Here is a 115,343-nt window from a genome sequence, read left to right on the forward strand (position 1 = left end):
CGAACCGGGCCGGGCGGACCGCACCCGCACGGGGTGGGAGAGCCGGAGCGGGATGGCCGCCGGGCAGGTCCGCGTCGCCGCGGCTGCGCAGCGGCCGGTCACCCGACGGTGGAGGCGGTCAGCGGGCCAGGAAGTGCCAGCCGAGCCACCACCAGAACCCGAACACGCCGATCCGGCCGACCGGCACCGGACCGACCTCGTACCGCATCACGTAGGCGCAGACGTCGCCCAGTGACGGAATCCGGGAACCTTCCCGGCGGGCGGCCCACTCCACGGCCGCGAAGAGCACCAACGAGGCGAGGAAGCCACTGATGGCGAGCATGCGCATCATCGCCGCACCAGCCCCCAGAACGCGGCCAGCCAGGCGAACCAGGCCGCCGAGCGGACCAGTTCGTCCTCCAGCAGCGGATCGGCCAGGCGGGAGAAGGTGGGGAACTCGTCGCCGACGGCCATGACGAAGGTGGCCCCTTCGAGCACCCCGAACACCGCGGCCGGGAGCAGCCACCAGGCGGTGCCCCGGCCCAGCCGGCGCGGTGCCGGCCGACGCTGCACCCGGTTGCCGAGGCCGAGCCAGATCAGCGCGCCGCCGGTACCCAGCGTCCAGATGTTGGCCTGCGCCGAGAACGACGGGAACTGCCCACCGACCAGGGAGAGGCAGGCCAGCACCGGCACGGTGACCACCGGCCTGTCCCAGGCGCGGGAGACGTCCACGGTGATCTCGTGCGGCTGCTCCATCGTCCGATTCTCCCCGGGGTCACCGTGTGCGGGAAGACCGACACCCGTCGGCGTCGGCGGGGCCGCCGGTCAGCGCACCGGCCAGCTCCGCCCTGATCAGGGCGATGACCTGCTCGGCGTCGCCCGATCCGGTGAAACCGGCGGCGAAGCGGTGACCTCCGCCACCCAGCGCCACCGCCACCGCGCTGACGTCGACGGCGCCCTTGCTGCGCATCGACACCGCCCACTCGGCCGGCCCGACCTGCTTGAGCACGCACGCGACGTCCGCCTCGGCGGTGCAGCGGACCGAGTCGATGAGCGACTCCAGCACGTACGGCTGCTGGTCGTGCCGGGCCAGGTCGTCGAGGGTGGCGTCGGTCCAGACCAGACCGTGCCCGGCGGCTGCCTCCGGTTCGAGCCGGGCCCGCCCCAGCACCTCGCCGAAGAGCCGGACCGCGCCGAACGGCCTGGTGTCGAAGACCTGGCGGGAGATGTCGCCGGGGTGCAGGCCGGTCGCGAGCAGCCGGGCGGCGAGCCGGTGCACCTCGGGGGTGGTGGCCGCGAACCGGAACGAGCCGGTGTCCGTGGTCAGCGCGACGTAGAGACCCGTCGCGATCTCGGCGTCCAGCGGCACGTCGAGCCGGGAGAGCAACTGCTCGGCGACGACCGAGGTCGCCGCCGCCGCCGGGTCGACCAGACGTACCGCGCCGAAGCCGGTGTTCGAGGCATGGTGGTCGAGGACGATCGAGGTGCCGGCGGTGTCCAGCCGGTCGACCAGGTCACCGAGCCGCGACTCGCTCGCGGCGTCGAAGCAGACCACCAGATCCGGATCGGGGTACGCCTCGGCCGCCGGCACCAGCAGGTCGAGCCCCGGCAACCAGTGGAACGGCTCCGGGACCCCGGGGGGCCCCGGGAAGGTGGCCTGCAACCGGTGCACGCCGAGTCGACGCAGCCCCAGCCCGAAGCCGAGCATGCTGCCCAGCGCGTCGCCGTCCGGGTTGACGTGACAGATCAGCAGCACCCGGGCATCGGCCGGCAGGCCGCGTACCGCTGCGACGGCGGCGGCCCAGTCGTCCTCGCCGGGACCGGCGGACGGTGACCCGGTACGGAGTTGGTCGGCCGTGCCCGGGGCGGCCGTCACCGCCGGTCCGTTGCGGGGGTGTCGGTGGTGGCGTCGTCCGCCTCGTCCTCGTCCTCGTCGTCGACCCGGTACGGCTGGGCGTCACCCGCGTACTTGGCCTGGGCGGCCAGCCGCTGCACCTCGGCGTCGGCGTGCCGGGCCTGGGCGAGCAGGTCGTCGATCTGCTTGACCTGGTCCTGCACGTCGTCGAGGACGAAGGTCAGCGAGGGCGAGTGACGCAGCCCGAGGGCCTTGCCGACGGTGCTGCGCAGCATGCCCTTGGCGCTCTCCAGCGCGGCGGCGGTGCTGGCCTGTGCCGCCGCGTCACCGAGGACGGTGTAGAAGACGGTGGCGTCGCGCAGGTCGGCGGTGATCCGGGCGTCGGTGATGGTGATCATCCCGAGCCGGGGGTCCTTGATCTGGCTCCGCACCACCGAGGCGACCAGTTCGCGGATCCGCTCGGCGTGCCGGCGAACCTTGGCCGGATCAGTCATGTCCCCCACCTCCAGGGCGTTCCTTCCGCGGCCGGAACGGCGACGCGGGCGTCACCGGTACCAACCACCCGACACCCCGAACACTACCCGCGCACCACCCCCACCCGCCCGCCCCCACCCCGCCCCACCGCCCTGCGCCCCGGCCTACCCCACCCACCCCCACTTCCCGCTCCGCCCTGCCCCGCCGTACCCCTCCGTGCCCCGCCCCGCCCGCCCCGGTTCGCCCTGGTGATCAAGAGGTTTGCGTCAACTGATCAAGAGGTTTGCGTCAACTTGAAGATCAACACTGACGCAAACCTCTTGATCAACGCGAGCAGGCGGGGTGGGGCGGGGCGGGGCGGGTGGGCGGGTCAGTCTTCGGGGGTGTGGAGGTGGCGGCGGACGGAGAGGAGGTCTATCTCGGGGCGGGCGGCGACCAGGCGCTCGCAGGAGTCGAGCACGTCACGGACATGGGTCGCCTCGGCGGCCACCACGGCCACCCCGATCTCGGCCCGGCCGTGCAGGTCGAGCGCGCCCACCTCGGCGGCCGACACCTCGAACCGGCGCAGCGCCGCCACGATGGGCCGGACGTAGGAGCGCTTCGCCTTCAGGGAGCGGGAGTCACCCGGCAGGAGCAGGTCGAAAAGTGCGGTTCCGGTATACATCGCCACGGACGTTACGGAACCGGCCCGGACATGCTCAAGGGGTTTACGCCGGGTGGCGTAAACCCCTTGAGCACTGTTGTCAGCCTCGGATCAGGCGCGCGGCTTCTCCCGCATCTCGAAGGTCTCGATGGTGTCGCCAACCTGGACGTTGTTGAAACCGCCCAGAGTCAGACCACACTCGAAGCCTTCGCGGACCTCCGTCGCGTCGTCCTTGAACCGCTTGAGCGAGCTGATCGTGAGGTTGTCCGCCACGACCGCCCCGTCCCGCAGCAGCCGCGCCTTGGCGTTGCGGCGGATGATGCCGGACCGGACGATGCAACCGGAGATGTTGCCGATCTTGGACGAGCGGAAGACGTCGCGGATCTCCGCGGTGCCCAGCTCGACCTCCTCGTACTCCGGCTTGAGCAGCCCCTTGAGCGCGGCGTCGATCTCCTCGATGGCCTGGTAGATGACCGTGTAGTACCGGATCTCCACGCCCTCGCGGTCGGCGATCTCGCGGACCTTGTTGGCGGCCCGCACGTTGAAGCCGATGATCGTGACCGCCTCGGACGAGGCGCTCGCGAGCATGACGTCGCTCTCGGTGATCGCACCCACGCCCCGGTGGATGATCCTGAGCTGGACCTCCTCGGGGATGTCGAGGTTGAACAGCGCGTCCTCGAGGGCCTCCACGGAACCGGAGACGTCGCCCTTGAGCACCAGGTTGAGCGAGGTCTTCTCGCCCTCCTTGAGCTGCTCCATGAGCGTTTCGAGGGTGGCCCGGCCGCGGGAGTTGGCGAAGGACGCCGCCCGCCGTCGTGCCTGCCGCTGCTCGGCGATCTGCCGCACCGTGCGGTCGTCCTCGGCGGCCAGGAAGGTGTCACCCGCACCCGGCACCGCGGTCAGGCCGAGCACCAGGACCGGACGGGCCGGACCGGCTTCGGCGACCTGGTTGCCGTTCTCGTCGAGCATGGCGCGGACCCGGCCGTGCGCCCCACCGGCGACGATCGAGTCGCCCGCCCGCAGGGTGCCCTTCTGCACCAGCACCGTCGCCACCGCACCGCGACCCTTGTCCAGGTGCGCCTCGATGGCCACACCCTGCGCCGGCCCGTCGATCGGAGCGGTCAGCTCCAGCGACGCGTCGGCGGTCAGCAGGACCGCCTCCAGCAGCTCGTCGATGCCGATGCCCGGCTTGGCCGCCACGTTGACGAACATGGTGTCGCCGCCGTACTCCTCGGCGACCAGGCCGTACTCGGTCAGCTGCTGGCGGACCTTGTCGGGGTTCGCCTCCGGCTTGTCGACCTTGTTGACCGCGACCACGATCGGCACCTCGGCCGCCTTGGCGTGGTTGAGCGCCTCGATCGTCTGCGGCATGACGCCGTCGTCGGCCGCCACCACCAGCACCACGATGTCGGTGACCTGGGCACCACGGGCACGCATGGCGGTGAACGCCTCGTGACCCGGGGTGTCGATGAAGGTCACCGCGCGGTCCTCGCCCTCGTGCGGGACGTGGACCTGGTACGCGCCGATGTGCTGGGTGATGCCACCCGCCTCGCCGGCCACCACGTTCGCCTTGCGGATCGCGTCGAGCAGCTTGGTCTTACCGTGGTCGACGTGACCCATGACGGTCACCACCGGCGCACGGCTGACCAGGCGGTCCTCCGCGACCTCGGCGTCGAGGTCGATGTTGAACTGCGCGAGCAGCTCGCGGTCCTCGTCCTCCGGGCTGACGATCTGCACGTCGAACCCGAGGTGCTCGCCGAGCAGCAGCAGGGTCTCGTCGGAGCAGGACTGGGTGGCCGTGACCATCTCGCCCAGGTTGAACATCTCCTGGACCAGCGAACCCGGGTTGGCGTTGATCTTGTCAGCGAAGTCCGACAGCGAGGCGCCACGGGAGAGCCTGACGACCTGACCCTGACCCCGGGGCGCGCCCGAGCTCATCGTCGGGGCCGACAGGTTGTCGAACTCCTGTCTGCGCTGCTTCTTGGACTTGCGACCACGGGTCGGCCGGCCACCCGGACGCCCGAAGGCACCCGCGGCGCCGCCGCCACGGCCACGACCGCCACCACCGGGGCGACCACCGCCACCGGCCGGGGCACCCGGACGGAAACCACCGCCGGGAGCGCCACCGCCGCCACCGGGGCCACCACGGTAGCCGCCGCCGGCGCCGCCACCGCCGCCACCGGGACCGCCACGGAAGCCACCGCCACCGCCGCCACCGGGACGGAAGCCACCGCCACCGCCACCGGGACGACCGGCACCGCCACCGGGGCCGCCACGACCGCCACCGGGACCGCCGGGGCGACCGGTGGTGGGCCGCTGGCTCGGCATCGAGGCCGGGCTGGGCCGCGGCGGCATCGACGCCGGGCTCGGCCGCGGGGGCATGCCGGCCGGGCTCGGCCGGGGACCGCCGCCGCCGGCCGCCGGGGGCCGCTGCTGCTGGCCACCCTGGATGCCGAACGGGTTGTTACCGGCACCGCGGGCCGGGGGACGACCACCGGGACGGGCACCCGGGCCCGCCGGGGGGCCACCGGGCCGGCCGGCGGCCGGGGTGCCCGGACGCGGCGGGACGGCGTTGGGGCCGGGACGCGGACCCGGACGCGGGCCACCCTCGGTGGGCGGCTCCCGCCGGACGTTGTCCCGCTGCTGCTGCCGGGCGGCCTGGGCGGCCTTGACCGCGGCCTCCTGCTCGGCCTTCAACGCGGCGGCGCGCGCCTCGGCGGCGGCCACCTCGATGTCGTGTGCGCTCGCCGGCTTGGCGACCGGGGTCGCCGGCTGCGGCGGGCCGGGGACCGGGCCCTTGGGCTTCGGTCCAGGGGTCGGCGCGGCCGGTCGCCGGGGCGGCATCGGTCGGGCCGAGACCCGGGGGGCACCCGGGGTCGGGGGTGGCGTCGGGGTCGGTGCCGGGCTCGGGGCCGCCGCCGGAGCGGACGGTGCCGACGAACCACCGGCGGACGCGACGAATGCGCCACGCAGGCGTCGGGCGACGGGCGCCTCGACGGTGCTGGACGCGGACTTGACGAACTCGCCCATTTCCTTCAGCTTGGCGAGCACTGTCTTGCTTTCGACCCCGAGCTCCTTGGCAAGCTCGTGTACGCGGGCCTTACCTGCCACTGCACTCCTCACTCCGAGGTCGTGCGGGCAGCACCCGCAGCGACCTCACTCCTGCACTTGAAGCCTGGTCATTTCAGGGACTTCATCGTGTGCTCATGTCGGTCGTCCTACCTTGCTAGCGACCCTCGCCCGATCGGGTTGACCGGACGTAGTGGTTGGCGCATCGACGTGCTCCGCGACGGCACCGTGATCGGGGACCCCGGTGAGTCGCAGCGCCCGCCCGAAGGCGCGACGCCGCACCGCCAGCGCGAAGCAGGCCGGATCCGGGTGCATGTTCGCTCCCCGACCCGGCAGACTGCGGCTCGGATCAGGCCGGAGACTGTGACCATCCTCGTCACCGACCGCGACGATCCGCAGCAGTTCGCTGGCCGGCGCACGTTTCCGGCAACCCACACAGGTGCGCTCCGGATGCGCGCGTCGTACCACTGGAAGAAGTCTACCCCTAGCCGGCCGAGATCGCTCCGCCCGGCTCCGGGACGTGCTCGCCTCCGCCCCGACCGCCGGCACCCGGCTGCTCCGCGTCGGACCGGATGTCGATCCGCCAACCGGTCAACCGGGCAGCAAGCCGGGCATTCTGCCCCTCCCGGCCGATCGCCAGGGAGAGCTGGAAGTCCGGGACGGTCACCCGGGCCGTACGGGTGGCCAGGTCGACCACCTCGACCCGCAGCGCCTTGGCCGGCGAGAGCGCGTTGCCGACGAACGTCGCCGGGTCGTCCGACCAGTCGATGATGTCGATCTTCTCGCCGTGCAGCTCGCTCATCACCGCGCGGACCCGCTGGCCCATCGGCCCGATGCAGGCGCCCTTGGCGTTCACGCCCTGCACGGTGGACCGGACGGCGATCTTGGTGCGGTGACCTGCCTCACGGGCGATCGCCCCGATCTCCACGGTGCCGTCGGTGATCTCCGGCACCTCCAGCGCGAAGAGCTTCTTCACCAGCGCCGGGTGCGAGCGGGACAGGGTGATCTGCGGCCCGCGCATGCCCTTGGTCACGTGCACCACCACGCAGCGGATCCGCTCGCCGTGGGTGTACCGCTCGCCGGGCACCTGCTCGGACTGCGGCAGCACGCCTTCCAGCTTGCCCAGGTCGACGCTGACGATGCCCTTCTCGCTGCGCGCCTCGTGCGCCTGCACCACCCCGGTGACCAGGTCACCGTCGCGGCCGACGTACTCGCCGAAGTGCACCTCGTCGGTGGCCTCCCGCAACCGCTGGAGGATCACCTGCTTGGCGGTCATCGCCGCGATCCGGCCGAAGTCGTGCGGGGTGTCGTCCCATTCCCGCACCACGCTGCCGTCGTCGTCCAGCTCCTGGGCGTAGACCAGGGCGGCGCCGTTCTTGCGGTCGATCTCCACCCGGGCGTGCGACTCGGCACCGTCGGTGTGCCGGTAGGCGGTCAGCAACGCGGTCTCGATCGCCGCGAGGATCGTGTCGAACGGGATCTCCCGCTCGCGCTCCAGTGCGCGCAGCGCCGCGAGGTCGATGTTCACCTCTCCTCGTCCTCCACATCATCGTCGTCATCTTCGTCGGTGTCGTCGCCGACCTCGTCGATCTCGTCCGCCTCGTCGATCTCGTCGAGGCGGTGGAACTCGACCTGCACCCGGCCGGGGCCCAGCTCGGCGTAGCGGTGCTCCACCGGACCGGACCCGGTCTCCAGCACCACGCGCTCGTCGTCGGCCGTCACCACCCGCCCGGTGACCTGCCGGTCCACGGCGGGCTCGCCGGCCCGTACGGTCACCTTCACCAGCCGGCCGGCGTTGCGCCGCCAGTGCCGGGGCAGGGTCAACGGGCGGTCCACCCCCGGAGAGCTGACCTCCAGCTGGTACTCCCCCGCCACGATGTCCCCGCCGGACTCCTCGGCCGCGTCCAGCGCCGCCGAGACCGCCCGCGAGACGACCGCGACCGCGTCCAGGTTGATCCCACCGTCGGCGTCCACGATCACCCGGACCACGTGCCGGCGGCCGGCCCGGGAGACCGAGACGTCCTCCAGGTCGTAGCCCGCCCCGGCGACCACCGGTTCGATCACCGCGCGCAACCGGTCACGACGGGCGGCCAGGTCACCCCGGGATGCGCCGGCACGGTCGCCGCCCCGGGGACCGTCGGTGCGGCGGGAGCGTCCCGCCGGCGCCGTCGGCCTGGTGGCACGGCCACGCTGCGTCATCTGGGCACCCTTCTCCTGGTCGGCGGCGGTCGTCGGACCGGCACGCCGGGACGCCACCGGGGCGGTAGCGCCGGTGGCTGCGCAGAGCGTAACGCGCCGTCGGTACGGCGGCCCCGGCGGCGCACCGACGGCTGTCGCCCGGCGGACGGCGGGCATGGTGTTGACTTGTCCGGTGGCCACGGGCAGAACAACGACGCACCACGACGCAACGGGGCAGTCCCGGCGTACCGTGCTGCGGGCCGGCGCGCTCCTGGCGGCCGGCGTCGCCGCCGTACCGCTGACCGGCTGTGGTCTTCTCGACCGCGACGACCCGACCCCGCCGCCCGACCCGCTGGAACCCCTGGCGGCGGAGGCCCGGTCGCTGGCCGACCGGCACCGGGCCGCGGTCGCCGCCGATCCGGGGCTGGCCGACCGGCTCACCCCGATCGCCGACGCGCACGCCGCGCACGCCGAGGAGCTGCGCCGGGTGATCGGCCGCCCCGGACCCTCCGCCTCGGCCTCGCCGGACCCGTCCGCCGCCGCAGGTGACCGCGCCGCCGTGCTGGCCGCGCTGCGGTCGGCCGAGCAGCGCGGCCGGGACAACGCGGCGAAGGCGTGCGCCGACGCGCCGGGCGACCGGGCCGCGCTGCTCGGCGCGATCACCGCCGCCCGGGCCACCCACCTGGAGGCGCTGAAGTGATCCGCTCCACCGCTCCCGCCACCCCCGGCGACGCGCTCGCCGGGGCGTTGACCGCCGAGTACGCCGCGATCTACGCCTACGGCCCGATCGGGGTGCACCTCACCGACGCCGACCGGCGGGCCGCCCGCGCCGCCGAGGCGGCCCACCGGTCCCGGCGCGACGCGCTCGTGCTCCAGCTCAGCACGGCCGGGGGGACGGTGCCCGCCGACCAGGCCGGCTACGCCCTGCCGTTCCCGGTCACCGACCGGGCCGCCGCGCTGCGACTGGCGGTACAGGTGGAGGAGCGCACCGCGGCGTTCTGGCGGGTGGCACTGCCGGTCACCACCGGCGCGGACCGCACCCGGGCGCTCAACGCGCTGACCGACTGCGCGGTACGGGCCACCCGGTGGCGGCGCAGCGCGGGCCTCACCCCGCTGACCGTCCCGTTCCCCGGCAGTCCCACCTGACCCACCGTCCGTACCCTGCGGTTGCGGTCCGCATACGGGGTATGCATACTCCGTCGCATGTCCATCCGTCACGGCCTGCTCGCCCTGCTCGAGCGCGGCCAGATGTACGGCTACCAACTCCGGGCCGCGTTCGAGGAGTCGACCGGTTCGACCTGGCCGCTGAACATCGGTCAGGTCTACACCACCCTCAACCGGCTGGAACGCGACGGCCTGGTCCGTTCGCTGCCCGAGCACGAGGGCGGGCAGCGGCCGTACGAGATCACCGACGCCGGACGGGCGGACCTGGCGCTGTGGTTCGTCACCCCGATCAGCCGCAACGACCGCCCCCGCGACGAGCTGTCCATCAAGCTGGCCCTGGCGCTGACCACCCCCGGGGTCGACGTGCGGGCGGTGGTGCAGACCCAGCGTGGCGCGACCATGCGCACGTTGCAGGAGCTGACCCGGCTCAAGTACACAAGTGACCGGCCGGAGGACCTGCCCTGGCGACTGGTACTGGACGCGATGATGTTCCAGGCCGAGGCGGAGATCCGCTGGCTCGACCACTGCGAGACCAGCCTGGTCCGGCACCGGCCGGCGGCCCCCACCGCACGCAGCGGGTCACCGCCGGAGGTGGTGGAGCGGGCCGACGAGGAGGCACACCGGTGACCGGCCCCGACGGCGCGGTGCTCGAACTGCGCGACGTCCACCGCACCCACGGGGGCGGGGAGGCCGCCGTGCACGCGCTGCGCGGGGTGAGCCTCACCGTACGACCGGGCGAGCTGGTGGCCGTGATGGGTCCCTCCGGCTCGGGCAAGTCGACCCTGCTCACCCTCGCCGGTGGGCTGGACCGGCCGACCGGCGGGGAGGTGCTGGTCGAGGGGGAGTCGCTCGGCACGCTCGACGGGCGGCGGCTGGCCCGGCTGCGCCGTCGCCGGATCGGCTACGTCTTCCAGGATCTGAACCTGCTCGGCAGCCTCACCGCCGCGGAGAACGTGGCTCTCCCGCTGGAACTGGACGGGATCGGCGTACGCCAGGCCCGGCGGGCGGCCCTGACGGCGCTGGAGGAGGTCGGGCTGGACGGGCTCGGCGGTCGCTTCCCCGACCAGATGTCCGGGGGTCAGCAGCAGCGGGTGGCGATCGCCCGGGCGCTGGTCGGTGACCGGCGGCTGGTGCTCGCCGACGAGCCGACCGGGGCGCTGGACTCGCAGACCGGGGAGGCCGTGCTGCACCTGCTGCGCCGCCGGGTCGACGCGGGCGCGGCCGGGGTGCTGGTGACCCACGAGGCCCGGCACGCCGGCTGGGCCGACCGGGTGGTGTTCCTCCGCGACGGCGTCATGGTCGACTCCACCGCGCCACTGGCCGGGGTCGAGCATCTGCTCTCCGGAATCGGCCGGTGAGCGCCCCGCCCCATCCGGACGGTCCGTCCCGCGCCGACGGCCGGTCCGCCCGCCCCCGGCCGGCACCGCCCGACGGCCCGGCCCGACCGGACCGGCCCGACAGCCCGGCCCGGCCCGACGTGGTGGACCGGGCGGGGCTGCCCGGTCGGCTCGCCGGCACGGTCGGGTCCTGGCGGGCGGCGCTGCGGATCGCCCGCCGGGAGGCCCGGCGGGCGCGGGGGCGCACCGCGCTGGTGCTGACGATGATCGCGCTGCCGGTGCTGGTGCTGAGCTTCGTCGCGGTCACCTACGACATGGCCGACCTCACCCGGGAGGAGATTTACGTCCAGCGGGCCGGGGCCGCCGACGTCGAGCTGGACTGGGTGGCGGAGAACCCGATCCACCAGGACTCCTGGGGCGACACGAACTGGGCCCGCACGGGTGACCAGGTGGTGACCCGGGAGCGGCCGGTGGGCCGGGCCGAGATCGAGGCGCTGCTGCCCGCCGGGAGCCGGGCCAGCCGGGTCACCTGGTGGGTGCCGTTCGAGGTGCGGATCGGCGACCGGACCAGGACCCTCGACGGCCGGGCGCTGGACCTGACGGAGCCGGTGGCCCGTTCGACGGTGCGACTGCGCTCCGGACGGGTCCCCACCGCACCCGACGAGGTCGCGGTGAGCGCGCAGGCCGCCGCCCGGATGGGCGTCCGGGTTGGCGGGTCGGTCGGCGCGGCCGACGGCACCCGCCGGTGGCGGGTGGTCGGCGTGGTCGAGTTCCCCGACCAGCTCGGGGAGATCGTCGCCCTGACCCCGGCCGGGCTGCCCCGGGACGTGCGGAGCTACGACGAGAGCTGGCTGGTCGACCTTCCCGGCCCGGTGGACGCCGCGCTGGTGGACCGGCTCAACGCGCACGGCGTGCTGGTCAGCGCCCGCAACCCGGTGCCGGGTGCCGACTCCCCCGACGGGTCGACGCTCGACCTGCCCGATCCGGTGCTGGCGAGCAACTCGGTGCTGGTGGGCGGCCTCGGTCTGCTGGAGGTCGTCCTGCTGGTCGGCCCGGCCTTCGCGGTGGGGGTCCGGCGGCGGCGGCGGGACCTGGCGCTGGTCGCGGTCGCCGGCGGCGACCCGGTGCACCTGCGGCGGATCGTGCTCGCCGACGGGGTGGTCCTCGGTGGGCTCGGGGCGGCGTGCGGGCTGCTGCTCGGGGTCAGCGCCGCGCTCGTCGGCCGGTCGCTGGTCGAGGAGCACGTGCTGGGGGCGCGCAGCGGGGGCTACCGGGTCTTCCCGGCGGCGCTCGCCGCGATCGCCGCGGTCGCGGTGCTGGCCGGGGTGCTGGCCGCGCTCGCCCCGGCGCTGGCCGCCGCCCGGCAGGATGTGGTGGCCGGGTTGGCCGGTCGCCGGACCGCACCCCCGCACCGCCGCCGCTGGCTTCTCCTCGGGGTGGCGCTGACCGTGCTGGGCAGCGGGACCGCCGCCCTGGGTGCCGCGAGGGGCGACACCCCGATGATCCTCGCCGGGTTGGTCCTGGGCGAGCTGGGCCTGGTCTTCTGCACGCCCACGCTCATCGGTCTGCTGGCCCGGCTCGGTCCGCTGCTGCCGCCCGCGCCCCGGATCGCGCTGCGCGACGCCAGCCGCAACCGCTCGTCGGCCGCCCCGGCCATCTCCGCGGTGATGGCCGCCGTCGCCGGCAGCGTCGCCCTGGGCGTCTACGTGGCCAGCAACGACGCCCGCGAACGAGCCGACTGGCAACCGGGGATGCCGCCGGGCCGGGTGCTGCTGCTGCGCGCCGACCGGGACGGCACCGGCCCGCTGCCCCCGTTGCCGCTGATCACCGAGCGGGTCCGGGCCGAGCTGGGCACCGACGCGGTGCTGCCGGTGGCGGTGCCCGGCTGCACCGAAGTGCGCGACCCGAACGCCTACTGCACGGTCGCGCCGGTGCTGCCCGCCAGCCAGGCATGCCCGTACGACCCGGAGTCGTACCAGACGGCCGAAGCCCGCCGCGCGGCGCTGGACGACCCGCGCTGCGTCCCGCCGGTCCGCATCGTCAGCGGCTTCTATCTGCCCGCCATGGTCGACGACGGCACCGCCCTGGGGGTGCTCAGCGGTGCGCCGGCGGCCGAGGTGGCGGCGGCGTCCGCCGTGCTGCGTGCCGGCGGAGTGGTGGTGAGCGACCCCCGCTACGTGGTCGACGGCCGGGTGACGGTCCGGGTCGACCGGTCGGTCGACGGTTCCCGGCCGCCGGCGGCGACCACCGTCACCCTCCCCGGTCACCTGCTGCGCGACGGGCTGCCGGTGGACCGGCTGGTGCTCTCCCCCGCCGCCGCCGTCCGGGCCGGCCTGCGCACGGAGCCTGTCGGTTTCGCCGTCGACACCCGGTCCGCGCCCACCGGCGCGCAGCTCGACCGGGTGGTCACCGCGCTGCGGCCGCTGCTGCCGGTGTCGGCGCAGATCGAGCGGGGTCCGCCCCGCTCGGCGCGGCGGCCGTTGCTGCTCCTGCTGGCGGCCGGCGCCGGGGTGATCACCCTGGGCGCGGCCGGGGTGGCCACCGGGCTCGCCGCGGCGGAGGGTCGCCGGGACCTCTCCACGCTCGCGGCGGTGGGGGCCAGTCCCCGGGTACGCCGGGTGCTCTCCCTCTGCCAGGCGGGGGTGATCGCCGTGGTGGGCTCGGCGCTCGGCATCGCGGCCGGGCTCGGTTCCGCGCTGATCATCCTGACCTCGACGAACCGCCAGTACGCGCAGAGTTGGCCGACCCAGACGCCGTACCCGATGGTGGTGCCCTGGCAGACCCTCGGCGTGCTGGTGGTGGTGCCGCTGGTGGCGATGCTCGGTGCCGGCCTGTTCACCAGGTCCCGCCTCACGGTCGAACGCCGGCTGGACTGAACGGCCCACCGGGAGCCGGTGGGTGCGGACACCGCGTCGACCAGGCAGACTGGCCGGGTGCCCGTACTCGGAACCCTCACCCGGCGGCTCGGTCACCACGAGTGGTTCGGTGCCACCATGCGCCTGCTCGTCCCCCTCGACCGGATGGTCGGGCGGCTCACCCGGGGTCGGGTGGTCGCGCTGGGGCTGGTCCCCTCGCTGATCATCACGACCACCGGGCACCGGTCCGGCCTGCCCCGCAGCAACCCCCTGCTGTACGTGCCGGACGGCGACGGGTTCGTGGTGATCGGCTCCAACTGGGGTCAGCGGCACCAGCCCGGTTGGGTGCTCAACCTGCTCGCCCTGCCACAGGCGGAGGTGGCCGTCAAGGGTCGCCGGCTCGCCGTCCGCGCCGACCTGGCGACCGGGGCCGAGCGGGACCGGCTCTGGCAGTTGCTGGTCACCGAGTGGCCGGCGTACCGGACGTACGTGCAGCGGGCCGGCGGCCGGGAGATCCACATCTTCCGGCTGGCCCCGACCGGTGCCGACCTGCCGTGACCGTGCCGGAGCCGGCGGCCGGGGTGGACCGGGACGATCCGCGCTGGCAGGTCGCCGGGCGGGTGGCCGACGCGGCGCGGCGACGCTTCCCGGCGGACATCCTCGCGGTGGCCGTGCACGGCCCGCTGGCGCACGGCGACGACGACGGTGGCGGGGACGCCGAGGTCGACCTCCTGCTGGTCACCTACCGGGCGGGCGGCGGCCCGGCCCCGTCGACCCGGCGGGTGGACGGGGTGCTGGTGGCGCTGACCGTGGCCGACGCCGACGGCCACCTGCGACGGGCCCGGACGCTGACCCCGGCCTGGCCGCTGACCGCCGACCGGTACGTCACCACCGTCGCCCTGTACGACCCGACCGGCTGGCTGCGTACCCTGCGCGACGAGCACCTGGGCCGGCTGGCGCGGGCCCGGCCGGCCGAGTTCAGCACCGCCGCCCGGGACGCCTGGTACCGGGGCTGGGCGGCGCACGCCCGCGCCGCCCGGCTCGCCGAGTGGTACGAGACCGACCAGGCGCTGGTCATGCTGGGTGAGGCACGGCTGGCGGCGGCCACGGTCAGCGGCCTGCTGCGCCGCACCTACTTCCGGGACCCGGGCGACGCGGTGCGGCGTACCGGGCTGGCCGGCGCGGACATGACCGAGGTGGGCCGGGTGCTGACCGGGCAGGCAGAGGATCTGGCCGCCCGGGGCCGACCGGTCGACGGCACGGTGGACGACCTGCTCACCGGCTGAGCGCCGGAGGCGACCGGCCGACCGGGATGACCCGTGGTGCCGACCGCGACGGTCTAGCCGAGGCCGCCCTGCACCCCGATGAGCATCCCGATCAGGTAGGTCGCGGCGGCCGCCGCCGCGCCGAGCAGCAGCTGCCGCAGCCCACCGGCCCACCACGGGCGGTGGGTGAACCGGGCCACGACCGCCCCGGCCGCGAAGAGCCCCACCCCGCCGACGGTGAGCGCCAGCGCCAGGCTGGTGGAGCCGAGCAGGTAGCTCAGCAGCGGGATCAGCGCCCCGACGGAGAAGCAGAGGAACGACGAGACCGCCGCCGCCCAGGGGCTGGGTTGTTCGTCGGGGTCGACCCCCAGTTCCTCCCGGACGTGCACCCGCAGCGCCTCCTCCGGGTTGCGGCGTACCGCCTCGGCGACCTGGTCGGCCAGGTCGCGGGGCAGGCCGCGGGCCACCCAGGCGTCGGACAGCTCCCGGGCCTCGGCCTCCGGGTGGCGTTCCAGCTCGCGGCGTTCCTTGGCCACCTCGGCGGCGACCTGCTCGTTGGCCGACCGGACGCTGGTGTACTCGCCCAGCCCCATCGAGATGGCGCCGGCGACCAGGCCGGCGGTGCCGGTGAGCACGATGCTGTGCGCCGACACGCCACCGCCGCCGACCCCGGCGATCAGGGCGATGTTGGTGACCAGGCCGTCCATCGCGCCGAAGACGGCGGGCCGCAGCCAGCCGCCGGACACGTCCGCGTGGTGCGCCTCGCGCAGCGCCGCCGGGGTGTCGGTCACGGCAGGGTAAGAATCTCGAAGCCGTCGTCGGTGACGACGATGGTGTGCTCGAACTGGGCCGTCCACTTCCGGTCCTTGGTAACGACCGTCCAGCCGTCGTCCCACATGTCGTACTGGTAGGTGCCGAGGGTGATCATCGGCTCGACGGTGAAGGTCATGCCCGGTTCCATGATGTCGGTGGGCCGGGGGCTGTCGTAGTGCGGCACGTACAGGCCGCTGTGGAAGGCCTCGCCGATGCCGTGGCCGGTGAAGTCGCGGACCACCCCGTAGCCGAACCGCTTGGCGTACGACTCGATGACCCGGCCGATGACGTTGATCTGCCGGCCGGGGCGCACCGCCCGGATGCCACGCATCATCGCCTCGTGGGTGCGCTCGACCAGCAGCCGGGCCTCCTCGCTCACCTCGCCCACGCAGAAGGTGGCGTCGGTGTCGCCGTGCACCCCGTCGAGGTAGGCGGTGACGTCGACGTTGACGATGTCACCGTCGGCGAGCACCGTCGAGTCGGGGATGCCGTGGCAGATGACCTCGTTGATGCTGGTGCAGCAGGACTTGGGGAAGCCCCGGTAGCCCAGCGTCGACGGATAGGCGCCGTGGTCGACGAGGAACTCGTGCACCACCCGGTCGATCTCGTCGGTGGTGACCCCGGGCTTGCAGTGCTCACCGGCGAGCTGGGTGGCCTGCGCCGCCAACCGGCCGGCGACCCGCATCTTCTCGATGGTCTGCGGGGTCTGCACGTGTGAGCCGCGCCACTGCTGGGGTTGCTTGCGGCCCACGTACTCCGGGCGGGCGATGTGGTCGGGGACCGCTCGCCACGGGGAGAGTGTGCCGGGGGTGAGCGGGGCACGGACGGTCATGACGACAGCCTATCTCCGTAGGGTGCAGGGCCTCCCGCACGGCCCGGCGGTTGTTGCCGCCGCCACCGGGCTGTGCAATGGTGGCGGGGTGGATCTGGAGGGCGAACCGCCCGTGTTCTCCGCGCGTGCGGAGGCCGCCGGGGACCACGTCCGCGTCACGGTGACCGGCGAGGTCGACATGGCCACCGCCGACACGATGGTCCAGACCACGCTGCGTGAGCCGGCCCGGCAGGTCACCCTGGATCTGCGCGCGGTCACCTTCTTCGACTCGGCCGCCATCCACGCGGTGGTCCAGCTCGCCCGGCGGTTCCCGGGCGCGCTGACCGTGTTCCCGTCCCGGCAGGTCAGCCGGGTGCTGGAGATCTCCGGCCTGGGCGACCAGGAGTGGCTGCGCCCGCTCTGACCCGCAGCCCGGTTCAGTCGGCCAGCCGGCGGCGCAGCGACACCTCGGTCCCCTCGTCGGTACGACGCACCGACAGCTCGCCCAGCGCCTCGATCAGCGCGAGCCCCCGACCCCGGAACCCGGCCCCGGTCGACTCCCGCCACCTGCCGCTGTCGCGCACCGTCGCCACCACCGTCCGGTCGACGATCGACACCTCGACGCCGATCGTCGGCTCCACCGGCGCGACCGGATGCTCGATGGCGTTGGCGGCGGCCTCGGACACGGCGACGATCAGGTCGAACAGGTCGTTCTCGCCGACGGAGTGCGCGACCAGGAAGTCCTCCAGCCGCTTACGCAGCACGCTGAGCCGGGTCGGGTCGGCGGGCAGCCGCAACGCGAACCGGTTCAGCTCGGCGGCCTCCAGGGCCAGCACCGCGACGTCGTCGTGCCGGCTGCGCCCGTCGACCCGCTCCACCACCGCGTCCACCAGATCGGCCACGTGCCCGCCGCCGGCACCGGCAGCGGCGTCCGTCCGGAGCTGGGTGAGGGCCGCGTCGATGCCGCCCCGCCGGTCCTCGATCAGGCCGTCGGTGTAGAGCAGCAGCCGACCGCCAGGGGCGAGTCCACCCTCGACGGTGCGGTAGTCGGTGCCGGTGAGCGCCCCGATGGGCGGCCCGAGGGCCTGCTCGTGCAGGAAGGCCACGTCGTCTCCTCGGATCAGCAGGGGGGGCGGATGACCGGCGCTGGCGTACCGCAGCCGGCCGGTGCGCGGAGTGAAGGAGAGGCAGAAGACGGTGGCGAACGACTGCCGCTCGGTCGAGCCGACCAGCCGGTTGAGCCGGGTCAGCGCCTGCCCCGGGTCGTAGCCCTCCAGCAGGTAGGCCCGCAGGCCGTTGCGGAGCTGACCCATCGCGGCGGCGGCCCGGACGCCCTTGCCGACCACGTCGCCGATCACCAGCACCACCTCGTCGTCGCCGGTGCCGATCACGTCGTACCAGTCGCCGCCGACCTCGACGTCGGTGCTGCCGGGCAGGTAGCGGCTGGCCAACACCGCACCGGGGAGCTGGGGCAGCGAACGTGGCAGCAGGCTGTGCTGAAGGGTGGTGGCGATCCGGTGTTCGGCCTCGTAGAGCTGGGCGTTCTCCAGTCGTACGCCGACCAGGCGGGCCAGTTCCCCGACGGCGGCGTGTTCGGTGCCGTCGCCCTCCCGACGCCAGACCCGCAGCTCGCCGAGCTGCCCACCGGTGCTGCCGGTCAGCGGCAGCACCTGGGACGGCTGGTCGGTGCTGGCACCACCACCGTCGGCCTCGTGCCGCGCGCCGGTGACCGTGGTGACCGACACCCGGGCCGCCTCGGCGAGGTGCAGGGCGTGCCGGGCGGCGACCCGGACCACGTCGGCGGTCGACTTCGCGGTGTTGACCGCCACGGCGGCGTCCGCGAGCGCCCGCAGCCGGCGGATGATCTGACCACGCAACTGACCCAGTTCGACGTTGGCCCGGACCCGGGCGATCAGCTCCGTGCCGGAGAACGGCTTGGTGAGGTAGTCGTCGGCACCGACCGAGAGACCGGCGACCGCCTCGGCGGAACCGGCCCGCGCGGAGAGCAGCACGATCGGCACGTGCCGGGTGGCCGGGTTGGCGCGCAGCGCGGTGACCAGGCCGAAGCCGTCCAGCCGGGGCATCATCACGTCGGTGAGCACCAGGTCGAACGGGCCCGCGGCGGCCTCCTGGAGGGCGACCGCGCCGTCCGGCACGGCCACCACCTCGTACTCGGGGCTGAGCAGCCGGGTGACGTGTTCGCGCAGGTCGGCGTTGTCGTCGGCGAGCAGGACCCGGCCGGACCTCCCGGGTTCGCCGGTGGCCGGGGCGGGCCGCCCGCCGGCCGGGCCGGGCCGGTCGGTCCACCGGGCGGTCTCCGCGACGTGGAGCGACGCCTGCGCCGACCCGGTGGTGGGCAGCGGCGTGCCGGGGGCGACCCGGTCGGGCGGCAGGTGCGTCGAGCCGAACGGGACGGTCACGGTGACCGTGGTGCCGTGGTCGACCCGGCTGGTGGCGGCGACCGTGCCGCCGTGCATCTCGACCAGTTCACGGACGAGGGCCAGGCCGATCCCGGTGCCCTCATGGGTACGCGAGCGGACCCCCGGCACCCGGTGGAACCGCTCGAAGACGTGCGGCACCTCCTCGGCGGCGATGCCGACCCCGGTGTCGGCCACCTCCAGCCGGGCCGTGCCGTCGACCGCGACCACCCGGACCCGGATCTCCCCGTCGAAGGTGAACTTCAGCGCGTTGGAGAGCAGGTTGAAGACGATCTTCTCCCACATGTCGCGGTCCAGGAGGACCGGCGCGGGCAGCGGCGGGCAGTCGACCACGAGCCGCAGTCCGGCCCGCTCGGTCGCGGAGCGGAAGGTGCTGGCCAGCCGGGAGGTGTATTCGGCCAGGTCGGTGGGCTGGTAGTGGGCGGCCAGCCGGCCGGATTCCAGCCGGGAGAAGTCGAGCACCGTGTTGACCAGCTTGAGCAGGCGTAGCGCGTTGCGGTGCATCGTGGTCAGCCGGTCGAGGTGCTCGGCGGACAGCGTCGGGTCGGCCAGCATGTCCTCCAGCGGGCCGAGGACGAGGGTCAGCGGGGTGCGGAACTCGTGGCTGACGTTGGCGAAGAAGTTGGTCTTGGCGCGGTCCAGCGCGGCCAACTCGGTGGCGCGGGCCCGTTCCTGCTCGTACACCCGCTGCTGGCCGACCACCCGGGACACCTGCGCGGCGATCAGGCCCAGGAAATCGCGGTACTCGTCGGTGAACGGCAGCCGGGCGGACCGGCCGACCACCAGCGCCCCGGCGGGCTCGCTGGTGGCGGTGAGCGGCAGCACCAGCGCCCGGGGGGCGACGTCGTCCGGCACCGCGCCGAGCAGCTCGGCCACCTCGATCTCGGCGGCGACCCCGCCCGCGGCGACCCGGGCCACCGTGGCCGCCGGCTCGGCCGGCACCCGGGCGGGATCGACGCCGCTGACCCCGGTCGGCACCGGGCGGCCGGTCTCGTCGGTCAGGTAGACCAGGGCGAACGGGACGTCGGCCCGGTGCCCGTCGAGCACCGCCGCCGTGGCCCGCCCCAGCCCGGCCATGCTGCCGGCCGCGCCGAGCCGGGAGCCGAGTTCGGCCAGGGCCCGCAGGCGGCGTTCCCCGACGACCCGGCCGGTGGTTTCGTTGACGAAGCAGAAGACGCCGTTGACGCTGCCGTCGTCGTCGCGGATCGGGTCGTAGGAGATGTCGAAGTAGACCCGCTCGACGAAGCCGTGCCGGTCGAGCAGGAACGGATGGTTCTCGGCCCGGTAGGACTCGCCGCTGCGGCACACCCCGTCAAGCAGGGGGCCGAGCACGTCCCAGGTCTCGGCCCAGTGTTCCCGGGCGGGCCGGCCGAGCGCGGCGGGATGCTTGTCGCCGATGGTGGGCCGGTAGGCGTCGTTGTAGAAGGCCAGCTGGTTGGGGCCCCAGAACATGACGATCTGGGCGCGCGAGGAGAGCATCATGCCGATGGCGTGGCTCAGCGCTGCCGGCCAGGTGTCGGGGCTGCCGAGCGGGCTGGCCGCCCAGTCGTGTCCGCCCAGCCGGCGGCCCATCTCGCCACCCGCCGCGAACGCCCCGGCCAGCCACGGCGGCAGTACGGCGTCGGCGGACGACAGTGCGGACAGCCCTCGGCCGTCCTCGCCCCTACGGGCCGAGCTCATCCGCGCCCCCTGCTCCGGCCGGTCGTGCCCCCCACAACGCCTCGGCTCACGCCGGTCGCGTCCGTCTTCTACCCCGACGGATCAGGAACGTAACGCATGGGTTCGGACGGACGCTGGTAACCCGTGCCTCATCCTGCCGTCATCTGCCCGACAGTGCACGGTGGGGGGCGGCCCGGTCAGAAGATCGGCAGGCCGTCGATGCTGGCCGCGTTCTTGGTCGCCCGGTAGGTGACCAGATCCTCGGCGGTGCGCCGGGAGTGTGACGTGAGCAACAGGTCGCGGTCGGCCCGGTAGTCCATCAGGGGCACCGCGTAGCCGCAGGAGTCGCTGACCCGGTCCACGGTCACCCCGATCACCGCCCGCACCGCGTGCACGTCGGGCGGCTCGGGGAAGTCGGCCAGCAGCGCCGCGAAGCCGGGGTCGGTGACCGGGGTGGCGACGCCGCGACCGTGCAACCGGACGATCTTCGGTGGGCCGTCGAAGGCGCAGAACATCAGCGTGATCCGGCCGTTGTCCCGCAGGTGGGCGATCGTCTCCGCGCCGCTGCCGTGGTAGTCGAGCCAGGCCACCCGGTGCGGGTCGAGCACGACGAAGGTGCCCCGCATGCCCTTGGGCGAGACGTTGACGTGCCCCCCGCTGCCGCTGGGCGCGGTGGCCACGAAGAACATCGGCTGCGCCTCGACGAACTCCCGCAGTCGCCCGTCCAGCGCCGGGTACACGGTCCCCATGCGGTCATCCTGCCGCGGCCGACCGCATTTCGGGACAGCTTTCCCACCTGACAGGAAGCGTCAGCGGTCCCGGGCCGCCCTCACCAGGGCGGTCACCGGACGCGGATCGTCGTCGTTCTCCGGATGCCACTGCACCCCCAGCAGGAACCGCCGCGCCGGGTCCTCCACCGCCTCCACCACCGCGTCGTCGGCCCAGCCGGTGACCGTGAGCCGCCCCGGATCGGCCACCGCCTGGTGGTGGTACGAGTTGACCCGGTCCACCCCGGCCAGCACCGACGCCGTCCGGGTCCCCGGCGCGAACGAGACCGGATGCGCCCCGTACACCCCCGGGGCGGGGCGGTGCCGGTCGTGGCCCACCACGTCCGGCAGGTGCTGGTGCAGCGATCCGCCGTACGCGACGGCCAGCAACTGCATGCCCCGGCACACCCCGAGCACCGGCAGGTCCACGGCGAGGGCGGCAGCCAGCAGGGCCGACTCCCCGGCGTCCCGGTCGGGCCGGGGCTCGGTACGCGGGTCCGGCGGCTGGCCGTAACGCTCCGGGCCGACGTCCGCGCCACCGGCCAGCAGCAGTCCGTCGAGCACGTCCACCACGTCGGCGTCCAGGTCGTCCGGGGGCAGCACCACGGCCCGACCTCCGGCGGCGGTCACCGAGCGGACGTACGCCTGCGGGATCAGCGACGCCGGCACGTCCCGCCAGACGGCCCAGCTCGCCGGCTCGACGTACCCGGTGATGCCGATCAGCGGACGCACCCTGCGGCCGGGCGGCCCGGCGCCGCCACCCGCCGGCCCGCTCACAGCGGGGTGACGTACGCGCCGGTGATGCCACCGTCGACGACGAACTGCGCGGCGGTCATGAACGACGCATCGTCGCTGGCCAGGAACGCCACCGCGGCGGCGATCTCCTCCGGTGCGCCGAACCGGCCCATCGGCACGTGCACCAGCCGGCGGGCGGCCCGCTCCGGGTCGGCGGCGAACAACTCCAGCAGCAGCGGGGTGGCGACCGGGCCGGGGCACAGCGCGTTGACCCGGATGCCCTCCCGGGCGAACTGCACACCCAGCTCCCGGGTCATCGCCAGCACCCCGCCCTTGCTCGCGGTGTACGCGATCTGCGAGGTGGCCGCCCCCATCAGCGCCACGAACGAGGCGGTGTTGATGATCGAGCCCTTACCCTGCCGGCGCATGTGCGGAATCGCGTACTTGCAGCACAGGTAGACGCTGGTGGTGTTGACCCGCAGCACCCGCTCCCAGGCGTCCAGCCCGGTGTCCAGGATCGAGTCGTCGTCGGGCGGCGAGATGCCGGCGTTGTTGAACGCCACGTCGAGGCGGCCGTGCCGCTGCACGACCCCGTCGAAGAGGTCCCGCACGGCCGCCTCGTCGGCGACGTCGGTGTGCACGTACTCGCCGCCGACCTCCTCGGCGGCCCGCCCGCCGGCCTCGTCGTCGATGTCGACGCAGACCACCCGGGCCCCCTCGGCGGCGAACCGCCGCACGGTGGCCAACCCGATCCCGCTGCCCGCCCCGGTCACCACGGCGACCCGGTCCTGTAGCCGACCCTGCACGCGCCTCACTCCTCCGTGCCGATGAAGACGTTCTTGACGTCGGTGAAGGCGTGCAGCGCGTCCGGGCCCAGCTCACGGCCGAGCCCGGAACGCTTCATCCCACCGAACGGGGTCCAGTAGCGCACCGAGGAGTGCGAGTTGACGCTGAGGTTGCCCGCCTCCACGGCACGGGCCAGCCGCAGCGCCCGGCCGACGTCCCGGGTCCAGATCGAGCCGGACAGGCCGTACTCGGTGTCGTTGGCGAGCCGGACCGCGTCGGCCTCGTCGTCGAACGGGAGCACCGAGACGACCGGCCCGAAGATCTCCTCCCGCCAGTGCCGGTCGGCCGGGGAGTCGGCGAGCAGCACCGTCGGGGCGTGCCAGAAGCCGGGGCCGTCGGGGCGGGAGCCGGTGAACGCGACCCTCGCGCCGTCGAGGTAGCCGGCGACCCGGTCCCGGTGGGCGGCGGAGATCAGCGGACCCATCTCGGCGGTCTCGGCGGCCGGGTCCTCCACCCGCAGCGCCCGGACCGCCGGTTCGAGCAACTCCAGAAACCGGTCGTAGACCGGGCGCTGGACCAGGATGCGGGAGCGGGCGCAGCAGTCCTGCCCGGCGTTGTCGAAAACGGCGTACGGCGCGGTGGCCGCCGCCTTCTCCAGGTCGGCGTCGGCGAAGACCAGGTTGGCGCTCTTGCCGCCCAACTCCAGGGTGACCCGCTTCACCTGGGCGGCGCAGCCGGCCATGATCCGGGTGCCCACCTCGGTGGAGCCGGTGAAGCAGACCTTACGGACGGCCGGGTGGGTGACGAACCGTTCGCCGACCACGTCGCCCCGGCCGGGCAGCACGGTGAACACGCCCTCCGGCAGGCCGGCCTCGCGCCCCAACTCCGCCAGGCGCAGCGCGGTCAGCGGGGTCAGCTCGGCGGGCTTGAGCACCACCGTGTTGCCGGCGGCCAACGCCGGGGCGAAACCCCAGGCGGCGATCGGCATCGGGAAGTTCCACGGCACGATCACCCCGACCACGCCGAGCGGTTCGTGGAAGGTGACGTCCCAGCCGCCGGGGACCGGGATCTGCTGCCCGGTCAACCGCTCCGGCGCCCCCGCGTAGTAGTCGAGCACGTCGCGGACGTTGCCGGCTTCCCACCGCGCGTTACCGATGGTGTGCCCGGCGTTACGCACCTCCAGCCGCGCCAACTCCTCCAGGTGGCTGTCGACCAACCCGGCGAACCGCCGCAGAATCCGCCCCCGCTCCCCCGGCGCAACCCCCCGCCACACCGCGAAGGCCTCATCCGCCCGCCCGACAGCCCCATCCACCTCCCCCAGTTCGGTGGCCCCCACCTCCGCCACCACATCCCCACTCGCCGGATCAACCACCCGCGTCACGCCCCGCCCCTTTCCCCGTCGATCATGGAGTTGTGGTGCCCCGCACAAGCCACACACCGCCACACATCGTCCACCACGACTCCAGGATCGACGCCGAGGTGGGGGTCAGAGGCGTTCGAAGCCACGGGTTAGTTCCCAGTCGGTGACGGCGGCGTCGAAGGCGGCCAGTTCGACCTGGGCCAGGTTGGCGTAGTGGGCGTGCACCTCGTCGCCGAAGGCGGCGCGGGCGATCTCCGAGTGCTGCCAGAGGGTCAGGGCGTCGCGCAGGGTCGCGGGGACGCGTTCGGCGGCCGGGTCGTCGTAGGCGTTGCCGGTGCACTCGTCGGCCAGCTCCAGCTCCTGCTCGATGCCGTGCACCGCCCCGGCGACCAGGGCGGCGATCGCCAGGTACGGGTTGACGTCCGCGCCGGGCACCCGGTTCTCCACCCGCATTCCCTGCCCGTGGCCGACCAGCCGCAGCGCGCAGGTGCGGTTGTCGGTGCCCCAGCGCAGCGCGGTCGGCGCGAACGAGCCGGGCTGGTAGCGCTTGTAGGAGTTGATGTTCGGGGCGAACAGCACGCTCATCTCGCGCATGGTGGCGAGCAGGCCGGCCAGCACCCGCTGCCCGGTGACGCTGAGCTGCGCCGGCCCGTCGCCGAGCAGCGCCGAGCGGCCGTCGACGTCGCGCAGCGAGAAGTGGATGTGGCAGGAGTTGCCCTCCCGGGCGTTGGGCTTGGCCATGAACGTGATCGACACGCCCTCCTGGGCGGCGATCTCCTTCGCCCCGTTCTTGTAGATCACGTGGTGGTCGGCACAGGCCACCGCCTCGTCGTAACGGAAGGCGATCTCGTGCTGGCCGAGGTTGCACTCGCCCTTGGCGCTCTCCGGGGTCAGCCCCGCGCCGGCCATCTCGGTGCGGATGCGACGCAGCAGCGGCTCCACCCGGGCGGTGCCGAGCAGCGAGTAGTCCACGTTGTACTGGTTGGCCGGGGTGAGGTCGCGGTAGCCACGCCGCCACGCCTCCTCGTACGAGTCGCGGTAGAGGACGAACTCCAGCTCGGTGCCGGCGTACGCGGTCAGCCCGTGGTCGGCCAGCCGGTCGAGCTGCCGGCGCAGGATCTGCCGGGGTGAGGCGACCACCGGGCCGGAGCCGTCCAGCCACTCCAGGTCGGCCAGGAGCAGCGCGCTGCCCGGCTGCCACGGCATCCGGCGCAGGGTGGACAGGTCGGGGCGCATGGCGAAGTCACCGTAGCCGCGTTCCCAGCTCGACATGGCGTACCCGTCGACGGTGTTCATGTCGACGTCCACCGCGAGCAGGTAGTTGCAGCCCTCGCTGCCGTTGGCCACGACCTGGTCGAGGAAGAACGGGGCGTGGAACCGTTTGCCCTGGAGGCGACCCTGCATGTCGGTCAGGGCGAGCACCACCGTGTCGATCTCGCCCTCGGCGACGGCCACCCGGAGCTGTTCCAACGTGAGCGGGGCTTTCCTCATCCGTACGCCTCCATCACCAAGGTCTACCGGCCGATCGGATCACCGTCAATGCCCGACATCCGGTCCCCGGCAAACCCGGGAACCGGATGTTCGTGGTCAGGCCGGTCCGTCGGCCCGCGCGGTGTCCACCGCCGCAGGCGACCCCTGCCCGGGTACGTCGACGGTGCGGCGCGGCCCGGTGAACCACGTGCGGGCCGAGGCGTACCACCAGATGCCCACCCCGAGCAGTACCCCGCCGACGGCCAGCGGCGCGTAGTTCACCGCCGACCAGCTGAACTCCGGGTTGCCGGGCACTCCGGCCGGCACGATCGGCAGCACGAAGTAGACCGAGATGATCACGATCTCGACCACCGCGATCCAGCCGAACAGCTTGTATTTCCGGCCCAGGGTCCACGGCCCCGGCTCGAACCGGTCGCCCATCCTCAGCCGCAGCGCGATCGGGATGACGAAGGACAGGTAGAGGCCGATCACCGCCACCGACACCACCGCGTAGAAGGCGACCGGCACGCCGTCGCGCTGGTAGAGCGCCGGCAGGGTGAGCACCAGGCCGGCCAGGGTCGCCCCGATGATCGCGTTGGCCGGGGTGCCGTTGCGGTCGACCGTCGACCACAGCCGCCAGCCGGGCACCGCCCGGTCCCGGCTGAACGCGTACGTCATCCGGCTCATCGAGGTCACGCAGCTCATTCCGCAGAAGAACTGCCCGATGGTGGAGATGATGATGACCGTCTTGAAGAAGAACGGGGTCAACGCGGATTCGAAGATGGCACCGGAGAACCCGCCGGCCGCGTTGATCGCGTCCACGTCGGTGGCGGCGAACAGGAACGCCAGCAGCAGGATCCACCCGCCGACCGCCGAATAGAAGATCGACCGCCACAACCCCTTTGCGGCGGCCTGCGACGCGCCCCGGGTCTCCTCCGACACGTGCGCGCAGGCGTCGAATCCGGTGATCGTGTACTGGGTGAGCAGGAAGCCCAGCGGCAGCACGTAGAACCAGAACGTCAACCCGCCGGTGTCGCCGTCACCGAACCCGGAGTTGTTGAACCGCTCGGTGAACACGAACTGGAAGCTCTGGTGCCGGTCGGGCACCAGCAGCAGGATGGCCACCACGGCGGCGGCGCCGGCCACGTGCCACCAGACCGACACGTTCTGGAGTACGTCGATGATCCGGTGCCCGAAGATGTTGATCAGCGCGTGCAGGGCCAGGATGATCACGAACAGGAGGAACGCCTGCTGCAGCGTCCCCGCCCACCCGTCGAACAGCGCCGACAGGGTCAGGTTGAGGAAGGTGGCGCAGCCGTAGTCCACCGACGCGGTGACCGCGACCAGACCGATCAGGTTGAGCCAGCCGGTGAACCAGCCGTGCACCGGCCTGCCCATCTTCGCCGCCCACCAGTAGATCCCCCCGGCGGTCGGGTACGCCGAGACCAGTTCGGCCAGGCAGAACCCGATGATCAGGATGAACAGCGAGATCAGCGGCCAGCCCCAGGAGATGGCGACCGGCCCGCCGTTGTTCCACGCCTGCCCGAAGGTGGTGAAACAGCCGGCCAGGATCGAGATGATCGAGAACGAGATGGCGAAGTTGGAGAAGCCGCTCCACGTGCGGCGCAACTCCTGCTGGTAGCCGAGTTCGGCGAGTCGTCGGGCATCGTCGTCCGACGCGTACGGTTGCCGGGCGGCCGGCGGTTGCCCTTTCCCGGCGCTCGGCGGTTGCCCGGTGGTCGGCGGGGGCGTTGTGGCCACAGCACACCTCCCTGAGGTGGTACCGGAACTGCCCGGGTGGTCCCCGGGTGCGCCCGAGTCTCGTCCCGCCGATCACGACGGTCAATCCGTTCCCGGTACCGAACCCGTTACATCATGTCACCCTGCCGGGCGGTAATCAGGTTGCCGCGCACGTCGCACCGACGCATGCTTGAGTCCGTGACCAGGCCCGATCGCGACGGGCCGACGCCGGGCACTCGGCAGGAGCCCGGCACCACGGCGGCGCGGGACGCCCACCTCTCTCTCACGTACGGCGTCGTGCCGTACCCGACGGGCGTCCCGCCCCGCCACCCAGTCCCGTCGTGATCGACTCGCCTGGGCCGATATTGCGGTATCCGCCGTGCGTGGACACCGCAACTTCGACCCAGAAGAGTCGATCTTGCCGCCGATCCTGCACGGCCCTCAGCCCCGGGCCCTGGCCCAGGACAGGAAGCGCTCGGTCATCCCGGTGGGCGGGTGGGCCGGGTGGAGTTGGGTGAGCTGGTTGGTGGCCTCGTACATGAGGGCGCCGAGATAGATCAGCAGGGACATCCGGTCGTGCCGGTACTCGGTGAGCAGCGCGAGCTTGGCCGGCTGGCAGGGCCACTGCCGGCCGCAGTTACGGCAACGCCACAGCGGACGCATCGCGACGTGTGGGACAGGCGGACGAACCACCACCATCACCGCCCCCACAGCGCGGCGGCCTGCGCCTCGTCGTCGATCAGGTCAGCCGACCACAGGAACAGACCGACGCTCCCGACCATCCGGCAGGGCGGCGTCCTCATGCTCCTCCACCACATGACCGAACCCTTCATGTCGACCTCCTCGCGTGTCTGGGAAGGGGCCGCTCCCACTGGCCAGTAAGGGAGCGGCCCCCGCGAAGTCGGCCCCGACACCGTCCCGCCAGAGCCGACCCACCTGATGACAGTCTGGTGAGCGCGTCGCTACTGTCGGGAGGCATCGCGCCTGGTCTCGATGAGGTTCTGCGGATCTTGGTCGATGCTCGGCGCAGCTTGCAGATCTTGGCGCATGTCTGGAGGAATCTTGGAAGGCGATCGGAACATGGGCCTCATCCGCGCGCAGCTCCGTCGGCAGCGGGTACTGGCAGGAATGAACCAGGATGAGTTCGGCAAGCGCACGAACTACTCGGCGTCCACTGTCTCGGCTGTCGAAACCGGCACCCGCGCCATGGATGCGCCCTTCGCCGCCCGAGCGGATGAGGTGCTGGAGACCGGCGGCCTGTTCGTGTCCCTGTTGGAGCTGGCGAGGCGTGACGGTCAGCCGCGTTGGTTCCGTCCCTGGCTGGATGCTGAACGAGCCGCTGACCAGCTCCGGTGCTACCAACCGACCCTGGTGCCCGGCCTACTTCAGACCGAGGCGTACGCGCGTGCGGTGATCCGCTGCGACGACAAACTGACCGACGCCCAGGTCGAGCAGCGCCTCGCAGCCCGAATGGACCGGCAGTCGATCCTGAACAAGGACGAGCCGCCCCAGTTCGTGGTGGTTCTCGACGAGATCGTGATCCGCCGCGTCGACGAGGCCTTTCACCAGGCGCTGGCAGACCAGGTGAACCGCCTGATCGAGCTGGCCGAGCGGCCCAACATCAGCATCCACATAGTGCCTGCGGACATCGCGATACATGTCGGCTTGACCGGCCCGTTCATCCTGGCGAAGACCGCAGACGGTGGTTGGGTGGGTAACCTGGAGAACCAACTGGGCGGGATCGTCGTGGACAAGGACGACGCCCTGGCTACCCTGCTGTCAAGGTGGGAGACGGTCCGCAACGAGGCCCTGTCCCGCCGGCAGTCGACCGAGCTGATGAAGGAAGTTGTGAAGTCATGGACCTGATCGGTGCCAAGTGGCGCAAGTCCAGCCGCAGCGGTTCGGGCGGCGGCGACTGCGTCGAAGTGGCGGACAATCTGCCCGGCGTCGTCCTCGTCCGCGACACCAAGGACCGTGCCGGCGGCACCCTCGCCTTCGCTCCGGACACCTGGCAGTCGTTCGTCGACCTGGCCAAGCAGATCGGACCCGCTGCCTGACCTTCTCCCGACCATCGCCGGCCCGCCACGTCTTGATCGACTCACCTGGGCCGATGTTGCGGTGTCCCGGCGGCCGGATACCGCAACATCGACCCAACCGAGTCGACCTTGCCGGGCGCTCCCGTGGGTGGTCCCGGCCGCTGTCGTGGGTGGTCAGGTGAAGAGGAGGCCGGCCACCCAGAGGGCGGCGATCACCAGACCGGCCAGGAACTCCACGAGCATCGACAGGCCGGCCGCCTTCAACGCCTGCACCGTCGCCGGCCAGGCGAGCTGGTTGCTGCCAAGCCGCAGCCGTTCGGCCCCCCACACCCCGCCGACGAAACCGATCACCAGGCCGATCACCGGGATGACGAAGAACCCGACCAGCCCGAGCAGGCCGCCGACGAGCAGCGACGACGTGGGCACCCCGGTGCGCTTGAGGTTGCGCCCCGGCCAGGCGTACTTGACCACCGCACCGCCGGCGGCGACCACGGTGGCGGCGGCGAGCACCGCCCAGCGGCCCGGCCCGGCACCGCCGAAGAGCGCCCAGAGCAGCACCCCGCCCCAGCACAGCGGCAGCGCCGGCAGACCGGGCACCACCACCCCGGCCAACCCGGCGACGATCGCGATGGCCGCGATCACCGAGAACGCCGCCTCACCGTCGGTCAGGCTCACCCCGCCACCTCTCCCCCGTCCGGTCCCGCCCCGGTCCCGCCGCGCAGCCGGGCGGTGATCTGGTCGGCCGGGGCGGGCGGGCCGAACCAGCGGCCCTGGCCGGTGTCGCAGCGCAACGCCCGCAACCGTTCAGCCTGCTCCCCGGTCTCCACCGCCTCGGCGGTCACCGACAGCTCCAGCGCGTGCGCCAACCGGACCAGGGCGTCGACGATCCGCTCGTCCCGGTGGTCGGGTGACGGGTCGTCGCCGTCACCCCGGATGCCCTCGACGAACGGACCGGCCAGCTTCAGGCAGTGGATCGGCAACCGCCGCAGGTACGCCAGGTTGGAGTAGCCGGTGCCGAAGTCGTCGATGGCCAGCCGTACGCCCAGGTCCGCCAACCGGTACAACGACCGTAGCGGCTCGCCGGCGGTGCCCATCACGGCGCTCTCGGTCAGCTCCAGCTGCAACAGCTCCGCCGGCAGGCCGCTGCGGCTCAACGCGCTGGCGACGGTGTCCACGATGGCCGGGTCGTCGGCCTGCCGGGCGGCCAGGTTGACGCTGACCACCAGTTTCGCCTCCGGGAACTCGCGGTGCCAGGCGCGGGCGTCGCGGCACGCCTGCCGCAGCACCCACTCGCCCAGCCGAACGATCAGCCCGGTCTCCTCGGCCAGGCCGATGAACCGGTCCGGGCCGACCAGGCCCCGCTCCGGGTGTGCCCAGCGGACCAGCGCCTCCACCGCGAGCATCGAGCCGTCCAGCAGGGAGACGATCGGCTGGTAGTGGACCACGAACTCGCCCCGGTCCAGGGCCGCCGGCAGGCCCGCCGCCAGCGCGGACCGGGCGATGTCGGCGGCGCTGCGCTCCGGGTCGTACACCGCCCAGCGGCCCCGGCCCTCCGCCTTCGCCCAGTACAGCGTGGTGTCGGCGGCCTTCATCAGCTCGGACACGCTGGTCTCGCTGGCCGGGCACTCGACCACCCCGACGCTCGCCGACACGGCGAGCTGGTGGTCGCCGACGAGCACCGGCGCGGCCACCGCGGCGAGCGCCAGCTCGGCCACACCGACCGCGTCGTCGATGCCCTCGCCGCCGTTGACCAGGATGACGAACTCGTCACCACCCATCCGGGCCACCAGGTGCCCCTGACCGATGACGCAGTCGGACAGCCGCCGGGCGATGGTGACCAGCAGCCGGTCGCCGAGGTCGTGGCCGAGGCTGTCGTTGACCGCCTTGAAGCCGTCCAGGTCGAGGAAGCAGACGCCGATGCGCTGCTCGGGCCCGGCGTCGGCGAAGACCTGGCCGAGCCGCTCGAAGAACAGCGTCCGGTTGGGCAGGCCGGTGAGCGGGTCGTGCAGGGCCTGGAACCGCAGCCGCTGCTGGAGTTCGTACCGCTGGGTGATGTCCTCGATCATCGCGACCGTGAACCGGGGGCGGCCGTCGTCGTGCCGGATCAGCGAGACGGCCAGGTCGGTCAGGACGATGCTGCCGTCCTTGCGGTAGTAGCGCTTCTCCACCCGCACGCTGTCGTGCTTGCCCTCGATCAGCTCCTGGTACATCTCCCACATCCCGGCCGCGTCGTCGGGATGGAACAGCGAGGAGACGTTGGTCTGCCGCAGCTCCTCCGGGGTGTAACCGAGCATGTCGGCGAAGGACTGATTGACGTCGATGATCTGACCGTCGATGCCGGCGATCCCGATACCGATGACCGCCCCGGTGAAGACCGCCCGGAACCGCGCCTCGCTGTCGCGCAACGCCCGCTCCACCGAATCCCGCGCCTGCCAGGCCGACCGGGCGATCCGCTCCTGCTGGCTGAAGGTACGGTCGCGCAGCGCCCGGCCGAACCCGGCGGCCAGCCCACCCTGCAACGCGGCCACCCGGACGGGCAGGTCGGGTGGCAGGTCGTCCGAGGGCAGCACCCGCCGCGGCAACTGTTCGCCGAGCGCCCGAACCGACCAGTCCAGGATGCGCGGTTCGGTCAGGTGCGCCTCCACCAGCGCCCGGCCCACCTCCTCCGCCGGGGCGGCGGAGAACTCCTCGGCAAGCAGGGCCTGCGCCAGCCGTACGGTGTGCGTCAGCAGCAGCCGCTCGGTCTCCTCCGTGCTCATCGGCACGAACCCGAGCCGGCGTACCGCCCGTGCCCAGTCGGCGGCGTAGCCCTGCGCGCCCGGACGGGACGCGTCGGTGCCGCCGGGGTCCGGAACGGCGGACATGGTCGGCTCAGCCGGCGGGACGGTCGTACCGGGCGACGCCGCCGAACGCCCCGAACCGCTCGGGGTGGTCGTCCACGTCGGACGGGGAGTCGGGCCGCCACAGCGGCATGTGCACCACGCCGGGCGCGAGCAGCGTCCAGTCACCGAAGAATCCGGTGATCTCGGCGCGGGACCGCAGGGTGATCTCGGTGTCGGTGCGGGCCGAGAGCCGCTGCGCGTCGAGCATCTCCTGGGGCTGGTCCTCGAAGGTGGAGTGGGAGATGACCAGGAAGCTGCCGGGTGCGGCGGCGGCCCGCAGGGTGGCGAGGATGTCGGCCGGGCGGTCGGCGTCGGGGATGAAGTGCACCACCCCGGCGAGCAGGATGCCCAGCGGACGGTCGAAGTCGATCAGGCCGCTGGACCGGGCCTCGTCCAGGATCCGCTTCGGCTCCCGCAGGTCGGCGTGCACGGCGACCGCCCGGTCGTTGCCGGTGAGCAGTTCGCGGCTGTGCGCCACGGCGACCGGGTCGATGTCGACGTAGACGATCCGGGCCTGCGGGTCGGCGGCCTGGGCGACCTCGTGGACGTTGCCGACGGTGGGGATGCCCGAGCCGATGTCGAGGAACTGGTCGATGCCGGCGTCGAGCAGCGCCCGGACGGCGCGGCGCAGGAACTCCCGGCCGGAGCGCATGGTGGCCGCGAGGTTGGGGGTCATGCCGGCGATCTGCTCGGCGAGCCGCCTGTCGATCTCGAAGTTGTGCGCGCCGCCGAGGAAGTAGTCGTAGACCCGGGCGGCGCTGGGCCGGCTCAGGTCGATCTCGGCGGGAAGTCCGTCCGGCGTCTGCATCTCTGCCTGGCCCCCCAGTTCGTCGCCGCGGTGCGGGAGGGCACCGGCGTCGACGGCGTGCGCGGGCACGCGGAGCCGCACCGGCCGACCCGCGGATCGTGTGGTGCTGACCACTCTAGGCCCGTCCGCCCAGGTACGGGAGATCAGCCGACCCCGATCTGTGCCCGGGACCGGCAGGTCGGACCCGCCGGACGAACCATGGTCACGCTGCGCGTCCAGCCGCGCACCACAGGCCACCACGACACGTCAGTCGACGGATTCCAGCACCAGCGCGATGCCCTGACCCACCCCGACGCACATGGTCGCCAGGGCACGCCGGCCGCCCCGGCGGCGCAGTTCCACGGCGGCGGTCAACGCCAGCCGGGCACCGCTGGCCCCGAGCGGATGCCCCAGGGCGATCGCCCCGCCGTTCGGGTTGACGTGCTCGGCGTCCTCCGGCAGGCCCAGCTCGCGCAGCACCGCGATCCCCTGCGCGGCAAACGCCTCGTTCAGCTCGATGACGTCCACGTCGGCCAGGGCGAGGCCGAGCCGGTCGAGCAGCCGACGGGTGGCCGGCACCGGCCCGATCCCCATGATCCGGGGTGGTACGCCGGCCGCCGCCGCGCCGCTGACCCGGGCGAGCGGGCTCAGGCCGTACCGGGCCACCGCCGCCTCGGACGCCACCAGCAGGGCCACCGCGCCGTCGTTGACGCCCGAGGAGTTGCCGGCGGTGACGGTGCCGCCGGCCCGGAACGGGGTGGGCAGCGCGGCCAGCTTCGCCAGCGTCGTCTCCCGGGGGTGCTCGTCGACCTCGACCAGCTTCGTCTCCCGCCGGCCGGCCGGCACGGTCACCGGCACGATCTCCTCGGCGAACCGGCCGTCGGCCTGCGCCTTGGCGGCCCGCTGCTGGGAACGCAGCGCGAACTCGTCCTGCGCACGCCGGTCGACGCCGAACTCGGCGGCCACGTTCTCGGCCGTCTCGGGCATCGAGTCGATCCCCCACCCCGCCTCCATCAGCGGGTTGACCAACCGCCAGCCGAGGGTGGTGTCGTACACCTCGGCGGCCCGCGAATACGGCGTGGCCGCCTTCGGCATGACGAACGGGGCCCGGCTCATGCTCTCGACACCACCGGCGAGCACCAGGTCGGCCTCCCCGGCCACCACGGCACGGGCGGCGGTGGCCAGCGCGTCCAGGCCGGAGCCGCAGAGCCGGTTGACGGTGCTGCCCGGCACCTCCTGCGGCAGGCCGGCCAGCAGCGCCGCCATCCGGGCCACGTTGCGGTTGTCCTCACCGGCCTGGTTGGCGCAGCCCAGCACCACGTCGTCGACCCGGGCCCAGTCCACCGCCGGGTGCCGGGCGACCAGTTCGCGCAGCACGTGGGCGGCCAGGTCGTCGGGGCGCACCCCGGCCAGCGCGCCGGCGTACCGGCCGATCGGGGTACGGACTCCGGACACGAGGTAGGCCACGGTCATCGACGCACGTCCTTCGGGGGTGGGAAGGGGCTGGCGGTCCCGGCGTCACCCGGGTCACGGGGACGCCAGCCGTCAGGATATCCACGCCCGCGCCGGACGCCGCCCCGGCCGGGTCGCACGACAGGTCGGGCGGGCGGACGCCGGATAGGTTGGCGGTATGACCCGGGCCCAGTTCAGCGCAGAGACCTCCGGCGGTGGGGCGTTCGTCCGCCAGCCCAACCGGTTCACCGGCCGGGTCACCCCGCACTCCACCTCGCCCGAGGGCGGCGGACCGGACGGGCAGGGCCGCTGGCCGTTGGAGGCCGGCCGGTACCGGCTGATCTGGTGCCGGGCCTGCCCGTGGGCGCACCGGGCCATGATCGTGCGGGGCCTGCTCGGCCTGGACGGGGTGATCTCGCTGGGCACGGTCGACCCGATCCGCGACGAACGCGGCTGGCGGTTCACCCTCGACCCGGACGGCTTCGACCCGGCGCTGGGCATCGGCTTCCTGTCCGAGGCGTACCTCGCCACCGACCCCGACTACACCGGCCGGGTGACCGTGCCCGCACTGGTGGACACCCGCACCGGCCGGGTGGTCACCAACGACTATCCGCAGCTCACCCTCGACTTCTCCACCGAGTGGCGACGCCTGCACGCCCCGGACGCCCCCGACCTGTATCCGGTCGCGCTGCGCCCGGAAATGGACGCGCTGATGGCCGAGATCCACACCGACGTCAACAACGGCGTCTACCGGTGCGGCTTCGCCACCTCCCAGCAGGCGTACGACGAGGCGTACGCGGCGCTGTTCGCCCGGTTGGACGCGTTGTCGCGGCGGTTGACCGACCGGCGGTACCTGATGGGTGACGCGATCACCGAGGCGGACGTGCGGCTGTTCACCACGCTGGTCCGCTTCGACGTGGCCTACCACGGGCACTTCAAGTGCAACCGGCAGAAGCTGACCGAGATGCCGGTGCTCTGGGCGTACGCCCGGGACCTGTTCCAGACCCCGGGTTTCGGCGCGACGGTGGACTTCGACCACATCAAGCGGCACTACTACGCCACCCACCGTGAGATCAACCCGACCGGGGTGGTGCCGGCGGGCCCGGACACGTCCGGCTTCCTCACCCCGCACGGCCGTGCCTGACGCCGCCCGCGCCGTCGCCGGCTGGATCGCCGCCGGCTGCGTGCTGCTCGGCGGGGTCGCGGTGACCGTCGCCGTCGGGGCCGGCCCGGGTGGCCCGTGGCGCGGGTACGTCAGCGAGGCCGGGGTCAGCGACAGCGCGTTCGCCTCGACGTACCGGCTGGGGGTGTTCGCCCTGGCGGCGGCGCTGCTGTCGCTGGCCGCGGCGCTGCCGGCGACGCTGCGGCTCGCGGCCGGCCTGCTGCTGGCCGGTGCCGCCGGCACCGTGGTCTCCGGCGCGGTGACGTGCAGCGCCGGGTGCCCGCTGCCGCCGTTCGAGACGGCGACGCCGGCCGACCTGGTGCACGCCGGGGCGAGCATCGTGGCGGCCGGGGTGACCGTGCTCGCCATGCTGGTGGTCGGGTTCCTCCGGCCGGCGACGCCGGAGCTGCGCCGGGTGGCCCGGGTCGCCGGGGTGGTGGCGTTGCCGGTGGCCGGGGCGGTCGCGCTGGGCCTGCTGACGGTGGGCCGGGGCGACCTGGTGGCCGGGCTGGAACGGATGCTGCTGGTGATCTGTGCCGGCTGGGGCCTGTGCACCGCGCTGCTGCTGGCCCGGCACCGCCCGGCCACCGACAGACGCGCCGACCGGGCGGTACCCCACCCGCGTGAGCACGTCGAACGTGACAAACGGGTCACCGGGTCGACAACGTCCGTGTAAGGAGCCTCACCCGGATCGGTCCTTCCAGCTCGCGGTCGGCCGGGAGTACCGTCGACAGGCGATGACCAATGTCTGGCACCTCACCGTGCGCCTGTACGTCGACCTCCGACGGCAGGCCAGTGGGGTCTGTCCGGCGCAGCCGCGCCCCTGACGCTGCCCGCCGACCGACCCCTCCCGACATTGGACGCATCCTGATGGCTTCCACCCTGCGCAAGTTCCCCTTCTCCGCCCAGATCCTGCTCGGCCTCGTGCTCGGCGCGGCGCTGGGCTTCCTCGCCCGAGCGGGCGACCTGAGCTGGTTGGCGAGCACCCTCGACACCGTCGGCGGGCTCTTCGTCCAACTGCTCAAGCTGGCCGTCCCGCCGCTGGTCTTCACCGCGATCGTGGTCAGCGTGGTCAGCCTGCGCGGGGTGGCCAACGCCGCCCGGCTGGCGCTGAAGACGCTGCTCTGGTTCGGCGTCACCGCGCTGATCGCGGTGAGCCTCGGCATCGGCATCGGCCTGCTCACCGACCCGGGCCGGGGGGTGAACCTGGACGTCGGCGGCGCGACCGCCCCGAAGACCACCGGCTCGTGGACGGACTTCCTCACCGGCATCGTGCCGACCAACCCGGTGGGCGCGTTCGTCGAGGGCAACGTGCTCCAGATCGTCTTCCTCGCCCTGGTCGTCGGTGCCGCCGCACTGCTGGTCGGTACGGCCGCCGAGCCGTTCGTCGAGCTCAACCGCGCGGTGCTGGCCATCGTGCAGAAGGCGCTGTGGTGGGTGATCCGGCTCGCCCCGATCGGCACCCTCGGGTTGATCGGCCACGCCGTCGCCGCGTACGGCTGGGACCTGCTGGCCCCGCTGGCGAAGTTCACCACCGCCGTCTACGTCGGCTGCGCCGTCGTCCTGTTCGTGGTCTACCCGCTGCTGCTGGTCACCGCCGGCCGGCTCAACCCGCTGCGGTTCTTCGCCGGGGCCTGGCCGGCGATCGAACTGGCCTTCGTGTCCCGGTCCTCGGTGGGCACCATGCCGGTCACCCAGCGTGCCGTCGAGCGCCTCGGCGTCCCCCGCGAGTACGCCTCCTTCGCGGTGCCGTTCGGCGCCACCACCAAGATGGACGGCTGCGCCGCGATCTACCCGGCGCTCGCCGCGATCTTCGTGGCCCAGGTCTTCGGGGTGGACCTCGGCGTCGGCGACTACCTGCTGATCGCCTTCGTCTCGGTGGTCGGTTCGGCCGCCACCGCCGGCCTGACCGGTGCCATCGTCATGCTGACCCTGACCCTGAGCACGCTGGGCCTGCCGCTTGCCGGGGCGGGCCTGCTGCTGGCGATCGACCCGATCCTGGACATGATCCGCACCGCCACCAACGTGGCCGGGCAGGCTGTCGTGCCGACCATCGTGGCCGCCCGCGAGGGCATCCTGGACCGCGACGCCTACGCCGACGCCGGACGGCGCGACCTGACCGACGCCGACCGGACCGACGCCGACGGGACCGTCGACCGGCCCGCCCGCCGCGACGACCTCGCGCCGGCACCCGCCTGAGCGCACCGGCCGCACGCAGCCCGGCCGGGTCCTCCCCCCGGACACTGCGCCCCGCCCCGCACCGCCACCCGCCCGTACCGGAGGATCACCCGCATGAGTGCCCTGTTCACCCCGCTCGCCCTGCGCGGCGTCACCCTGCCCAACCGGATCGCCCTCGCGCCGATGTGCCAGTACAGCGCCGGCCCGGACGGGCTGCCCACCGACTGGCACCGGGTGCACCTCGGGTCCCGGGCCGTCGGCGGGGCCGGCCTGGTCGTCACCGAGGCCACCGCGGTCGTTCCCGAGGGGCGGATCAGCCCCCAGGACACGGGCATCTGGTCCGACGCGCACGTCGACGCGTGGCGGCCGGTCACCGCGTTCGTCGCCGCCCAGGGGGCGGTGCCCGCCGTGCAGCTCGCGCATGCCGGGTTCAAGGCCAGCACCTGGCGGCCGTGGGCGGCCGGGCGCGGCGGGGTGCCGGACGCCGAGGGCGGCTGGACGCCGGTCGGCCCCGGAGCCGAGCCGTTCCTGCCCGACTACCGGCAGCCGACCGCGCTGGACGAGACCGGGATCGCCGGGGTGGTGTCCGCGTTCGCCACCGCCGCCGGCCGGGCCGTCGACGCCGGCTTCGCCGCCGTGGAGATCCACGCCGCGCACGGCTACCTGCTGCACGAGTTCCTGTCCCCGCTGACCAACCACCGCACCGACGGCTACGGCGGCGACCGGGCCGCCCGGATGCGACTCACCCTGGAGGTGGCCCGCGCGGTCCGGGCCACCGTCGGCGAGCAGGTGCCGGTGCTCACCCGGATCTCCGCCACCGACTGGGTCGACGGCGGCTGGACGGCGGACGACAGCGTCGCCCTCGCCGCCGAACTGGCCGCGACCGGTGTCGACCTGGTGGACGCCTCCTCCGGCGGGGCGTCGACCCGGGCGGCCATCCCGGTCGGGCCCGGCTACCAGGTGCCGCTGGCCGCGCGGATCCGCCGCGAGGCCGGCGTACCGACGGGCGCGGTCGGCCTGATCGTCGAGCCGGAGCAGGCCGAGCAGATCGTCGCCGCCGGGGAGGCCGACCTCGTGTTGCTCGGTCGGGAACTGCTGCGCGACCCGTACTGGCCGCGCCGGGCCGCCGCGAAGCTCGGTGCCACCCCCGACTGGCCCGACCCGTACGCCCGCGCCTTCTGACTGTTCCCGGCCGGCCTGCGGCGACCGTTGCGGGGAGAGTGGTCGTCGCTGGAGCGACGACGACTCTCCCCGGTCCCGCCCGGCCCGGCCCGAGTGGCGGGAGCGGGTCGTGGGTGGCCGGGTCAGCCGGCCAGGTGACCCCAGTCGTCCTCCAGCTCCCGCCACGCACCCTGGGCGGCGACCGTGCCGTCGACCAGCACCACCACGTGGTCGGCGCGGACCAGCGCCGCCCGTTTCGAGGTGGAGCCGACCACGGTCACCCCGTGCTCCCGCAACGCCGCCCACAGCGCCAGCTCGGTGGTGACGTCCAGCGCGGAGGACACGTCGTCGGCGACCAGCAGTTCGGTACGCGGGGCGAGCGCCCGGGCCAGCGCCAGCCGCTGCAACTGCCCACCGGACAGCCGGGTGCCCTTGTGCCCGATGAGCAGCCCCAGCCCGCCGCCACCCGCCAGGTCGTGCTCCAGTTGGGCGGTGGTGACCGCCCCGGCGGCGTCGACGTCGTGGCCGAGGGCGATGTTGTCGGCGACCGTGCCGGAGAGCACCCTGGGTAGCTGACCGACGTAGCCGACCTGCTGGGGGCGCAGGAACAGCTCCGGCTCGGTCACCGGCCCGCCGTTCCACCGCAGCTCCCCGACGTGGTGCACGATCCCGGCCAGCGCCCGCAGCAGCGACGACTTGCCGGAGCCGACCGGCCCCACCACCAGCACCAGTTGGCCCCGGTCGACGGTCAGGTCGACGTCCCGTACGGCGAGGGTGCCGTCGGAGTGCAGCGCCCCGAAGCCGGCCAGTTCCAGGCGGCGCAGCGGCCGGCGCGGCGGCGGCTCCGGCGCGGGGGCGGTGCCGGCGGCGAGATCCACCCCCGGCACCTCCGCCGAGTACGCCCCGATCCCGGTCATCGCCACCGTCCGCCGGGTCCACACCCGCGCCGACGGGTACTGCGAGACCAGCGACGCGGTGGTCCAGGCGAACCAGCGGGCCGCCCCGAGGGTGGACACGGCGACCAGGGTGGCACCGGCGGAGAGCCCTCCACCGAGGTAGAGCGCCCACGCGGCGATCGGCAGCAGCCCGCTGGCCACCGAGGGGGTGGAGCGGGCCCACACCTGCGCGGCGATCTCCCGCCGCTGCCGGTCGCTGCGCACCAGGTCCAGCGCGGAGAGGTGGTCGAGCACCGGCCGGGTCGCCCCGGCGAGCTTGACCGTCCGGGCCGCCGACAGCGACGAGACCAGCGCGGTGGCGAAGGCGGCGCGGGCGGCCACCGTGTCCCGCGCGGAACGCTCCAACCGGGGGCCGAACAGGGTGGCGGCGAGCCCGGACACGGCCATCGTGCCCACGAAGAACAGCGCCGGCACGAAACTGCCCGTGATCAGCGTCATGGTCACCATCGTCACCAGGGCGATGAACTGGTCCATCAGGTTGTCGGCGAGCTGCACGACCCGTTCGGTGTCCCCGCTCTGCGCCACCACCTCGGCCGGGGTGTGCCGGCTGGTGCGGCGCGGGCCGGTCTGGCCGTGCACCAGCCGCAGGCTCATCCGCAACATCTGCCGTACCCACCACTGGGGGAACCGCAGGTTCGTCAGGAAGGGCAGCGGCAGCACCACCACCAGCGCGGCGGCGATACCGAGCGCCGGCAGCCACGGGTCACCGCCGTCGACGACGTCCGCCCACAGCCAGGGCAGCACCGTGCCGTCGAGGCCGAGCACGGTGATCACCATGAACAGCCCGACCGACAGCAGGCCGAGGCGCGGATCGTTGAGGCCCAGGCGCAGGATCTCCCGCATGGTCCGCGCGGGCGGTAGCGGCGGCAGCGGCGGCGGGTCCCCCTTCGGTACGGCCACCGCCGCCCGCCCGGCAGATCCGGTCCCCGCCACGGCGGCGGCCCGACCCGGCCCGTCGCCGTCCGGCTTGTCGACGCCCGGCCCGGTGCCGGTCGCCCCGGTCGGGAGCGTCGCGTCGGCCCCTGGCCAGGCGGTGGCCGGGGAGCCTGCCTCCGGCCAGGCGGTGCCTGGAGAGCCGGCCGCCGGCCAGGCGGTGCCTGGAGAGCCCGCCTCCGGCCAGGCGGTGGCCGGGCCGTCTAGCAGGTCCACGCCACCCCCGCTGCCGGACCGGCCCGCACCGACCGGGGTGTACGCGGCGGCGTGGCTGGTGGCGAGCAGCTCGGCGAAACGGGCCGAGGAGCGCAGCGGGCCGGCCTCCAGGACCGCACCGTCGGCCATCACCACCACCTCGTCGCAGCGCCGCACCGACGACAGCCGGTGCGCGATGATGATGCCGATCCGGTCGGTGAGCAGGCGTTCGGTCGCCTCGCGTACCCGGGTCTCGGTGACCGGGTCCAACCGCGCGGTGGCCTCGTCGAGGATGACCACGTGCGGGTCGCGCACCAGGATGCGGGCGAACGCCACCAGCTGTTCCTGGCCGGCGGAGAGCACGTGGCCGCCCTCACCCAGCCGGGTCCGGATGCCGTCCGGCAGCTCCGCGACCCACCCGGTGAGCCCCAGCTCGGCCAGCGCCCGGGGCGCGTCGTCGAGCAGGTCCGGATCGAACAGGGCGACGTTCTCGGCGAGGGTGCCGGCGAGGATCTCGGTACGCTGCGGCACCACCGCGATCCACCGGCGCAGTTCCTCGACGTCCAGGTCGCACAGGTCGGTGTCGCCGAGCAGCACCGTGCCACGCGGCACCTCGACCGCCCGGGTGAGCACCTTGGCCAGCGTCGACTTGCCCGAACCGGTCCGCCCCACCAGCGCGTACGACCGGCCCCGGACGAAGCTGAGCCGGACGTCACGCAGCGCGGGTTCCCGCTCGTCCTCGCCGGTGGCCGGGTAGCGGAAGGTGAGCCCGCGCAGGGTCAGGTCGCCGTCGGTGGGGGTGAGACCGCCGGAGGGTTCCTGCCGGGCGTCGGAGAGCAGCAGCACCCGGGCCCAGGCGCCGAGCGCGTACTGCAGGTGCGGCACCCAGCGGGCGAGGTGTTCGACGGTCGCGCCGAAGCTCAACGCGAGCAGCCAGATCGCGGTCAGCCGGGCGCCGTCGATCCGGCCGGTGGTCAACGCCCAGGCCCCGGTGAGCACCACCCCGGCGATCCCGACCCGGATGGTGCCGGCGGCGAAGGCGGTGACCCGCGCCGACATCAGGAAGACCCGGCGGCAGCGGGCCAGCACCTCGGCGGCCCGCCGGGCGTACAACCGCAGCACGTACGGCTGGGCGAGGCTGGTACGGACGTCGTCCTGGCCGTGCACCGCCTCCTCCATCACGGCGGCCAGGTCCGACCAGGCTTCCTCCTCGGACATCCGGGCCGGGGCGATGGCGGCGGTGGGACGGCGCAGCACCACGATGAGCAGCGCGGTGAGCAGCAGCATCGCCACCCCGGCCGGCCACCAGACGAACAGCGCGCTGACCGTGGCGAGCAGGCAGAGCACCAGCCCCTGGACCAGCCGGACGCCGGTGTTCCGCAGTTCGGAGGCGACCTGGTAGACGTCGTTGTCGATCCGGTCGAGCAGTTCGCCGACCGGGGTGCCCTCCAGGGTGGGCAGATCCTGCCCGAGGGCGACCCGGCACAGCCGGCGACGCACGTCGGCGGACCAGTCGGCGGTGATGCCCGCCATCAGCAGCGCGATCACCAACTCGCCGAAGACGGCGACGACCAGGGCGACGACCAGGGCGACGAACCACCCGGGCGAGCGGTGCACCAGCACCGGGCCGGCGACCGCCGAGGCGGCGGCCTGACCGGCGGCACCGAGGACGACGAGGACGATCACGGCCGTCACGCGGCGTGGCGCGGACGCCCAGAGATCACGGAGCAGGCGCATGGAGATTCCCTCCGGGACTCGGGGCGGCGGTACCCCCCAGCCTGACCCCCCGCCCCCCTCCCCTCAACGCATTTACCACCACACCCACCCACCCCGCCCCGCCCCGCCCCGCCTCGTCCGCCCCGCCCCGCCACGTCCGCCCCGCCCCGCCCCGGTGATCAAGAGGTTTGCGTCAGATTTGATCTTCAACTTGCCGCATACCTCTTGATCAACTGACCTAAACCTCTTGATCACCGGGACGGGCCGGCGACCAGACGGGGCACGGCGACCAGACGGGGCACGGCGACGGGCGAGGCGCGGTGAGTCGGGGCGGCCTGCGGGAACGCGTGGCGGGCGGGGCGACCGCGGAAGGCGGGAACGCGTGGCGGGCCGGGCACCCAGGCAGGCGGGGGCGCGTGGCGGGCGTGGCGACCGAGGAGGCGCGAGGGGCGGGACCGTCAGAAGAGGATGGTGGCGAGGGTGCCCACCCGGTGGAAGCCGCAGCGTTCGTAGACCCGGCGTGCGGGCCGGTTGAAGTCGTTGACGTAGAGGCTGACCGTGGGGGCGACCCGGAGCAGCGCGTCGCGGACGACGGCGGCCATCGCGGCGCTCGCGATCCCGCGTCCGCGCCACGCCGGGGCCACCCAGACGCCCTGGACCTGGGCGGTACGGCGGGTCACCACCGCCAGTTCGGCCTTGAACACGACCTCGCCGTCGACCATGCGGGCGTACGCCCGGCCGGCGCGGACCAGGTCCTCGACCCGTCGGCGGTAGGCCCGGCCGCCGTCGTCGGCCAGGGGTGAGACGCCTACCTCTTCGGCGTACATGGCGACCGCGGCGGGGAAGAGCAGGTGCACCTCGTCGGGGCGGACCCGGCGCACCTCGGGGTCGACCGGGATGGCCGGCGGGGTCTCGGTGGCCAGGAGCGGCTGGTTGGGGCGGACGTCGCGGGGCGGCCCCCAGTGTTCGGCGAGCCGGTCCCAGAGGCCGAGCACCGCGTCGGCCCGTCCGACGATGGAGGAGCAGAGCCGTTCCTCGCCGGAGAGCTGCTCGGCGAAGGCGGCGACGGCGGAGTCGGTGGCGAGGATCGGGGTGAGGTTGCCGCCGAGCCAGCAGATCGACTCCAGGTTGCGGCGGGTGCCGTAGCCGAGGATCCGACCCTCGGCCCGCCACCAGGCCAGACCGCGCGCGGCGACCCGCTCGGCGACCTGCGCGCCCGCGTACGGGTCGAGGTCGAGCAGCCGCTCGACGGCGCGCCGCTCCGACTCTCCCAGTTGGCGTACCGGCACCGTGAGCACGGTTACCAGCCTGCCAGATCCGGGCGGTGGTTCGCCGGGCGACCGGCACAGCCGCCTACGGACTTGTCGCCAACACATTGCCGATATATCGTTGATGCATCAGCGACAGCACAACGAAAGGACGACACGATGGGATTCCACCGTCGGATCCACGCACTGCAGGAGGCCCGGCAGCGCGGCTTCGGCTTCCCGCCCGTACCGCCCGGCCCACACGGGCACGGGGGTTGGGGCGGCGGCCGGGGCGGGCGCGGGCGCGGCCGGGGACGCCGGCCCAACGTCCGGGCCGCCGTGCTGGCCCTGCTCACCGAGCGGCCGATGCACGGCTACGAGATGATCCAGGAGATCGACTCCCGCACCGGCGGGGCCTGGCGGCCCAGCCCGGGGTCGATCTATCCGACGCTGCAACTGCTGGAGGACGAGGGCGTCATCGCCGCCAGCACCGATCCGGCCGGCGGCGGGCGCAAGCGGTTCGACCTGACCGAGGCCGGTCGGGAGGAGGCTGCGACGGCCGCGCAGACCCCACCCTGGGCCGAGTTCGCCGAGGACACCGTCAACAGTTGGCACGACATCCGCGACGCGGGCGCGCAGGCCATGCACGCGCTGCGCCAGGTGATGATGACCGGCACCGACGACCAGCGGGAACGCGCCGCCCAGGTGCTCGACGAGACCCGCCGCAAGCTGTACGCGATCCTCGCCGAATCGGAGTGACCCCCCGAGGGGGCGACCCGACACCGCGGCGACCCGCGACGTCCGGGCCAGCACGGCGAACCCCGCCTGCCGGCCCGGACCACGAACAGCCCGACCCGGATCACCACCATGCCCGACCCGGACCCGCAACCCGTGCCGGACCACCACAGGACACCCACCCCCGCATCACCGTGACCCAGGCCGGGGGTCACCATGACCCCGACCCGGGTCGCCGGGCATCCCGGCGACGATCGGCCCCCTTACCGAAAAAGGCGGCCCTCCCGGTGGGAGGGCCGCCCGTTCCGACAGTGGCTCAGTGCACGGTGACGGTGGGGCCGGGGATCAGGTCGCGCAGTTCCTCGGGGATCTCCGCGCCCATTTCGTCGGCGATGCGTAGCGCCTCTTCGATCAGGGTCTCGACGATCTGTCCCTCGGGGACGGTCTTGACGACCTGTCCCTTGACGAAGATCTGCCCCTTGCCGTTGCCCGAGGCGACCCCGAGATCGGCCTCACGGGCCTCACCCGGCCCGTTCACCACGCAACCCATCACGGCGACCCGCAACGGCACCGGCAACCCCTCCAGACCGGCGGTGACCTCCTCGGCCAACTTGTAGACATCCACCTGAGCCCGGCCACACGACGGGCAGGAAACGATCTCCAACCCACGCTCACGCAACCCCAGCGACTCCAGGATCTGGTTGCCGACCTTGATCTCCTCCACCGGCGGCGCCGACAACGACACCCGGATCGTGTCGCCGATCCCCTCAGCCAGCAACGCCCCGAAAGCCACCGCCGACTTGATGGTGCCCTGAAACGCCGGACCGGCCTCGGTCACCCCCAGATGCAGCGGATAGTCACACTGCTCGGCAAGCTGCCGGTACGCCCGGATCATCACCACCGGATCGTTGTGCTTCACCGAAATCTTGATATCCCGGAAACCGTGCTCCTCGAACAACGAGCACTCCCACAACGCCGACTCGACCAACGCCTCGGCGGTGGCCCTGCCGTACTTGGCCAGCAGCCGCTTGTCCAACGAACCCGCGTTGACGCCGATCCGGATCGGCGTACCCGCCGCCGAAGCCGCCGCCGCGATCTCCTTCACCTTGTCGTCGAACTGCCGGATGTTGCCCGGGTTGACCCGCACCGCCGCACAACCCGCATCGATCGCCGCGAACACATACTTCGGCTGGAAATGGATGTCGGCGATCACCGGGATCTGCGACTTCCTCGCGATCGCCGGCAACGCCTCCACATCATCCTGACTGGGCACGGCCACCCGGACGATCTGACAACCCGACGCCGTCAACTCGGCGATCTGCTGCAGGGTGGCATTCACATCGGAGGTGAGGGTGGTGGTCATCGACTGCACCGACACCGGCGCACCACCACCGACCGGCACCGAACCGACCATGATCTGGCGACTGACCCGACGCGGAGCAAGCGGCGGAGGCGGCACGGCAGGCATACCGAGACTGACAGCGGTCACTTCAGGCACTCACCTTGTGAAGAGCGTGATGGGGTTGACGATGTCCGCGGTGGCGGTGAGCAGGGTGAACGCGCCACCGATAAGGATCACCGCGTACGTGATGGGCATCAGCTTGAGGTAGTCGACCCGGCCCGGGTCGCGCCGGCCGATCCGGGCGTAGAGCCAGGAACGGGCCCGTTCGAACCAGGCGATGGCGATGTGGCCGCCGTCCAGGGGCAGCAGCGGCAGCAGGTTGAACACGCCGACGAAGAAGTTCAGCGAGATGAACAGCAGGACCAGCAGCTGCCAGACGCCGTTCTCCAGGGCTTCGCCGCCGAGCCGGCTCGCGCCGACGACGCTGATCGGGGTGTCCTTGTCCCGCTCGCCGCCGGTCACGGCGGTCCACAGGGCGGGCACCTTGTCGGGGATGCGCTTGAGTGCCTCGTAGGTGCCGACGGCCAGGTCCTTGGTGTAGCCGGCGGTGGCCGGGATGGCCTCGACCGGGCCGTAGGTGACGTTCGCCGGGACGCCGGGCGGGAGCATCGGCCCGGCGACGCCGAGGGCGGAGACGGTGACCGGGGCGCCGTCCGGGTCGTCCAGCGGCTTGCGCTGCACGGCGGCGAGGTCGGCCCGGACCTGGCCGGCGACCCCGTCGCGCTCGTAGCTGATCGTCGCCGGCTGGCCCGGCGGCAGGTCACGGACGGTCTTGACCAGCGCGGCGTAGTCGGGGACGGCGACGCCGTTCACCGCGACGATCTTGTCGTCGTCGCGCAGCCCGGCCTGTTTGGCGGGGCTGACCGGGTCTCCGGGGGCGCACTCGCGGACCGCGTCGGTGGGGACGACGCACTCGACGACCTTGACGTGCGCCGGGAGCGGGTTGGGCAGGTCCTTGTTGGGCAGGCCCATGAACATGGCGGCCAGCCAGATCGCGACGATGGCAAGCGCGAAGTGGGTGACCGAGCCGGCGGACATCACGATCGTCCGCTTCCAGACCGGGTAACGCCACATGGCCCGCTTCTCGTCGCCCGGCTCGACGTCGTCGTCCTGCGGCGTCATCCCGACGATCTTGCAGAACCCGCCGAGCGGGATGGCCTTGAGGCCGTACTCCGTCTCACCCCGGCGGAACGACCAGATGGTCGGCCCGAAGCCGACGAAGTAGCGGGTGACCTTCATGCCGAACGCCTTGGCGGTCAACATGTGACCGGCCTCGTGCAGGCTCACCGAGATGAGGATCGCCAGGGCGATCACCACCACCCCGAGCAGATAGAGCATCAGGCTTCCTTCCCCGACCCCGAGATGATCTCCTGCGCGTGCGCGCGCGCCCACGATTCGGCGGCGAGCACGTCCTCGACGGTACCTGGTTCACCGAAATCGGGGGCCTCCTCCAACACCCGCCCGAGGGTGTCGACGATGCCGAGGAACGGCAGCCGTCCGGCGACGAACGCCGCGACGCACTCCTCGTTGGCCGCGTTGTAGACCGCCGGGCGGCAGCGGCCCGCCTCGCCGGCCGCCTTGGCCAGCGCCACCGCCGGGAACGCCTCGTCGTCGAGCGGGGCGAACTCCCAGGTGTGGGCGGTGGTCCAGTCGACGGCGGTGGCGGCGTCGGGCACCCGGTCGGGCCAGCCGATGCCGAGCGCGATGGGCAGCCGCATGTCCGGCGGGCTCGCCTGGGCCAGGGTCGAGCCGTCGACGAACTCGACCATCGAGTGGATCACCGACTGCGGGTGCACCATCACGGTGATGTCGGCGTAGGGCACGTCGAACAGCTCGTGCGCCTCGATCACCTCCAGCGCCTTGTTGACCATGGTGGCCGAGTTGATCGTGACGACCGGCCCCATGTTCCACGTCGGGTGGGCCAGCGCCTGCTCCGGGGTGACAGCGGTCAGCTCGTCGCGCCGCCGCCCCCGGAACGGTCCGCCGCTGGCCGTGACCACCAGCCGCCGTACCTCGCCCCGGGTGCCGCCGCGCAGGCACTGGGCCAGCGCCGAATGCTCCGAGTCGACCGGCACGATCTGCCCCGGCCGCGTCACCGCGGCCCTGACCAGCGGGCCGCCGGCCACCAACGACTCCTTGTTGGCCAACGCGAGGGTACGACCACAGCGCAGCGCGGCCAGCGTCGGCGCGAGCCCGAGCGACCCGACCACCCCGTTGAGGACCACGTCGCAGGGCCACCGTGCCAGTTCCGTCATGGCGTCCGGACCGGCGATGATCTTCGGTAGCTTGAATTCCCCGGTGGCCCAGCCGCGCCGGCCCGCCTCGGCGTAGAAGGCGAGCTGGAGGTCCTGCGCGGCGGACGCCTTCGCCACCCCGACCGCGTCCACGCCCAGTTCGAGCGCCTGGGTGGCGAGCAACTCGACGTTGCCGCCGCCGGCACCGAGTGCCACCACCCGGAACCGGTCGGGGTTGCGCCTGACGATGTCGATCGCCTGGGTGCCGATCGAACCGGTGGAGCCGAGCAGTACGAGGTCCCGGGGAGTTGTCACCCGGCCATTCTGCCCCGTACCCGCTGAGCGCCGGCTGGGAGCCTCACCCCTCGACGTCGCCCTCCGTGCCCGCCTCCTGCCCCACCGGTTCCGCCTCCTCGCCGAGAGGTGCCGCTTCGTCCAGCAGCTCGGCCGGGTCGACCGAGAATGCGAACGGCTGTGTCATGACGAACGTCGTCCCCGCAGCAGCAGCGGCCGTCGGTCGATACTCCCCGTCGGTCAGCTCGTAGAGCGCCAGGGTGGGAACCCGGTTGCGCAGGTCGACCCGGAGGAAGAAGGGAACCCCGGCGGCGTACTCCGGGGGGCGGTCGATCACGCCGGGACCTGCGACCTGGGACGGGCCGATCTCGCCGAGCAGCACCGCCGCCTCCACCGGCATGGCTCGTCGGCCCTTTCCCGGTTGTCGCAGCACCGCGAGGTGCGGAACCAGAAGATCATCCTGTGCAGTCAGGTTCACCGACCAACCCACCCACCACCCGTGGGGCCGGCAAGCTCGGCTGATCAGATACGCCAACTCCCGCTGGGCGGTCCGCTGGTCGTAGTCGCCATCGGGTGAAATGACGACACTGCCGCGAAGCACCTCCACGCGGGCGCCGTTGTGGGGCGGCACAAGGTCGAGCGCCCGCCGCGCCGTCCATGCCTCGTTGCGCTCCCACAGCGCCTTGTCGTGCCTGGCCCTCATCGCCGCAACCTGCCTCCGGGAACGCTGCCCTGCCCACGAGGTAGGTCGACGCGAACTGCGGGCGACAGGGGCCACCCTCACCCAACATCCGTCAGGGCAGTCGCACAGTAGGTGCGACCGACACCGACGAAGAGTGGAAGCGTGCCCCGTCGGACCGCCCGGTCAGAGCACCCACCGATTCCACTCAACTCCCGATGGGGACCATGCATGTCCGATCTTGACCACACCCCCGAACAAGCGGCCCGAGAGTCCGGCCTCCGCGAGGTTTCCGAAGCGCTGCTCAACATCGAGCAGGCGATCAAGCGGACCGAACGGGCGAAGCGCAAAGTCTCCATGACCATTGGCTGCGACGACCTGGCCCGGATGCTCGACACCGCCGCCCGCAACCTGGAAATCGCTCGCAAGGACCTGTTTCAGGGTGCCTACTTCTCGGCGGACTCCCCGAAGCTCTTTTGATCCGGCGCAACGACGAGCGGATCCGCTACGGGCGGTCGGTGAGGGTGCCCACCCTGGCTGCGACGACGAAGCCGGTCCAGGCGGCAGGGGCGAAGGTCAACACCGGCCCACCCCGGTCCTTGCTGTCCCGCACCCCGACCATCAGCGGCAGATTCGTCGCCACCTCCACACACGTGGAGCCACCGTTGTCGCTGCGGGTCGACTTACGCCAGATCGCGCCGGTCAGCTCCATGACTACCCAACTCCTGTACGAAATCCCGGGACAACCACGCGGACGGCCCGTTCACACTGATACATCAACGCCGTCAGGCAGCGACGAGTCGGTCACTGGCGGACGCCGAGGGTGCCCGCCCTGGTCGCGGCCACGAAGCCGGCCCAGGCGACGGGTGTGAACGTCAACACCGGGCCACGCCGGTCCTTGCTGTCCCGCACCCCGACCACCAGCGGCAGATTCGTCGCCACCTCCACACAGGTGGCACCGCCATTGTCGCTGCGGGTCGACTTGCGCCAGATCGCGCCGGTCAGCTCCATGACTTCGCCAACTCCCGTATCAGCTCCCGGGAGGCCCGCCGGGGCAGCGCCTCGCCCCGCAGGTTCTCCCACCTGCGTTGAAGGCTATCAACGTCATCTGGACGATCGGTGACCTGCGCTCGCAGTGGGGTGTCCAGGTGCGCGACCTCGCCGCCCTCGGGCGTGCGAGCCAGGATGAACGGTCCGGCCAGGCCGGCATGCATACCGGCATCCGCTGGCACCACATGCACGCTGATGTGTGCGTGTTCAGTCAGCCGCAGCAAATGCTCGAACTGCCCGATCATGACCGCCGGCTCACCGACCGCCCGACGAAGGACCGCCTCGTCAACCACGGCCACGAATTCCGGTGGAGGCTCCCGCTCCAGCACGGACTGTCGCTCCAGACGCGCTGCGAGTCGCTGCTCGGTCTCTCCCTCCCGTAGCATTCCACCACCGTGCAGCACGGCACGGGCGTACGCCTCGGTCTGCAACAGACCCGGGATGAGGGACGGCTCGAACCAGCGGATCAGCGTCGCCTCCCGCTCCACGCTGATCCATTCCCGGAACCAGGGTGGGGCGGAGTCGGCGCGGACCAGGGCGAGCAGCCGTTCGAAGAGGCCGCCGGCCGCCAGGGCGGCGTCCGCGCGGGTGATGAAGTCCTGCGAGGGCGTACGGTGGCCGATCTCGACCATGCCCACCAGCGACGACGAATAGCTGATCTGTTGGGCCAGGTCCTCCTGGCTCAGCCCGCGTTCCCTGCGCGCCCGGCGCAACTCCGCGCCGAGGAATTCCAGGGTCGACATCCGTCCACCGGTCATCACACCTCCACCACACGTCTGCCACCCGCCGCCAGCGACGACCACGGGACCGAACCCGGTCGGCACAGTCGATGCTGAGACCCCGCGCCCCCTTCAGAAAGTAGCCGCGTCCACAGCAGAGTGTGAACAGGCTTACGGAAGGAGCAGGTGGATGGGAAAACGTGACAGGCCGGTGCCGGTGACGCCACGGCATCGCCGGGACTGGTCCCGCTGGGGTCGGCACTGCACCTGTGGGCTGCGCTGGCCGTGCCCGGACCGGCTGGCCGCCGTACCGCTGCGGGAACCGCCACCGCCCCCGCTGCCGGCGCACCGCCGACACCTGTGGAACGGTCCCACCGCCGTCTACCGGGTGGGCGCGGCGGGCCTGGTCACCCGGGGCCAGGCCCGCCGGGCGAACGGCCGACACCGGTGACCCCACCGACGGGCGGCGCACGGCGCGGGCGACCGGCGTCGGCCGTGACGCCGCCGGACGACGCACGACGGGAACGGTCGCTGTCGGCGGTGACCCCGCCGACGGACAGTTCATGGCAGGGGCGGCCTGCACCGGTGACCTCGTCGGAGGGTGACGCGCGGCGCAGGTGGCCGGCGGCCGTCCGGCGGGACGGCTCCGGTCGGCACGTCGCCGCGCGGCCCGCCTGGCGGTGCCGGGCCTGTGCCGCCCCGTGGCCGTGCCAGCCGGCCAAGCTGAGCCTGCGGCGGGAGTACGCCCACGACCGGCCGGCGCTGGCCATCTACCTCTGCCTGCTGATGCACGACGCGATCACCGATGCGTTGACGGTCGGCACCGGCACGGTCGACCCGGCCGCCTACTTCACCCGGTTCATCGGGTGGACCCGCCACGACCGGCCACCACCCGACCCGCCGTCCAGGTCGTCGCCCGCAGCCGCGCCCGTCGACGCGGGTTGATCGACACAAGAGGGCCGAGGTGGGGGTGTCCTCGCCGACCGGACACCCCTACCTCGGCCCCACTGTGTCGATCATCGCCCCGGGACCGGGCCGGGGACGACGGTCAGGCGTAGGTCTCGAACTCGGCGATCTTCGGGGTGGCAGCAGAGCTGTTGATCCGGAAGGTGACCTTCTTCAGCGAGGTACGGGCGAAGGTGATCACCCCGGCCCGGCTGCCGGAGGCCAGCACCGCGCTGGTGTCGCCGTTGAGCACCTGCCACGAGGTGACGCTGCCGACCGAGCCGGACGCCTCCCGAATGTTGATCGAGGAGATGCTGGTGGCGGAGCCCCACTTGATCGAGATGTCACCGGTCGACCCGGCCGGCGACCAGTAGGTGCCCAGGTTGCCGTCCCGGACGTCGCCGTAGCTCGTACCGCTGGCCTTGCTGGAGCCGTCGGCGCCGGCGCCGATGCTGAGGTTGGTCCCGCCGGGGGTGCTGGTGGGCGGCGGGGTGGTCGGGGCCGGCGTGGTCGGGTTCGGGGTGGTCGGGGCCGGGGTGGTCGGGTTCGGGGTGGTCGGCGTGCAGCTTCCGTTCGACTCCTTGAGACCCATGTTCGCGCCGGCCGTCTGCCGGACGATGTCCGGCACGCAGCTCGCCCCGTCGAGGCGGTACGAGTACGGGATGCTGACGCTGGTGTTCGACGGCATACCCGGGCCGGCGGGGTTGGTCTCGCTGCCGGGGCTGGACCAGGTCACGTTGTCCAGGATGTTGCCGCTGGCCTGCCAGTAGCCGGCCTCGCTGGTGTAGAAGGTGCCCAGCACGTCCCGGGAGTTCTTGAAGTAGTTGTTCTCCACCTTGGCCCGCGCGCCGGCCCGGGAGTTGATCCCCGACTCGTTCAACTGCACGTACGAGTTGTTGTAGGCGTGCGCGATCCCGCCCCGCAGCAGCGGCGTACGGGAGTCGATGTTCTGGTAGAGGTTGTGGTGGAACGTGATGAAGCCGTTCCCCCGGTCGCTCTCGCTGGAGCCGATCAGGCCGCCCCGGCCGGAGTTGCGCAGGACGCTGTACGACAGCGTCACGTACTGGACGTCGTCCTTCATGTCGAACAGCCCGTCGTAGCCCTCCGACTCACCACCGGATGCCTCCAGCGTGACGTGGTCGACCCAGACGTTGCGCACGCTGCTCTCCATGCCGATGGCGTCCCCACCGTTGGAGGTCGGCGAGCCCGACTTCTTGACGTTCCGGACCGTCACGTTCTGGATGATGATGTTGCGGGAGTCGCGGATGTGGATGCCGAGCTGGTCGAAGACCGCCCCGCTGCCGACCCCGACGATGGTGACGTTGCTGATCTCCTTCAGCTCGATCTTGTCGGCGGCGGTGTTGCAGCTGCTGCCGGAGACCTTCGTGGTGTTGCCGTGGTTGATGGTGCCCTGCACCTCGATGACGATCGGGGTGCTGCTGCTGGCCCGGTTGCACAGTGCGGCGTGGATCGCGGTGCCGGTGGTGGCCCGTACGGTCTGGCCGCCCGCGCCGCCGGTGGTGCCGCCGTTCTGGGTGGCGTAGCCGCTGGCGCTGCCGGCCGCCGCCGACGCCTGGTGCACCGGCAGGGCCACGCAGATCGCGGCACCGACGGCGGCCGTGGCCAGCCCCGCCTGGACTCGTCGTGCAACTGGTCGTCTCATCCTCGCGTCACCTTTCTCATTACCTGGTGGTGGTGCCGCTGCCGGGTGGTGTGGTGCCCGGTCGGGCGGCGGTGATGACGGTGATCCTGTTGGACCTCTGCGCGCCGGGGACGGGCCGGGCGTTCGCGGCCGTCAGGCGGAGTCGCCGGCCGGCCAGGGGTGTCTGCGCCGGTGGTCGGGTCGACCCGCTCGCCGTGCTGCCGCGCACGGCGAACTGGTGCCTGCGGCGGCAGCGGAACTCGCCGGGGCACCCGCACTGAGCATCTGGAAAGCGCTTTCCACAGGCGAGGATAGGGTGGCATCTATCGATACCGCAAGATGTCGTCCGGATTGCGGCTAATGACCGCCCGACCGCCGGCCAGTCCGCTAGTGATCCACTCGCTGGGGCCGATGTTGCGCCATCCCGGCGCCATGACACCGCAACATCGGCCCAGTTGACCCGATCACGGCCGGCGCACGGGCATGACGCGGGATCGTGATGCGTGGCGGCGGGCGACAGGGGGAAGAACATCGCGATGGGCGACGCATGGCAGCGTACGAAGCGGATCACCAGCGCCGCGTTCCGGCCGGTACGGGGACGGGACCTCTCCCTGCACGCCGCCGCGATCACCTTCTACGGGGCGATCGCCGTGGTGCCGGTTGCCCTGCTGGCGATCTGGCTGACCTCGCTGGTGGCGGGCGCGGACCGGGTACGCCGGCTCACCGCGTACGCCGTGGAGACGCTGCCGGACGCGATCGGTGCGCCCGAGGCGGTGGACGCGCTGGTCAATGCCGGGGTGCAGTTGACCCCGCTGCTGGCGCTGGCCTCCCTGCTGCCCGCCTCGCTCTACGGTGAGGGGCTGCGCCGGGCGTTCGTCTCGGTGGCGACCGCACCCAACCCGGACGAGTCACTGGTCGGCTGGCGGGGCCGGTTGCTGCTGCTGCCGCTGCTCGCCCCCGCCCCCGCCCTGCTGCTGTCGATCCTCATCGCGCTGCCCACCACCACCCGGCTCATCCGGCAGGGCGGCTGGGTCGCCGCACTGGGCATCGTGCTGTCGTTCCTGGCGGTGTGGCTGGTGCTCACCCCGGTGCTGACGTGGGTGTTCCGGGTGGTCGGGCCGGCCTCACCGGACTGGCTGTCGACGTTGGCGGTCGGCTCGTTCACCGCCGCCAACCTCTCCGGCTTCCTGCACGGCTTCGTGCTGTTCTGCTCGCTCCCGCTGGATCTCGGGGTGCCGTTCGGCGGCTTCGACCCGGTCGGGGCCGGCGTCGCGGTGCTGCTCTGGCTCTACCTGTTCCACGTGATCGTGCTGGCCGGCTACTCGGCCACCCTCGCGTTGTCCCGTTGGCGGGTCGGCCGCGCCGCCGCCTCCGGGTCGGCGTCCGGCTCCGAGGCGTCGGGGGTGGGTGACGCCGCCGGATCGTCGGTCTCGCGCAGGCCGTAGCGGGCCCAGAACCGGGCCAGGGGTGCCGGGGCCCACCAGTTCCACCGGCCCAGCAGCCGCATGGTGGCCGGCACGAGCAGCGCCCGGACCAGGGTCGCGTCCACCACGATCGCCACGATCATGCCAACGCCGATCAGCTTGATGTAGGCCATCCCGCCGGTGGTGAATCCGGCCACCACGATGATCAGCAGCAGCGCGGCGGCGGTGATGATCCGACCGGTGCGTTGCAGACCGGTGGCGACCGAGGCGGTGTTGTCGCCGGTGCGGTCCCACTCCTCCCGGACCCGGCTGAGCAGGAACACCTCGTAGTCGGTGGCCAGCCCGAACAGCACCGCGAGCATGAGGATGAGGTTGCTCGGCTCGATGAACCCGGTGGAGGTGAAACCGAGCGGGCCGGACAGGTGCCCGTCCTGGAAGATCCAGACCACCACGCCGAACGACGCGCCGATCGACAGCAGGTTCATCAGCACCGCCTTGACCGGCAGCACCACCGAGCCGAAGGCGAGGAAGAGCAGCAGCAGCGTCGCGCCGGCCATCAGCAGGGCCATCCACGGCAACCGGTCGCCGAGGCTGTCCAGCAGGTCGACGTCGGCGGCGGGCCGGCCACCGACGAGCACCTGCGCCCCGTCCGGGCCGGGCAGGTCGCGCAGCGTCCGCACCAGGTCCCGGGCGTCGTCGCCGGTCGGCTCCCCCGGGTAGCTCACCGACAGCAGGGTGGACTCCCCCTTCGCCGCCGTGACCTGCACCCCGGTCACCCCGGGCAGCGCCGCGATCCGGTCGGCGAACGGGCGTACCGCCTCGGCCGACGCGCCGGAGACCAGCACCTCGACCGGGGCGATCGTGCCGCCGGGAAACTCGGCGGCGATCCGCTCGGAGACCACCCGGGGTGCGGCGTCCGCCGGCAGCACCCGCTCGTCGACCCCGCCGAAGGTGATCCGCGCGAACGGGGTGGCCAGCACGCCGAGCAGCACCGCGACCCCCACCAGGTACAGCGCCGGCCGGCGCATCACGCTGCGCGCGATCCGGGCCCAGGCGCCGCCGGCCGCACCCGCCGCCGGCCGCCCACCCCGCGTCCCCCGCCGCCACGGCAGCGGTACGCGCACCGCGTCCACCCGGTGGCCGAGCACCACCAGCAGGGCCGGCAGCACGGTGAGCGCCGCCAGCATGGCGATCAGGACGGCGGCCATCCCGCCGAAGCCCATCGACCGCAGGAACGGCTGCGGGAAGATCAGCAGGCTGGCCATGGCGAGCGCGACGGTCAGCCCGGAGACGAAGACGGTCCGGCCGGCGGTGAGCATGGTGCGGCCGATCGCCTCGGCGACGGACCGGCCGGCGGCCAGTTCCTCCCGGAACCGGCTGACGATGAACAGCGCGTAGTCGACCGCCATCCCGAGGCCGATCAGTGTGATCACGTTGATCGCGAAGATCGACACGTCGGTGACCATGTTGACCAGGCGGACCGCGAGGAACGCGCCGAGGATGGCCAGCCCGCCCACGAGCAGCGGGGTGCCGGCGGCGACCAGCCCACCGAAGATCAACACGAGCAGCACCAGCAGCACCGGCATGGACAGCAGCTCGGCGCGGGTGACATCCTCGGTGCTCTGGGTGGTGGCCGCGTCCTGGAACGCCACCAGCCCGCCGACGTCGGTGCGCAGGCCGGGTGCGTCCAGCGCGGGACGCAACGCCGCGAACTGCGCCGAGCGGGCGTCCTCGTCGCCGCCGGTGAGCTTGACCAGCGCGTAGGTGGCCCGGCGGTCGGTGGCGACCAGCGCGGGCGCGGGCGCGTCGTACCAGGTGGTCACCTCGGCCACCTCGGCGCGCTGGCGCAGCCCGGCCACCGTGAAGGTGACCGGGTCACGGAACCGCGGGTCCTCGACGGTGACGGTGTCGCTGGACCACAGGACGATGACGTCGGCGCCCTGCCGACCGAGTTCGGCGGTCACCCGCTGCACGGTCCGGGTGGACTCGCTGGACGGGTCGTCGAATCCGCCCCCGCTCAGCTCGCCGAACACCCCGGTGCCCCACGTCGCCCCGACGGCGATCAGCATCCCGGCGACGGCCAGCACCACCCACCGGGCGCGCACCACCGCCCGCCCCCACCAGGCGAACATCGGCCTCTCCCCTCGTCGACCCGCCGACCCGCCGACCCGTCGTCACCCGCCTCCGGGCCGCCCGGCCGGCGTCGGCCCCGCAGCGATCGCCGTCCACTATTGCAACAACCGTTCACGTTCGACGGGCCGGGCCGGCCCGGGCCGGTCGCCGCCGGGTGCCGGAGCGGGCGGGGCACCGCTTCCCGTGGTGACCGGTATGCCTGTGGGTCATATTTATGCCGCTCAGGCATACCGTGTTTCGCGCCTGATGCTGCCGACACCCGCTCGCCCCGGGTCAGCCGGACCCCGGCCCGGGTCAGCAGGCCGACCCGGATCAGCCGGGCGGCCCGCGACAGCCGGTCGAGGCGGCATACTTCACGCCCCGCGCCGCACTAGGCTGCGCAGGCATGAGCGATGCGAGTGAGCTGCCGTCCCGTGCCGACGTCGTGATCGTCGGATCGGGGCACAACGGGCTGGTCTCCGCCGTCCTGCTGGCCCGCGCCGGGCTGGACGTGCTGGTGCTGGAGGCGGCGGAGGTGATCGGCGGGGCCACCCGCACCGAGAACCCGTTCCCGAAGGTGCCCGCGCTGCGCCACTCCACCGGGTCGTACCTGCTGGGGCTGATGCCGCCGGAACTGCTCGCCACCCTCGACGTGCGCATCCCGGTGCTGCGCCGCGACCCGCACTACTTCCTGCCCACCCCGGGCGGGCCCGGTGCGCCGTACCTGCTGTTCGGCAGCGACACCGCGGCGACCCGGCGGCAGCTCACCGAGTTCTTCTCCCCCGCCGACGTCGCCGCCGACGACGCGCTCCAGGCCGAGCTGGCGCAGCTGCGCGCCGACCTGGCCCCGGCCTGGCTGGCCGAGCCGCTGCCGGTGGAGCAGACCGCCGAACGCCATGTCCGCCCCGAGCTGCGGCAGGTCTTCGTCGACCTGGTCCGTGGTTCCGTCGCCGACTACCTGGCCCGCTTCGACTTCCGCTCCGAGCTGCTGGTCAGCATGTACGCGGTCACCGACGGACTGTCCGGCCTCAACGCCGGCCCCGACGACCCCGGCACCGGCCACAACTTCCTGGTGCACAACATGTGCCGGCTGCCCGGCGCCGACGGCACCTGGATGATCGCCGAGGGCGGGATGGGCACCGTCTCGCGTACCTTCGCCGAGGCCGCCCGGTCGGCCGGGGCGACCATCCTGACCGGTGCCCGGGTCGACGCCGTCACCCTGTCCGGGGGCGCGGCGTCGGGCGTCCGGCTCGCCGACGGTCGGGAGGTCGCCGCCGAGGTGGTGCTCGGCGCGTGTGACCCGTACCGGCTGATGGAGCTGGTGCCCGACGGCGCGCTGCCGGCGGAGCTGGGCGCGCGGATGGCGGCGGTCCGCCGGCCCGGCACCACCCTCAAGCTCAACCTGGCGCTGACCGGGCTGCCCCGCTTCTCCTGCCTACCGGCCGACGCGCCCAGCCCGTTCGGGTCCACCATCCACCTGCTGCCCGGGTCGGCGTCGATGGTCGGGGCGGGCGGCGAGTCGCCGATGGCGGCGCTGCGGGCGATGTGGGCCGACGTGCGGGCCGGGCGGCTGCCCGACGAACCGACCATCGAGTGGTACCTGCACACCACCGTCGACCCGTCGCTGTCCGACCCGGCCGGGCACCACTCGTCGGCGCTGTTCGTCCAGTCGGTGCCCTACACGCTGGCCGGCACCGACTGGGACACCGCGCTGCCCGGCTACGTCACCCGGCTGGTGGAGATCTGCGAACGGTACGCCCCGGGCACCGGTGACCTGATCGCCGACGCGGTGCCGCTGCCCCCGCCCGGCATCGAGGCGCACTTCGGCATCACCGGCGGGCACATCCACCACGTCGACAACACCGTCTCGTTCACCGATCGGATGCCGTACGCCACCGGCATCGACGGCGTGTACGCGGGCAGCGCCGGCTGCCACCCGGCGGGCAGCGTGATCGGCGCGGCCGGCCACAACGCCGCCCGACGTATCCTCGCCGACCTGGGCCGCTGAGACCCGACCGGCCCGGTCCCCGCTCAGGCGGGGGCCGGGCGGGAGGACGGCAGGTCGCCCGGGCCCCGGATCAGGTAGAGCCCGGTGAGCAGGAAGTACGCCGCGAGGCTGAGCACCGGGTCGACGAAGGAGATGCCGAACGCGACGACGTACAGCACCGGGCCGAGCAGGAACCGGCGGGCCACGGCGCGGGCCAGCCGGGGGTCCAGCCCCGGGTCGAGCAGCCGGCGACGGCGGGCCCACCACCAGCTCAGGTTGAAGAACAGCGCCTCACCGAGCACCGTGCCCACGTAGAGCGCGGCGGTCAGCCGCTGGTCGGCGACGGTGCCCCGCAGGTTGTCGGCGAGCAGGCTGGCCGCGAACGGGATGGCCGCGACGAACAGCAGCAACAGCAGGTTGAGGACGAGCAGCATCTGGTCGACCCTGACGACGTAGCGCCACATGTTGTGGTGGGTCAACCAGACCTGCCCGACGATCACGAACGTGATCACGTACGCCAGGTAGGCGGGCCACTCGTGGAACAGCGCCCCGGGCAGGTCCTGGCCCTCGGGCCGCTGCGGACTGAGTTGGAGCAGCTCCACCGCCATCAGGGTGAGCACGATCGCGATCACCGCGTCGCTGAACGCCTCCACCCGCGACGCGTCGCGCTCCTTCTCCCGCCGCTCCCCGAACTCGTACGCCGCCCCCTCTTCCTCCTCCCCCACCCTCACCCCCTCCCTCCATGACTGTGTCGATCATGGAGTTGTGATGCCCGGGGTGTACCGGTTCAAGGCCTTTGCGGCCCAGCACAACTCCAAGATCGCCGGAAACGGGGGGTGGGTGGGGGTGGGTCAGGGGGTTTGGGTGCGGGCGGCGCGGATCTTGTGGCCGACGCTGGTCAGGCAGCGGCCGGACGGCAGGTCGAACTTCCAGCCGTGCAGCTGGCAGGTGAGCTGGTCGCCCTCGACGATGCCGAACCGGGTCAGGTCCGCCTTCAGGTGCGGGCAGCGGCGTTGCACCACCCAGTCGCCCAGGGTGATGTCCTCGGCGTCGACGGCCCGCTCGTGCTCGTCGTACCAGCCCTCGGCGTACTGGAGGCGCTCGGTGGACAGGCACTTGAAGAAGGCGTAGACGAACTCGTTGTACTGGCCGATCCGGGCCGCCGAGAAGCGGCAGGACAGGAAGAGCGAGTTGACCCAGTCGACCTCGTCGATGAACAGCAGGTGCTCGATCAGCGCCCGCTCGGTACGGAACCGGTACCGCACCTTCTCGTCCGCGTACGGCCGGACCTGCTTGCCCGGGAAGTCCACCACGATCGACTCGACGCTCTCGCCGTCATAGCCGACCAGATCGAAGCGGACCGGGCCGCCGACCCCCTTGGCCAGGTAGATCGACTCGTCGAGCAGCGGCTCGATCCGGCGCTTCATCCCGGCCAGCACGTCGATCTCAGGGTGCCGCCAGGACGCCTTCTCGGCCTCGATGACGCCGCGCTTGCGCTCCCGCATCTCCTCCAGGTGGGCCCTCTTGTTCGCGAAGAACTCCTTGACCGGCTGCGGGTGGGTGGTGGTCGCGCCGGAGGTGGTCACCTCGGCGACGCTGCCCGGCAGCAGCACGATGCCGTTGGTGCCGCCGACCTTCGCGTACTCCGACAGGAACACCGACTGGTCCGGGAAGATGTTGCCCTCGTCGCCGTGGATGTCGTTGAACTGCCACAACGCGTCGTCGAGGAAGCACGGCGGGCCGGCGATCGGGAAGACGTGGTCGGCCTTGAGGTCGTCGATGTAGCGCCAGGTCCGGTCGAACTGCCGCTCCCGCTTCTGCTTGCCGAACGCGGTCTTCGCCGCCTGCGGCAACTCGTAGACCATCGGGTACCAGATCGCGCCGGAGAACTGGAGCAGGTGCGCGTGCACGTGGCCCAGCTCGGCGAAGACGGTCAGGTCGGTGGGGCGGGCGTCGTTCTGGTTGAGTAGCCGGACCCCGTCGTACTCCACCCAGAGCGACGAGTCGCCGATCGGGCCGTCGGTCGGGCTGGTCAACGCCTGGATCATGATCTTCAGGCCACCGTCCAGCTCAACCACCTGCTCGTTGGGGGCGCGCAGGAACTTCGTGAAGCCCAGCGCCCGCAGCTCGTCCTCCATCTCCGAGGTGGGGAACTCGGGCAGCAGGACGGTGGCGTCCTTGCTCACGAACTCGCGCAGGTGCTTGGCGTCGAAGTGGTCCCGGTGCAGGTGCGACACGTACAGGTAGTCGACCCGGCCCAGGGTCTCCCAGTCGAGCAGGGAGTTGTCGGGGAACGGGAACCACGAGGCGAAGTAGGCCGGATTGACCCACGGGTCGCACAGGATGCTGCCCGCAGCCGTGTCGATCCGCATGCTGGCGTGTCCCGTACCGGTCACTCGCACCGCAGTCCCCCTCAAACAGACAATCAAGGTGTACGTCAGAACGCTACCGGAGGCAGTGTGGTCGACGGCCCGCGACGCCGGTAGAGCCGACCCGCCCCACCGGGAAGGGGACCTTCGGCCCGGATGCCGCCCCGGTCGGCCAACCCCACCCGGTGGCGTGGTCCTGTGCCGCACCGCGCCCCCAGCAGGGCGGACCCCGCACCGGGCCCGGGGCGGGGCGTGCCAGACTAACCGGAGATCCGATCGCGAGGGAAGGACCGACAGTGGCAGGAAGCGAGCCGGTAACCGCGCCAGATCAGCACAGGCCCGGGCACCGCAAGGCCGGGCGGATCGGCGCGGTGCTCTCCGCGTTGGCGCTGCTGGCGATGCTGTGCGGCAACCACGAGGGCAAGGTCGAGGACATCTGGCTGGTCGGCCTGGCCGTGCTGTTGCTGGCGATCGTCGTCGGCGACGCCGTGCTGCGTCGCAGCGGCCTGCGCTCCTGACGCACCGCCCCCGCAACGCCACGAGGGCCCACCCCCGGCCGGGGGTGGGCCCTCGTCACGTGTGGTGGATCACCGACCGAACAGGATGTCCTGCACGTCCTTCAGGGCGGCGTCGACCTCGGCCTCGAAGTAGCCGCCCGGCACCAGCGGAAAGCGCAACGTGTCCAGGTCCTTCGGGTTGACCGGCATCTGGTTGCGGCCCTGCATCCCACCGAGCAGGCTCTCGAAGAACCGGTCCACCTGGTCCGGGTCGTATCCGCTGCCGAACCGGCGCACCTGGAAGCTGCGCCGGATCTGGTCGACCCGGTACAGCTCGCTGCCCGGCGGGCCGGCCATCGGCGGACCCACCATCGGCGGGCCACCGACCGGAGGGCCCATCGGCGCGGGCGGGCCACCCAGCGGCGGGCCACCCAGCGACTGCGGCGGCATCGGCGGCGGGCCGACCGGGCCCCGGCCACGCATGTCCCGGGGGTCGCGGTCCAGCATGGGGTCCCGCTCAGGCATCCGGTCCCGCTCAGGCATCCGGTCGTACTCGGGCATCCGGTCGCGGTCCAGCATGCGGTCCCGCTCCAGCATCCGGTCCCGGTCGGGCATCCGGTCCCGCTCCGGCATCCGGATCTCGGCGGTCATGTCGGCACGGCCGTGCCGACCCGCCTCGAACCCGTCGAAACGCTGCTCGTCGGGGGGTGGTCCGTAGCCACTGCCCGGACCGGCCGGCAGGCCACGCGGCGGCGGGCCACCGTGCCCCATCGGCGCACCCGGACCGGGGCCCAGCGGTCCGCTGGGGCCCGGTCCCAACTGGCCGCGCGGGGCGTCGTACCCGCCGCGCGGGGCGTCGTAGCCACCGGCGAAGGCACCGGTCGGCTCGTCGTAACGGCTGCCGTACCGGTCGGGTGGGCCCGGCTGCGCCGGCATGGCGCGCGGCGGCATCGGCGGCGGGGTCTGCGGGAGGCCCCGGTGGTCGTCACGCATCGGCGGGGCGAGCCGGTCCGCGCCGCGCGGATCGGCACCGCGACCGGTCGGGGCGGACCGTTCCTCAAGCTCGGCCAGCTGCCGCTCCACCCGGTCCAGGTGCAGGTCGACCTGCCACTCGTCGTAACCGTTGAAGCGGACCCGGAAGACGACGTCGTGGACCTCCTGGGAAGCCACCGGGGCACCGACCGGCTGACCGGCGAGGGTCGCCTCCACCCGATCCAGGAAGGCGTCGACCTCGTCGACCTTGTAGCCCCGGCGGAGCGCCTTACGCCGGAAACGCTGACCCTGACTCGCCACTATGTCTCCTGGTCTCGTACCGCTACGCCCGGTCGCGCCCGCGCGGCGCTTCGCTGTCACTGTCCCCCGCGGCAGCCAACTGCCCGCACGCACCGTCGATCTCACGCCCCCGGGTGTCACGCACCGTGGTGGACACGCCGGACTCGCGTAACCGTCGGACGAACTCCCGTTCCACCGGCTTGGCGCTGGCGTCCCACCGGCTGCCCGGCGTCGGATTGAGCGGGATGAGGTTGACGTGCGCCGACCGTCCGGCCAACAGGCGTCCGAGCAGGTCGGCCCGCCACGGTTGATCGTTCACGTCCTTGATCATCGCGTACTCGATCGACACCCGACGGCCCGTCGTCGCCGCGTAGTCCCACGCTGCGTCCAGCACCTCGGCTACCTTCCAGCGCTGGTTGACCGGCACGAGTTCGTCGCGCAGCTCATCATCGGGCGCATGCAGCGACAACGCAAGGGTCACCGCGAGGTCTTCGCTGGCCAGTCGGCGGATGGCCGGCACCAGACCGACCGTGGAGACGGTGATGTGACGCTGCGACAGACCCAGCCCCTCCGGGGCCGGCGCGACCAGCCGCCGGATCGCCGTCACGACCCGGGAGTAGTTCGCCAACGGCTCACCCATGCCCATGAACACGACGTGGGACAGCCGGGGCGGCGAACCGGCCACCGCGCCCGAGGCGGCGACGCCGGCCAGGTAGACCGCCTGGTCGACGATCTCGGCGGCGGAGAGGTTACGGGTCAGCCCGGCCTGGCCGGTGGCGCAGAACGGACAGGCCATGCCGCACCCCGCCTGGCTGGAGATGCAGACGGTGACCCGGTCCGGGTAACCCATCAGCACGCTCTCCACCAGCGAACCGTCGTGCAGCCGCCACAGCGCCTTGCGGGTGGCGCCGTCGTCGCAGGCCAGCTCGCGGACCGGGGTGAGCAGCCGGGGCAGCAGCGCCCCGGCCAGCCGGTCCCGGCTGGCCGCCGGCAGGTCGGTCATCTCGGCCGGGTCGCGGACCAGCCGGCCGAAGTAGTGGTGGGAGATCTGCCGGGCCCGGAAGGCCGGCTCGCCCAGCTCGGTGACGAGCGCCCTACGGCCCGGCAGATCGAGATCGGCCAGGTGCCGGGGAGGCATCGCCGGGCGGCGGCCGGGGGCGTCGGGGTCAACGGGGATCACAGGCAGGCTCGTCATGGCTGGTCCAGTCTGTCACGCCGTGTGCCGCAGCCGCCCGTCCGGAGGTGCCGAATCGGCCCCCACCGCCGGGACCGCCCGGGTGGCACGGCGTGATTCATCCCTCAGCCCACCACCGGTACGAGGACCGCCAGCAGCAGATAGGCGGTGGGTACGGCGAACAGGATCGAGTCCAGCCGATCCATCAGCCCCCCGTGCCCCGGCAACAGGCTGCTCATGTCCTTCACGCCCAGATCCCGTTTGATCATCGACTCGGCGAGGTCACCCAGCACCGCCGCCACCGAGACCGCCACCCCGAACAGCGCCCCCCACCAGGGGGCCACGTCGAAGAGCAGCCAGATCAGCAGGGCGCTGCCGACGGCCGCGGCGACGACCGAACCGGCGAACCCCTCCCAGGACTTCTTCGGGCTGATCCGGGGTGCCATCGGGTGCCTGCCGAAGTTCGCCCCGGCGGCGTACCCACCGGTGTCGGAGAGCACCACGCCGGCCACGGTGACCAGCACCCGCAACGGGCCGTCGCCGGGGGCCGCCGCGAGCATCGCCGCGAAGCCGCCCAGGAACGGCACGTAGACCGCGATCAGGGTGGCCGCGGTGATGTCCCGTTGGAAACCGGCCGGGCCGTCACCCAACCGCCAGACCATCGTGCCCAGCACGGTGACCAGCAGGCCCAGGCTCAACGCGTCCGGGCCGGCGAACCAGGCCAGCCCGATGGTGAGCACGCCACCGGCGAGCAGCGGCACCAGCGGCGGACGGGCGCCGCTGCGCCGGACCGCGCGGGCCATCTCCCAGATGCCGACCCCGATCGCGCCGGCCAGCACGGCCAGGAACCCGGGGAGGAAGAAGAAGAGCGGAACCAGGACCAGCGCACCGAGCCCCAGCCCGACCCCGATCGCGGCCGGCAGGTTGCGCCCGGCCCGGCCGGTCGACGGCTGGGGCGTGGCGGGGCGCTCGGCGCTGGCCCGCCGCCGACCCGGGGACCGCCGGCCGGGCGGTGGCTCCTGCGGGTCGGCGTCGACCTCGGGCCGGGCGGCGTCGTCGGCGCGGACCGGGGTGAACGGCGAGGTGACGACGGCGTCGACGCGGACCGGGGGCAGCTGGGCGGTCGGGGCGTCGTCGTCGCGGACCGGGGGCAGTTGCGAGGTCGGGGCGTCGTCGTCGGCGTACGGCCGGCCGGCCACCGGCGGGTCGTAGGGACCGTCAGGCGACTCGTCGTGCCGGCGGACGGGCGGTCGGGGCGGGGCCTGCGGCACCGCCGACAGGTCGGCGCCCGACTGCCGGGGGGACCACGGTTCGACCTCACGGTCCGGCCAGGGCAGCGCCGGGGGACGGTCGGACCGCTCCCAGCCACGGGGTCCGGTGCCGCTGTAGGGGTCGAGGGGGGACATCACGTACCGGACGACGGTACGAGTGCCACCACATGACGCAAGACCACAACCATCCCCTACCCGCGTGACTACTTCGGTTGACCGGCCCGACGGCCGATCGATCCCCGCCGTTCACCGCCCGGTGGCCGGGAATCGTGCCGAGCCTACTGCACGGGCCGGCCGGGCACGGTGGACGCCGGGCCCGGTTGGCCAGCGATGGCGTCCACGCCGCCCGCCCGTCGGTCCCGTCCCGCCGGCCCGTCACCGCGCGGAGACGGCGGGTTCCGCGTGTGGTGCGCCCCGCAGACCGGCGCACCGGGCGACCGGGGAGACGGTCCCCGCCACCGGCACCTCCCCGCCGCAGCCACCTGCAACGACGGCGGCACCCCCGACGACGGCGGCACCGGAGCGACGCCGCCGTCAGGCGGTGCCGCGCCGGTGCCGTGGTGGCCGGGGGATCAGACCTCGAGCAGCTCCGACTCCTTGTGCTTGACCAGTTCGTCGACGGTGGCGACGTACCGCTGGGTCAGGTCGTCGAGTTCCTTCTCGGCGCGGCGGCCGTCGTCCTCGCCGACCTCGCCGTCCTTGACCAGCCGGTCCAGCTCTTCCTTGCCCTTGCGGCGGACGTTGCGGACCGCCACCTTGGCTTCCTCGCCCTTGTGCCGGGCCACCTTGATCATTTCGCGGCGGCGTTCCTCGGTCATCTGCGGGAGCAGGATGCGCAACTGGTTGCCCTCGTTGTTCGGGTTCAGCCCGAGGTCCGAGTCGCGGATCGCCTTCTCCATGGCGTTGATCTGCGAGTTGTCGTACGGCTTGATGATGACCATGCGCGGCTCCGGCACCCCGATGGACGCCATCTGGGGCAGCGGGGTCGGCGTTCCGTAGTAGTCGATGATGACCTTGGAGAACATGGCGGCGTTGGCGCGACCGGTACGGATGGCGCCGAACTCCTCCTTGGCGTGCTCGACCGCACGCTCCATCTTCTCCTCGGCCTCGAGGAGGGTGTCGTCGATCACCGGTCTCCTCGCCTCCTTCTGTTGCTCGTCGTGGGCTGATCTGCTGCTCTGGTGCGGAGGACCGCTGCGGTGGCCGGCGGGATCGGTCAGGCGGTGATCAGCGTACCGATCTTGTCGCCGCCGACGGCCCGGATGATCGTGTCCTCGCCCTGGGCGCCGAAGACCAGCATCGGCAGCCCGTTCTCCATGCAGAGGCTGAACGCCGCCGCGTCGGCCACCCGCAGGTTGCGGCGCAGCACCTCGGAGAAGGTGATCGAGTCGAACTTGCTGGCGTCCGGGTCGATCCGCGGGTCGGCGCTGTAGACGCCGTCCACGCCGTTCTTGCTCATCAGCACCACGTCGGCGCGGATCTCCAGGGCCCGCTGGGCGGCGACCGTGTCGGTGGAGAAGTACGGCATCCCGGCGCCCGCGCCGAAGATGACCACCCGCCCCTTCTCCAGGTGCCGGATCGCCCGCAGCGGAATGTACGGCTCGGCGACCTGGGCCATCGTGATCGCGCTCTGCACGCGCGTCTCGATGCCCTCCTTCTCCAGGAAGTCCTGCAACGCCAGGCAGTTCATCACCGTGCCCAGCATGCCCATGTAGTCGGCGCGGGCCCGGTCCATGCCGCGCTTCTGCAACTCCGCGCCCCGGAAGAAGTTACCGCCGCCGACCACCACGGAGACCTGCACACCACGTCGTACGACGGTGGCGATCTGCCGGGCGATGGCCTGCACGACGTCCGGGTCGACACCGATCGCCCCACCGCCGAACACCTCGCCGGAGAGCTTCAGCACCACTCGGCGGGCACGGCCGGGCGGCGGTGCCGTCGGGTCGTCCGCCTCCAGGCTCCGGTCGTTCACAACCTGTGTCATCCGCCCCGCCCTTCCCGCGCGCACGTCGACCGCGCCGCGTCACCGCGTACCTGCCCGTTGCCGACCCTATGTGACGAGGAGGCCGCGGTGCCTGTCACGTACACCAGCGGCCTCCTCGTCGACGTTGCGTGCCCGTCCGGGCGCGGTGGTCGCGCCCGGTCCGTGGGCGGCTCAGGCCTGGCCGACCTCGAACCGGACGAAGCGGGTCACCTCGATGCCGGCCTCGGCCAGCACCTGCTTGACGGTCTTCTTGTTGTCGGCGACCGACGCCTGCTCGATCAGGACGTAGTCCTTGAAGAAGGCGTTCACCCGGCCCTCGACGATCTTCGGCAGGGCCGCCTCGGGCTTGTTCTCCTCGCGGGCGGTCTGCTCGGCGATGCGCCGCTCGGACTCGACGACGTCGGCCGGCACCTCGTCGCGGGTGACGTACTTCGGGCGCATCGCGGCGATCTGCATCGCGGTGCCCCGGGCGTCGGCGTCGGCGGCCTCGTCGGTCTTGCCGGTGTACTCCACCAGCACGCCGACGGCCGGCGGCAGGTCCTGGCTCTTGCGGTGCAGGTAGACCGCGACGGTGCCGTCGAGCTTGGCGAAGCGGTTCAGCACCAGCTTCTCGCCGATCTTGGCGGACTGCTCCTGGACCAGGTCGGCGACGGTCTTGCCGTCCAGCTCGGTGGCGAGCAGTTCCTCGGCGGTGCCGACTCCGCTGCGCTCACCGTGCTCGACCAACTGCTGGGCCAGGGCGACGAAGGCGTCGGTCTTGGCCACGAAGTCGGTCTCGCAGTTGAGCTCCAGCAGCGCCTTGCCCGAGTGCGCGATGAGGCCGTTGGCGGCGGTCCGGCCGGCCCGCTTGCCGACGTCCTTCGCGCCCTTGACGCGCAGGATCTCGACGGCCTTGTCGAAGTCGCCCTCCGCCTCGGTGAGCGCCTTCTTGCAGTCCATCATGCCGGCGCCGGTGAGGTCGCGGAGCTTCTTGACATCCGCGGCGGTGAAGTTGGACATGACTCTCTCTTCGGTGTTGAGACTGCGGTGGGTGGTCTGAGGTGCCGGTCTACCCGGAACAGCGCCGGACGTGCCCGGCAGAAACCGTCGCACCCCGCCGCCCGGTCGTCCGGGCGGCGGGACGCGACGGTGCGGTCACTCGGCGGCGGCGGTGGCCGGCTGCTCGGCCGGCTGCTGCGCGTCGGCCGCCGGCTGCTGAGCCTCGGCCGCCGGCTGCTCGTCGGCCTTCTTCGGCTCCAGCAGCTCGCGCTCCCACTCGGCCAGCGGCTCGTCGCTGCCGACCTGACCCGCCTCCGGCTTCTCGTCGCCACCGCGACGCCGGCCGGAACGGGCGATCAGGCCGTCGGCGACGGCGGCGGCCACGACCTTGGTCAGCAGCTCGGCGGAGCGGATCGCGTCGTCGTTGCCCGGGATCGGGAAGTCGACCTCGTCCGGGTCGCAGTTGGTGTCCAGCACCGCGATCACCGGGATGCCCAGCTTGCGGGCCTCGTCGACGGCGATGTGCTCCTTCTTGGTGTCGACGATCCAGACCGCGGCCGGGAGCTTCTGCATGTCCCGCAGACCACCGAGGGTCTTGGTGAGCTTGGTCTTCTCGCGGAACAGCTGGAGGGTCTCCTTCTTGGTGTACCCGGCGGCGGTACCGGTCAGGTCACCCAGCGCCTCCAGCTCCTTCATCCGCTGGAGCCGCTTGTACACCGTCTGGAAGTTGGTCAGCATGCCACCGAGCCAGCGGTGGTTGACGTACGGCTGACCGACCCGGGTCGCCTGCTCGGAGATGGCCTCCTGAGCCTGCTTCTTGGTGCCGACGAACAGGATGCTGCCGCCCTCGGCCACCGTGTTGCGCACGAAGTCGTACGCCTTCTCGATGTAGTCGAGGGTCTGGCGCAGGTCGATGATGTAGATGCCGTTGCGCTCGGTCATGATGAAGCGCTTCATCTTCGGGTTCCAGCGCCGGGTCTGGTGCCCGAAGTGGACACCGCTCTCCAGCAGCTGGCGCATGGTCACGACGGCCATGGTGGGGTACTCCTCAAGATCCCTGGTTGTTCCGCCCGACCGGTGGCCGGGCGTCCTGGCGCCTGGTCGCCGGCCATGGTGGGCCCGACGGGATCGGGACCAGGGAGGCCGTCGCCCCACGACGAGACGTGGGGAGGGCACGCGAGGTCGACCGCACAAGGCGGTCGCCAAGAGGCCAGTGTACGCCCCCACCCCGCAACCCGGCCCCGGGCTCCCCTCCGGCGCGGGGACGACCCGGGACGGGGATGTGGCCACCCGCGGCCCGGCCGGCTGGCGGGCGGGTCAGCGGGCGACGGGCGCGGCCGGTGGGCGGGTCAGCGGGCGGCGAGGGCGGCAGCGACGAAGAGGACCAGCCCGATGGTGAGGTAGGCGGTCGGTGGGCGTAGCCAGCCCCGGTCGCCGTCGGCCATCGCCAGCCCGCCGGCCCGCAGCCCGTACAGGCCGCCGGCGAAGATCGGCAACCCGACCACCAGGAGGATGCCCACGACGACGTGCGACACCGGGACCGGATCGCCGGTCAGGCCGTGCAGCAGCACCCGCAGCGCCGGGATCTCGAAGACCAGCACCGACAGGCCCAGCAGCGCCGCCAGCGCCGGTCGCCGGGTGCGGTAGACGCCGTCGGAGGCCGGCCCAGGCGTCCGGTACGCCCCGTCGGGGCCGGCCACCCCGTCCGGACGGGGCACGACCGGCGCCATCGGGCCGGTCGGCACCTCCAGCGGGGAGGGTTCGGCCGGCCGGTTCGGTTCGACGATCGGATAGTTGCCCAGTGCCGCCGGCCGACCCGGCTCGGAGCCGGCCAGCGGGCCTACCCCGCTGACCCCCAGCACGCCGGAGTCGGCGGCGAACCGACCGGTGCCGCCGTCAGCCGCACCGAGCCGACCGGTGCCGCCCGACCGGCCGGTGCCCGGGTCGCCGACGCCGCGGCCCGCCCCGGTGTCGCTCAGCAGGCCGGCCCCGGTGTCACCGGCACCCCGCACCGGCAGGCCCCCGAGTGAACCCGCGCCGGTGTCGCCGCTCGAACGGGCCACGCCGAGCGGGCCGCTACCGGTGTCCCCGAGCGGCCCGGAGTCGCCGACGCCGGCCTCCCGGGCGGCCCGTCGACCCACCCGGTCGGTGGGGAGTTCGCCTGAGACGTCCGGATCGTCGCGACGGAGCCGGGTCGGCCGGTACCCGGCGGAGTCGCCCGCGCCGTCACCCAACGGGTCGGCCGCGTCGAAACGCCCCGGATCGAGACGGTTCGCGTCCGCGTACCGGCCCTCCTCGGCAGCCCGCTGGTCGGGTGTCCGCAGTTCGTCGTACCGGCGCGCCCCGCTCGCCGTCCGCCAGTCCGGGTCGTCGTACGCGCGGTCCCGGCCCGCCGGGTACCAGCGCGACTCCTGATCTTCGGGGTAGCTCCGTCGTGCGTCCACGTCCGGCACCGTATGCGACCGACCCGTCCGACGCCATTCGCAGGTCGGACCGCTGGACACAACCGATCGGGCGGATCGTCCCCGGCGACCGACCCGCCCCGGAGCAGGGCGTATCCGGGTTTCCATAGCACGTCGGGACCTTGATCACCCGGTCGTCCACAGGCCCCCGGGTTGTCCACAGCCGGGGCGACGGGGGTCGCGTCCCGCCCGTCCCCGCCCGGACGCTGACCGTCATGACCAACCGGAACCAGGCGATCGGCGCGTACGGCGAACGGTGCGCCGTACGCCACCTGATCGGGGCCGGGCTACGCCCGGTGGCCCGCAACTGGCGCTGCCGCGCGGGCGAGATCGACGTCATCGCCTGGGACGGCCCGGTCCTCGCCTTCTGCGAGGTGAAGACCCGCCGGACAGACACCTACGGCAGTCCCGCCGAGGCGGTCGTCCCGGCCAAGGCCCGGCGGTTGCGCGGGCTCGCCGTCCGCTGGTTGGCCGAGACCGGGACCACCGCCGACGAGGTCCGCTTCGACGTCCTGTCGGTCCGGCTGCCACCCGCCGGTCCAGCTCAGGTCGAACACCTCAAGGGGGCCTTCTGATGGCCGGCGGACCCCGGTCCACCGGCCCGACGGCCGGGCGGGTCCGGGCGGGGGTGGCGTGGTGAGCTACGCCAAGGTGCTCGGGGTGGGCCTGGTCGGCGTCACCGGCCACCTGGTCGAGGTCGAGGCGGACCTCTCCCCCGGGCTGCCGGCGGTGGTCATCTCCGGGCTGCCGGACACCGCCCTGCACGAGGCACGGGACCGGGTTCGCGCGGCCGTGGTCAACTCGGGGCAGCGCTGGCCCAACCGCCGGATCACCCTCAACCTGCTGCCCGCCACGCTGCCCAAGTACGGCTCGGCCTTCGATCTGGCCATCGCGGTCGCCCTGCTCGGTGCCGCCGGTGAACTGCCGCTGCTGCCGATGGAGGGGGTGGTGGTGCTCGGCGAGTTGGGGCTCGACGGGACGGTCCGGCCGGTCCGTGGCGTACTGCCGATGGTCACCGCCGCCGTACGCGCCGGGCTGGAACGGGTGGTCGTACCGGTGGGCAACGCGGCGGAGGCGGCGGTGATCCCCGGGGTACGGGTCCGCGCCGTCGACACCCTGCACCGGCTGGTGTCTTTCATCCGGGACGGGACGCCCCTGCTCGAACCACCGCCACCCGCCCCCGCCGAGACGGCGACCGGGCCGGATCTCGCCGACGTCGCCGGGCAGGGCCTGGGCCGACGCGCGGTGGAGGTGGCGGCGGCCGGCGGACACCACCTCTCCCTGCTGGGACCACCCGGTGCGGGCAAGACCATGCTCGCCGAACGGTTGCCGTCGGTCCTGCCGGAACTCGACGACGCCGCGGCGCTGGAGGTGACCGCGCTGCACTCGATCGCCGGCACCCTGCCGCCGGACGGGCGGCTGCTGCGCCGACCACCGTTCCAGGCGCCGCACCACTCGGCCACCGTGGCGTCCCTCGTCGGCGGTGGCTCGGGACTGGCCCGGCCGGGGGCGGTGTCGCTGGCGCACCGGGGCGTGCTCTTCCTCGACGAGGCCGCCGAGTTCAGCAAGGCCGCCCTGGAGGCGTTGCGCCAACCGCTGGAGAGCGGTCAGGTGCACCTGACCCGGGCCCGGGGCGGCACCCGGTACCCGGCCCGGGTCCAGTTGGTGCTGGCCGCCAATCCCTGCCCCTGCGCCCGTCCCGGGGGCGACACGCTCTGCGAGTGCAGCCCGCTGGCCCGCCGGCGGTACCTCGGCCGGCTCTCCGGTCCCCTGCTCGACCGGATCGACGTACAGGTCCGGGTGCTGCCGGTGCGGGCGGCGGAACTGATGGGCACCGATCCGGACGGTGAGCCGTCGGCGGCGGTCGCCGCCCGGGTGGCGGCGGCGCGCGGGGCCGCCGCCGAGCGGTGGGCCGCGGTCGGCCACCGGCTCAACGCGGAGGTGCCCGGCCCACTGCTGCGCCGCCCGCCGTGGCGGCTCGCCGCCCGGGCCACCGCCGAGTTACGCGGTCGACTCGACCGGGGTTCGCTCTCGGCCCGGGGCTTCGACCGGATCATCCGGCTCGCCTGGACGATCGCCGACCTCGACGGCCGGACCCGGCCCGATCAGGAGGACGTCCGGGAGGCCATCGGCCTCAGAACGGGGGAGGAAGCGTGACCAGCACGGAGGACCTGCACGCCCGGGTGGCGCTCACCTGGCTGGTCGAGCCGGGCACCCGGTCGGTGTACCGCCTGGTGGGCCGGCTGGGTGCGCCGGCGACCCTGGAACTGCTGCTCGACGGCGGTGCGCCCGACGACACGTTGCGGGCGACGGTGGCGGCCCGGCTGGACGCCGGCGACCCCAGGGCGGTGGCCGCCGGGGCGGTGGCGCTCGCCGACCGGCTCGGCGCACGGATCGTCTGCCCTGCCGACGACGAGTGGCCCGCCCCACTGGGTGACCTGGAACGGCTCGAACTGCCCGGGGCGAGCCGGAAGGTCGACCGGGAGACCGCCCCGCCGCTGTGCCTGTGGGTACGCGGCGGGTGGCCGTTGGCCGAGGTGCTGGACCGTTCGGTCGCGGTGGTCGGCGCACGGGCCGCCACCGGGTACGGCGTACACGTCGCCACCGAACTCGGGTACGGCCTGGCCGACCGGGAGTGGACGGTGGTCTCCGGTGGCGCGTTCGGCATCGACGCCGCAGCGCACCGGGGCGCGTTGAACGCCGGTGGGGTGACGGTGGCGGTGCTGGCCTGCGGGGTGGACCGTCCCTACCCGATGGGCAACTCCGCACTGTTCGACCGGATCGCCGAGACCGGCCTGCTGGTCAGCGAGTGGCTGCCGGGTGCGGAGCCGCTGCGGCCCCGGTTCCTGATCCGCAACCGGGTGATCGCCGCCGGCACCCGGGGCAGCGTGCTGGTCGAGGCGGCGGCCCGCAGCGGCGCGGCCCAGACCATGCACCGGGCGATCGCCCTCCACCGCCCCTCGATGGTGGTGCCCGGCCCGGTCACCTCGGCGCTCTCCGTCGGCGCACACGAGTTGCTGCGGGAGTACGACCGCACCCGACTTGTCACCGGGCTCGCCCACGTGCTGGAGGAGGTGGGCCGGATCGGGGCCGACCTGGCGCCACCCGCCCGGGGTGCGGCCCGCCCGACCGACGTCCTCGACGACGAGGCGACCATGCTGCGCGAGTCGATGCCCCGACGGGGCACGGTCGGCGTGGATGTGCTGGCCGCCCGCGCCGGCGTTCCGGTCCGCACGGCGTTACGCAAACTCGCCCTGCTGGAGGAGCTGGGCCTGGTGGCCCGCCGCGACGACGGCTACGCCCTCACCCGGCCCCCGTCGCGCTGAGGCGGAGACGACGGATGCCACCCGGAGATGCCATCCCCGGTCGACGGGTTCGGGTGCGATGATCGCAGCCGTGTCGATTCCCCGTCGTTCGGTCCTCGGTCTCGGATTCGCCGCCGCCCTCGGACTGACCGGCTGCGCGCAGCACCCGCCCGCCGGGCCGGCCGGCTCCTGGGCCACTCCCGCCCCCGGTGACGGCCCACAGGGCGGCCAGGGTGCGGCGGCTGCCGGCGGATCTGGAGCCGCCGCCCGGGGCGCCGCCCCGACGGCGACCAGAAAACCGCGCACCCTCACCGTGGCGCTCCAGCGTTACCTCCAGCCCACCACCGAGAACCCGAAGCACCCGACGTACGCCGGGGCGGTGGTGCTGGCGACGACCGACGGTGAACCGACCGACCACCTGGCGGTCGGTGAGGCGCTGCGCTACGACGCCGGGCCGGTGCTGCTGCCGGCGGCGAAGCGGGTCGCCATGCGGCCCGACTCGATCTTCGACCTGGCCTCGCTCACCAAGGTCTACACCGCCATCCTCACCCTGCAACAGGTCGACAGCGGGCGGATCGACCTGGACGCCCCGGTGGTGCGGTACCTGCCCGGGTTCACCGGCACCGGCAAGTCCGCCGTCACCGTGGCGATGCTGCTGGCCCACACCAGCGGCCTGCCGGTCGGGGCGAAGGTGACCGGCTACTCGACGATGGCGCAGCGGTGGCAGGCGGTGCTGGCCACACCGCTGGTAAGCGGTGCCACCCCGGGCACGGTTTTCCGCTATTCCAGCGTCGGTCTGATGGTGGCCGGGAAGATCGTCGAGAAGGTCACCGGGCTCACCCTCGACCGGGCCCTGAAGACCAACCTGACCACGCCGTTGGGGCTGCGCTACACCGGGTTCAACCCCAACACCTGGCTCAGTTCGACCGACCGGGCCAACCGCCTCGTCGCCACCGACGCCAGGTCCTCCCGGGGGCTGCTGCGGGGCGTGGTGCACGACGACGTCGCCAACCACCTCGGCGGTATCGCCGGTCACGCCGGGATCTTCGCTCCCGCCGAGGAGGTGGCCGTCATCGGGCAACTGCTGCTCGACGGCGGCAGCTACGGCGGGAAGCGGATCCTCGCCGAGAGCACGGTGACCCGGATGCTGCGCAACGCCAACACCGGGTTGCCCGCCGTCGACCCGGACCGGCCTGGCCGCACCTCCGACCACGGCCTCGGCGTGGTGCTCAACCAGCCCTGGTTCATGGGCAGGCTCGCCCGGCCCACCACCTTCGGGCACACCGGGTTCACCGGCACGTCCTTCCTGGTCCAGCCCGACCGTCGCCGGGTGCTGGTGCTGCTGACAAACCGCGCCCACCCGAACTGGAGCTGGGCCGACCCGGACCCGGCCCGGGTCGCCGTGGCCGACACGTTCGCCTGACCCGCTCCCGCCGCCGGCCGGACCCCAACCGACCCGGCGGGTCATCCGGCCGGCGGTGTCCCCCTCTCGGCGTCCGTAAGCTGGGCCGGTGAACCCGGACGAGCGGTCGGTCGCAGGTCGTCAACCGTCGACGGTCGCCGCCAAGCGACCTCGGCGGTGGCGGTGCGATGAGTAGTCGCGGGCCGGGGACCCGGGCCACCCACCAGGCACTACCGCCGGCCATGCGGGACGCGGTCGACGGCTTCGCCGTGCACCTGGCGCAGGTACGCAACCGCTCCGCGCACACCGTCCGGGCGTACGTCGCCGACCTGGTCTCGCTGCTCGACCACGCGGTCCGGATGGGGTGCACGGCCCCCGCCGACCTGGATCTGGGCGTGTTGCGCAGTTGGCTGGCGAAGCAGCGGACCACCGGCGCGGCATCCAGTTCGTCGGCGCGACGGGCCGCTGCGGCGCGTACCTTCAGCGGCTGGGCCCACCGGTCCGGCCTCCTGGCGACGGACGTGGCCGCCCCGCTGGCCACCCCGAAGACGCGTCGGGAACTGCCGGTGGTGCTCCGCGCCGACCAGGTCGCCGCCCTCGTGGAGGCCCCGGGCCGCAACCGGCCCACCACCCCGGGCCACGACGGACCTCCCGCCGGACCACATGACGCTTTCTCCACCGGGGCGCCGTCCGCCCCGACAACCGGCGGGGCCTCCCCGCAGGTGGACCCGGCCGACGAGGCGGTCCTGTCGCGTGACCGGGCGCTGCTCGAACTGCTCTACGCCACCGGCGCGCGGATCAGCGAGGTGTGCGGTCTGGACACCACGGACGTCGACCGGGAACGTCTGGTAATCCGGGTCCTCGGTAAGGGCAACCGGGAACGGACGGTCCCGTACGGGCTGCCGGCGCAGCGGGCGGTCGACAGCTGGTTGGCGGCCGGCCGGCCCGCACTGGCCGGTCCGGACTCCGGGCGGGCCCTGTTCCTCGGTGCCCGGGGCGGGCGGCTGCACCCGACGACGGCCCGGCGGATCGTCGCCGGGTACGCGCGGGCCGCCGGGCTACCGCCGACCAGCCCGCACGGGCTGCGGCACTCAGCGGCCACCCACCTGTTGGACGGCGGGGCCGACCTGCGGGCGGTGCAGGAGCTGCTGGGGCACTCGTCCCTGGCGAGTACCCAGATCTACACCCACGTGTCGGTGGAAAGGCTCCGCACCGCCTACCGGCAGGCCCACCCTCGGGCCTGACCGCCCTCCGGGGCCGGAGCCAACCCGTCCCGGGAGCCGAGCCGGCCCTCACGTGACCGGTGACGATCGATCCGGCCGCCCGGCGGCATGCGGGCTACGATCGCCCGATGAGCGTCCCGACGCCGCCCGAGCCGATTCCCGGGGCCCGACTGCTCTTCACCCTCGACCCCTCGGTCAGCTATCTCAACCACGGTGCCTTCGGTGCGGTGCCGCTCAGCGTGCAGCGCACCCAGCAGCGGCTGCGCGACGAGATGGAAGCCAACCCGCAGCGTTTCTTCGGGATGGCGTTGATCGACCGGCTCGCCCACACCCGGCGGCACCTGGCCGCCTTCCTCGGTGCCGATCCGGAGGGCACCGCCCTGGTCGGCAACACCACGACGGGGGTGGCCGTGGTCCTCCAGTCACTCGGCCTGCGCCCCGACGACGAGGTGCTCGGCACCGACCACGGGTACGGCGCGGTGAACTACTCCGTCGCCCGGGAGTGCCGCCGGACAGGCGCGACCACCCGTGCCCTGCACCTGCCCCGGTCGGCCACCGACGCGCAGATCGTGGAGATCGTCCGGGCCGGCCTGCGCCCGGGGCGTACCCGGTTGCTGCTGGTCGACCAGCTCACCTCGGCCACCGCCCGGGTGCTGCCGGTCGCCGCGCTGGTGGCGGTGGCCCGGGAACACGGCATTCCGGTGCTGGTGGACGCGGCACACGTGCCCGGGATGCTGCCGGTGCAGGTCGACGCGATCGGGGCCGACTTCTGGGTGGGCAACCTGCACAAGTGGGGGTTCGCCCCACGCGGCACCGCCGTGCTGGTCGTCGCCCCGTCGTGGCGGACGCGGATCGAGCCGTTGGTGGTGTCCTGGCAGCAGGCCGAGGGTTTTCCGGGCAACGTCGAGTGGCAGGCCACCCTCGACTACACGAGTTGGTTGAGCGCTCCGGCCGGTCTCTACGCGCTGCGCAGCCTCGGTGTCGAGCGGGTCCGGGCGCACAACGCCGCACTGGCCGCGTACGGGCAGCGGGTGGTCGGGGACGCGCTCGGGGTGCCCCCGGCCGACCTGCCCGACCCGGGCGGGCCTGGGGTGGCGATGCGGATCGTGCCGTTGCCGGCGGGCATCGCCGGCACCCTGGAGGAGGCCGCTGCCCTGCGCGGCCGGATCGCCGATCGTCTCGCCGCCGAAGTGGCGGTGATGGCCTGGCACGGTCGGGGTTGGCTGCGGCTGTGCGGCCAGGTCTACAACACCCCCGACGATTATGAACGGCTGGCCGCCCGACTGCCGGCGCTGCTGGCCGGCCGGGACTGACGCGACGCCGTCGGAACGCCGACCGCACCGGCAGGGTGCGGCGTCGTCCCGCCGGGCGATCCCGTCCGGCCCCGCACCCCATCGTCGACCGTCGCCGGTGCCTGTCGTCCGGTCGACGGCGTCGGGAGAGCGGCCGGTGGCCGGACGGGCGGCACCGGACGGGCGGCACCGGCCGGACGGCGGGCCACAGCGGCGTCACGGGCCGGGCGGAGGCCAACGTCGACGGTGGCATTCGGTCCGACACCGGGGCTCAGGTCGGCCGTCACCGGGAGCAGGCGGACCCGGCCGAGCCCGAGCAGGGCCAGCGGGTCGAGGTATTCCGGGCCGTGGCGGGCCCCCCAGTGCAGGCAGTCGCCGGCCGGTGCGGCCGACACTGGACAGCCCGGATGCCCGGCCAGCAGCACCCCCAGCGGAGCGCCGGCCGCCACCACGTCACCGGTGTGCACCCGGGGGTGTACCGGCTCGTAGGTGGTCCGCAGCCCCTCCGGGTGGCCGATGGTGACCACCGGTCGGCCGGCGACCATGCCGGCGAAGAGCACCGTGCCGGCCCCGGCGGCCCGGACGGCGGCACCGGGCGCGGCGGCGAGGTCCACGCCCCGGTGGCCGGCGAGCCAGGGCAGTGGGGGTGGGTCGAACGGGCGTACCGGTCGGGGCGGGCCGTCGAGCGGCCACCGGAACGCCGGTGCGGGCGCGGCCCGGGCCGGGGCGGATCGTGGCGGGGTCGGCCGGGCGGGGAGCCAGTGCGAGCCGAACACGAGCACGGCGACCCCGAGGGCCGTCACCTGCCGTAGTCCTGTGCGCATCACCGCAGCATGCCGGGGTCGCCCGCGTGGTGCCGCGCACCTGGTGTCCGCTGTGGATGAGGGAACGGGCTGTGGAAAACGCCCGTCGGGGCGGTGGATCTGTTATGCCGGCCGCCGCCGGGGGCGGAACGACGACGGTGCCGGCCGGTCGACCGGTCTAGGCTGACGGGATCGCAGCGCAGCGCGGACCGGGAGGCCACCGATGACCACCATGGACGACGTGAGCCGGCCCTCGCGGGTCGCCGGGGCGGACGAGGGGATCAGCCCGGAGGAACTCCGGTTGGCCGCCCGCAACCACGGCATACCGCTGGAGGCGTTGCGCTACGACGTCACCCCGCCCGGCCTGCACTACCTGCTCATCCACTACGACATCCCCGACCTCGACCCGGCGGCCCACGCGCTGACCGTGGCCGGGGCGGTGGCTCGGCCGCTCCGACTCGACCTGGCCGAGCTGCGCGGACGCCCCCGGGTGACCCACCGGGTGACGCTGGAGTGCGCCGGCAACGGCCGGGCGCTGCTGCACCCGCGCCCGGTCAGCCAGCCGTGGCTGGTGGAGGCGGTGGGCAACGCCGAGTGGACCGGCACCCCGCTGGCGCCGCTGCTGCGCGAGGCCGGGATCGCGCCCGACGCGGTGGACGTGGTGTTCACCGGCGCCGACCACGGCGTGGAACGCGGGGTGGAGCAGGACTACCAGCGGGCCCTGCCGGTCGACGACGCGTTGCGCGAGGAGGTGCTGCTGGCGTACGAGATGAACGGCGCTCCCCTGCTGCCCCAGCACGGCGCGCCGCTGCGGCTGATCGTCCCCGGCTGGTACGGCATGGCACACGTCAAGTGGCTGCGCGCGATCAGCGTGCTGACCCGGGAGTTCGACGGTTACCAGAACGCGGTGGCCTACCGGTTGCGGCGCGACGCCGACGACCCGGGGGTGCCGGTGACCCGCATCGAGCCCCGGGCGCTGGTCCGGCCGCCGGGTTTCCCGGATTTCATGTCCCGGGCCCGGGTGCTGCGGCCGGGGCCGTGCACGGTGGACGGACGCGCCTGGTCGGGGCACGGCCCGGTGGTGGCGGTGGAGGTGACCGTCGACGGCGGGGCGAACTGGTCACCGGCCACCCTGGACCCGCCGACCGGCGGCGGATGGTCGTGGCGACGCTGGCGGTACGAGTGGACGCCGCAGCCCGGCCGCTACGTGCTGGGGGCCCGGGCGACCGACGCGTCGGGGCGTACCCAGCCCGTGGAGCAGCCGTGGAACCGGGGCGGGTTCGCCAACAACCTCGTCCAGCGGGTGGACGTGCTCGTCGTCGCGGAGTGAGGCGGCCCGGTCCCGGTCCGGCGTCAGCGGTGGGCGGCCGACGTGGGGCGGGGGTCAGCTACCGAAGCCCGAGTCGGCCGGCAGGGAGATGTCGGGCTTCTCCAGCTCCTCGACGTTGACGTCCTTGAACGTCATCACCCGGACGTTCTTGACGAAGCGGGCGGGACGGTACATGTCCCATACCCAGGCGTCGTGCATCTCGACCTCGAAGTAGACCTCGCCGTCGGAGTTGCGCACGTGCAGGTCCACATGGTTGGCCAGGTAGAAGCGGCGTTCCGTCTCCACCACGTAGGAGAACTGACGGACAATGTCGCGGTACTCCCGGTAGAGCTGCAGCTCCATCTCGGTCTCGTACTTTTCGAGATCTTCCGCGCTCATCGCACTCCGCCTTCCATGACCACATCTTCCCTCACCGGTGCCGGAGGCCGCGGCTGCTCGCCCAACGCCACGCCGACGGTACCCCCTGTCCGGCCCGAGCGTCCCACCGGCTCGGGAGCGGCGGCGCCGAGCGGCCGGCGGGCCCTGGGTGGGGTCCCCTCCCGGCCCGCGACGGCGGCCACGTTGACGTACGAGAACCGGTGCTCCACGCAGGGCCCCCGCTCGCGCAGCGCCTCGGTGTGCTCGGCCGTGATGTACCCCTTGTGCTCGGCGAAACCGTACCCCGGGTGGCGTCCGTCCAGCTCCACCATGATCCGGTCCCGGGTGACCTTGGCCAGTACGCTGGCCGCCGCCACGCAGGCCGCCACCCGGTCACCCTTCCAGACCGCCAGCCCCGGCACGTCCAGCCCGTCCACCCCGAAGCCGTCGGTGAGCACGTACTCCGGGCGGGTGGTCAGCGAGGCCAGGGCCCGGCGCATCGCGGCGAGGTTGCACACGTGCAGCCCCCGGGCGTCGACCTCCTCGGCCGGGATGACCACCACGGCGTACGCCAGGGCGCGGGCGACGACCTCGGCGTACACCCGCTCCCGGCTGGCCGGGGTGAGCAGCTTGGAGTCGGCGAGTCCCTCGATCTCGCCGCGTCGCCCCTCGGGGAGCACCGCGGCGGCGGCCACCAGCGGGCCGGCGCAGGCTCCCCGACCGGCCTCGTCCGCGCCCGCGACGTGCCGGAAGCCGCGCCGTTGCAGGGCCCTTTCCAGCGCGTAGAGCCCGCCGTCGCGGCGCACCACCGTGCGCGGCGGGGTCAGCACGACGGCTCCGGCGCGGGGGCCGCCGCCAGCACCTGGGTGAGCAGGTCCGCCAGGTCGGTGGGGTAGCACCGCTCGGCGGTGTCGGCCAACTCGGCCGCCGACCACCAGCGGTGCCCGGTGACGCTGGCCCGCTCGATCGCGTCGAAGCCGGCCGTGTCCACCTCCCAGGTGGGCACCCGGACCACGAAGAACTCCTGTTCCTGGCGGTACCACACGCCGTCGAAGGGAAACTCGATCGTCTCGGAGCGGACCGACCGGCCCAGTTCGGCCGGCGTCAGCCGCAGCCCGGTCTCCTCGGCCAACTCCCGGGCGGCCCCGGCTGCCGGGGGCTCCCCCGGGGTGAGCCCACCGCCGGGGGTGAACCAGTACCGGTGACCCGGGCGGGCCGGGTCGGTGCCCTCGAAGAGGAGCACCCGGCCGGACGCGTCGACGAGCAGCACGCGGGCCGCGCGTCGGGGGTGGAAGACGGTCACCGCATCAGCCTGCCAGACGGTGCCGGCGGTCGGCCACGCCCGGGGCGGGCGCGGCCGGTCAGGGGTTGGGAATGTCGTCGAACGACTTAGGCACGGTGAGCCAGGTGGCCCGGTCGAACGGCCAGAACACGGTGAAGGCCCGACCCACCACCTCGCCCTCGGGGATGGTGGCGCTGTCGATGTTGCGGCCGGACTGCTGCCAGTGCTCCAGGGAGTCCCCGGAGGCCGACCGGTGGTCACCCATCACCCAGAGCCGCCCCGCCGGGACGGTGATGTCGAACTCCTGGTCGGCCGGCTTGTCCTGCTGGCCGTTGGCGGAGTAGATGTACGGCTCGTCGAGGGACTTGCCGTTGATGGTCAGCCGGTCCTGCGCGTCGCAGCAGACCACGTGGTCACCGCCGACCCCGATCACCCGCTTGATGAAGTCCTCACCGTCGGGGTTGCCGCTCCACTCGGTCGGTGCCTTGAACACCACCACCTCACCCCGGTGCGGTGAGCGGAAGTCGTAGACCAGCTTGTTGACCAGCACCCGATCGTCGATCTTGAGGGTGTTCTCCATGGACGGCGACGGGATGAAGAAGGTCTGCAGCACGAATGCGCGGACCAGCACCGCCACCAGGATCGCGACGCCCAGGAGAATGGGCAACTCCTTCCAGAAGGAGCTGCGCGGCTTTTCGGTCTGCTCGTCAATCACGGGTGGAGCCTACGTCGCCGGGGCCGAACGGGCCGCCCGGAACGCCGGAGGTGTTCCCGCCACCACCGTTCCCGTCGTCGGAACCGGCCGCGACCGCCGGGCCGGGCGGGGTCGCGGGACCACGCCCGTCGCCCCGACCGGGTGACGGCGGCGAGCAGGGCGGCGACCGGGAGGAACAGGACCACGTCGCCGGTCGGGGTCGGCCGCACCGGGGCCGGGGCGGTGTTCGCGGCGGCGGAGTCGGACAGCTTGGCGAAGGTGGCCGGTACCGGCAACGACGCCCACCGCGACGACGGCCACACCACCATGAACGCCCGGCCGACGACGTTGTCGATCGGCACCGGGCCCTGGCAGCGGGCGTCCTGGGAGACCAGCCGGTGGTCACCCATCACGAAGATCTGCCCCGGGGGTACGACCACCTCGTCGAACCGGCGGGACCGGCACTCCTTCGGGTTCGGCGGGACGTCCAGCGGGGAGTCCCGCACCACGTACGGCTCGTCGAGCGGGATGCCGTTGACCATGACCCGGCCCTGGTCGTCGCAGCACTTGACCCGGTCACCGGGCACCCCGATCACCCGTTTGATGAAGTCCTTCTCGCCGGGGCGGCTCACCCCGACCAGGTCGCCCAGGGTGCGACCGATCTTGCCGGCGGCACCGGCCGGCGGCACGGGATTCTCCTGGGCGACCCACTTGTCGGTGCCCCGGAACACCACGACCTCGCCACGCAGCGGGTCGCGCATGTCGTAGACGACCTTGTTGACCAGGACCCGGTCGCCGATGAGGAGGGTGTCCTCCATCGAGCTGGACGGGATGAAGAAGGCCTGGAGCAGGAAGGTGCGGATCAGCACCGCGAGGCAGAATGCCACGATCAACAGCAGTGGCAGCTCCTGCCAGAGGGGCATCTGCCGACGGGCGGGGCGGGCCCGCCGACGCCACGGGTCCGCTGTGCCGTTCGAATCAAGCACCTGCACCACGCCACTCCCCGGTCCGCAGAAACGACACTACCGCCCGGGAGCCTCGTCGAGGCCCCACGGGCGGCAGGGACGATCGGAGCGCCGCGAACTGTCGTCGCGACACCACCCGCCGGTCTGCGCCCGTACCGATCAGCGTAATGCGCTCTGGTCGATACGACATCCGCGCAGGTCAGGCGGCGTGGCGAACGGAGATCAGCTGGGCTGCTTCTCGCGCTTCTCCTTGATCTTGGCCTTCTTGCCGCGCAGCTCGCGCAGGTAGTAGAGCTTGGCCCGGCGCACGGCACCACGGGTCACGACCTCGATCCGGTCGATGCCCGGGCCGTTGAGCGGGTACGTCCGCTCCACACCCACACCGAAGCTGACCTTGCGGACCGTGAAGGTCTCGCGCAGACCGTCACCCTGGCGGCGGATGACGACGCCCTGGAAGATCTGGACCCGGGACCGGTTGCCCTCGACGACCCGCGCGTGCACCTTGACGGTGTCACCGGCCCGGAAGTCGGGGATGTCGGTACGCTTCGACTGGGCGTCAAGGGCGTCCAGGATGTTCATCGCTGCGTCCTCGTAATGCTCACGGCGCACCGTCACTCGGTGCGCGGATGGGTGATTCTGATCCCCGGGTGGTTGCCGGTGGGCCGACCCCGGTCGGGAATCCTCGCAGCCGCCCACGGCGTGGACGGATGCGGCAACCCCTCTACTTTGCCACATCCCCCGGGGGCAGGGGGAAGCCACCCCGCTCCAGCGCGGCCACGTCCCGTTTGTCCAGGATCTCCGGCGAGAGCGCGGCGATCATGTCGGGCCGTCGGCGGGCCGTGCGGATCAGCGCCTCGTCGCGCCGCCAGCGGGCGATCCGCCCGTGGTCGCCCGAGCGGAGCACCTCGGGCACCTCGTGCCCCCGCCAGCTCGCCGGCTTGGTGTACATCGGGGCTTCCAGCAGGCCGTGGACGTGCGACTCGTCGTCCAGCGAACCGGCGTTGCCGAGCACCCCGGGCAGCAGCCGGGTGACCGCCTCCAGGATCACCAGCACCGCGACCTCACCGCCGAAGAGCACGTAGTCGCCGAGCGAGACCTCGGTGACCCGCAGCCGGGTCGCCGCGTGGTCGAGCACCCGCTGGTCGATGCCCTCGTACCGGCCGCAGGCGAAGAGCAGGTGCGACTCGGTGGCCAGCTCGTGCGCCAGCGCCTGGGTGAACGGCGCACCGGCCGGGGAGGGCACCAGCAGCCGGGGCAGGGTCAGGCCGTCCGGGGCCAGTTCGTCGGGGGCCAGCGCGTCCAGCGCCTCACCCCACGGCTCGGGCCGCATCACCATGCCCGGCCCGCCGCCGTACGGCGTGTCGTCGACCGTACGGTGCACGTCGTGGGTCCAGTCCCGCAGGTCGTGGACGGCCAGCCGGAGCAGGCCCTGCTCCCGGGCCCGCCCGATCAGGGACAGGTCGAGCGGGGCGAAGTACTCCGGGAAGATCGACACGATGTCGACGCGCATGTGGGTGGCTTCCGGCTAGAGGTCGAGCAGACCGGCCGGTGGGTCGACGACGACGCGTCCGCCGGCGAGATCGACCTCCGGGACGATCGCCTTGACGAACGGGATCAGCGCGCTGCCCCCCTGCGGGCGGCGCAGGACGAGCAGGTCGGAGGCGGGCGCGTGGTCGATCTTCGCCACCTCGCCGAGGTGCTCGCCGGCCGGGGTGACCACGGCCAGGCCGACCAACTGGTGGTCGTGGAACTCCTCCGGGTCCTCCGGCGGGGCGACGGAGGCGCTGTCCACCCCGAGCAGGGTGCCGCGCAGCGCCTCGGCGGTCTCCCGGTCGAGCACCCCCTCGAAGGCCACCAGCATCCGCCCCTGGTGCCAGCGGGCCGCCTCGACGGTCAGCTCGGCGGGGACCTCGTAGGCCACGCCGGGTGCGACGGCCCCGGCCGGCTCGACCGCGCCCCGGCGCGGTGCCGCCACCCGGGGCGTCGCCCCCGGCTCGGTGCACAGCACCGCGCCGGGGGCGAACCGCGCTTCGGGCTCGTCGGTCCGCACCTCCACGGTGACCTCACCGCGGATGCCGTGCGGTTTGCCGATCCTGCCGACGATGAGCAGCATCAGTACGAGTCGACGATGTCGACGCGTACCCCGCGTCCACCGATGGAGCCGATCACCTGACGCAGTGCCTTGGCGGTCCGCCCGGACCGCCCGATCACCGTGCCGAGATCCTCCGGGTGCACGCGGACTTCCAGCCGCTTGCCCCGACGGGAGTCGACCATGCGGACGCGCACGTCGTCCGGGTGGTCGACGATCCCCTTGACCAGGTGCTCCAGGGCGGGACGCAGCGGCATGTCAGGCCTGCTCACCGGCGTCGGCAGCAGCAGCCGGGGCCTCGGCCGCAGCCTCGGTCTTCGGCGCCTCGGTCTCGGCCGGAGCCTCCGCCTTGGCGGCCTTGCGGGCCGGCTTGGCCGGGGTCTCCGGGGCCAGGCCGGCGGCGGCCTTCGCCTCGGCCTCGTACGCCGCCTTGCGGTCGGCGCGCTCGGCGGCGACCTTGAGCGGCGGCGGGGCCGGCAGGCCCTTGAACTTCTGCCAGTCGCCGGTCAGCTCCAGCAGACGCTGGACGGCCTCGCTCGGCTGCGCGCCGACCGAGAGCCAGTACTGGACCCGCTCCGACTTGACCTCGATGATCGAGGGGTCTTCCTTCGGCTGGTAGACGCCCACGAACTCGATCGCGCGACCGTCACGCTTGGTGCGCGAGTCCGCGATGACGATGCGGTACTGCGGGTTGCGGATCTTGCCCATCCGCAGGAGCCGGATCTTTACGGCCACAGTTGTTTCGCTCCTGTTGCGATTTCACCGACCCGGCTACGGGCGGTGCACGGGTGAGCGTCGACCGGCACAGTGGGGTTGGGCCGGAGACTGCTCGATGGACTGGCGACGCGCCCGGGTTAGAGGGCGCCGAACGCGCGCCGGATACCAGCGAACCATTCTGCCAGATCACCCGGCGAACACTCACATCGGCCCACCCCACCGGCCCGGCGGGCGGCCCGGCCGGGAGTGGGCCGCGACACACTCACCGCACGGGGGGCCGGTCCCAGCCGGGCGGCAGCCCGGTCGGGGGTGTCCAGTCGGCCGGCGGGACGAAGTCGCACCAGGTGCCGTCGAACGGGAACTTCCCCGCCTCGGCGAGGGCGATCACCCGTTCCCCCTCCGCACGCACGGCGCGGGCGTCGGTCACCCAGTAGTGGTCGGGGAAGGCGAGCCGCTCGGTGAACTCGTCCTCGTCCTTCCACTGCCAGCTGAGGTCGGGTCGGACCACCACGTCCAGGTCCTGGTCGACCACGTCCACCCCGGCCAGCGCGCCGTCGTCCCACCGGACGCCGGGCTCCTCCAGGTTGACGTACCAGGCGACGAACCGGTCCTGGTCGTCGCGGAAGAACCAGACCGAGTGGGCCGCACCCGTGGGCAGGAACTCCAGCAGCGGCGGTCCGTTCCAGCGGCCCCGGGCCAGCCGGTACGACGAGGTGATCCAGTCGGTGAACGGCACCGCCCGCATGCCCAGGCCCGCCTCGGTGACCTCGTGCGCCACCGGCGTGTCCCGGGCCACCCAGAGCAGCAGGCCCCGGTCGTCGTCGAGCACCACCCGGGCCGGCCGGACCCAGCCGATCCGGCCGTGCCGCACGTTCCGGTGCACGATCAGCTGACCCGGTTCGAAACGCACCACACCTCCACAGCTCTGCACGGACTTGCGGTCACCGGCGCTCCCCCGCCGGCCACGCACCCCGGTCCGGGTGTGTCGGCGGCGTACGGGAGGCACCGCCGGCAGGGACGGCCGGAACCGGGGTCGCGGCGGGCCCGGGGCCGCCCGTGGAGTGGCTCAGTAGGCGCGGGCCAGGATGGCGGTGAGGTCCGGCTCGTCCTCGTTGTCCGGTACGGAGCCGTCGGCCCGCAGCAGGCACCGGACGGTGACGCCCTGGCCGTTGGCCTCGGCCTCGCCCGCGACACCGACGGCCGACCACGGCACCATGGCCCAGCCGGTCGCCGCCGCCTCGATCGCCTCGGCGAGGGTGGACACCTCGACGGTGCGGGACCGCCGGTGGGCGAGCGCCTCGTCGTGCAGGGCCTGCTGGTCGGCCTCCAGGGCGGCCAGGACCGCCCCGACGACGTCCGCGACCGGGGTGGGGGCCTTCGAGCCGTCCGTCCGCCGGACCACGACCGCGTTGCCGGCGGCCAGGTCGCGGGGGCCGACCTCGACGCGTACCGGATAGCCGCGCAGCTCGGCGTCGACGGCCCGGCGGCCGAACGCGGTGTCGGTGCGGTCGTCGAGCGCGACCCGGACCCCGGCGTCGCGCAGCGCGTCACGCAGCTTGGCCGCCGCCTCGCCGACGCCGTCGCCCGCCTTGACGATCATGACGTACGCCTGGACGGGGGCCAGCCTCGGCGGCACCCGCAGCCCGTTGTCGTCACCGTGCGCCATGATCAACCCGCCGAGCATCCGGGTGGAGGTGCCCCAGGAGGTGGTCCAGGCGTGCTCCCGGCCACCCTCGGCCGAGGAGTAGCTGATGTCGAACGCCTTGGCGAAGTTCTGCCCCAGCTCGTGACTGGTGCCGAGCTGGAGCGCCTTGCCGTCGCCCATCATGCCTTCGCAGGTGTAGGTGGCGGTCGCCCCGGCGAACCGCTCCCGGGCGGTCTTGAGCCCGACCACCACCGGGATGCCCAGCACGTTGACCATCAGGTCCTCGTACGCCTCGTGCAGGATCTTGCGGGCGTAGGCGCGGGCGTCCTCCCGCGTGGCGTGCGCGGTGTGCCCCTCCTGCCACAGGAACTCGCTGGTACGCAGGAACACCCGGGGGCGCAGCTCCCAGCGGACCACGTTCGCCCACTGGTTGAGCAGCAGCGGCAGGTCCCGGTACGAGTCGATCCACTTGGCCATGAACTCGCCGATCACCGTCTCGCTGGTGGGGCGCACCACCACCGGCTCGGCGAGCTGCTTGCCGCCACCGTGGGTGACCACCGCCAGCTCCGGCGAGAAGCCCTCGACGTGCTCGGCCTCACGCTTGAGGTAGCTCTCCGGGATGAACAGCGGGAAGTACGCGTTCTCCGCGCCGGCCGCCTTGATCCGGGCGTCCATCTCGGCCTGCATCCGCTCCCAGATGGCGTAGCCGGCCGGTCGGATGACCATGGTCCCCCGGACCGGGCCGTTGTCGGCCAGCTTCGCCTTGGCGATCAGGTCCTGGTACCAGCGGGGAAAGTCCTCCGCACGGGGAGTGAGCACGCGAGCCATGACCGCACATCCTATGCGCCCCGCCCGGCGTCGACGTCATCGGGCGCGCTACCGCGCCCCGCGCCGCCCGGCCGGGGTCAGCGGACCACCCGGCCGCGCAGGACGATCCGGCTGGGCGTCCGGACCACCCGCAGGTCGCGGCGCGGATCCTCGGGGTAGACGACCAGGTCCGCCAGGCCGCCCTCGACCAGGCCGGGGAAGCCGAGCCACTGCCGGGCCCGCCAGGAGGCGGCGGCGAGGACGTCCACGGCAGGCATACCGGCCTGCTCGTGCAGCAGCAGCATCTCCTCGGCGGCCAGCCCGTGGTCGATGCCGCCGCCCGCGTCGGTGCCCACGTAGATCGGCACCCCGGCCTCGTGGGCGGCACGCACCACCTCGGGGAAGCGGTCCCGCAGGGCGAGCATGTGGTCGGCGTAGCCGGGGAACTTGGGGCGGGCCGCGGCGGCGATGCCCCCGAAGGTCCGAATGTTGATCATCGTGGGGACCAGCGCGGTGCCCTGTCGGGCCATCAGGTCGATCAGGTCGGGACTCAGCCCGGTGCCGTGCTCCACCGAGTCCACCCCGGCCCGCACCATGATCTCCACGGCCGACTCGCTGAACGTGTGCACCGCCGCGCGTACCCCGGCGGCGTGCGCGGCGGCCACGGCGGCGGCCATCGTGTCGGCGTCCCAGGCCGGGGCGAGGTCACCGACGCCCCGGTCGATCCAGTCACCGACCAGCTTGACCCAGCCGTTGCCGGCGGCGGCCTGCGCGGTGACCGCCGCGGTCACCTCCGCCGCGTCGACCTCCAACCCGATGTCGCGCAGGTAGCGCTTCGGCGGGGCGACGTGCCGCCCGGCGCGGGCCAGTCGCGGCAGGTCCGGTTCGTCGTCGAGTTCGGGGTACGGGTACGGCGAGCCGGCGTCGCGCAGCGCGAGCACCCCCGCGTCGCGGTCGGTACGGGCCAACGTGCGGGCCTGGTCGAGGGAGGTGACCGGGGTGGCCCCCCGGGCGATGCCGAGGTGGCAGTGGGCGTCGACCAGTCCGGGCAGCACGAACCCGGAGTCGGCGACCGTCTCCGCGCCGGGCACCGGGTCGAAGGTGACCCGGTCGCCGTCGAGCCAGACGTCCCGGACCTCGTCGTCGGGCAGGAGCACACCGCGCACATGCAGAGCCATGCGCACAGTCCTACCCGATCACTTCCGCGCCCGCTCGAGGACCTCCTGCCGACGCCGCGTCCACGCCGGGAGGTCGAGTGTCACCTTCCAGGGCCGGTCGATGGTGACCAGGCCGTCGGTTTCCACGCTGGGCTCGTAGCCGCCCTTGGGACTCAACAGAAGTTCGGTAAAGGTGATCTTCTCCCGCAGCGGATCGATGACCCAGTAGGCACCCACTCCGGCGTTGGCGTAGATGCGGACCTTCTCGTGCCGGTCGCGGATGGTCGATTCGGGGGAGATGACCTCGACGGCGAGCAGGGCGTCCTGGACCGGCACCGGCGAACGGTTCGCCTGCTCGACCCGGATGACCACCACGTCCGGTCGTGGTTCGTTGCGGCGGTCGATCGACAGGGACTGGTCCATGCTGACGAAGTAGTCGTCCGGGCAGTGGAGTTCGAGGGCGAACACCACCCGGGCACAGACGAACTGGTGTAGCGGCGTGGGGGACGGCACGATCAACCTTCCGTTGATCAGTTCGTACGGAAGGTCCTTCGGCAGGTCACCGAGGTCGTCGACCGTCCACTCGTGCCGTTCGGGCAGGATCGGGGCCGCGGTCATGACATCTCCTTCCAGGGGGGCGAAACCACCCTAAGTGCCCACCTCGTCGCCCACCGTAACCGACACGCGTCAGCGGGGCCGGTTGTCGCCCTTGCCGAGCTTGTTGAAGTCGATCTTCGGAAGCTTGAAGCCCGGCGGCAGCCCCTGGCCGCCCGCCAGGTCGTTCGGATCCATCCCCGGCGGGAGCTGCGGCATGCCACCGGGGAAGCCGCCCGGCAGCCCGGCGCCCGCGCCGCTGCGCGGCCGGTTGCCACCCTTGGTCCCCTTGCGCTTGTTCTTCGGGGACTTGGTGGCCTTACGCCGACCGCCGCCGGGCAGGCCCATCATGCCGCCCATCTGCTTCATCATCTTCTGCGCGTCGGCGAAGCGGTTGAGCAGCTGGTTGACGTCCATCACGGTGACCCCGGAGCCACCGGCGATGCGGGCCCGCCGGGAGCCGTTGATGATCTTCGGGTTGGTCCGCTCGGCCGGGGTCATCGACCTGATGATCGCGGTGACCCGGTCGAAGTGCTTGTCGTCCAGCTCGGCGAGCTGGTCCTTCATCTGCCCCATGCCGGGCATCATGGCCAGCACGTTGGCGATCGGGCCCATCCGCCGCACCGCGATGAGCTGGTCGAGGAAGTCCTCCAGGGTGAACTGCTCGCCGCCCATCAGCTTGGCGGTCATCTTCTCCTTCTGATCGGTGTCGAAGGCCTGCTCGGCCTGCTCGATCAGAGTGAGGACGTCGCCCATGCCGAGGATCCGGCTGGCCATCCGGTCGGGGTGGAAGACGTCGAAGTCCTCCAGCTTCTCACCGGTGGAGGCGAACAGGATCGGCTGGCCGGTGACCTCCCGCACCGACAGCGCGGCACCACCCCGGGCGTCGCCGTCGAGCTTGGACAGGACCACACCGGTGATGCCCACGCCGTCGCGGAACGCCTCGGCGGTGCGGACCGCGTCCTGACCGACCATCGCGTCGATGACGAAGATGACCTCGTCGGGGTCGACCGCGTCGCGGATGTCGGCGGCCTGCTGCATCATCTCGGCGTCGATGCCGAGCCGGCCGGCGGTGTCGACGATGACGATGTCCCGGGCGGCCCGCTTCGCGTGCTCGATCGAGGCGCGGGCGACCTGCACCGGGTCGCCGGTGCCGTTGCCGGGCTCCGGGGCGTACACCTCGACGCCGGCGCGACCACCGAGCACCTGGAGCTGCCCGACGGCGTTGGGACGCTGGAGGTCGGCGGCGACCAGCAGCGGCTGGTGCCCCTGGGCCTTGAGCCAGCGGGCCAGCTTGCCGGCGAGGGTGGTCTTGCCGGAACCCTGGAGGCCGGCCAGCATGATCACGGTCGGCGGCTGCTTGGCGAACTGGAGCCGCCGCCCCTCACCGCCGAGCACGCTGATCAGCTCTTCGTTGACGATCTTGACGATCTGCTGGGCCGGGTTGAGCGCCTGGGAGACCTCCGCGCTGCGGGCCCGCTCCTTGACGTTCGCGATGAAGCCCTTCACCACCGGCAGCGCGACGTCCGCCTCCAGCAACGCCAGGCGGATCTCGCGGGCGGTGGCGTCGATGTCGGCGTCGGTGAGCCGGCCCTTGCCGCGGAGCTTGGTGAAGATTCCGGACAGGCGGTCACTCAAGGTGTCAAACACGCGAACATCCCGTATGTCGTCAGCGGCGGGCACAGGTGCGGCCGGGCCGGCTGTCCAGCCCACCGTTAGGGTAGCCCGCCGGCCGCACGCCCGCTCCGGCCCCGCGCCCCGCGCCCCGGGGCCGGCCGGCGGCGGGCCGCCCACGATCCACCGGCCGGCCCGGCCGGTGGACGTCGGGCACACCGCAGGTCCGCCGGCACCACGTGCGGGCGGTGTCGCCTCCGGCGGACGGTCCTACACGGCAGCGAGCACGGCGGCCTCGATGTGGTCCCGCTGCTCGTCCGACGGCCAGCCACCCACCAGGTAGAACGCGTCGACCACGTCGCCGCCGAGGGTGGAGATCCGGGCGGCGCGCACCTGCGCCCCGGCCTCGTCCAGCGCGCAGGTGACCCGGTAGAGCAGGCCGGCCGCGTCGGCGGCCCGCAGCTCCAGCAGGACCGCGTCGGTGGCCGCCTCCCGGTGCCAGACGACCCGGGGGGCCGCTCCCCCGCTACGGGCCGCGAGGGCCCGGCCGCGCAGCCGTTGGGTCACCGAGACGTCGCCGGTGACCGCGCGCCGCAGGTCGGCGCTGAGCGCGATCGGGTCCGGGGCCAACCCGTAGCGCGGCTGCACCCGGCACTCGACCAGGGCCCGGCCGTCGACCGTGGCGGCGTCCGCCGAGATCACCTCCAGCCGGTGCAGGGCCAGGCAACCGGCGACCGTGGCGAGCAGCCCCCGCCGGTCGGCCGCGGCCACCGCCACCCGGTCCTCGGTCAGGTGTACGACCGGCAGCGGCCCGGAGACCAGCGCCGGGTCGGGGGCCGGCGGGGCGGGCACCACGCCCGTGTCCAGGGTGGTCCGTACCCGGGCGACCAGCTCGGCGATCAGCCGCCCCTTCCAGCCGGACCAGGCGGCCGGGCCGGTGGCGGCGGCATCGGCCAGCACCAGGGCGTGCAGCAGTTCCAGGGTGGTGGTGTCGCCGACCCGCTCGGCCACCCCGGCGATCGTCTTCGGGTCGGACAGGTCACGGCGGGTCGCCACGTCGGGCAGGAGCAGGTGCAGCCGGACCAGCGTGCCGATCAGCGCGGCCTCCTCGGCGGGCAGGCCGATCCGGGTGGCCACCGCCTCGGCCAGCGGCGCGCCGACGGTGGAGTGGTCGCCGTTCAACCCCTTGCCGATGTCGTGCAGGAACGCGCCGATCAGCAGCAGGTCGGGGCGCTCGACGTCGCGGGTGTGCCGGCTCGCCTCGTACGCGGCCTGCACCAGGTGCCGGTCGAGGGTGAACCGGTGCACCGGGTTGTGCTGGGGCAGGCTGCGCAGCCGGGTCCACTCGGGCAGCCAGCCGTCGATCAGGCCGTACCGGTCGCAGGTCTCCCAGGCGGGCACCAGGCCCGGCCCGGCGCCGAGCAGGGTGACGAACGCGGCCCGGGCGGCCGGCGGCCAGGGCGCGGGCAGCGGCGGGCAGTACGCGGCCAGCCACTCGCAGGTGGCCCGCGCGATCGGCAGCCGGTGGGTGGCTGCCGCGGCGGCGATCCGCAGCGACAGGCTCGGGTCGGGGCGGGCCCCGATGGCGGTCCGGGCCAGCACCAGTTCCCCGTCGTGTTCGACCACGTCCCGGGCCACCGGGCGGCGCAGCGGCCGGCCGTCGGTGCCCCGGCGACGGCCGGAGCGCAGCCGGTCGGCGGCCCGCCAGGCGTCGTCGAGGGCGTGGCTGACGGTGCGCGCGTCGCCGGCCACCCGGCGCAGCAGGGCGTCACCGTCGCCGGAGTCCGCCCGCGTCCCGGCCCCGGCGGCCTCGGCCGACGACTGGCGCAGGCCGAGCAGCGCGGCGACCCCGGCGCGTTCCTGGGCGACCAGCCGGTCGACCCGGCGGCCCACCTGCTGGTGCAGGGCGTCGCGGGTGTCCAGCAGCCGCAGGTGGGCGGCGCGGACGGCGGGACGCAACGCGTCGGTGATCCCCGCGGTGGCGATGGCCCGCAGGATGCCCACGTCGCGCAGCCCGCCCGCGGCCTCCTTCAGGTCGCCTTCGAGCAGGAAGGCCAGCTCGCCGTGGGTACGCCAGCGCACCTCGGTGATCTCCCGCAGGGCGGGCAGCTGGCGGACGGCGGTGCGCCGCCAGTGGTCGGTGGCGGTCCGGGTGAGGGTGTCGGCCAGCGCCCGGTCACCGGCGACGAACCGGGCGTCGAGCAGGGCCAGGGCGACCTTGACGTCGTCCTGGGCCACCGACAGCGCCTCGGCGAGGGTGCGCACGGAGTGGTCGAGCCGGACCCTGGCGTCCCAGATCGGGTACCACAGGGCAGCGGCCAACTCGTCCACCCCGGGCACCCCGGCGTGCAGCAGCACGAGGTCGAGGTCCCCGTAGGGGGCGCACTGCCGACGGCCCAGGCCGCCGACGGCGATCAGGGCGATGCCCTCCCGGGCCGGCAGCAGGCCGTGCAGCCAGGCGTCGAACGCCCCGGCCCGGGCGAGCCGGGCCGGTTCGCCGATGCCGGCGGGAACCCCGACGACCCCGTCGACCAGGAGGTCCGTCCCTGCGTCGGTGCTGTCGTCCGACGCGTTCCTCCTGGTCGACGAGGTCATCTACAGGTCCTCCTACAGGGCGTCGAGGCCGCGCTCGCCGGTACGGACCCGGACGACCTCTTCCACGCCGGTCACCCAGACCTTGCCGTCACCGATCTTGCCGGTACGGGCGGCTGCCACGATCGCGTCGACGACCTTGTCGACGTCCATCTCGTCGGTGAGCACCTCGACCCGGATCTTGGGCAGGAACTCGACCGTGTACTCGGCACCCCGGTAGACCTCGGTGTGCCCCTTCTGACGCCCGTACCCCTGGACCTCGCTGACGGTCAGGCCGGCAACGCCGAGGGCGTGCAGGGCCTCCTTCACCGCGTCCAGTTGGTACGGCTTGATGACCGCGGTCACCAGCTTCATGTCCAAGCCCTCCATTCTCCGAACGTTAACCGGCGACCTTCTCGTCCACCGGCGCGGCGGCCGGCTCGGGGGCCTCCGGGGAGGCCGGCTTCGCGCCGCCCGGGGTGATCCCGGCCATCGCGAACGCACCGCCACCGGCACCGCCGGTGCTCGGAGACAGGTCGTAACCGCTCTCCGCGTGCTCGCTGATGTCGATGCCCTCGACCTCGTCCTCGGCCTTGACCCGGAAACCGAGGGTCTTGTCGATGACGAAGGCGAGCACCCAGGCGACACCGAACGACCAGGCGGTCACGATCAGGCCGGCGAGGGCCTGGCGGCCGAACTGGGTCACGCCGCCGCCGTAGAACAGGCCGTCGGAGGCGCCGACCACGTCGCTGATCGCGGCGTTGACCGAGTTGGTGGCGAACAGGCCGAGCCACAGCGAGCCGATCCAGCCGCCGACGAAGTGCACGCCGACCACGTCGAGCGAGTCGTCGTAGCCGAGCTTGTACTTCAGGCTGATGGCCAGGGCGCAGACCACACCGGCGACGATGCCGAGCAGGACCGCCGCCCAGGGGGTGATGAACCCGCAGGCCGGGGTGATGGCGACCAGACCGGCGACGGCACCGGACGAGGCGCCGACCATGGTCGGCTTCTTGTCCTTGATCCACTCCACCGCGATCCAGCCGAGCACCGCCGCGGCGGTGGCGAGCTGGGTGTTGATGAAGGCCAGCCCGGCGACCGAGTCGACGGTCAGCTCCGAACCGGCGTTGAAGCCGAACCAGCCGAACCACAGCAGGCCGGCACCGAGCGCGACCAGCGGGATGTTGTGCGGCTTCATGCCCTCACGCGGCCAGCCGAGCCGCTTGCCGAGCACCAGGGCGACGGCGAGGGCCGCCGCACCGGCGTTGATGTGCACCGCGGTACCACCGGCGAAGTCGAGCGCGTGGATCTTGGCACCGATGATGCCGCCGCCCCACACCCAGTGGGCGACGGGGAAGTAGACCAGGGTGGCCCAGCCGAAGGCGAACAGCAGCCAGCCGCCGAACTTGGCCCGGTCGGAGATCGCGCCGCTGATCAGCGCGACGGTGATCACCGCGAAGACCATCTGGAACGCCATGAACACGTACAGCGGGACGCCGATGCCGCTGGGGTTCTCCGCCGTGGCGCCCCACAGGTCGGTCTCGGCGAGGAAGGTCTTGGTGCCGAGGTACGCACCGGGGTCGCCCCAGAAACCGTTGACGTCGGTCCCGAAAGCAATGCTGAAACCGTAGAACCACCACAGAACAGAGATGAGCCCGATGGCGGAGAAGCTCATCATCATCATGTTGAGCACGCCCTTGGCCCGGTTGAGGCCGCCGTAGAACAGCGCCAGTCCGGGGGTCATGAGCAGCACGAGAGCGGTCGAAACCAGCAGCCAAACGGTGTTGCCGCCGTCGATCGTCGGTGCTTCAGGCACGCTGGCCTCCTAAAGGTGAAGTTCCCTCCTTCGCGGCTTCCGGGGCAGCGTCGCCCGTACGCCGGTTGCGCGGAAGCTTGGCCGGCTGCTGTTTCCTGGACCGACACCCCTCGATTTCCGACACGTGACGGGTTGTTTCCGGCGTGTGAAGAACCTCGATCATGAAAACCCGAACCCGAAAGAGTGGCCGTTCCGGCACGAACGGCCACTCTTTCGGCGTTGCGGCCGATCGCAGGGGGTTCCGGGGCACCGCACGCACCGGAGGGGCCGCGCTCAGCGCAGGGCGTACTCCAGGGTGTGCCGTTCGTAGTCGAGCAGACGCAGATCGCGCATCGGGCGACGGAGGTGACCCTTGTGCACGATCCGGACGAACGCCGGCTCCCCCGCCGCCGCCATCCGCCGGATGCCCTCCACATGGTCGACGATCCGCTTGCGGATGGTCCGGATCAGCCGGTGCCGGTCCCGGGGGATCAGCCCGTACGCGTCGGCGAACAACCGCAGCCGGCGCGGCCGGTCCGGGTGCTTCCAGCCGAGCGTGATCGAGTCCCGGTCGGCGAAGATCGGCACCCAGGTCCACGCCGCGTACGCCACGTCGTAGATCCGGGCACCGGGCGAGGCGAGGTCGAAGTCGATCAGGCCGAGGGTGCCGTCGGGCCGCCAGATCACGTTGTGCGGAGCGGCGTCGTGGTGGCAGATCACCTCGGTGTCCGGCGGTGGCGGGCCGAACGAACGCCAGACCGCACCGGGCGGCGGGGCGAAACCGTACTGGGCGTCGTGGAACATCCGCAGCATGGTCGCCACCGTCACCAGCGCCTCGTCGGTGACCCAGTGCGGGGCCAGCGGGTACTCCCCGCACTCCCCTTCGAGGTAGGACAGCACCTCCCGGTTGCGCTCGTCCATCCCCAGCGCCCGGGGAGCGCCGGTGAACCCGACGTACTCCAGGTGGCGCAGGAGGGCGTGCACCGAGGGCGTCCACGGGCCGGCGTTGCGCCGGACGGTGTCGCCGACCCGGACGACGGTGCTCACGTTCCCGCCGTGCAGCGGGATCTCCTGCGAGGTCACGTACGGTCTCCCCAGGCCCGGCGCCGCATGGCGGGGGTCACGCCACCCGGCGTACGCGCGATCGTCGTTGCTCACCGCGAGGTTACGCGTCCCGGGCGAGCGGCTCGGTGCCGAGCAGCGCGTCGACGAACTGCGCCGGGTCGAACGGGGCCAGATCGTCCGCGCCCTCGCCGAGACCGACCAGCTTGACCGGGATGCCGAGCTTGCGCTGGACGGCGATCACGATGCCGCCCTTGGCCGTCCCGTCGAGCTTGGTCAGCACCACGCCCGTCACGTTCACCACCTCGGTGAAGACCCGGGCCTGTTCCAGCCCGTTCTGCCCGGTGGTGGCGTCCAGGATCAGCAGGGTCTCGTCGATCGGGCCGTGCTTCTCCACCACCCGCTTGACCTTGCCCAGCTCGTCCATCAGGCCGATCTTGTTCTGCAACCGGCCGGCGGTGTCGATGAGCACCGTGTCGGTGCCGGCGTCGATGCCCCGGCGGACCGCGTCGAAGGCCACGCTGGCCGGGTCGGCGCCCTCCGCGCCCCGGACGGTCTCGGCGCCCACCCGGCCGCCCCAGGTCTCCAGCTGGTCGGCGGCGGCGGCCCGGAAGGTGTCGGCCGCGCCGAGGGTCACCGAGCGTCCGTCGGCGACCAGCACCCGGGCGATCTTGCCGCAGGTGGTGGTCTTGCCGGCGCCGTTGACCCCGACCACCAGCAGCACCGCCGGCGCGCCGTCGCGGCCGGTGGTGCGCAGCGACCGGTCCAGGCCCGGGTCGAGGGCGTTGACCAGCTCGGCGGCGAGCAGGTCGCGCAGCTCACCGGCGGAGCGGGTGCCGAGCACCCGGGTCCGCTCGCGGAGCCGGTCGACGATGTCCCGGGTGGCGTCGATGCCGACGTCGGCGGTGATCAGGCTGTCCTCGATCTCCTCCCAGGCGTCCTCGTCGAGGTGGTCGCGGGCGAGCAGGCCGAGCAGGCCCTTGCCGAAGGCGTTCTGCGAGCGGGCCAGCCGCGACCGCAGCCGGACCAGCCGGCCGGCGGTCGGCTCGGGGACCTCCAGCGGCGGGGCCGTCGCCACCGGCGGCTCGACCAGGACGCCGGTGGACAGGTCGGACTCCGCCGCCTCCACGGGCGGCCCGGCGAGGTCCTCCTCGGCCCGGGTGTCGACCTCGGTCTGCGGCAGCGGGGGTGCGGCACGCCGACGCAGCCGGGGCACGACCAGGCCGAGGCCGCCGAGGATCAGCACGCCGAGCAGGGCCAGTGCGACGAGGAGGTAGTCCGTCATGCCGAAATCCTGTCAGATGCCGACGACCGCGTCCCACTCACCGCCTCCAGACCCGGGCGAGCTGCGGGTACGCTCGCCGCTGCCGGGGGTGACCCACCCGCCCGCGGGGTAGCAGAGATGAACCGTCTTCTCCTCGGAGGTGCCGCCCATGCCCGAGCCACGTCTGCTCATCGGCCCGTTGCTGCGCCGGGTCGTCGGCACCCGGGCGACGGTGTGGGTCGAGACCGGCGGGCCCGCGGTGGTCACCGTCCGCACGGCCGAGGGCGCCACCGGCTCCGCGCCGACCTTCTCCGCGTACGACCACCACTACGCGCTGGTGGTGGTGGAGGGGCTGACCCCGGACCACGCCACCACCTACGAGGTGCTGGTCGACGACGAGCTGGTCTGGCCGGTGGCCCGCGACGGCTTCCCGCCCAGCGTGATCCGGACCAGGGCGGCCGACGACCGGGACCAGCCGGTCAGCCTGATCTTCGGGTCGTGCCGGGAGACCACCCAGCACAACACCACCCGCAAGCTGCCCCCGGACGCGCTGGACGCGTACGCCCGGCGGCTGATGGCCGCGCCCGACCCGGACGACCTGCCCGACCTGCTGGTGCTGCTCGGCGACCAGGTCTACGCCGACGTCACCTCGCCCACGGTCAGGCGGCTGCTCAAGCGGCGTCGGCGGCGGCCGAAGGACGCCCCGGCCGACCAGGTGGTCAGCTTCGACGAGTACACCAAGCTCTACCTGGAGTCGTGGCGCGACCCGGAGATCCGCTGGCTGCTGTCCACCGTGCCCAGCGTGATGATCTTCGACGACCACGAGGTGATCGACGACTGGAACACCTCGAAGTCGTGGCGGGCCGACATGCGCCGGCAGGCCTGGTGGGCCGAGCGGATCCGCAGCGGCCTGGCCTCCTACTGGGTCTACCAGCACCTGGGCAACCTGGCCCCGGACGAGATCGCCGCCGACCCGCTCTACGCCAAGGTGGTCGCCGCCGAGGACGCCACCACGGTGCTGCGCGAGTTCGGCGAGCGGGTGGACAGGGAGGCCGACGAGGCGCACGACACCGAGCGCTGGCGGGCCGTGCAGTACCAGTGGAGCTACGCGCTGGATCTCGGCCGCACCCGGCTGGTCATGCTGGACAACCGGTGCAGCCGGGTGCTCGAACCGGGCGGCCGGTCGATGCTGCCGGCCGGTGAGTGGTCCTGGTTCCTGGACCGGGCCCACGGGGTCTACGACCACCTGGTGATCGGCGCGTCGCTGCCCTGGCTGCTGCCGCCGGGCATCCACCACGTGGAAACGTGGAACGAGAAGCTGGCCGACTCCGGCCGGCCGTGGGTCGCCGGGCTGGCCGAGAAACTGCGCCGGGCGCTGGACCTGGAGCACTGGGCCGCGTTCCGCCGCTCGTTCGACGCCCTCGGGGCGCTGTTCGTGCGGCTGGGCAGCGGCGTCCCGGCCACCGCCGGGGACCGGGTCGGCGCGGGGCCCGCGTACCCGGCACCGGCGTCGATCAGCGTGCTCTCCGGCGACGTGCACCACTCGTACGTGGCCCGCGCCCGGTTCGACGACCCGGCGGTACGCACCCCGGTGCACCAGCTCACCTGCTCCCCGATCCACAACCAGGTGCCGGCGGCGATGCGCCCGCTGATGAAGCTGGGCTGGAGCGCGGGGCCGGCGGCGGCCACCCGGGCGTTGGCCCGTTCCGCCGGGGTACGCCGCCCGACGGTGCGCTGGAAGAAGCTCGCCGGCCCGTACTTCGGCAACGCGGTGAGCACGTTGCGACACACCGGGCGGGAGGCGGTGGTGCTGATCGAGGGCACCACCAGCGACGGGCACCTGCGTGAGGTGGCCCGGCAACGGCTCTCCTCGGCGAAGTGACCTCCGCCACGTACCCTCGGTGCCGTGGACGATCATCTGCCGGAGACGCTGCGCGTGTTGGAGCACGAACTCACGGCGTTGCTCCGCCGGGGCCGGGCACTGTCCTGGGAGATCGCCCGGGAGGTGCACCCCAACCTGGAGCCCAACGCGTACGGTCTGCTGCTGTGGCTGCGCCGGTCCGGGTCGACCCGGCTGACCGACCTGGCCGCCCAGCTGGGTATCGGTAAGGGCACGCTGAGCCGGCAGATCCAGGGGTTGGAGGCGTTGGGTCTGGTGCGCCGCGACCCGGACCCGGTCGACCGGCGGGCGGCGCAGCTGCGGCTGACCGAGGAGGGCACCCGGCGCTTCGACGCGGCGCGGTCGGCCCGGATGGACCAGATCAACCGGTCGATGGAGACCTGGCCCAAGCGGGACGTCGAGGAGTTCGCCCGCCTGATGCACCGGTTCAACGAGACCTTCTGAACCCGCTCGCGCCCCCGGGCCGGGGGGAATAGAGCCACGTCACGTCCGGTTGTTGCTTGAGGCAACGAACGCTTACGGTTGCCCGAGGCACCCTTTTCACCACCAGCGGAGGCAGCGACGATGACCCAGGCGACAGCGCCCACCCGGGCGACCGGCGTCGAGATGACCCACCGGCAGATCCTGGAGGCCCTCTCCGGACTGCTGCTGGGCATGTTCGTCGCGATCCTCTCCTCCACGGTCGTCTCCAACGCGCTGCCGCGGATCATCACCGAGCTCAAGGGCGGTCAGTCCGCCTACACCTGGGTGGTCACCTCGACCCTGCTGGCGACCACCGCGACCACCCCGATCTGGGGCAAGCTCGCCGACCTGACCAGCAAGAAGATCCTGGTCCAGCTCTCCCTGGCCATCTTCGTGCTGGGCTCCGTGCTGGCCGGGCTGTCCCAGTCCACCGAACAGCTCATCGCCTGCCGGGTGCTCCAGGGCGTCGGGGCCGGCGGCCTCACCGCCCTGGCCCAGGTGATCATGGCGACGATGATCGCGCCCCGCGAGCGCGGCCGGTACAGCGGCTACCTCGGCGCGGTGCTGGCCGTCGGCACCATCGGCGGCCCGCTGATCGGCGGCGTCATCGTCGACACCTCCTGGCTCGGTTGGCGCTGGTGCTTCTACGTCGGCGTGCCGTTCGCCATCGCCGCCCTGGTGGTGCTCCAGAAGACCCTGCACCTGCCGGTCGTCAAGCGCCAGGTGAAGATCGACTGGTGGGGCGCGACCCTGATCACCGCCGCCGTGTCGCTGCTGCTGATCTGGGTCACCCTGGCCGGCGACAAGTACGACTGGATCTCCTGGCAGAGCGCCGTCATGGTGACCGGCGCGGTCGTGCTCGGCACGCTCGCCGTCCGGGTGGAGAACCGGGCCAGCGAGCCGATGATCCCGCCGAGGCTGTTCCGCAACCGCACCATCACCCTCGCCGTCGTCGCCAGCATCGCCGTCGGCGTGGGCATGTTCGGCGCCTCGGTCTTCCTGGGTCAGTACTTCCAGATCAGCCGGGGCGAGAGCCCGACCATGTCCGGCCTGATGACCATGCCGATGATCCTCGGCCTGCTGGTCTCCTCCGTCGTCGTCGGCCGGATCATCACCCGGACCGGCCGCTGGAAGCGCTACCTGGTCGCCGGTTCCGCGCTGCTCACCGCCGGCTTCGCGCTGATGGGCACGATCCGCTACGACACCCCGTACTGGCACCTTTCCGTCTACATGGCGCTGATCGGCCTCGGGCTCGGCATGACCATGCAGAACCTCGTCCTCGCCGTGCAGAACACCGTCGCCGCCCACGAACTCGGCGCGGCCAGCTCGGTGGTGGCGTTCTTCCGCAGCCTCGGCGGCGCGGTCGGCGTGTCCGTGCTCGGCGCGGTCCTCGGCCACCGGGTCAAGGACTACATCGCCGACGGCCTCACCTCGCTGGGCATCCCGGCCTCCGGGTCGGGCAGCGGCGGCGTCCTGCCCGACGTGCACACCCTGCCGGGCCCGATCCGGATCGTGGTGGAGAGCGCCTACGGCCACGGGGCCGGCGACATCTTCCTGGCCGCCGCCCCGTTCGGGTTGATCGCCCTGATCGCGGTGATCTTCATCAAGGAGATCCCGCTGCGCCAGCACACCGGGGACACCGTCACCGGGACCGTCGCGCAGGAGTCCGCCGTCGCGGCGGGCGGCGGGGCGGCGGTGGTCCGCACCGGGACCGACCGGTGAGCGTCCCCGTCGAGCGTGAGCAGTACGGCCCGCAGGCCCGCCCGCAGCAGTTCGAGCGGGGCACCGACGGGCCCCGGGTGGTGCTGGTCGGCGTCGACGGCAGCCGCACCTCGCTGCGGGCCGCGTCCTACGCGGCGGGGCTGGCCCGCAGGCAGGGCGCCGGGCTGGTGGTGGTCTTCGTCAGCGCCCCGGCCGGCTACGCCTGCCTCATGCCGGGGGTGGTGGCCGGGGCGGTCCAGCAGACCCACGACGAACTCGCCGCCGAGCTACGGCAGGAGTGCCGCCGGGGCGCGGAGGAACTGGGGCTGCCGGTGACGTTCCTGTGCCGGCGCGGGGACGCGTACGCCGAGCTGCGGGCGGCGGCCGACGAGTCCCGGGCGGACCTGGTGGTGGTCGGCTCCTCCGAGCAGGCGGGTCACCGGCTGGTCGGTTCCGTCGCCACCCGCCTGGTCCGCACCGGCCGCTGGCCGGTCCTCGTCGTCCCCTGACCGGGGATCGGGTCGACGCCACCGCCTCCCGGGTCACCACCGGGCACCCCGACCGGTGATACCGCCGACGGTGCGACGGATATCGGTCGCGGAATGTCGGACCGGGCGGCGAGGATGCCGGTCATGACCTGGCGTGCACCGGAGATCACCCGGACCCCTGAACTCCCCGTCGGCGACGAGCGGCCCATGCTGGAGAGCTGGCTCGACTACCACCGGCAGACCCTGCTGCTCAAGTGCGCCGGGCTGACGGCCGAGCAGTTGCGCACCCCGAGCGTGCAGCCGTCGACACTGACCCTGCTCGGCCTGGTCCGCCACCTGGGCGAGGTGGAGTCCTGGTGGTTCCGGGAGAACTTCGCCGGGCAGCAGGTCGACTACCCGTACGGCACACCCGAGAACCCGGACGCCGACCTCGACGTGACCCACGCCGACGCCGAGGCCGACTTCGCCACCTACCACGAGCAGGTCGCCCTGGCCCGGGCTGCCACCGCCGGCCGCTCGCTCGACGAGACGTTCACCGAAGTCGGCACCAAGAAACGGACCTTCAGCCTGCGCTGGGTCTACCTGCACCTGATCGAGGAGTACGCCCGGCACAACGGCCACGCCGACCTGCTCCGGGAACGCCTCGACGGCGTCACCGGCGAGTGACCCCGTCGCCGGTCGGCGCGGCCCCGGCCGAGGTCAGTGGGCCAGCGCCGCCCGCAGGTAACGCAGCCCCTCCGGCCCGCTCCACCGGTACGCCGACAGCCCGGCCGCCCGCGCCCCCCGGACCGCCCAGTCCTCGTCGTCGACGAAGAGCACCCGGGCGGGCGGGGTCTCCAGGGCCGCACAGGCGGCCTGGAAGTACTCCTTCGCCGGCTTGTGCACCCCGACGACCGAGGAGTTGACCACCACGTCCAGCTCGCCGACCAGACCCAGCTCGGCGAGGTCGGTGTCGAGCAGGTCGGTGGCGTTGGTGCCGAGCCCGACCCGGATGCCGCCGGCCCGCACCGCGCGGACGAAGGCCAGCACGTCGGCGTCGACCTCGCCCCGGTAGCGCTGCCACTGCTCCACGGCCGCGCGGGCCCGCTGCGGCCCGACCGAGTCGCTCAGCGCATCGGCCACGCTGGACATCCAGTCGGCATGGCTGACCTGACCGGTCAGCACCGGTTGCAGCCTCCCCCAGTGCATGGCGATCTCGCCGAGCACCCCGGCGGCGAGGCCGTACTCCCGTTCGACGTCGGCGGCCACCGCCGGGTCCCAGTGCCGCAGCACGCCGTCGAAGTCGAGCAGGAGCGCCGTCGGCCGTTCCCGTGCCACTACTGATTCTCCTCGTGTCCGTCGGACCGCTCGGCGTCGGTCCGGTTGAGCCGTTGGCTGATCACCTGGGTGACCCCGCTGCGCATGGTCACGCCGTAGAGCGCGTCGGCGATCTCCATGGTCCGTTTCTGGTGGGTGATGACGATCAGCTGGCTCTTCTCCCGCAGTTGCGCCAGCAGGGTGATCAGGCGGCCCAGGTTCACGTCGTCGAGGGCCGCCTCCACCTCGTCCATGATGTAGAACGGGCTGGGCCGGGCCCGGAAGATCGCCACCAGCATCGCCACGGCGGTCAGCGACCGTTCGCCGCCGGAGAGCAGCGACAGCCGTTTGATCTTCTTGCCGGGTGGCCGGGCCTCCACCTCCACGCCGGTGGTGAGCAGGTCGTCCGGCTCGGTGAGGATCAACCGGCCCTCGCCACCGGGGAACAGCACCGTGAAGACCTGCTCGAACTCGCGGGCCGTGTCGGCGAACGCGCTGGCGAAGACCTCCAGGATGCGCTCGTCGACGTCCTTGACCACGATGAGCAGGTCACGCCGGGTGGCCTTGAGGTCCTCCAGTTGCTCGGAGAGGAACTTGAACCGCTCCTCCAGGGCGGCGAACTCCTCCAGCGCGAGCGGGTTGACCTTGCCGAGCAGGGCCAGTTCCCGTTCCGCCTTGGCGGCCCGCTTCTCCTGCACCGGCCGCTCGTAGCGGACCGGTTCGGGCACCGGCAGGCCGTCGCGTTCGGCCGCCGCCACGTCGACCGGGGTCGGCGGGACGGGCTGGGTCGGGCCGTACTCGGCGACCAGGGTCTCCACGTCCAGGCCGAAGTCCTCGGCGGCCTTGGCCTCCAACTGCTCGATGCGCAGCCGCTGCTCGGCGCGGGCCACCTCGTCCCGGTGCACCTGGCTGGTCAACCGTTCCAGCTCCGCGCCGAGCCGCTTCGCCGCGCCGCGTACCTCCTGGAGTTCCGCCTCCCGGGCGGCGCGTTCGCGGGCGACCGCGTCGCGGTGCTCCTCGGCCCGCGCGATGGAGGTGGCGAGCCGGGTCAGCGCCTCGCGGGCGCCGCCGACCACGGCGCGGGCGATCGCCGCGCCCCGGGTCCGGGCCGCCCGCCGGGCCGCAGCCCGCTCCCGGGCCGCCCGTTCGGCGATGGCCTGCCGGGCCAGCGAGTCGGCCCGGCCGGCGATCGAGGCGACCCGCTCCTCGGCGGTACGCACCGCGAGGCGGACCTCCATCTCGTTCTGCCGGGCCCGGGGCACCATCGCGGCGAGCTGGTCCCGTTCCTCGGTGGACGGTTCCGCGTCGATCGGGGTGTCCTCGGCGAGCCGCAGCCGTTCCGCCAGCTCGGCAAGGGCCGCCAGGTCACGTTCCCGGGCCGCCTCGGCGCGGGCACGGCTCTCGCCGAGCCGGTCGGTCTCCGCCTTCGCCGAGCGGGCCGCCGCGCCCAGCTCGGCCAGCCGACGGGCGGCGGCGTTGCGGTGGCTCTCCGCCTCCCGTTTGGCGGCGGCGGCGTGCTGCACTGCCTCCTTCGCGGCGGCCACCTCGGCCCGGGCGTCGACGAGCTTTTCGCGCAGCTCGGCGGCCGTCCGCTCGGCGGTGTGCCGGTTGGTGCGGGCCTCCTCCACGGCGGCCTGCACCTCGATGAAACTCGCCGCCTTGGCCGACCCGCCGGCCGCCGCGTACGCCCCGACCACGTCACCGTCCGGGGTGACCGCGCGCAGCTCCGGATTGCCGGCGACCAGCTCGGCGGCGGCGGCGAGGTCGTCGACCAGCGCCACGTCGCGCAACGCCCGGTGTACGGCGGGACGCAGCTCGGGGGCGCACTCCACCAGGTCGGGCGCCCACCTGGCGGTCTCCGGTAGCCGGGGGCGCAGCGCGTCGACGGGGCCGGTCATGCCGGGGCCGGCGGGACTGCCGACCAGCAGGCCGGCCCGGCCTGCGTCGGAGATCTTCAGCAGCCGCATCGCCTCGACGGCCTCGTCGACACCGGTGACCGCGACCGCGTCGGCCAGCCCGCCGAGCGCTGCGGCGAGCGCCGCCTCGTGGCCGGCGGCGACGGTGAGCAACCCGGCCAGGCTGCCCAGCAGGCCGGGCACCTCGTCGGCGCGGGCGAGCAGCGCCCCGGCCCCGTCCTTGCGGCGCAGCCCCAGGGCGAGCGCCTCCTCGCGGGCCTTCCACGTCGCGGCGTCCTTCTCGGCCGCCCGCTCGGTGTCGGCCAGCGCCCGGACGGTGGCCTGCGCCCGCTCGTGGGCGGCCACCGCCTCGGCGTGCCGGTCGTCGAGTTCGGCGTTGTCCCGGTCGGCCTCGGTGGACTGTTCGGCGACCGCATCCAGCTCGGCCTGGGCCTGGTCGGCGCGGGCCAGGGCGTCGGCGTGGGCGGCGGCGAGCCGCTCGATCTCCTCACCGGCGCTGGTCGTCCGCGCCTGCGCCGAGTTCACCTGCCCGGTCAGCCGGGCCAGCCCCTCCCGCCGGTCGGCGATTGCCTTGGCGGCGGCGACCAGTTCCCGTTCGGCGGCGGCGAGTTGGCGTTCCAGCTCCTGCCGGTGCTCGACGGCCTCGGCGAGCCGGATCTGGTCGTCGGTGAGCGCCCCGCGCAGTTCCTCCTCCTGCTCGCGGACCCGCTGCGACTCGGCCTCCAACTGGTCGGGGTCGCGGCCGGGGCGCTCGTCGTCGCCGGTGGCGCTGAGGTGGCGCAGCCGTTCCCGGGCCACCTGCTCCACCGAGCGGAACCGTTCGGACAGCGCGGAGAGCTTGTACCAGGTGTCCTGGGCGGCGGCGAGCAGCGGAGCGTCCTCGGCGAGCGCGGCCTCCAGCTCACCGAGGCGGCCCTGGACCTCGGCGTGCTCGCCCTCGATCTGTTCGCGCCGCTGGCGCAGCGCCGTCTCGTCGGCGATCTCCTTGTCCAGGGTGGCCCGCAGGGTGTGCAGGTCGTCGGCGAGCAGCCGGAGCCGGGCGTCACGCAGGTTGGCCTGGATGGCGGCGGCCCGGCGGGCCACCTCGGCCTGCCGGCCCAGCGGCTTGAGCTGACGGCGCAGCTCGGCGGTGAGGTCGGTCAGCCGGTTCAGGTTCGTCTGCATCGCGTCGAGCTTCCGCAGCGCCTTCTCCTTGCGCTTGCGGTGCTTGAGGACGCCGGCCGCCTCCTCGATGAACGCCCGCCGGTCCTCCGGCTTGGCGTGCAGCATGCCGTCGAGCCGGCCCTGACCGACGATGATGTGCATCTCCCGGCCGATGCCGGAGTCGCTGAGCAGCTCCTGGATGTCGAGCAGTCGGCAGGAGTCGCCGTTGATCTCGTACTCGCTCTCGCCGGAGCGGAACATCCGGCGGGTGATGGAGACCTCGGTGTACTCGATCGGCAGCGCGCCGTCGGTGTTGTCGATGGTGAGGGTGACCTCGGCCCGGCCCAGCGGCGCCCGGCCGGCGGTGCCGGCGAAGATGACGTCCTCCATCTTGCCGCCGCGCAGCGCCTTGGCGCCCTGCTCGCCCAGCACCCAGGCGATCGCGTCGACGACGTTGGACTTGCCGGAGCCGTTCGGGCCGACCACGCAGGTGATCCCGGGCTCCAGCTTCAGCGTCGTGGCGGAGGCGAAGGACTTGAACCCCTTCACCGTCAGACTCTTGAGATGCACCTGTCCGATCCTCGTCCGGTGGCCACCGCAGGCGTCGCGGGCTGCGCGGACCTGGTGAACCCGCAGACTAACCCGTGGCTACGCGGCGGCCGGCACGCGACCCGCCCCGCCGCCGGCCGACACCCGCGCCGGGGGTGGAATTGATCGGGGTGGCCCACGCCACATCAGTTCGCAAGATCGTGAATTGGTGGGCGGAGAAATATGTGGCGGACAGCACTGCGCGCCGGCACGAAAGTGTCGGCGCGCTTTTTCGCGGTGGTGCTGTTCAGTTTTCTGTGTACCCGACGATCAGGTGAGCGCCGGCTCGGCCAGCCGGAGGAGGTCGTCCACCTCCGCCGCAGCCGCCGCGAGCCGATCGTTGTCGGCACGCAGGCGCGTGATCTCGAACTCCAGGGCCTGGACCCTGGAACGCAGTCGGGTGACCTCGTCGAGCAGACGCCGGTCGGGCGCTGCACCTACGTGGCCGTAGAGGGCCTTCGCCATGCTGACTCCTTGATATGCGCTGCCGGAAAAGCCGGCCAACGCGCGCCCATTTCGTGTTCGCGACTACTACCAGGCCATCGAAATTCGGGCGTGGCTGGGCGCGACTGGCGACACCTATATATTGAGCGACAACCGCTCGTTCGTCAAGTTCTCGCAGGCCGTAGATCATCTCCACGTCTGCCCTGTGCACTTGCCGAGGGGGCCGCAAGGCTCGGACACTCTCTGTCCGGACTCCTTGACTCTACGCCTTCCCGGGCGGGTACGGTGACCCTGGACGGTCGTCTCTCCTTAACTCTTCCTTAGCCACATTGCCGCTGTTCCGTGGCCGCCGTAGCGTCACCCCGGCCCGCAAGCGACCCGTGGAGGCGACAGGCGTGTACGGCTGGACCGACCCGAACGACCCGGACGCCGCATACCGACGGCCGCAGCCGTCGGCGGACGACCCGACCTGGCTGACCGACCGCCCCGCTCCGCGCTCGGCGTACCTCTTCGGCGACGACCCGGCCGTGGACGCAGCGGCGCAGCCGGGCACCGCCGGGGCGGACGCCGCGACCGGGCCCGCCGGGGGCACCCCGCCCCCTGCCGCCGACCGGTGGGCCGATGCGCCGGCCGGTCAGGACCCCACCGGGCCGTGGCAGGGCGAGCAGACCGGCTGGCAGGACGCACCCACCGGCCGCTGGCACGCCGGGCCCGCCGGGCACTGGGACGCCGCCGGGCAGACCGCCGCCCACCAGGAAGACGCGTGGCAGGCCGACGCGTGGCAGGCCGAGCGGTGGTCGGACGGTCGGAACGAACCGGCCGGAACGTGGCAGGGCGACCCGGCCGGAACGTGGCAGGAAGACCCGGCCCGTGCCTGGCAGGGCGAGCCGGCCGGCGCGTGGCAGGAAGACCGGACCGGACCGTGGCCCGACGAGCAGGACGACCGGGCCGGAGCCTGGCAGGGCGCGCGGGACGACCGGGACGACCGGTGGCCGGACGAGCAGGCCGCCTCCCGGCCGGACGGGCAGCCCCACACCTGGCCGGCCGGGCACGGCGAGCCGGACCATCCGTGGCAGGGCGGGCGGGACGACCCATGGCAGGGCGGGCAGGACGACCGGGCGGGCGCGTGGCAGGGGCAGCCGGCCGCCGGGCCGGCGCGCGCCGACCAGCGGGACGCCACCGTGGCCACCCCGACGGTCGGGCCGGTCGACGTGGTGGCCGCGACCGGTCGTACCCGGCGGTCGCGACGTCCGCTGCTCATCGGCGGTGCCGCCGCGGCGGCGACCCTGGTGGTGAGCCTCGGCATCGGCGCGGTGCTGCTGCCCGACGACGACGGGAACACCGACCGGACGGCCCTCGACGAGCCGGTGGCCACCGCGCCGGTCATCTCCGACACCGCCCCGGCCAGCAGCGCCCCGGCCTCCCCCAGCGCGTCGCCGAGCCCGTCACCGACGTCGGCGAGCCCGTCACCGAGCCGCACCGCCACGCCGACGCCCACCCCGAGCCGGACCAAGGCCGCGTCGCGGCAGACCGCGCGGAGCGGCTCCGGCACCGTGGCCCCGACCGCGCCCCCCACCACCCGGGCGGCGGTCAGCGGCGGCGGTGGGGGCAGCCAGACCCAGCAGGTCGTCGACCTGGTCAACGCCGAGCGGGCCAAGGCCGGCTGCGCGGCCGTCACCGTCGACGCCAAGCTGACCCTCGCCGCCCAGCAGCACAGCCAGGACCAGGCCGACCACAAGACCATGACGCACACCGGCAGCGACGGCAGCAACGCCGGGCAGCGGCTGGACCGGGCCGGCTACGCCTGGCGCACCTACGGCGAGAACGTCGCCTGGAACCAGCAGACCCCGGCTGCGGTGATGCAGGCATGGATGAACAGTTCCGGTCACCGGGCCAACATCCTCAACTGCGCGTTCACCCAGATCGGCGTCGGGGTGGCCAACGGCAACGGGCCGTACTGGACGCAGGACTTCGCCGCCCCGCGCTGACCGGGGACGGCCGACCGGGCCGCATCGTCCCAGGCCCCCGGCGAAGACGTGACCGCGTCGTCGCCGGGGGCTTCTCGTTTGACCGGGTGAGGCGTGCGGCGTACCGCACGGGACCCGGGAGCCGCCGATGCGCATCCGGCCGTCAGCGTCCGCGACGTGCGGCGGGTCGCCGCTGCCCACCCGGCCGCCGCGCCGCCGTCCGGCCCGCCGGGTGCTGCCGGCCACGCTGGCACTCGCCCTGCTGACCCCGGTGTACGCCTGCCGTCCCGACCTCGGCCCACCCGGCGCACCGACCCCCTGGCCACCCGGAACGGCCCGGCAGTGGCGGTGGCAGTGGCAGCTCACCGGCCCGGTCGACACCACCGTCGACGCCGACGTCGTCCTGCTCGACCCGGTGCGGGTGAGCACCGCCGAGACCGGGGCGCTACGTCGGCGCGACCGGCGGCTGATCTGTCACGTGCCCGTCGGGACGTACGCGGGGACGGACCCGGACGCCGGGCGCTACCCGGCGGCGGTGCGCGGCGCTGCCGCCGGGCGGCCCGGCACCCGGTGGGTGGACGTCAGGCGGTGGGACCTGCTGCGACCCGTCCTGGCCGACCGGTTCCGGCTCTGCCGGGGCAAGGGGTTCGGCGCGGTGGCCCTCGTCGACGCCGACGGGTACGCCCACCGGTCGGGCTTCCCGCTCGGCTTCGACGACCAACTGCTGTTCAACAGGCGCACGGCCGGGCTGGCCCGCTCCCTGGACCTCTCCCCCGGCCTGGTCGGCGACGTCGACCAGGTGGCCGCCCTGGCACCGGACTTCGACTTCGCGGTCGACGAGGAGTGCGTCAGGTTGCGCCGCTGCGCCCGGCTGCTCCCCTTCGCCGACGCAGGCAAGCCGGTCTTCCACGTCGAGTACACCGGTGATCCGGCGCGGTTCTGCGTGACGACCGTCGGCTACGGCTTCGCCTCGATCCGGAAGGACCGCGCCCTGGACGCCTGGCGCGTGCCCTGCCCCACCGGTGCCGGACCGGTCCCCGGCACACCGCGGTGACCCGGACCGCGCGGTGCGGTCCGGGTCACCCGTGCCGCCGGCCACGGCGCTGCACCACCCGGGCGGGCGGTCACCGGCGGCGGGTCCGACCGGTCGGTCAGTGCGCCCCGACCAGCTCCGGCGTGGGTTCGGCCGGTGGGGTGACGGCGGGCCGGTCGCGGCGACGCAGGAACCGGGGGGCCCACCAGTTGGCCCCACCGAGCAGGGTCATCACCGACGGCAGCACCACCGCCCGGATGATCGTGGCGTCCAGCAGGATCGCCGCGGCCAACCCGATGCCGAGCTGCTTCATGTCGATCGTGCTGAGCGAGGCGAAGATCGCGAACACCGCGACCATCACGATCGCCGCGCTGGTCACCACCCCGGCCGAGGAGGTGATGCCGTAGGCGACCGCGTCGGCGTTGGACCGGCCGCCCCGGATGCCCTCCCTGATCCGGCTGACCACGAACACGTGGTAGTCCATGGAGAGCCCGAAGAGCACCACGAACAGGAACAACGGCAGCCAGGACACGATCGCCCCCATCGAGGTGAAGCCGAGCAGGTCCTGCGCCCACCCACCCTGGAAGACCAGCACCAGCAGGCCGTAGGCGGCCCCGGCGGAGAGCAGGTTGAGCAGGATCGAGGTCAGGGCGACCACCACCGACCGGAACGTCCAGGTCATCACCAGGAAGGTCAGCGCCAGCACGAACGCCATCACCAGCGGCAGCTTCTCCCGGATGTGCCGGGCGTAGTCCTCGCTGGCGGCCACCCCGCCGCCGACGGCGTACTCGACGCCGGGGATGCCGCGCAGCGCGGCGGGCAGCAGGTCGTCGCGGAGTTCGTGCAGGGAGCGCACCGCCCGGTCGTCCCGGCTGGCGTACGGGGTGGCCACCTCCAGCACCGACACCCGGCGGTCGGCCGACACCTCGATCTCCGGGCCGTCCGCCTCGGCCGGGGCGAACAGCGGGTCGGCGGCGGCGGTGCGGGCCAGCCCGGTCAGCGCGGCGCGTACCCGGTCGGCCTGGTCGGCGGGGGCCCGTACGGCGACCGTGTGGCTGGTGCCGGTGCTCGGGAAGGCGGCGGTCAGCCGGTCGTACGCCTGCATGGCCGGGGTGGTCCGGGGAAGGTCCTCCATGCCGGGGAACTTCAGCTTCATGCCGAGCGCCGGGGCGGCCAGGGCGAGCAGCAGCCCCACCGAGACGATCAGGGTGGCCCGGGGTGCGCGCAGCGCGGGCCGCAGCACCGCCGGCCAGAACCGGGGCCGGGCCGGCTGACCGTGCCGGCCGGCGCGGGGGGCGGTGAGCCGCCACAGCAGCGGCACCCGGGGGCGGTCCACCCAGCGGCCCAGCTTGGCCAGCAGCGCCGGCAGCACGGTCAGCGAACCGGTCACCGCGACGGCGACCACCAGGATCGAACCGACCGCGAGGGAGGAGAAGACCACGTCGTCGGCGAGCATCAGGCCGGCCATCGAGATGATCACAGCGAAGCCGGAGACGACCACGGCGTGCCCGGACGTCTCGGCGGCGATCTCCACCGCGTCCAACCCGGACCGGCCCCTGGCCCGTTCCTCGCGTTCCCGTCGGACGTAGAACAGCGAGTAGTCCACCCCGACGGCCATCCCGATCAGCAGGATCACGCTGGAGGTGGTGTCGGTTGCGGGCACCAGGTGGGAGGCGAGGGTGGACAGCCCCATCGCGGCGGCCACCGAGGAGAGCGCCAGCAGCACCGGCACCCCGGCGGCGATCAGCGCGCCGAACGCGACGATCAGGATGGCCAGGGTGACCGGCAGGCTGAGCAGTTCGGCCCGCTTGAAGTCCCGGCCCAGGGTGTCGTCCAGCGCCTGGTTGATCGACGGCCCGCCGACCTGCTCGATCCGCAGCTGCGGGTGGGCGGCCTGGGCGTCGGCGGTGGCGTCGCGCAGCGGCTGCACCCGGTCGGCGGCGGTCTCCGGGTCGCCGGCCATGGTGACCGGTACCAGCAGCGCGGCACCGTCGCGCGACGGGACCGGCTCGCCGACCGACGCCACCCCGCTGACCTGACGCAACCGGGCGGTCGCGTCGGTCGCCGCCGCCTGCGCGGCGGCCCGGTCCAGGGTGCCGGTACGTGGGGTGATCAGGATGTTCTCCACCGCCGGGTCGGTGAACTCGCCCTCGGTGACGATCACGTCGGCGTGACCGGACTCGCCGATCGCCTGGTCGGCCTGGGTGGCCTCGTTCAGGCCGGCGGCGTTGCCCCCGACGAAGCACACCGCCACGAAGACCACCCAGAGCGCGATCGCGCGCCACGGGTGCTCCGCGCTCCACCGTGCCAACCGCACCGTCACCGGTCTGCCGCCCATCTGAGTCGGGCCCCCTTCCCGCCGGCGCCCTGCCGACCGTGCTGACGCTAGGGACGGCGACGCCGGGACACATCGGGGAACGGCCCCGGCCCGTCCCCGAGGACGCGGGAGCGGTCGGGTCGGGTCGCCCGGGACGACCGACCGGGTGGATCGGGGGAAATCCGGCGGTGTCCCGGGGCGGCGGCGGTACGGCACACCGGCGCAACCCCGAACCGGCTCAGGGTCAGCCCCTGAGGGCACCCCGGGGGCGGGGCTGACAGCGGGGGCAGCTGTACGACGACCGGTTCATGAACGCCTCCCGGCGGATCGGCGCGCCGCACCGCCGGCAGGGCTCACCCTCCCGGCCGTAGACGTTCAGCGACCTGTCGAAGTAGCCGCTCTCCCCGTTGACGTTGACGTACAGGTCGTCGAAGCTGGTGCCGCCCTGCGTGATCGCCTCGCCGAGGACGTCCCGCACGTGCCCGAGCAGCCGACCCACGGCGGGGGCGGTCAGCACGTCGGTCGGGCGGGCACCGTGCAGTCGGGCCCGCCACAGCGCCTCGTCGGCGTAGATGTTGCCCACCCCGGACAGCAGCGTCTGGTCCAGCAGGGCCCGCTTGACCTCGGTACGCCGGCGGCGCAGCGCGGCGACGAACCCCGCGTCGGAGAACTCCGGGTCCATCGGGTCGCGGGCGATGTGGGCGATCTCGGCGGGCAGTTCGGCGCCGCCCTCGCTGACCGCGAGCCCGCCGAACGTCCGCTGGTCGACGAAGCGTAGTTGCGGGCCGTC

At 73.1% G+C, this 115,343-nt stretch carries 102 protein-coding genes and 4 pseudogenes (1 of these 106 cut by a window edge); 36 read left to right on the forward strand and 70 right to left on the reverse strand.

What is annotated here, in order from left to right:
* Positions 1–118: 118 nt before the first annotated feature.
* The 9 genes and pseudogenes from ACN260_RS21815 to rimP all read right to left on the reverse strand — a co-directional run bounded on the left by ACN260_RS21815 (position 119) and on the right by rimP (position 8,219).
* Positions 119–328 (reverse strand): DUF6186 family protein, encoded by a 210-nt coding sequence (locus ACN260_RS21815; RefSeq protein WP_422756787.1) that lies wholly within the window; start codon positions 326–328, stop codon positions 119–121.
* Positions 328–735, reverse strand: coding sequence for a hypothetical protein (locus tag ACN260_RS21820; protein WP_422752815.1), 408 nt, complete (start codon positions 733–735; stop codon positions 328–330). The genes ACN260_RS21815 and ACN260_RS21820 overlap by 1 nt, the downstream gene beginning before the upstream one ends.
* Before the next feature lie 19 nt (positions 736–754).
* Complete coding sequence (locus ACN260_RS21825; RefSeq protein ID WP_422752816.1) at positions 755–1,855, reverse strand: DHH family phosphoesterase; 1,101 nt, start codon at positions 1,853–1,855, stop codon at positions 755–757.
* A 7-nt stretch (positions 1,856–1,862) separates the two neighbouring features.
* Positions 1,863–2,328, reverse strand: a pseudogene (gene rbfA, locus ACN260_RS21830) (30S ribosome-binding factor RbfA); the annotation flags it as partial.
* A gap of 350 nt (positions 2,329–2,678) precedes the next feature.
* Positions 2,679–2,972, reverse strand: a complete 294-nt coding sequence (locus tag ACN260_RS21835) for a DUF503 domain-containing protein (RefSeq protein WP_088647721.1) — start codon at positions 2,970–2,972, stop codon at positions 2,679–2,681.
* Between the two features lie 90 nt (positions 2,973–3,062).
* Positions 3,063–6,062 carry a translation initiation factor IF-2 gene (gene infB, locus ACN260_RS21840; RefSeq protein WP_422752817.1) on the reverse strand — a complete coding sequence of 1,000 codons (3,000 nt, stop codon included), beginning with the start codon at positions 6,060–6,062 and terminating at the stop codon, positions 3,063–3,065.
* 93 nt (positions 6,063–6,155) lie between these two features.
* A complete protein-coding gene (locus tag ACN260_RS21845) occupies positions 6,156–6,488 on the reverse strand; it encodes a YlxR family protein (RefSeq protein WP_088647723.1) in 333 nt (110 codons plus the stop codon).
* A gap of 16 nt (positions 6,489–6,504) precedes the next feature.
* Complete coding sequence (nusA, locus tag ACN260_RS21850; protein WP_422752818.1) at positions 6,505–7,548, reverse strand: transcription termination factor NusA; 1,044 nt, start codon at positions 7,546–7,548, stop codon at positions 6,505–6,507.
* Positions 7,545–8,219 carry a ribosome maturation factor RimP gene (gene rimP, locus ACN260_RS21855; RefSeq protein ID WP_422752819.1) on the reverse strand — a complete coding sequence of 225 codons (675 nt, stop codon included), beginning with the start codon at positions 8,217–8,219 and terminating at the stop codon, positions 7,545–7,547. Before rimP ends, nusA begins: the two co-directional genes overlap by 4 nt.
* 229 nt (positions 8,220–8,448) lie before the next feature.
* Here rimP and ACN260_RS21860 point away from each other — a divergent pair, with 229 nt between their 5' ends.
* Genes ACN260_RS21860 through ACN260_RS21890 form a run of 7 tightly spaced genes read left to right on the forward strand, consistent with a single transcriptional unit; the run spans position 8,449 to position 14,840 of the window.
* Positions 8,449–8,898: a hypothetical protein gene (locus ACN260_RS21860; RefSeq protein ID WP_422756788.1), complete on the forward strand. Its 450-nt coding sequence runs from the start codon at positions 8,449–8,451 to the stop codon at positions 8,896–8,898.
* Complete coding sequence (locus tag ACN260_RS21865) at positions 8,895–9,344, forward strand: ferritin-like domain-containing protein (RefSeq protein ID WP_422752820.1); 450 nt, start codon at positions 8,895–8,897, stop codon at positions 9,342–9,344. The genes ACN260_RS21860 and ACN260_RS21865 overlap by 4 nt, the downstream gene beginning before the upstream one ends.
* Before the next feature lie 57 nt (positions 9,345–9,401).
* Positions 9,402–9,989, forward strand: a complete 588-nt coding sequence (locus ACN260_RS21870; protein ID WP_088645558.1) for a PadR family transcriptional regulator — start codon at positions 9,402–9,404, stop codon at positions 9,987–9,989.
* Complete coding sequence (locus ACN260_RS21875; RefSeq protein WP_422752821.1) at positions 9,986–10,720, forward strand: ABC transporter ATP-binding protein; 735 nt, start codon at positions 9,986–9,988, stop codon at positions 10,718–10,720. Before ACN260_RS21870 ends, ACN260_RS21875 begins: the two co-directional genes overlap by 4 nt.
* A complete protein-coding gene (locus ACN260_RS21880) occupies positions 10,717–13,575 on the forward strand; it encodes an FtsX-like permease family protein (RefSeq protein WP_422752822.1) in 2,859 nt (952 codons plus the stop codon). The genes ACN260_RS21875 and ACN260_RS21880 overlap by 4 nt, the downstream gene beginning before the upstream one ends.
* 57 nt (positions 13,576–13,632) lie before the next feature.
* Complete coding sequence (locus ACN260_RS21885) at positions 13,633–14,112, forward strand: nitroreductase family deazaflavin-dependent oxidoreductase (protein ID WP_422752823.1); 480 nt, start codon at positions 13,633–13,635, stop codon at positions 14,110–14,112.
* Positions 14,109–14,840 carry a nucleotidyltransferase domain-containing protein gene (locus ACN260_RS21890; protein WP_422752824.1) on the forward strand — a complete coding sequence of 244 codons (732 nt, stop codon included), beginning with the start codon at positions 14,109–14,111 and terminating at the stop codon, positions 14,838–14,840. The genes ACN260_RS21885 and ACN260_RS21890 overlap by 4 nt, the downstream gene beginning before the upstream one ends.
* Positions 14,841–14,893: 53 nt before the next feature.
* On the opposite strand, the gene ACN260_RS21895 is transcribed toward ACN260_RS21890, so the two are convergent.
* Entirely contained in the window at positions 14,894–15,610 is a 717-nt protein-coding gene (locus ACN260_RS21895; RefSeq protein ID WP_422752825.1) for a VIT1/CCC1 transporter family protein, read from the reverse strand.
* Positions 15,607–16,464: a type I methionyl aminopeptidase gene (gene map / locus ACN260_RS21900; RefSeq protein ID WP_422752826.1), complete on the reverse strand. Its 858-nt coding sequence runs from the start codon at positions 16,462–16,464 to the stop codon at positions 15,607–15,609. The genes ACN260_RS21895 and map overlap by 4 nt, the downstream gene beginning before the upstream one ends.
* On the opposite strand from map, the gene ACN260_RS21905 reads away from it, so the two are divergent.
* On the forward strand, positions 16,463–16,867 hold the full coding sequence (locus ACN260_RS21905) for an STAS domain-containing protein (RefSeq protein WP_422752827.1): 405 nt from the start codon (positions 16,463–16,465) through the stop codon (positions 16,865–16,867). The two genes, map and ACN260_RS21905, sit on opposite strands and share 2 nt — an antisense overlap.
* Positions 16,868–16,880: 13 nt before the next feature.
* On the opposite strand, the gene ACN260_RS21910 is transcribed toward ACN260_RS21905, so the two are convergent.
* The 8 genes from ACN260_RS21910 to ACN260_RS21945 form a co-directional block, all read right to left on the reverse strand.
* Positions 16,881–20,561 carry a SpoIIE family protein phosphatase gene (locus tag ACN260_RS21910; RefSeq protein ID WP_422752828.1) on the reverse strand — a complete coding sequence of 1,227 codons (3,681 nt, stop codon included), beginning with the start codon at positions 20,559–20,561 and terminating at the stop codon, positions 16,881–16,883.
* A gap of 176 nt (positions 20,562–20,737) precedes the next feature.
* Positions 20,738–21,289: a pyridoxamine 5'-phosphate oxidase family protein gene (locus ACN260_RS21915; protein WP_422752829.1), complete on the reverse strand. Its 552-nt coding sequence runs from the start codon at positions 21,287–21,289 to the stop codon at positions 20,738–20,740.
* Between the two features lie 60 nt (positions 21,290–21,349).
* A complete protein-coding gene (locus ACN260_RS21920; RefSeq protein WP_422756789.1) occupies positions 21,350–22,039 on the reverse strand; it encodes a gamma-glutamyl-gamma-aminobutyrate hydrolase family protein in 690 nt (229 codons plus the stop codon).
* 41 nt (positions 22,040–22,080) lie between these two features.
* Positions 22,081–22,848, reverse strand: coding sequence for a 3-oxoacyl-ACP reductase (locus tag ACN260_RS21925; protein ID WP_422752830.1), 768 nt, complete (start codon positions 22,846–22,848; stop codon positions 22,081–22,083).
* 5 nt (positions 22,849–22,853) lie between these two features.
* A complete protein-coding gene (locus tag ACN260_RS21930) occupies positions 22,854–24,200 on the reverse strand; it encodes an aldehyde dehydrogenase family protein (protein ID WP_422756790.1) in 1,347 nt (448 codons plus the stop codon).
* 114 nt (positions 24,201–24,314) lie between these two features.
* Positions 24,315–25,679, reverse strand: coding sequence for a glutamine synthetase family protein (locus tag ACN260_RS21935; RefSeq protein WP_422752831.1), 1,365 nt, complete (start codon positions 25,677–25,679; stop codon positions 24,315–24,317).
* A 96-nt stretch (positions 25,680–25,775) separates the two neighbouring features.
* Positions 25,776–27,419: an amino acid permease gene (locus tag ACN260_RS21940; protein ID WP_422752832.1), complete on the reverse strand. Its 1,644-nt coding sequence runs from the start codon at positions 27,417–27,419 to the stop codon at positions 25,776–25,778.
* A gap of 420 nt (positions 27,420–27,839) precedes the next feature.
* Positions 27,840–28,091, reverse strand: coding sequence for a flavin reductase (locus ACN260_RS21945; protein WP_363652211.1), 252 nt, complete (start codon positions 28,089–28,091; stop codon positions 27,840–27,842).
* Positions 28,092–28,460: 369 nt separating this feature from the next.
* Here ACN260_RS21945 and ACN260_RS21950 point away from each other — a divergent pair, with 369 nt between their 5' ends.
* Both ACN260_RS21950 and ACN260_RS21955 read left to right on the forward strand, forming a co-directional pair.
* On the forward strand, positions 28,461–29,264 hold the full coding sequence (locus ACN260_RS21950; protein WP_422756791.1) for a helix-turn-helix domain-containing protein: 804 nt from the start codon (positions 28,461–28,463) through the stop codon (positions 29,262–29,264).
* Positions 29,255–29,455, forward strand: a complete 201-nt coding sequence (locus tag ACN260_RS21955; protein WP_088645544.1) for a DUF397 domain-containing protein — start codon at positions 29,255–29,257, stop codon at positions 29,453–29,455. The genes ACN260_RS21950 and ACN260_RS21955 overlap by 10 nt, the downstream gene beginning before the upstream one ends.
* A 153-nt stretch (positions 29,456–29,608) precedes the next feature.
* On the opposite strand, the gene ACN260_RS21960 is transcribed toward ACN260_RS21955, so the two are convergent.
* The 4 genes from ACN260_RS21960 to pcaF form a co-directional block, all read right to left on the reverse strand.
* A complete protein-coding gene (locus tag ACN260_RS21960) occupies positions 29,609–30,109 on the reverse strand; it encodes a DUF456 domain-containing protein (RefSeq protein WP_422752833.1) in 501 nt (166 codons plus the stop codon).
* The gene (locus tag ACN260_RS21965; protein WP_422752834.1) at positions 30,106–32,298 is read right to left on the reverse strand and encodes a putative bifunctional diguanylate cyclase/phosphodiesterase; all 2,193 of its coding nucleotides are present in this window, start codon (positions 32,296–32,298) and stop codon (positions 30,106–30,108) included. Before ACN260_RS21965 ends, ACN260_RS21960 begins: the two co-directional genes overlap by 4 nt.
* 7 nt (positions 32,299–32,305) lie before the next feature.
* Positions 32,306–33,193, reverse strand: a complete 888-nt coding sequence (locus ACN260_RS21970) for an SAM-dependent methyltransferase (RefSeq protein ID WP_422756792.1) — start codon at positions 33,191–33,193, stop codon at positions 32,306–32,308.
* Between the two features lie 177 nt (positions 33,194–33,370).
* Positions 33,371–34,576: a 3-oxoadipyl-CoA thiolase gene (gene pcaF, locus ACN260_RS21975; RefSeq protein ID WP_422752835.1), complete on the reverse strand. Its 1,206-nt coding sequence runs from the start codon at positions 34,574–34,576 to the stop codon at positions 33,371–33,373.
* Positions 34,577–34,733: 157 nt separating this feature from the next.
* Here pcaF and ACN260_RS21980 point away from each other — a divergent pair, with 157 nt between their 5' ends.
* The 4 genes from ACN260_RS21980 (at position 34,734) to ACN260_RS21995 (ending at position 39,077) form a co-directional block, all read left to right on the forward strand.
* The gene (locus tag ACN260_RS21980) at positions 34,734–35,699 is read left to right on the forward strand and encodes a glutathione S-transferase family protein (protein ID WP_422752836.1); all 966 of its coding nucleotides are present in this window, start codon (positions 34,734–34,736) and stop codon (positions 35,697–35,699) included.
* Positions 35,692–36,393: a DUF998 domain-containing protein gene (locus ACN260_RS21985; RefSeq protein WP_422752837.1), complete on the forward strand. Its 702-nt coding sequence runs from the start codon at positions 35,692–35,694 to the stop codon at positions 36,391–36,393. The genes ACN260_RS21980 and ACN260_RS21985 overlap by 8 nt, the downstream gene beginning before the upstream one ends.
* A gap of 206 nt (positions 36,394–36,599) precedes the next feature.
* Complete coding sequence (locus ACN260_RS21990; RefSeq protein ID WP_422756793.1) at positions 36,600–37,916, forward strand: dicarboxylate/amino acid:cation symporter; 1,317 nt, start codon at positions 36,600–36,602, stop codon at positions 37,914–37,916.
* Positions 37,917–38,009: 93 nt separating this feature from the next.
* Positions 38,010–39,077: an NADH:flavin oxidoreductase/NADH oxidase gene (locus ACN260_RS21995; RefSeq protein WP_422752838.1), complete on the forward strand. Its 1,068-nt coding sequence runs from the start codon at positions 38,010–38,012 to the stop codon at positions 39,075–39,077.
* Between the two features lie 122 nt (positions 39,078–39,199).
* On the opposite strand, the gene ACN260_RS22000 is transcribed toward ACN260_RS21995, so the two are convergent.
* A complete protein-coding gene (locus ACN260_RS22000; protein WP_422752839.1) occupies positions 39,200–42,877 on the reverse strand; it encodes an ATP-binding cassette domain-containing protein in 3,678 nt (1,225 codons plus the stop codon).
* A gap of 437 nt (positions 42,878–43,314) precedes the next feature.
* Complete coding sequence (locus tag ACN260_RS22005; protein WP_422752840.1) at positions 43,315–44,154, reverse strand: GNAT family N-acetyltransferase; 840 nt, start codon at positions 44,152–44,154, stop codon at positions 43,315–43,317.
* 129 nt (positions 44,155–44,283) lie between these two features.
* Between ACN260_RS22005 and ACN260_RS22010 the strand changes: the two genes are divergently transcribed.
* A complete protein-coding gene (locus ACN260_RS22010) occupies positions 44,284–44,862 on the forward strand; it encodes a PadR family transcriptional regulator (protein ID WP_363652231.1) in 579 nt (192 codons plus the stop codon).
* Between the two features lie 292 nt (positions 44,863–45,154).
* On the opposite strand, the gene ispG is transcribed toward ACN260_RS22010, so the two are convergent.
* From ispG to ACN260_RS22030, 4 genes are read right to left on the reverse strand one after another with little or no spacing between them, the layout of a single operon-like run.
* The gene (gene ispG, locus ACN260_RS22015) at positions 45,155–46,327 is read right to left on the reverse strand and encodes a flavodoxin-dependent (E)-4-hydroxy-3-methylbut-2-enyl-diphosphate synthase (RefSeq protein ID WP_422752841.1); all 1,173 of its coding nucleotides are present in this window, start codon (positions 46,325–46,327) and stop codon (positions 45,155–45,157) included.
* Positions 46,328–46,336: 9 nt separating this feature from the next.
* On the reverse strand, positions 46,337–47,578 hold the full coding sequence (locus ACN260_RS22020; protein WP_422752842.1) for a M50 family metallopeptidase: 1,242 nt from the start codon (positions 47,576–47,578) through the stop codon (positions 46,337–46,339).
* On the reverse strand, positions 47,578–48,789 hold the full coding sequence (dxr, locus tag ACN260_RS22025) for a 1-deoxy-D-xylulose-5-phosphate reductoisomerase (protein WP_422752843.1): 1,212 nt from the start codon (positions 48,787–48,789) through the stop codon (positions 47,578–47,580). The genes ACN260_RS22020 and dxr overlap by 1 nt, the downstream gene beginning before the upstream one ends.
* 43 nt (positions 48,790–48,832) lie before the next feature.
* Positions 48,833–49,471, reverse strand: coding sequence for a Uma2 family endonuclease (locus ACN260_RS22030; protein ID WP_422752844.1), 639 nt, complete (start codon positions 49,469–49,471; stop codon positions 48,833–48,835).
* A gap of 207 nt (positions 49,472–49,678) precedes the next feature.
* On the opposite strand from ACN260_RS22030, the gene ACN260_RS22035 reads away from it, so the two are divergent.
* Positions 49,679–49,927, forward strand: a complete 249-nt coding sequence (locus ACN260_RS22035; protein ID WP_422752845.1) for a hypothetical protein — start codon at positions 49,679–49,681, stop codon at positions 49,925–49,927.
* Between the two features lie 25 nt (positions 49,928–49,952).
* Here the strand turns inward: ACN260_RS22035 and ACN260_RS22040 are convergent, their stop codons facing one another.
* From ACN260_RS22040 to ACN260_RS22050, 3 genes are all read right to left on the reverse strand, one after another.
* Positions 49,953–50,159 (reverse strand): DUF397 domain-containing protein, encoded by a 207-nt coding sequence (locus ACN260_RS22040; RefSeq protein ID WP_422752846.1) that lies wholly within the window; start codon positions 50,157–50,159, stop codon positions 49,953–49,955.
* Positions 50,160–50,251: 92 nt separating this feature from the next.
* On the reverse strand, positions 50,252–50,458 hold the full coding sequence (locus ACN260_RS22045) for a DUF397 domain-containing protein (RefSeq protein ID WP_422752847.1): 207 nt from the start codon (positions 50,456–50,458) through the stop codon (positions 50,252–50,254).
* Positions 50,449–51,240 carry a DUF5753 domain-containing protein gene (locus ACN260_RS22050; RefSeq protein WP_422752848.1) on the reverse strand — a complete coding sequence of 264 codons (792 nt, stop codon included), beginning with the start codon at positions 51,238–51,240 and terminating at the stop codon, positions 50,449–50,451. The genes ACN260_RS22045 and ACN260_RS22050 overlap by 10 nt, the downstream gene beginning before the upstream one ends.
* Positions 51,241–51,406: 166 nt before the next feature.
* Between ACN260_RS22050 and ACN260_RS22055 the strand changes: the two genes are divergently transcribed.
* Positions 51,407–51,667, forward strand: coding sequence for a hypothetical protein (locus ACN260_RS22055; RefSeq protein ID WP_422752849.1), 261 nt, complete (start codon positions 51,407–51,409; stop codon positions 51,665–51,667).
* A 134-nt stretch (positions 51,668–51,801) separates the two neighbouring features.
* Complete coding sequence (locus tag ACN260_RS22060; RefSeq protein WP_422752850.1) at positions 51,802–52,161, forward strand: hypothetical protein; 360 nt, start codon at positions 51,802–51,804, stop codon at positions 52,159–52,161.
* Between the two features lie 103 nt (positions 52,162–52,264).
* On the opposite strand, the gene ACN260_RS22065 is transcribed toward ACN260_RS22060, so the two are convergent.
* Positions 52,265–53,824, reverse strand: a complete 1,560-nt coding sequence (locus tag ACN260_RS22065; protein ID WP_422752851.1) for a pectate lyase family protein — start codon at positions 53,822–53,824, stop codon at positions 52,265–52,267.
* Between the two features lie 26 nt (positions 53,825–53,850).
* Between ACN260_RS22065 and ACN260_RS22070 the strand changes: the two genes are divergently transcribed.
* Positions 53,851–54,084 carry a hypothetical protein gene (locus tag ACN260_RS22070; RefSeq protein WP_422752852.1) on the forward strand — a complete coding sequence of 78 codons (234 nt, stop codon included), beginning with the start codon at positions 53,851–53,853 and terminating at the stop codon, positions 54,082–54,084.
* A gap of 255 nt (positions 54,085–54,339) precedes the next feature.
* Entirely contained in the window at positions 54,340–55,248 is a 909-nt protein-coding gene (locus tag ACN260_RS22075; protein ID WP_422752853.1) for a YhjD/YihY/BrkB family envelope integrity protein, read from the forward strand.
* Positions 55,249–55,277: 29 nt separating this feature from the next.
* Here ACN260_RS22075 and ACN260_RS22080 read toward each other — a convergent pair.
* A pseudogene (locus tag ACN260_RS22080) lies at positions 55,278–57,359 on the reverse strand (MMPL family transporter); the annotation flags it as partial.
* Positions 57,360–57,745: 386 nt separating this feature from the next.
* On the opposite strand from ACN260_RS22080, the gene ACN260_RS22085 reads away from it, so the two are divergent.
* A complete protein-coding gene (locus tag ACN260_RS22085; RefSeq protein ID WP_422752854.1) occupies positions 57,746–59,347 on the forward strand; it encodes a phytoene desaturase family protein in 1,602 nt (533 codons plus the stop codon).
* 23 nt (positions 59,348–59,370) lie between these two features.
* On the opposite strand, the gene ACN260_RS22090 is transcribed toward ACN260_RS22085, so the two are convergent.
* Entirely contained in the window at positions 59,371–60,051 is a 681-nt protein-coding gene (locus tag ACN260_RS22090; protein ID WP_422752855.1) for a TMEM175 family protein, read from the reverse strand.
* Positions 60,052–60,177: 126 nt separating this feature from the next.
* Complete coding sequence (locus tag ACN260_RS22095; RefSeq protein ID WP_422752856.1) at positions 60,178–61,728, reverse strand: Rieske 2Fe-2S domain-containing protein; 1,551 nt, start codon at positions 61,726–61,728, stop codon at positions 60,178–60,180.
* Between the two features lie 263 nt (positions 61,729–61,991).
* Between ACN260_RS22095 and ACN260_RS22100 the strand changes: the two genes are divergently transcribed.
* Positions 61,992–62,213 (forward strand): DUF2631 domain-containing protein, encoded by a 222-nt coding sequence (locus ACN260_RS22100; RefSeq protein WP_088645513.1) that lies wholly within the window; start codon positions 61,992–61,994, stop codon positions 62,211–62,213.
* A gap of 69 nt (positions 62,214–62,282) precedes the next feature.
* On the opposite strand, the gene ACN260_RS22105 is transcribed toward ACN260_RS22100, so the two are convergent.
* The 8 genes from ACN260_RS22105 to ACN260_RS22140 all read right to left on the reverse strand — a co-directional run bounded on the left by ACN260_RS22105 (position 62,283) and on the right by ACN260_RS22140 (position 71,315).
* Positions 62,283–63,485, reverse strand: coding sequence for a DivIVA domain-containing protein (locus ACN260_RS22105; RefSeq protein ID WP_422752857.1), 1,203 nt, complete (start codon positions 63,483–63,485; stop codon positions 62,283–62,285).
* Positions 63,486–63,507: 22 nt separating this feature from the next.
* Positions 63,508–64,659 (reverse strand): 23S rRNA (adenine(2503)-C(2))-methyltransferase RlmN, encoded by a 1,152-nt coding sequence (gene rlmN / locus ACN260_RS22110; RefSeq protein ID WP_422752858.1) that lies wholly within the window; start codon positions 64,657–64,659, stop codon positions 63,508–63,510.
* Between the two features lie 104 nt (positions 64,660–64,763).
* Complete coding sequence (locus ACN260_RS22115; RefSeq protein ID WP_422752859.1) at positions 64,764–66,044, reverse strand: phosphatidate cytidylyltransferase; 1,281 nt, start codon at positions 66,042–66,044, stop codon at positions 64,764–64,766.
* A gap of 437 nt (positions 66,045–66,481) precedes the next feature.
* Positions 66,482–67,039, reverse strand: a complete 558-nt coding sequence (gene frr, locus ACN260_RS22120) for a ribosome recycling factor (RefSeq protein WP_204923838.1) — start codon at positions 67,037–67,039, stop codon at positions 66,482–66,484.
* 86 nt (positions 67,040–67,125) lie between these two features.
* Complete coding sequence (gene pyrH / locus ACN260_RS22125) at positions 67,126–67,893, reverse strand: UMP kinase (protein WP_088645508.1); 768 nt, start codon at positions 67,891–67,893, stop codon at positions 67,126–67,128.
* 171 nt (positions 67,894–68,064) lie between these two features.
* Positions 68,065–68,892 carry a translation elongation factor Ts gene (gene tsf, locus ACN260_RS22130; protein ID WP_422752860.1) on the reverse strand — a complete coding sequence of 276 codons (828 nt, stop codon included), beginning with the start codon at positions 68,890–68,892 and terminating at the stop codon, positions 68,065–68,067.
* 135 nt (positions 68,893–69,027) lie between these two features.
* Entirely contained in the window at positions 69,028–69,906 is an 879-nt protein-coding gene (gene rpsB / locus ACN260_RS22135; RefSeq protein ID WP_422752861.1) for a 30S ribosomal protein S2, read from the reverse strand.
* Between the two features lie 314 nt (positions 69,907–70,220).
* Entirely contained in the window at positions 70,221–71,315 is a 1,095-nt protein-coding gene (locus ACN260_RS22140; RefSeq protein ID WP_422752862.1) for a hypothetical protein, read from the reverse strand.
* Between the two features lie 233 nt (positions 71,316–71,548).
* On the opposite strand from ACN260_RS22140, the gene ACN260_RS22145 reads away from it, so the two are divergent.
* From ACN260_RS22145 to ACN260_RS22170, 6 genes are all read left to right on the forward strand, one after another.
* On the forward strand, positions 71,549–71,908 hold the full coding sequence (locus ACN260_RS22145; protein WP_422752863.1) for a YraN family protein: 360 nt from the start codon (positions 71,549–71,551) through the stop codon (positions 71,906–71,908).
* 61 nt (positions 71,909–71,969) lie between these two features.
* Entirely contained in the window at positions 71,970–73,490 is a 1,521-nt protein-coding gene (locus ACN260_RS22150; protein WP_422752864.1) for a YifB family Mg chelatase-like AAA ATPase, read from the forward strand.
* Positions 73,487–74,659, forward strand: coding sequence for a DNA-processing protein DprA (locus ACN260_RS22155; protein WP_422752865.1), 1,173 nt, complete (start codon positions 73,487–73,489; stop codon positions 74,657–74,659). The genes ACN260_RS22150 and ACN260_RS22155 overlap by 4 nt, the downstream gene beginning before the upstream one ends.
* Before the next feature lie 70 nt (positions 74,660–74,729).
* On the forward strand, positions 74,730–76,061 hold the full coding sequence (locus ACN260_RS22160; protein ID WP_422752866.1) for a serine hydrolase domain-containing protein: 1,332 nt from the start codon (positions 74,730–74,732) through the stop codon (positions 76,059–76,061).
* Between the two features lie 167 nt (positions 76,062–76,228).
* On the forward strand, positions 76,229–77,284 hold the full coding sequence (locus ACN260_RS22165) for a tyrosine recombinase XerC (protein ID WP_422752867.1): 1,056 nt from the start codon (positions 76,229–76,231) through the stop codon (positions 77,282–77,284).
* A gap of 107 nt (positions 77,285–77,391) precedes the next feature.
* Positions 77,392–78,576 carry an aminotransferase class V-fold PLP-dependent enzyme gene (locus ACN260_RS22170; RefSeq protein ID WP_422752868.1) on the forward strand — a complete coding sequence of 395 codons (1,185 nt, stop codon included), beginning with the start codon at positions 77,392–77,394 and terminating at the stop codon, positions 78,574–78,576.
* Between the two features lie 248 nt (positions 78,577–78,824).
* Here ACN260_RS22170 and ACN260_RS22175 read toward each other — a convergent pair.
* Positions 78,825–79,379, reverse strand: a pseudogene (locus ACN260_RS22175) (M23 family metallopeptidase); the annotation flags it as partial.
* Positions 79,380–79,581: 202 nt separating this feature from the next.
* Between ACN260_RS22175 and ACN260_RS22180 the strand changes: the two are divergent.
* A complete protein-coding gene (locus tag ACN260_RS22180; RefSeq protein ID WP_422752869.1) occupies positions 79,582–80,688 on the forward strand; it encodes a sulfite oxidase in 1,107 nt (368 codons plus the stop codon).
* 54 nt (positions 80,689–80,742) lie between these two features.
* On the opposite strand, the gene ACN260_RS22185 is transcribed toward ACN260_RS22180, so the two are convergent.
* The 20 genes and pseudogenes from ACN260_RS22185 to ftsY form a co-directional block, all read right to left on the reverse strand.
* A complete protein-coding gene (locus ACN260_RS22185) occupies positions 80,743–81,066 on the reverse strand; it encodes a DUF2469 domain-containing protein (RefSeq protein ID WP_422752870.1) in 324 nt (107 codons plus the stop codon).
* Entirely contained in the window at positions 81,063–81,875 is an 813-nt protein-coding gene (locus tag ACN260_RS22190) for a ribonuclease HII (RefSeq protein ID WP_422752871.1), read from the reverse strand. The genes ACN260_RS22185 and ACN260_RS22190 overlap by 4 nt, the downstream gene beginning before the upstream one ends.
* Entirely contained in the window at positions 81,869–82,348 is a 480-nt protein-coding gene (locus ACN260_RS22195; RefSeq protein ID WP_422752872.1) for an NUDIX hydrolase, read from the reverse strand. Before ACN260_RS22195 ends, ACN260_RS22190 begins: the two co-directional genes overlap by 7 nt.
* A gap of 58 nt (positions 82,349–82,406) precedes the next feature.
* Positions 82,407–83,042: a signal peptidase I gene (gene lepB, locus ACN260_RS22200; RefSeq protein ID WP_421486162.1), complete on the reverse strand. Its 636-nt coding sequence runs from the start codon at positions 83,040–83,042 to the stop codon at positions 82,407–82,409.
* A 152-nt stretch (positions 83,043–83,194) separates the two neighbouring features.
* Positions 83,195–84,016 (reverse strand): annotated as a pseudogene (lepB, locus tag ACN260_RS22205) (signal peptidase I); the annotation flags it as partial.
* 192 nt (positions 84,017–84,208) lie between these two features.
* A complete protein-coding gene (gene rplS, locus ACN260_RS22210) occupies positions 84,209–84,565 on the reverse strand; it encodes a 50S ribosomal protein L19 (protein WP_422756794.1) in 357 nt (118 codons plus the stop codon).
* Positions 84,566–84,707: 142 nt separating this feature from the next.
* The gene (gene trmD / locus ACN260_RS22215; protein WP_422752873.1) at positions 84,708–85,496 is read right to left on the reverse strand and encodes a tRNA (guanosine(37)-N1)-methyltransferase TrmD; all 789 of its coding nucleotides are present in this window, start codon (positions 85,494–85,496) and stop codon (positions 84,708–84,710) included.
* A gap of 15 nt (positions 85,497–85,511) precedes the next feature.
* Positions 85,512–86,096, reverse strand: a complete 585-nt coding sequence (gene rimM, locus ACN260_RS22220; protein WP_422756795.1) for a ribosome maturation factor RimM — start codon at positions 86,094–86,096, stop codon at positions 85,512–85,514.
* A 2-nt stretch (positions 86,097–86,098) separates the two neighbouring features.
* The gene (locus ACN260_RS22225; RefSeq protein WP_172862164.1) at positions 86,099–86,359 is read right to left on the reverse strand and encodes an RNA-binding protein; all 261 of its coding nucleotides are present in this window, start codon (positions 86,357–86,359) and stop codon (positions 86,099–86,101) included.
* On the reverse strand, positions 86,334–86,810 hold the full coding sequence (gene rpsP, locus ACN260_RS22230; RefSeq protein WP_422752874.1) for a 30S ribosomal protein S16: 477 nt from the start codon (positions 86,808–86,810) through the stop codon (positions 86,334–86,336). The genes ACN260_RS22225 and rpsP overlap by 26 nt, the downstream gene beginning before the upstream one ends.
* Before the next feature lie 244 nt (positions 86,811–87,054).
* Positions 87,055–87,702, reverse strand: coding sequence for a DUF402 domain-containing protein (locus ACN260_RS22235; protein ID WP_422752875.1), 648 nt, complete (start codon positions 87,700–87,702; stop codon positions 87,055–87,057).
* Between the two features lie 156 nt (positions 87,703–87,858).
* Positions 87,859–89,265, reverse strand: coding sequence for a proline--tRNA ligase (gene proS, locus ACN260_RS22240; protein WP_422752876.1), 1,407 nt, complete (start codon positions 89,263–89,265; stop codon positions 87,859–87,861).
* A 77-nt stretch (positions 89,266–89,342) separates the two neighbouring features.
* Positions 89,343–90,422, reverse strand: a complete 1,080-nt coding sequence (locus ACN260_RS22245) for an amidohydrolase family protein (RefSeq protein WP_422752877.1) — start codon at positions 90,420–90,422, stop codon at positions 89,343–89,345.
* Positions 90,423–90,440: 18 nt separating this feature from the next.
* Positions 90,441–91,019, reverse strand: a complete 579-nt coding sequence (locus ACN260_RS22250) for a Uma2 family endonuclease (RefSeq protein WP_422752878.1) — start codon at positions 91,017–91,019, stop codon at positions 90,441–90,443.
* 69 nt (positions 91,020–91,088) lie between these two features.
* Positions 91,089–92,645 carry a signal recognition particle protein gene (gene ffh / locus ACN260_RS22255; RefSeq protein ID WP_422752879.1) on the reverse strand — a complete coding sequence of 519 codons (1,557 nt, stop codon included), beginning with the start codon at positions 92,643–92,645 and terminating at the stop codon, positions 91,089–91,091.
* 234 nt (positions 92,646–92,879) lie between these two features.
* Positions 92,880–95,204 (reverse strand): [protein-PII] uridylyltransferase, encoded by a 2,325-nt coding sequence (locus ACN260_RS22260; RefSeq protein WP_422752880.1) that lies wholly within the window; start codon positions 95,202–95,204, stop codon positions 92,880–92,882.
* Positions 95,205–95,216: 12 nt separating this feature from the next.
* Positions 95,217–95,555 (reverse strand): P-II family nitrogen regulator, encoded by a 339-nt coding sequence (locus ACN260_RS22265; RefSeq protein ID WP_067307311.1) that lies wholly within the window; start codon positions 95,553–95,555, stop codon positions 95,217–95,219.
* A gap of 25 nt (positions 95,556–95,580) precedes the next feature.
* The gene (locus tag ACN260_RS22270) at positions 95,581–96,993 is read right to left on the reverse strand and encodes an ammonium transporter (RefSeq protein WP_422752881.1); all 1,413 of its coding nucleotides are present in this window, start codon (positions 96,991–96,993) and stop codon (positions 95,581–95,583) included.
* Positions 96,994–97,266: 273 nt separating this feature from the next.
* Positions 97,267–98,130: an aminoglycoside phosphotransferase family protein gene (locus ACN260_RS22275; RefSeq protein ID WP_204923815.1), complete on the reverse strand. Its 864-nt coding sequence runs from the start codon at positions 98,128–98,130 to the stop codon at positions 97,267–97,269.
* A 7-nt stretch (positions 98,131–98,137) separates the two neighbouring features.
* Positions 98,138–99,319, reverse strand: a complete 1,182-nt coding sequence (gene ftsY, locus ACN260_RS22280) for a signal recognition particle-docking protein FtsY (RefSeq protein ID WP_422752882.1) — start codon at positions 99,317–99,319, stop codon at positions 98,138–98,140.
* Positions 99,320–99,467: 148 nt separating this feature from the next.
* On the opposite strand from ftsY, the gene ACN260_RS22285 reads away from it, so the two are divergent.
* The 5 genes from ACN260_RS22285 (at position 99,468) to ACN260_RS22305 (ending at position 104,515) form a co-directional block, all read left to right on the forward strand.
* Positions 99,468–101,180, forward strand: coding sequence for an alkaline phosphatase D family protein (locus ACN260_RS22285; RefSeq protein WP_422752883.1), 1,713 nt, complete (start codon positions 99,468–99,470; stop codon positions 101,178–101,180).
* A 24-nt stretch (positions 101,181–101,204) separates the two neighbouring features.
* Positions 101,205–101,642 (forward strand): MarR family winged helix-turn-helix transcriptional regulator, encoded by a 438-nt coding sequence (locus tag ACN260_RS22290; protein ID WP_377682928.1) that lies wholly within the window; start codon positions 101,205–101,207, stop codon positions 101,640–101,642.
* Positions 101,643–101,762: 120 nt separating this feature from the next.
* Entirely contained in the window at positions 101,763–103,382 is a 1,620-nt protein-coding gene (locus ACN260_RS22295) for an MDR family MFS transporter (protein ID WP_422752884.1), read from the forward strand.
* Positions 103,379–103,870 carry a universal stress protein gene (locus ACN260_RS22300; RefSeq protein WP_422752885.1) on the forward strand — a complete coding sequence of 164 codons (492 nt, stop codon included), beginning with the start codon at positions 103,379–103,381 and terminating at the stop codon, positions 103,868–103,870. Before ACN260_RS22295 ends, ACN260_RS22300 begins: the two co-directional genes overlap by 4 nt.
* A 123-nt stretch (positions 103,871–103,993) precedes the next feature.
* Positions 103,994–104,515 carry a DinB family protein gene (locus ACN260_RS22305; RefSeq protein ID WP_422752886.1) on the forward strand — a complete coding sequence of 174 codons (522 nt, stop codon included), beginning with the start codon at positions 103,994–103,996 and terminating at the stop codon, positions 104,513–104,515.
* Between the two features lie 33 nt (positions 104,516–104,548).
* Here the strand turns inward: ACN260_RS22305 and ACN260_RS22310 are convergent, their stop codons facing one another.
* The 3 genes from ACN260_RS22310 to ACN260_RS22320 form a co-directional block, all read right to left on the reverse strand.
* Positions 104,549–105,166: an HAD family hydrolase gene (locus ACN260_RS22310; RefSeq protein ID WP_422752887.1), complete on the reverse strand. Its 618-nt coding sequence runs from the start codon at positions 105,164–105,166 to the stop codon at positions 104,549–104,551.
* A complete protein-coding gene (gene smc, locus ACN260_RS22315) occupies positions 105,166–108,774 on the reverse strand; it encodes a chromosome segregation protein SMC (protein ID WP_422752888.1) in 3,609 nt (1,202 codons plus the stop codon). The genes ACN260_RS22310 and smc overlap by 1 nt, the downstream gene beginning before the upstream one ends.
* 288 nt (positions 108,775–109,062) lie before the next feature.
* A complete protein-coding gene (locus tag ACN260_RS22320) occupies positions 109,063–109,257 on the reverse strand; it encodes a hypothetical protein (RefSeq protein ID WP_067305353.1) in 195 nt (64 codons plus the stop codon).
* A gap of 308 nt (positions 109,258–109,565) precedes the next feature.
* Between ACN260_RS22320 and ACN260_RS22325 the strand changes: the two genes are divergently transcribed.
* On the forward strand, positions 109,566–111,224 hold the full coding sequence (locus tag ACN260_RS22325; RefSeq protein WP_422752889.1) for a CAP domain-containing protein: 1,659 nt from the start codon (positions 109,566–109,568) through the stop codon (positions 111,222–111,224).
* A 127-nt stretch (positions 111,225–111,351) separates the two neighbouring features.
* Entirely contained in the window at positions 111,352–112,257 is a 906-nt protein-coding gene (locus ACN260_RS22330) for an endo alpha-1,4 polygalactosaminidase (RefSeq protein WP_422752890.1), read from the forward strand.
* 97 nt (positions 112,258–112,354) lie between these two features.
* Here ACN260_RS22330 and ACN260_RS22335 read toward each other — a convergent pair whose 3' ends face one another.
* Together ACN260_RS22335 and mutM are read right to left on the reverse strand one after the other, a co-directional pair.
* Positions 112,355–114,574, reverse strand: coding sequence for an MMPL family transporter (locus ACN260_RS22335; RefSeq protein ID WP_422752891.1), 2,220 nt, complete (start codon positions 114,572–114,574; stop codon positions 112,355–112,357).
* 223 nt (positions 114,575–114,797) lie between these two features.
* Positions 114,798–115,343: the 3' portion of a bifunctional DNA-formamidopyrimidine glycosylase/DNA-(apurinic or apyrimidinic site) lyase gene (gene mutM, locus ACN260_RS22340; protein WP_422752892.1), read on the reverse strand. 312 nt of this gene lie beyond the right edge of the window; the window shows 546 of its 858 coding nt (coding positions 313–858); its start codon lies beyond the right edge, outside the window — the gene reads right to left on this strand; its stop codon occupies positions 114,798–114,800.

The organism is Micromonospora sp. WMMD708 (assembly GCF_049315245.1).
Lineage (GTDB): Bacteria > Actinomycetota > Actinomycetes > Mycobacteriales > Micromonosporaceae > Micromonospora > Micromonospora wenchangensis.

What these genes read in the sequence shown, in the direction of transcription:
- ACN260_RS21815 (WP_422756787.1), bottom strand. Translation starts at nt 328, where the DNA reads ATGCGCATGCTCGCCATCAGTGGCTTCCTCGCCTCGTTGGTGCTCTTC.
- ACN260_RS21820 (WP_422752815.1), bottom strand. Translation starts at nt 735, where the DNA reads ATGGAGCAGCCGCACGAGATCACCGTGGACGTCTCCCGCGCCTGGGAC.
- ACN260_RS21835 (WP_088647721.1), bottom strand. Translation starts at nt 2,972, where the DNA reads ATGTATACCGGAACCGCACTTTTCGACCTGCTCCTGCCGGGTGACTCC.
- rimP (WP_422752819.1), bottom strand. Translation starts at nt 8,219, where the DNA reads ATGACGCAGCGTGGCCGTGCCACCAGGCCGACGGCGCCGGCGGGACGC.
- ACN260_RS21870 (WP_088645558.1), top strand. Translation starts at nt 9,402, where the DNA reads ATGTCCATCCGTCACGGCCTGCTCGCCCTGCTCGAGCGCGGCCAGATG.
- ACN260_RS21905 (WP_422752827.1), top strand. Translation starts at nt 16,463, where the DNA reads ATGACGACAGCCTATCTCCGTAGGGTGCAGGGCCTCCCGCACGGCCCG.
- map (WP_422752826.1), bottom strand. Translation starts at nt 16,464, where the DNA reads ATGACCGTCCGTGCCCCGCTCACCCCCGGCACACTCTCCCCGTGGCGA.
- ACN260_RS21910 (WP_422752828.1), bottom strand. Translation starts at nt 20,561, where the DNA reads ATGAGCTCGGCCCGTAGGGGCGAGGACGGCCGAGGGCTGTCCGCACTG.
- ACN260_RS21915 (WP_422752829.1), bottom strand. Translation starts at nt 21,289, where the DNA reads ATGGGGACCGTGTACCCGGCGCTGGACGGGCGACTGCGGGAGTTCGTC.
- ACN260_RS21935 (WP_422752831.1), bottom strand. Translation starts at nt 25,679, where the DNA reads ATGAGGAAAGCCCCGCTCACGTTGGAACAGCTCCGGGTGGCCGTCGCC.
- ACN260_RS21955 (WP_088645544.1), top strand. Translation starts at nt 29,255, where the DNA reads ATGGACCTGATCGGTGCCAAGTGGCGCAAGTCCAGCCGCAGCGGTTCG.
- ACN260_RS21965 (WP_422752834.1), bottom strand. Translation starts at nt 32,298, where the DNA reads ATGTCCGCCGTTCCGGACCCCGGCGGCACCGACGCGTCCCGTCCGGGC.
- pcaF (WP_422752835.1), bottom strand. Translation starts at nt 34,576, where the DNA reads ATGACCGTGGCCTACCTCGTGTCCGGAGTCCGTACCCCGATCGGCCGG.
- ACN260_RS21980 (WP_422752836.1), top strand. Translation starts at nt 34,734, where the DNA reads ATGACCCGGGCCCAGTTCAGCGCAGAGACCTCCGGCGGTGGGGCGTTC.
- ACN260_RS21995 (WP_422752838.1), top strand. Translation starts at nt 38,010, where the DNA reads ATGAGTGCCCTGTTCACCCCGCTCGCCCTGCGCGGCGTCACCCTGCCC.
- ACN260_RS22000 (WP_422752839.1), bottom strand. Translation starts at nt 42,877, where the DNA reads ATGCGCCTGCTCCGTGATCTCTGGGCGTCCGCGCCACGCCGCGTGACG.
- ACN260_RS22010 (WP_363652231.1), top strand. Translation starts at nt 44,284, where the DNA reads ATGGGATTCCACCGTCGGATCCACGCACTGCAGGAGGCCCGGCAGCGC.
- ACN260_RS22020 (WP_422752842.1), bottom strand. Translation starts at nt 47,578, where the DNA reads ATGCTCTATCTGCTCGGGGTGGTGGTGATCGCCCTGGCGATCCTCATC.
- ACN260_RS22030 (WP_422752844.1), bottom strand. Translation starts at nt 49,471, where the DNA reads ATGAGGGCCAGGCACGACAAGGCGCTGTGGGAGCGCAACGAGGCATGG.
- ACN260_RS22035 (WP_422752845.1), top strand. Translation starts at nt 49,679, where the DNA reads ATGTCCGATCTTGACCACACCCCCGAACAAGCGGCCCGAGAGTCCGGC.
- ACN260_RS22040 (WP_422752846.1), bottom strand. Translation starts at nt 50,159, where the DNA reads ATGGAGCTGACCGGCGCGATCTGGCGTAAGTCGACCCGCAGCGACAAC.
- ACN260_RS22045 (WP_422752847.1), bottom strand. Translation starts at nt 50,458, where the DNA reads ATGGAGCTGACCGGCGCGATCTGGCGCAAGTCGACCCGCAGCGACAAT.
- ACN260_RS22050 (WP_422752848.1), bottom strand. Translation starts at nt 51,240, where the DNA reads ATGTCGACCCTGGAATTCCTCGGCGCGGAGTTGCGCCGGGCGCGCAGG.
- ACN260_RS22055 (WP_422752849.1), top strand. Translation starts at nt 51,407, where the DNA reads ATGGGAAAACGTGACAGGCCGGTGCCGGTGACGCCACGGCATCGCCGG.
- ACN260_RS22065 (WP_422752851.1), bottom strand. Translation starts at nt 53,824, where the DNA reads ATGAGACGACCAGTTGCACGACGAGTCCAGGCGGGGCTGGCCACGGCC.
- ACN260_RS22075 (WP_422752853.1), top strand. Translation starts at nt 54,340, where the DNA reads ATGGGCGACGCATGGCAGCGTACGAAGCGGATCACCAGCGCCGCGTTC.
- ACN260_RS22085 (WP_422752854.1), top strand. Translation starts at nt 57,746, where the DNA reads ATGAGCGATGCGAGTGAGCTGCCGTCCCGTGCCGACGTCGTGATCGTC.
- rlmN (WP_422752858.1), bottom strand. Translation starts at nt 64,659, where the DNA reads ATGACGAGCCTGCCTGTGATCCCCGTTGACCCCGACGCCCCCGGCCGC.
- ACN260_RS22115 (WP_422752859.1), bottom strand. Translation starts at nt 66,044, where the DNA reads ATGTCCCCCCTCGACCCCTACAGCGGCACCGGACCCCGTGGCTGGGAG.
- pyrH (WP_088645508.1), bottom strand. Translation starts at nt 67,893, where the DNA reads ATGACACAGGTTGTGAACGACCGGAGCCTGGAGGCGGACGACCCGACG.
- tsf (WP_422752860.1), bottom strand. Translation starts at nt 68,892, where the DNA reads ATGTCCAACTTCACCGCCGCGGATGTCAAGAAGCTCCGCGACCTCACC.
- rpsB (WP_422752861.1), bottom strand. Translation starts at nt 69,906, where the DNA reads ATGGCCGTCGTGACCATGCGCCAGCTGCTGGAGAGCGGTGTCCACTTC.
- ACN260_RS22145 (WP_422752863.1), top strand. Translation starts at nt 71,549, where the DNA reads ATGACCAACCGGAACCAGGCGATCGGCGCGTACGGCGAACGGTGCGCC.
- ACN260_RS22165 (WP_422752867.1), top strand. Translation starts at nt 76,229, where the DNA reads ATGAGTAGTCGCGGGCCGGGGACCCGGGCCACCCACCAGGCACTACCG.
- ACN260_RS22170 (WP_422752868.1), top strand. Translation starts at nt 77,392, where the DNA reads ATGAGCGTCCCGACGCCGCCCGAGCCGATTCCCGGGGCCCGACTGCTC.
- ACN260_RS22180 (WP_422752869.1), top strand. Translation starts at nt 79,582, where the DNA reads ATGACCACCATGGACGACGTGAGCCGGCCCTCGCGGGTCGCCGGGGCG.
- ACN260_RS22185 (WP_422752870.1), bottom strand. Translation starts at nt 81,066, where the DNA reads ATGAGCGCGGAAGATCTCGAAAAGTACGAGACCGAGATGGAGCTGCAG.
- rplS (WP_422756794.1), bottom strand. Translation starts at nt 84,565, where the DNA reads ATGAACATCCTGGACGCCCTTGACGCCCAGTCGAAGCGTACCGACATC.
- trmD (WP_422752873.1), bottom strand. Translation starts at nt 85,496, where the DNA reads ATGCGCGTCGACATCGTGTCGATCTTCCCGGAGTACTTCGCCCCGCTC.
- proS (WP_422752876.1), bottom strand. Translation starts at nt 89,265, where the DNA reads ATGGCTCGCGTGCTCACTCCCCGTGCGGAGGACTTTCCCCGCTGGTAC.
- ACN260_RS22245 (WP_422752877.1), bottom strand. Translation starts at nt 90,422, where the DNA reads ATGGCTCTGCATGTGCGCGGTGTGCTCCTGCCCGACGACGAGGTCCGG.
- ACN260_RS22250 (WP_422752878.1), bottom strand. Translation starts at nt 91,019, where the DNA reads ATGACCGCGGCCCCGATCCTGCCCGAACGGCACGAGTGGACGGTCGAC.
- ACN260_RS22260 (WP_422752880.1), bottom strand. Translation starts at nt 95,204, where the DNA reads ATGACCTCGTCGACCAGGAGGAACGCGTCGGACGACAGCACCGACGCA.
- ACN260_RS22265 (WP_067307311.1), bottom strand. Translation starts at nt 95,555, where the DNA reads ATGAAGCTGGTGACCGCGGTCATCAAGCCGTACCAACTGGACGCGGTG.
- ftsY (WP_422752882.1), bottom strand. Translation starts at nt 99,319, where the DNA reads ATGACGGACTACCTCCTCGTCGCACTGGCCCTGCTCGGCGTGCTGATC.
- ACN260_RS22285 (WP_422752883.1), top strand. Translation starts at nt 99,468, where the DNA reads ATGCCCGAGCCACGTCTGCTCATCGGCCCGTTGCTGCGCCGGGTCGTC.
- ACN260_RS22295 (WP_422752884.1), top strand. Translation starts at nt 101,763, where the DNA reads ATGACCCAGGCGACAGCGCCCACCCGGGCGACCGGCGTCGAGATGACC.
- ACN260_RS22305 (WP_422752886.1), top strand. Translation starts at nt 103,994, where the DNA reads ATGACCTGGCGTGCACCGGAGATCACCCGGACCCCTGAACTCCCCGTC.
- ACN260_RS22320 (WP_067305353.1), bottom strand. Translation starts at nt 109,257, where the DNA reads ATGGCGAAGGCCCTCTACGGCCACGTAGGTGCAGCGCCCGACCGGCGT.
- ACN260_RS22330 (WP_422752890.1), top strand. Translation starts at nt 111,352, where the DNA reads ATGCGCATCCGGCCGTCAGCGTCCGCGACGTGCGGCGGGTCGCCGCTG.
- ACN260_RS22335 (WP_422752891.1), bottom strand. Translation starts at nt 114,574, where the DNA reads ATGGGCGGCAGACCGGTGACGGTGCGGTTGGCACGGTGGAGCGCGGAG.